Genomic DNA, 114,161 nt, shown 5'->3' with positions numbered 1-114,161 from the left:
CACGAAGACCTTGAGCGTCGTGGCGGCATCGGGTTCGGCATGGACGGTAAAGCTGCGGCCATCTTCCTTGCCGAGTTCGGAAATGCGCATCGTCGCGCCCTCCAGCCCGACCAGGGCAATGTTCACATCCCTCGGCTTCGGCACCATGTTCAGGACGCGCAGCGTGTAGCCGTTGCGGATCGAGCCGTCGCTTTCCAGGACATATTGCGGGTTCCGGTCGTGGACGACATTGAGTTCGAGGCGCTCGCGGAAGGCGAGATGGACGACCATGGCAATGCCGATCGATGCCCAGACAACGGCGTAAAAGACGATTCTCGGACGGAAGATGATGCGCCAGTCGAAGTGCCGTACCGCCGAAACGAAACTTCCATCCTCGTTTCTGACCCTGGACGGTTGGATCGGCGTTGTTCCCGCGTCTGTCGCAAGCGACATATTGCTCGCATATTCGCTGAGCGTCGCATAGGCGATCAGGCCGCGGGGCTTGCCGAGCTTGTCCATCACGCCGTCACAGGCATCGATGCAGAGCGCGCATGTGATGCACTCCATCTGCTGCCCGTCGCGAATGTCGATTCCCATCGGACAGACGGCCACGCAGGCATTGCAATCCACGCAATCCCCGACCGGCAGACCCTGTGCCTGGGCCTTCTTGGTATGGCGCGACCGCTGCTCGCCCCGCCAGTCGTTGTAGGTGACGACGAGGGAATTCTCATCGAGCATCGCACCCTGGATACGCGGCCAAGGGCACATATAGGTGCACACCTGCTCGCGCATGAGGCCACCGAGCACATAGGTGGTTGCGGTCAATGTTGCGACCGTAGCATAGGCGACGGCGGGAGCCGCGCCGGTGAACAGCGAAACAGCCAGGCTCGGCGCATCGGCAAAATAGAAGATCCACGCCCCGCCGGTGGCAACGCCGATCACGAGCCAGATCGAATGCTTGATCACGCGTTTCCTCAACTTGTCGAAGCTGAAGGGTGCGGCATCGAGTTTCATACGCGCATTCCGGTCGCCTTCGATCGCCCGTTCGACGACAAGGAAGAGATCGACCCAGACGGTCTGCGGACAGGCATAGCCGCACCATGCGCGGCCGACCGCCGAGGTGACGAGAAACAGGCCGAAACCTGCCATCACAAGCAGGCCCGCGACGTAGTAGAATTCCTGCGGCCAGATTTCGATGAAGAAAAAGAAGAAGCGCCGCGAAGAGAGATCGATGAGGATCGCCTGGTCGGGCGCGTAGGGACCGCGATCCCAGCGAATCCACGGCGCAAGGTAGTAGATACCGAGCGTGATCAGCATCACGATCCACTTGAACCGACGGAATCGTCCCTCGGCGCGCTTGGGAAAAATCTTCTTCCGGGGCGCATAGAGAGGCTGCCGGTTGCGGCGTGCATTGACCGGCTCGACGCTGACCTGCTCGACGTCATTGGGATCTGGTGCGGTATAGAGATTCATGGGACCTATCCGGTTTCGCCTGCTCTTCTCCCACCTGCGGCGCATCGGTTCCTTGATGCAGATCAAGAAAGAACGCCTTCCCGAGAGAGGCCTCTCCGGAAAAGAAAAAAGCCACGCCCCGGGGTGAGGGCGTGGCCTGGAGGAACTGCGGGGGAGAGACCGCTGGGAACGTCCTCGGGAGGTTGTCTACCTGCTTGTCGGCTTCTGATCTTTGAGCCCGATCAAACTGACCATCGAATTGCCGATCTTTTCGGCGTCCGTCTGTTCGGACTCTGCGGCGATCGGCTTGGCGCGTACCGAGACGCGCGAGTGGACCACTGCGCGCGGTACGCCGTAAAGAGCGAGCAAGGGATTGTGGTCGTGTGTCGTCATGGCTTGTCTCCTTAGGTTCCGCCGCCAAGCGAATGGACGAAGACGGTGAGTTCCTTGACGGTCGTATCGCCGAGGCGCCCGGCCCAGGCGGGCATGACGCCATGCTTGGGAGAGGCCACCTGGCGAGCGATGGCGTCTTCGCCGCGCGCCTTCAGCCAGATCGCGTCAGCCAGATCCGGCGCGCCCATTTCCACCTTCCCCTTGGCGTCCTCGCCGTGGCATGCGGCGCAGTTGTCGAGGAAGACCTGTTTTCCCGCAGCTGCGAGAGCAGGATCGGAAGGCGTATTGGTCAGCCCCCAGACATAGGCGGCGACCTGCTTCATCTGGATCGGCTCGATGACGTCGGTAAAGGCCGGCATCTCGGAAGCATGTGTTTCGGCATCCGAATCGAAGCGTATCCCGTGCGCGATCGTCGTCTGGATGGCGTCGAGATCCCCGCCCCACAGCCAGTCGTCGTCGTTGAGGTTCGGAAATCCCGGGCCGCCGCTGGCGCCCGAGCCATGGCACTGCGCGCAGTTCACCTTGAACGCGGATGCACCGCCGGCAATGGCGAATTCGCGAAGAACAGGATCGGTGTCGATCTCCTCGACCGTCTTGGCGGCGATCAGGTCATGGAACTTCGTCTGGGACGCCTTGGCGAGATCGAGGTCCTGCTGCAGTTCGGCGCGCGTCGAATAGCCGAAGTAACCTTTCGTGGCGGACGTGATCATCGGGATGGCCGGATAGGCGATGGCATAGCCGATCGCCCACAGGATCGTTACGTAGAATGTCCAGACCCACCAGCGCGGCATGGGGTTGTTGAGTTCGCGGATGCCGTCCCATTCGTGTCCGGTCGTTTCGACGCCGCTCAATTCATCGATATGTTTTTCCGACATCTCAGTCATCCTTCAAGGGAATATCGGCAGCCTCTTTCGCGGTCTGCTTGCTGCCCGGGCGAAGCGTGAACACGACGGCGCCGACGAAGAATGCCGCCATGGCGAGAAGGCCCCAGCTGTCGGCGAAATGTCTCATTGCAGTGTAGGTTTCCATGGATCACCTCAGCGGTAGCCGGTCGCATCGTCATAGGTCGAGAAGTCGACCAGTGTGCCGAGCATCTGCAGGTAGGACACCAGGGCGTCCATTTCGGTCAGCTTGGCCGGATCGCCGTCGAAGTCGCCGACCTTCGCTTTCGGATAGCGTGCAAGCAGCGCCGTCGTATCCGCATTCGGATCGGCCTGGGCCTTCATGTCGGCTTCCGCATTCGCCAGCATGTCGTCGTTATAGGGCACACCCACATCCTCGTTGGCCTTCAAGTCCATGCCGATATCCTTAACCGTCACCTCCTGCTCCTTGAGGAAGGCGTAGCTCGGCATGATCGATTCCGGCACGACAGCCCTGGGGTTTGCGAGATGCTGGACGTGCCATTCGTTCGAATAGCGCCCGCCGACGCGGGCGAGATCCGGCCCGGTCCGCTTGGACCCCCACTGGAAGGGGTGGTCGTACATGGACTCGGCTGCGAGCGAATAATGGCCGTAACGCTCCACCTCGTCGCGGAACGGTCTGATCATCTGGCTGTGGCAGAGATAGCAGCCTTCGCGGATGTAGATGTTTCGTCCCGCGAGCTCGAGCGGCGTATAGGGCCGCATGCCTTCCACCTTCTCGATCGTGTTCTGCAGGTAAAACAGCGGGGCGATTTCGACGATGCCGCCGATGCTCACGACCAGCAGTGAGCCGACGAGAAGAAGCGTCGCGTTCTTCTCGAGGATCTGGTGTTTATCAAGTATCGATGCCATGTCTCACCTCATTCGGCAGGCTGTGCTTGGGGCACGAAAGTGGTCGGGATCTGAGCTTCGTCGCGCAGGCGGCCGCGGATGGTCATGAACACGTTCCAGGCCATAACGAGACCGCCCGCCAGGTAGAGCGCTCCGCCGACCGCGCGCAGCACGTAGTAGGGGATCATCGCCGCGACCGTTTCCGCGAAGGAGTAGACGAGGAAGCCCTGGGCGTTGTACTCGCGCCACATCAGTCCCTGCTGGATGCCGGCGACCCAAAGCACGGCGGCGTAGATCACGATGCCGAGCGTTGCGAGCCAGAAATGCCAGTTGACCATGCGCAGGCTGTAGAGGCGCTCGCGCCCCCATAGTTTCGGCGTCAGGTAGTAGATCGCCCCGAAGGTGATCATTCCCACCCAGCCGAGAGCGCCGGAATGCACGTGACCGATCGTCCACTCGGTATAGTGGCTGAGCGAATTGACCGTCTTCACCGACATCATCGGGCCTTCGAAGGTCGACATTCCGTAGAAGGCGATGGCGACGATCATCATGCGGATGATCGGATCGGTGCGGATCTTGTCCCATGCGCCCGAAAGGGTCATGAGACCGTTGATCATGCCGCCCCAGGAGGGCATCCACAGCATGACCGAGAAGACCATGCCGAGCGTCTGGGCCCAGTCGGGCAGTGCCGTATAGTGCAGGTGATGCGGGCCGGCCCAGATATACATGAAGATCAGCGCCCAGAAGTGGATGATCGACAGCCGGTAGGAATAGACGGGTCGATTGGCCTGCTTCGGCACGAAGTAATACATCATGCCGAGAAAGCCGGCGGTGAGGAAGAAGCCGACGGCGTTGTGGCCGTACCACCATTGGGTCAGCGCATCCTGGACGCCCGAGAAGAGCGAGTAGCTCTTCGAGCCGAGGAACGAGGCGGGAACCGCCAGATTGTTGACCACGTGCAGCAGCGCGATGGTGACGATGAAGCCGAGATAGAACCAGTTCGCCACATAGATATGCGGCTCTTTACGCTTCAGGATCGTGCCGAGATAGACGGCGAGATAAGCGACCCAGACGACGGTCAGCCAGAGGTCGACATACCATTCGGGTTCGGCATATTCGCGGGCCTGGGTGATGCCGAGAACATATCCGGTCGCAGCCATCACGATGAAGAGCTGATAGCCCCAGAAGACGAACCAGGCGAGGCTGCCGCCGAAGAGACGGGCTCGACAGGTGCGCTGCACCACATAGAACGACGTCATGATCAGAGCGTTGCCGCCGAAGGCGAAGATGACCGCCGAGGTGTGAACGGGCCGCAGCCTTCCGAAATTCAGATAGGGCGCGATGTTGAGGTCGGGAAAGGCCAGCTGCAGCGCGATGACCACCCCGACGAGGAAGCCGACCACGCCCCAGAACACCGTGGCGATCAGGCCGTAGCGGATCACCTCGTCGAAATAGCCTGACGCATCGACCTTTCGCCGCTGGTCCGCCGGTGCGAAGTCGACGTTCCTGACCAGCAGCACCGTTCCCACCACGAGGCAGAAGCAGAGTATGCCCATATGGACCGCAAAGAGATGATCGTGCGCGAATGCGGCTCCCAGCAGCGCTAGAAACGCCGCGACCGCGACCACCATCGTTTCCGTCGTGTAATTCATGATGTCGTCCCCAATGCAAAGACGACCGCCTCGCGGCCGGCTTTCTCGTCGTTGGAGGCAGGACTGTCACGAAGCCGGCAATTGCTCCTTGATCTACATCAACCAGAAAATGGTAAGGCGGGATCGGGCCGCGGCCGTTACAAACTGTTACACTCTTTCACCCTTTGGCACCGTCCGCTCATTCCTGTGTGACGCAGCGGAGTTCTAGTCAGCCTATCGATCACGAGGGACAAGACGATGCTGATGCAGAACAACCAGGCGTTCGAAAATGCGAAGATGACGGGCGACGCGATCCACGCCGGTCAATCTCTCTCATCGCTTTTTCTAACATCGGCGGCAGAGACCGTCCCCGCCGGGAAGGCTATCTGCTGGGAGGGCGACGAAGCGACCCATCTCTTCCAGGTGGAAGAAGGGGTCGTGCGCCTCCATCGCATTATCGGCGAAGGCCGCCGAGTGATTACCGGGTTTCACTTTGCCGGCGATCTGATCGGCGCGTCGCTGCAAAACGATTTCCTGTTCACGGCGGAGGCTGTTACCGAATGCAGGATCCGCCGCATAGCCCGGAAGAGCTTCCATGAGGAAGTCGCCCGATCGAACGCACTCGGCCCCGCATACATCTCGCTCCTCTGTAAGGAGGCGGCGGCGGCGCACGAACAGATGGTGCTCCTGTCGAAGAAGAACGCCGAGGAGCGGCTATGCAGCTTCATCGTCAAGCTCGCCTCCCGCCGCAGTCCTCAGCCGCGGCAGGGCCTGGTGCGTGTTCCGATGAACCGCCAAGACATTGCGGACCATCTCGGTCTGACCATCGAAACCGTATCGCGCACGATTACAAAACTTGCGTCGCGAAACATCGTTGTGCCCGAAGGCAGGCACGACCTCAGGATCGTCAATCTCGCCCGCCTTGCACAGTTGTCCGGTGATGCAGATGATTTTTCGGAGAATTCCTGTCATAGGGTCAAGCTGCACTGATGCAACGAACCGCAGGATCGACGTTCATGCCCCATCGCCTCGTCTCTCCGAGAACTGCATCGTACCAGGAACTGGATGCAATGGTGCACGTGCTCGATGGAGCGGACATTCTGATCCATCGTTTCGACGGAACCGTCACGCACTGGTCCATCGGCTGCGAGAACATGTATGGCTGGGCGAGAGAGGAAGCCGTCGGTGAGAAAGTTCACGAACTTTTGGCGACGACCTTTCCCGAACCGGCCGACAACATCCGCGATCAGTTGAAGTCGCGTGGTTTCTGGCAAGGCGAAATCATTCATCGCCACAAGGGCGGGCACGACATTCACGTCGCATCCCGCTGCGTGCTGGTCAACCTGCCGGATGGGGACTTTGCCGTCATTCAAACGAACAGCGACGTGAGCGCGTTGAGACGCGCCCAGGACGCGGTTAAATCCCGCGAAGCGCATCTGAGTTCGATCCTGGACACCGTGCCCGACGCCATGGTGGTGATCGATCGCAGGGGAATAGTGCTATCGTTCAGCAAGGCCGCCGAAAAGCTGTTTGGACTGTCTTCCGATGAGATTTGCGGCCGCAACGTCAGCAACCTGATGCCGAACCCCTACCGAGACGCTCACGACGGCTATATCGATCATTATATCGAAACCGGCGAGAAACGCATTATCGGCTACGGCCGCGTCGTCACCGGGCAGCGGGCCGACGGGTCGCAGTTTCCCATGGAACTCCACGTCGGCGAGACGACGGTGAACGGTGAGCAGATCTTCACCGGTTTCGTCCGCGATCTTACCAGCCGGTTCAAGATCGAGGAAGACCTTCGTCAGGCCCAGAAGATGGAAGCGATCGGGCAATTGACGGGAGGTATTGCCCACGACTTCAACAACCTCCTCACCGTCATCAGCGGCAATCTCGAAATGATCGAGGACAAGCTGCCGCCCGGCACCCTCCGCGAAATCCTCAACGAGGCCCAATCGGCCGCGCAGGACGGAGCGATCCTCACGGGTCAGTTGCTCGCCTTCGGCCGGCGCCAACCATTGAATCCGAAGCATGCGGACCTCGGTCAGCTCGTCAGCGGCTTCTCCGACCTGCTCCGGCGAACGCTCAGCGAGGATATCAAGCTGTCGACCGTCATCGAAGGGGCCGGCCTGGACGTGCTTGTCGACAGTTCCCAGCTTCAAAATGCCATCCTGAACATCGCCTTGAACGCAAGGGACGCCATGCCGAAAGGCGGCAGTCTCACGACGACGATCTCGCGCGTCCATCTCGATGCCGACTATGCGAAGATGTACCCGGAGGTGCGTAGCGGCAACTTCGTGCTCATCGCCATGACCGATACCGGTTCCGGCATGAGCGAGGAGGTCAGGAAGCGTGCGATAGAACCGTTTTTCACGACGAAGGAAGTGGGCTCGGGCACAGGTCTCGGGCTCAGCATGGTTTATGGCTTCGTGAAGCAATCGGGCGGGCATCTCCAGCTTTACAGTGAGGTCGAACGCGGCACGACGGTTCGGATATATCTGCCCGCCGTCAACGGGGCGAGACATCAGCAAGCCGTGCCGGACCAAGGCTCAGGCGAAAACAGGCTGCCGGGAGGGGACGAAACGGTGCTGGTCGTCGAAGATGACGCCCGCGTCCGCCGCGTCGCCGTCGCCAGGCTAGCCTCGATGGGGTACACGGTGCTCGAAGCCGAAAGCGGCCACCGCGCCCTCGATCTGCTGCGCGACAACAGCGAGATCGCGCTCCTCTTTACCGACATCGTGATGCCGGGAGGGATGACGGGCGACGAACTGGCGCGGGAAGCGCGCCTCTTTCGGCCCGAGATCGCCGTGCTCTTCACATCGGGATATTCCGAGCCGGGCCTTGCGGCCAAAGGCATTGTTCCCGGCGCGCAATGGCTGCGCAAACCCTACACTGCAAAGGACCTTGCGCTGAAGATCCGCGAGCTTCTCGACGCGCAGTGACATCTGCGGCCGCCATCCGGCTTATCATATCGAACCGACCTTCGCCGAGCCGATAATGCTCCGGCGAGCGGCCGGTCGTTTCGTTGTAAAATGACGATCGTCGCCTGATGTCGACGCTCCCCGGAACCCGATAATCTCAGGCTCAAGCGCAAGCTTTTTCCTATATTTGACGAGCGTCAAAGAACCCCGGCGCGGCATATCTTAAAGCATGTTCACGAGGTCAAATCGCCTCGCAAAACAGGAGATATGCACATGCGTTTGAAATTTGCTCTGATCGCTGCAACGGCAGCTCTGATCGCTTCGGCCATGCCGTCGATTGCTGCCGATCATCAGGTTCAGATGCTCAATAAGGGTACGGACGGTGCGATGGTGTTCGAGCCCAGCTTTCTGAAGATCGCTCCCGGCGACACCGTAACCTTCATTCCCACCGACAAGAGCCACAATGTCGAGACCTTCAAGGGGCTCATTCCCGACGGCGCTCCCGAGTTCAAATCCAAGCCGAGCGAACAGTATCAGGCAAAGTTCGATGTTCCGGGCGCTTATGTCCTGAAGTGCACGCCGCATGTCGGCATGGGCATGGTTACGCTGATTGAGGTCGGTGACAGCCCGGCCAATCTCGACGCCATCAAGACCGCCAAGGTGCCGAATATGGTGCGCAAGCGGCTGGATGCCGACCTCGCCCAGATCACCCAGTAGTCAACCGACCGGTGCGGATGGCCGCGCTTGCGCGCCATCCCGCACGGTGGAGAGCCATCATGTTGAAGTCCATGGCAATTGCTTTCGCCGCAGCGGTTTGCGCAGCAGGCGCGGCCAGTGCCCACATCACCCTCGAGCAGAGCCAGACGCCGTCAGGCAAGGCGTACAAGGCGGTTCTTCGCGTCGGGCATGGCTGTGAGGGCAAGGCGACGATCAAAATCCGCGTGAAGATCCCCGAGGGTTTGCTGTCGGCCAAGCCGATGCCGAAATCGGGTTGGTCGATCGAGAAGGTCAACGCCGCCTACGAGAAAAGCTACGATCTTTACGGCAAGCCCGTGAGGGAAGGCGTCAGCGAAATCACATGGTCCGGCAGCACCCTCGCCGACGACGAATATGACGAGTTTGTTTTCCGCGCGACGGTCGCGAAGGAAATTCCGCCCGGCACCCGCATTTACGTTCCTGTCGTGCAGGAATGCACCGAAGGCGCCGTCGAGCGCTGGATCGAAGTTCCGGCCGCCGGCAAGTCGCCCGACGATTACGAAACCCCGGCCCCCTACTTCGACGTAGTCGAACAACCCCGTTCGTGAACCGGCGGGAGCCGTCGACCATGTGGCCCTCGAAAACAGGAAAACGGGTGACGCGTCGTCTTCAGGCGGCTCTTGTTGCAGCCATCATGGCGATGGGCATGCTGGTGCCGACAGGCGCGCTTGCCCACGCCGCTTTGAAAAGCTCGACTCCGGCGGCCGGCGAGACGCTGGACCGCTTGCCGGACGAAATCGAACTGCATTTCAACGAGCCGGTCAGGCTCATCCGGGCGACGGCAATCGACGGCAACGGCACGAACCAGGCCTTGGACGCCGACACATCAGGTGCGGATGTCCGATTGCGCTTCTCCGATCCAAACATCCGCGGCACAGTGATGGTGAGCTACCGCGTCGAATCCGAAGACGGCCACCCTGTCGGCGGCACGCTGGTATTCGACATCGGCACGCCTTCTGCAAAGCCGCTGGTTGCGGTTGGTGAGGGCTCCGGTCTCTCGTTGCCGATCGCCATCTGGCTCGTGCACACCGCCACGGTTCTATTCCTGGCCTTCGTGGTTGGCGGCGCGCTGTTCGATCGTTGGTTGGGCGCCCGTAACAGCCCAACAGCGAGGGCCGCGACCGTCATGCTGCCGGGAGCCGCGTTGCTGGCGGCGGGGCTTTACCTGCAGGGGCTGGACGAACAGGGAAGCGGTCTGGTCTTTGCCGGCGCGGCACCGCTCGAGATCGCTGTGCAGGGCAATGCCGCAATTTGCGCCAGCCTGTTCTTCCTGTCGCTGCTGACGATCGCGCTCCCCCTCGCCCGCAGCAAAACCACCGGGCGCGTTCTTGCCGTCGTCGCGCTGATGCTGGCGGCGAGCGCCTTTACCTTCAGCGGACACTGCAGCGCGGCGGACCCGCGCTGGCTGGCGAGAGCCGCCATATTTCTCCATAGCGCGACGCTGCTGTTCTGGGCGGGAAGCCTCCCGTCGCTCTGGAAGCTCGGCCGGACATCGCCGAACCTGCGCCCGCTGAGCAGCTTCTCGCGGATGATCCCGATCCCGTTCCTCGTCATGATCCTTGCCGGGATCGTGCTTGCGATAGTAGAGTTTCCGGCGCTCATCCAGATCCTGTCGTCGCTCTCCGGCCGAATCCTTACGGTCAAGGTCGTGCTCGTGGTCTGTCTTTGCATGGTGGCCGTCTACAATCGCTTCTGGCTCACAGGGCCGACATTGGCCGGAGATCCGGTTGCGAGGGAAAGGCTGCGCCGAAGCATTCTCTTCGAAATCATCCTTGCCGTCGCGATCGTCGGCACGGCGGGCCTCTGGCGCTTTGCCGGTCCGGGACAGGTAGAGGCCGCCGAGGTTTCGCAGGTTTTATCAATCCATCTGCATTCCGAAAAAGCGATGGCTCAGCTGGAGCTTGCGGCCGAGGCGCGCGGCACGAGGAAGGTTCACGTCGCAATCATGGGTCCCGATTTCGATGCCCTCGATCCCAGGCAGGTCGTTCTTCGCCTGAGAAATCCGGGATCGGCGATCGAGCCTATCAAGTTCGAACTCACCAAAGCTTCGGAAGGCGGGTGGGAGGTGGAGGGATGCCCGGTGCGGGATCCGAAGGGCTGGCTCGCCGATCTCGAAGTGCTCGTGGATGATTTCCATGCAGTGCATCTCGAAGGTGGACTGTCTGACTGACGGCCGAGCTATCACAGCCCTGTCTTGGCTTGCCCGCCCGGTAGCACGAGGTCGAAGACGTGACCATAAGGCGAAGTGGAGCGCCGCAACGATCCATTGTGTAGTTCCGCGATACGCTCCACGATCTTCAGCCCTATTCCAAGACTGTCCGTATTCCGGGTTTGGTGAGGGGGGGCCTCTTGTCGAAGGTCCCGCTTATCCTCGACGTGAATGCCGTATTCTCCCACCCTGACGATGATCTGCGTCGAATCCGGCGTATGGCGAACCGCGTTCTCGATGAGGTTGCGAAGGGCATCTTTGAGGAGGGCCGGCGCGGCGCTGACACTTGCCGTCTCGGCATCGGCGAACACCTCGAGCGAATGTTTGTTTTCGTAAACCCAAGGCGCAAGCTGCTCTGCAACACCTGTCGTGAGGGCGACGAGATCGACCTCTTCGAACGCGCTGTGATCGAACGTGTCCAGCCGCGCCAGCGCAGTCAGCTGAGCGACGAAATGCATAAGGTCGTCGAGATCTCCTTCGGCTCTGCGCGCCCTCGGATGGTCGATACGGCCGAGCTCGAGTTTGATGGCCGCAAGCGGTGTGCGGACCTCATGTGCAATGCCGGATGTCAATATTCTCTGTGAATTCATGAGGTCACCGACGCGCTGAAACGCCCGGTTTACGGCCACAGCGAGGTGAGCGATTTCTCGCGGCATTCCCTCAAACGGCAGATGAGATCTGGAATCCATCGGATCGATGAGTTCGGCAGCATCGGCCGCGGCCTTCACGGGCTTCAGAGCGCGGCGCACCGACCACAAAGTCGCCCCGAGAACAAGCCCGAGCAGGATGCTCATCGGCACGATCATATGCTCGAGAATCTCGTTCCAGAAGACGCCGGAGGCGAGATTCTCAGGATCGCCCACGGTGGCGACATCAACGAGAATCCGGTGCTCGCCGATCTTGAAAGCTCGCCCACCGACCAGCGTAAGAGGTTTTCCAGGCTTGACGGTCCGAAGCCAGAAATCCGGCGGGTTGACCTCCGCGGGCAGAAATCGGCTTTCGCAGGCATCGTCACAGGATTCGAAAATCAGATCGCCGCGGTCGTTCCGAATGCGGGCGACATAACCTGTTTGCGAATGTGCGTAGCGCCGGCTGATGGTTTCGGGCAGCTGGTAGGTAACTGCGCCGTCCCTATCCCCCACGCCCGAGGCAAGCCGCTCGGTCTCCTGCTCGACATACAGGCGGGAAAGCTCGCCTACATTCCAATAGTAGTCGGAAAAGATGACGCCCAGTTGGACCAACATCGCGACCATGGCGAAAAACGCGATCCTTCGCGTCAGAATGGCCGTCAGCGTGGGATTCGACCGAATCAATCACGTTCCTCGCGCAGCATGTAACCGACACCTCTCACGGTTTCGATGACGGCATCGGCGGGATGTCCCTCCAGTTTCCGGCGAAGTCGGGAGACCGCCAGCTCGACGGCATTGCTGCTGCGCTCGTCGCCGAACTCGGAGAAAGCGTGTTCCATCTTGCGCTTGGAAACCACCTTCCCGCCATTGCGCATCAGCAGTTCGAGCAGCGACTTTTCCGAGGGGGCGAGCGCCATCTCGGTGCCGTTGCAGGTAACCTGGCGGGACGCCATTTCGAACCTGACGTCAGCAAATTCCAATGTCGGCATTGTTGTCACCGGCGAGCGCCGCATCAGGGCGCGAATTCGCGCGATAAGTTCGCCATTGTTGAAGGGTTTGATCAGATAGTCGTCCGCCCCGGCATCCAGCCCGGCGATGCGCTCGTCGACGGCTCCCCGCGCCGTCAGCACAAGCACCGGGATCTGCTGCTTGGCGGCGCGCAGGGACTTCAGCACGGAGAGACCGTCCTCGTCCGGCAGGCCGAGATCGAGAAGAAGGAGATCATAGCCAGCGCCCTCAAGCGCAAGGCGGCCTTCATTCGCCGTCGCAAAGGCGTCGATGCGCCAACCGGCCTCGCGGATGGCTTCGCAAAGAAGTTCGCGAAGCCGGGCACTGTCCTCGATGAGAAGTATCCTCATGCTCTCTTTCGACCCGTCACCATGGACCAGACAAGATTCTCCCTATGTCTCCAGCTCTCAACCAATGCCGCCCCAGCATGGATGAAGGCCAGGATCATGATGCTGTTGGCGAGAGCACCGTGCACCTCCTCAAGCCACTTGTCGCCCCAGAAGGCATCGAGTGTCGTCATCCAGCCGGTTGCCGCGGTCATCGCAAGAAGCGTCATAAGGCTCAGCATCATGATCGATGCCAGGGGATTGTGGCCGATGTAGCGCGGCTCCCTGCCGTTGATCATGCCGAGGATCTGCTCCCTGACTTTGCCGGGCGTTGGGAAGAAATCACCGAACCGCGCATGTCTGGTTCCGACGAAGCCCCAGATGATCCGCATGGCGATGGCAGCGGCGACGACATATCCGGTCAAACGATGCCAATATTTTCCTTCCCCCAAAACAAAAAGGTTGAGGATGCAGGCGGTAACGACAGTCCAGTGAAACAGCCTGACCATCGGGTCCCAGACCTTGACGGTATCGTTTACGATCTCGGAGGGCCGAAGGCCCTCCTGCTCCTGCAACTGAACGGGCGTCATGATCAGTCGCCTTTCTGGACGATTTCGCCCGATACCGGATTGAAATAGACCTCGGCGCGATTGCCGTCCTTGTCCTTGCCGTAGATTTCGTAGCAGCTTCCGGTGATCTCGAAGGTTTTCACCTTGTAGCCCAGCGCATCGATCTTTTCCTTCATGGCTTTCTCCGGCATCCATTTGGACTTCGGCTCCTTGGTGCAGCTTGGGCTGGCGAGTGCCAAGGCTGGAGTTGTGGCCAGGATGACAAGGGCGACGGTCAGTTTCATCTTCATGGTTCGATCCTTTGCTTGTGCCTTCCATAAGGCGGCAAGCGACTGGATAGAGACCGGAAGCTGTCTGTTTGCTGTCGGCGAGATCATTCATGTGCGGCAGGCAGAGACCAGAGCCTGCAGACGACGGCATTGTTCAGGCTGCTTCGGTTTGCTCGATCGCATCCGTCAAGTCCCGCGCCCGTTCAGCCTCCACCGCCCGCTGCATCAATCTGATGATCTCGCGTTCCGATCTGATATGCCCACGCATCGAGCAGAAAAACGAACGCAGCTGATATCCCACGGCCTCCCAGGAGAGCCGGCAGCGCCCCTCGCGTAGGGTTTCCAGCGTAACGGCGACGTCTTGAGCGGCACCGCGATCAAACATACGTCCTGCCCGCCGGCGTTCGTCCGCATCGGCCTTGTCACTCGCTTCCATGATCAAGCCCAGTCCCGACGAAATAAGGCGCTCTTCGAGTTCATGCGTCGTCAGCAGGAGCGGGATCAGTCCGCTTGAGATACGGCCGCAGAGGCTTTCGTCGATATGGCAAGGCAGGAAGTCGGCGATTGCCTGGAGCACGTCGCACCATGCCATGAGCTGGCCGTAGCAGCTTTCGAGTTCTGTGAAATCGGTCGGGATCGGGTTTTTCATCATATTACCTCTGCAAGAATTGACCGACGGCGATCGCTATTGCTGCGAGAATCGCTGCGACGGCGCCCGTTCGCTGCAGAACGCCCATCTGATAAAGGGCGATTGCGAACACTGTGATCACGGGAGTGGCTATCGATAGCCCCATCTGCGCGTCGGTCATCAGGATCTCCTCTCGGCAGAACCCTAGGCTGTATGACCGGCACGCTCTTTGCGATCGATCAAAGAGATGGCGCGATACCGCCAGCTCTGCCGATCAGGCGGCCTTGCTGTGCGTGCGTCCGAGCGAGCCGAAATAGGCGTCGAATGCCGCCGCAACGGCACGGACCATGAAGCGTGTGTCCTGAGAGACGACGATCCTGTTGTCGCGGATCGTCACGACGCCATCGGCCACGAGTTCGCCGAGGCGTTCGTTACGCTCGACGAGGAAGCCGGTGTCGAAACCCAACTCTCTGCTCAGCCTTCCCAAATCGACTTCGAAATCGCACATCAGTCGCTCGATGATTCTGCCCCGAAGCTTGTCCTCTTCGGTCAGAAGATATCCCTTGGCCGTCGGCAGCACGCCGGACGCGACACGCTCCGCATAGAGACCCAGCGGTACGTGGTTCTGCATATACCCGGTCGGCAATCGCCCGATCGCCGAAGCGCCGAGGCCGATGAGGCTATCGCAATCGTCGGTGGTGTAGCCCTGGAAATTCCGCCTCATCCTCCCCTCGCGCGCGGCGACCGCCAACTGATCCTCCGGCAGCGCGAAGTGATCGAGCCCGATGCGCTCATATCCGGCTTTTTCAAGCTCCTGGGCGATGGCTTCGGCCTGTTCGTTGCGCTGCCTGGCATCGGGAAGCGATGCTTCGTCGATGAGGCGCTGATGCTTCTTGAAGGCAGGTATGTGGGCATAGCCGAAAACGGCGAAACGTTCCGGACGCAACTGCGCGGCGAGCCGGACAGTTTCGACGCAGGATTGTACGGTCTGCTTGGGAAGGCCGTATATCAGGTCGAAATTGATGCTGGTAACCCCTGCAGACCGCAGCCCGGCGACCGCAGCCTCCGTCTGTTCGAAGGATTGCATCCGATTGATGGCGGCCTGCACGATCGGGTCGAAGCTCTGGACGCCGAGGCTCGCGCGGTCGACGCCGTTTTCGCCCAGCACTTCGATCATGGACGCGGCCAAGGTGCGCGGATCGATTTCGACCGCGACGCTGGCATCCGCCTCGAAAGCGAAGGCGCTCCTGAGCTTCGCCATCAGTGCCGTAAATTCCTGCGGCTTCATGATCGTCGGCGTGCCGCCGCCGAAATGAACATTCTTGACGGGCACGTCGTTTCCGGCGGCAAAGGAGACGAGCTCGATCTCCTGGCTCATCACATCGAGATATTCGACAACGGGGGCGTCCTGCCGGGTGATGGTCGTGTGGCAGCCGCAATACCAGCACATCGAACGACAGAAGGGCACGTGAAGATAGACGGAAACCGGTCCGGTTTTTCCGATATTCGCGAGGCCCTTGACATATTCATCCGGCCCCACGGCGGCTGAAAAGGCCGGGGCCGTCGGGTAGCTCGTGTAACGCGGGAGCCGCGCATCGCCATATTTGGCGACCAAATTGTCGGACATTGTCGCATCCTCTATCAAAATCAGGATGCTTTATGACCTCCGGCCGCGCGGTCTTCCTTGTCCCAAATCAATGAGGATGCTTGGCCGGGAATCATCCGGATATTTGTCCGCCGTCAAAGTGGCTTTCCGCAAAGCCCTTTACCGTCTCGTTCTGGCGCGGGACGAGCCGCGATCCCGCCAGTCTGCAAGACGCGGCAAAAGGAAACAGCCAGATGACCGATGCGCAAACCATCCACGCCGAAGCCCCCCACATCGATGTCAGGACGATACATCCGATCGAGCGGCATCCCCGGATTTTTGGCACGCTCAGCGCACTGACCCCCGGCGACGCCATGCTGATCACCAGCGATCACGAGCCCCGGCCCCTGCATTACCAGCTTGAAACCGCATTTCCGGGAAAATTCCACTGGGAATATCTGGAACAAGGGCCTGACGTCTGGTGCGTACAGATCACCCGCCAGGATTCCGGTTGCGACTGCTGCTGCGGCAGCCACTGAGTTCGGAGCAGCGCGATGATGCCGGTGGGAGCAACACTGTCGCGTTGGACGATGTCATATTTCGGCGCGGCGCTCTTCTTCCTGCTTCTGGCCGAAGGCCTGCTTGCGGCCGGAGCCTGGGCGCCGTCGTCGAATGTTGCCGAACCCCATGCGCTGATTATCGTCCATTGCATTACGATCGGTTGGCTCGGCCTCCTCATGATCGGGGCGCTTCTGCAGTTTACCCCGGTTCTGACAGGCCTCAGCCTGCCGACCGGGCGGCTCGACCTGCCCTGCCTTGCGGGTTCCGTCGCCGGGCTCGGACTTCTCCTTCTCGGCTTCCATCTGATCGATGCAGGATCCGGTGCGGCAGGCCGGGTCATGGTCGCAGCATCGTCTGTGCTGCCGGCATCGCTGTTGTCGATCGGATCCGTACTGTCTCTAGGCCTGTGGCGCGGCAGGGCGGCTCACGCCGCCTCGCCGCTCGTCATGATCGGCATGGCATGCCTTGCAGTGACCTTGGCATTGGGAGCACTGTTCGCCGTCACGGTTTCCGGGCTGACGGAGGCCACAGGCATCATCGCCTTCGTCACAAATGCCGTGCCGTTCCATGCGAGCTTCGGCCTCGCCGGCTGGATGAGCTTCGCCGCGATCGGCGTCAGCTATAAGCTGCTGCCGATGTTTTTGCTTTCCGACGACATGAAGAGGTCGCCATTCATTCGCACCACGGGATTGCTTGCGACCGGCACACTTGCCGTGGCGATGGTCTCGACGATCTTTGCACCCGTCCTGGGCCGCCGCCTCTTCCTGTTCGGATCGCTGCTCTTCCAACTGCCGGTCGCGGCCTACCTCGCCGACCTGTTTTCCACCTACCGCGCGCGGCGCCGGAAGAGCCTCGAGCTCAACATGGCTGGATCCTTGCCGGCATTCGTTCTGCTGGGGCTTTCGGTGTCGATGTTGGCCATCGCCCTGGCATCGGATGCCGCGCCCGAGATTTTCACCGCCATAGGCTACCTGTTCGTCTTCGGCTGGCTGACCGGGTTCGGTCTGTCGCAGCTCCTGAAGATCGTTCCTTTCCTCACCTGGATCGAAGCCTTCGGACCGCTGCTCGGACGCCGGCCGACGCCGCGCCTGGCCGAGCTGATAAACGGACGCAGGGCGACGGCCTGGCTCTGCATCTTTTACCTCGCCGTCATTGCGGCGGCCGCCGCGATCGCGCTCGGATCGGATGCAGCTTTTCACCTTGCCGCCATAGCCCAGACTTTTTCCACCGCAGCTCTCGCGGTCGAGCTCGCGCTTGCCCGCACTCTGGCGAATGTCGATCCGGCCGCCAAGAGCGCACCCTTTCAACCGCCGGCGCTTTTTATCGCCGCCAAACCACAGAGGTAACGCCCATGGTTCAGCTTCGTGAACTCGACGTCAGACAGATCCTGCGCGACGGCGGGATGCCGTTCCAGCTCATTATGGATACTTTCGCAAACCTCGACCCTGGCGAGGGCGTGCGGCTTCACGCCATATTCGAACCCATCCCCTTGATCCGCCAGCTGGAGCGGCATGGCTATTCGCATCTCACCAAACGCCTGGCCGACGACGATTGGGAGATCGATTTCGTTCCGCAGGAGAAACCGGGCAGCGATCCCATGCCGGCAGCTGCAACCGCGGAGGCGATCTGGCCGGAACCGACCTGGAACCTCGATCTGACCGACCTCGCCCCGCCTGAACCGATGGAACGCATCCTTTCACGCCTGGAATCGATGGAGAGCGGCGAAGTGTTGTTTGCGCTCCTGAACCGTGAGCCCGTCTTCCTGTTCAACGAGCTCAAGGCGCGAGGCCATGAGTGGATCGGAGATTTCGATGCCAGCGGCAAGATCTACAGGATCATGGTCAGGACAACGCCGGCGAATGTTTCCGATGTCCGCGCATAAGGTCTCCAAACCAACGATCCTGGCGGCATTGCGCGGGATCGAAGACCCTGAACTCGGGACGGATATCGTGACGCTCGGGCTTATATACGGCATCGAGATTTCGGATGATGGCGCGCTCAGAATAGAAATGACGACGACGACCCGCTTCTGTCCAGCCTCCGCCTTCATCGCCGAGGCGGTGAAGGCCAGGGCGGAAGAGATCGAAGGCGTTTCGGCCGCCGTCGTCGACATGGTCTATGAGCCGGCCTGGTCGCCGGAAATGATCGGACGATTGCCCAGCGTGTGAATAGGAGCGCCGCCACCGGAAAACGGGGCGGCGCTCTCCCTCACGGCTTGCGCGCGGCCAGAGGTTTGCGGTCCCGGCACAGGAACGGCGCATGTTCGAGCGCGAACAGCCCGAAGGCAACCGTCCAGCCGGCCGCGGACGCCATCAGTATCTGGGTCGTGAAAGCAGGCATCAGCTCTGCCATGGGCCGAAGCAGCGCAACGGCGGCAAGCAGGATGTAGGATGCATTCGTCACCTGGCTCGACTTCAATTTCCGCCCCGTATGACCTCGGCTTGCTCGCGTCATGACCGCCAGCATCATCATGGACATGGCGCCGATCGCAAAGAGATGAAGAACGGCGACCTGGGGCAGCCCCATTGGCCCGAAAGCGACAGCGGCAAATCCGAGAGGTACGAAACCATAAGCGATGTGAAGCACGAAGAGGATGGGCTCCGGCCAGGTCGTCCATCCCCGCCAGCGGAAGAGCCGTGTTCCGTTCATGATTGCAGCAACGGCGGCAGAAAAACCGGTCGCGACGGATTCAGGCGCAATCGCCCAGGCAGCGAGAGAAATGGCGCCAACGATGATCGTCGCCGCGTCGAAGCGGTTGTAGGCAACCGGAAAATCCGTGCGGCCGCGCTGATTGATCCAGTTTCTGGTAAAGCTCGGCAGGATGCGTCCTCCGACGACCGTGACGAGCAGGACATAGGCGCTGAGGCCGAGACGGATGGCAAGCGCCGGATTGCCGTCTCCGATCACCTCGAGATGAAAGAAGACATTGGCCGCCGACAGAACCGCCAGCCCCGCGATGACCTTCAGGTCCTTCCATTTCCTTCCCGCAATCACCTCTCGCGCCGATAAGGCCAGCATGAGCGGGAGAAAGAGGCTGTCGATCGCGACGGCGGCCATCAAACCGATACTGCCACTGAACAGCATGACGATCCGGCCGATGCACCACACCGCAAAGAGTGCGGCCAGCGGGCGCCCTGAAATGGGAAGGCGGCCGGTCCAGTTCGGGATTGCGGTCAGCAGGAAGCCTGCCAGGACAGCCGGCGCGAAACCGAAGAGCATCTCGTGAGCATGCCAGTAAAGCGTACCGTAATCGCTCGCCACGGCGACGCCGTCGTTCAGGAACGCCACCCAGAGGCCGATACTGACGATCGCCCATAATGCTGCCGCCAGAAAGAAAGGCCGAAAGCCGTAGGAGAACAAGACCATTCCGGAGCGGCTCATTCCCCGCGGCGCCCTGGTCTCCACGTCCTTTATAGTCTGCATGATAAAGATCTCCATTTTGATCATGCAGAAATGCCCGGATGGAAGACGGCAGTCGTTGAGATTACGCAAAGAAGATCCTTTGAACTTTGCGCCGGCACAAACAGCCAGTTTGCGCCACATCAAAGATTTCCTTCGGCTTTGTTCTACTCTCCCCTTCGACAGGGCGGCGTCCGCCCGGTCTTCGACTACAGGAGATTAGCAATGACGAATACTCTGCAAATGACCCGGCGCACGATGCTGACGGGTGCTGCTGTTGCCGGAGCGCTGACGCCAATCATCGTATCCAGCACGGTGGCCCATGCCGATGAAGAGGTCGCCGCAGCGGAAGCGCTGAAGACCGTCAAGCCGAGCAAGGTCGACATATCGAAGCTTCCCCGCGAGAAGGTCGAGCTCGTCAAGCCGCCTTTCGTTCATGCTCACGAGCAGAAGACCGCGGACGGGCCGAAGATCAAGGAATTCACGCTTACCATCCAGGAAAAGAAGATGATCCTGGACAAGGAGGGCACCGAGATCAACGCCATGACCTTCGATGGATCGGTTCCCGGTCCCTTGATGGTGGTCCATCAGGACGACTATGTCGAGCTCACGCTGGTAAATCCCGCCACCAATGCGATGCAGCACAACATCGACTTCCATGCCGCCACCGGCGGGCTGGGCGGTGGGGCGCTGACGGTCGTCAATCCCGGCGAGAGCACCGTTCTTCGCTTCAAGGCGACCAAGGCCGGCGTCTTCGTCTATCACTGCGCCCCTCCCGGCATGGTTCCGTGGCACGTCACATCGGGCATGAACGGCGCGATCATGGTGCTGCCGCGCGAAGGTCTCAAGGACGGCAAGGGCAAGCCGCTCGTCTACGACAAGGTCTATTACGTCGGTGAACAGGACTTCTACGTGCCGCGCGACGAAACCGGCAAGTTCAAGACCTACGACAGCCCCGGAGAGGCCTATGAAGATACGGTGGCCGTGATGAAAACGCTGACGCCCACCCACATCGTCTTCAACGGCGCGGTCGGAGCCCTGACCGGCGACAATGCGATGACGGCCAAGGTCGGAGAAACCGTCCTGATCGTTCATTCGCAGGCCAACCGGGATACCCGGCCGCATCTGATCGGCGGACATGGCGAATATGTCTGGGCAACCGGCAAATTCCTCAACCCGCCCGACACGGACCAGGAAACCTGGTTCATCCCCGGCGGCACGGCAGGTGCCGCCCTCTATACCTTCGCTCAGCCAGGCATTTATGCCTACGTGAACCATAACCTTATCGAGGCCTTCGAGCTGGGGGCAGCGGCCCACTTTAAGGTGACCGGCGAATGGGACGACGATCTCATGACCTCGGTCAGGGCACCGTCGGCAAGCTGACCTGGCGGAGGGGGCGGTGCGCGGGCCAGGGGTGGCCCGCGCACCAATCTCATTTTGGGGGCGCTATCTGCGTAAAACCATGGCCCGCATTGCAGCCATCGAACCAGTTTCAGGCATATCGATCGCAATTCCTCTTGCGCTGCTCGTGGCGCTTTCTGTGGCTGTCGCAGTGCAATCGGGATTGCTCGTGACGGCAAGCCCCGACGCGGCCGTTGCCGCCCCGCAGACCGTCGTGATCGCGCCGCATGGTTTCGCCTACCGCGACGCCACCGAATATTTCCGCAACGGCCTGGCCGTCGACGCGCCCAAGCTGGATAGGGAAGTGACCACGACGCTCGAAATCATGAAATATCAGACCACACTTAGCGACTATAACCGCTGCGTGGCCGATGCCCGTTGCGAGCCGGCCGAACAGCGATATGACACGCTGTCGCAGGAGAAAATTCCCGCCACCGGCGTGAGCTATGACGATGCGGTCCGCTACGCGGCGTGGCTGTCGGAACGCACCGGCGCCGAATGGCGGCTGCCGAGCGATTTCGAGCTGGCCTATGCCGCGGCCGATCGTTTTCCCGACGATGCTCTCGGAATCGACCCCAATGACAAGAACCCGGCAAACCGCTGGCTTGCGGACTACGAACGTGAAGCCCGCAGGGCTGCAGCGATCGACCCACGGCCGCAGCCGCAGGGCTCGTTCGGAATCAGCCAAACCGGACTGGTCGATTTCGCCGGCAACGTCTGGGAGTGGACTTCGACCTGCAACAAACGGATCGATCTCGATAGAAACGATGCTGCGGCGGAGCCGGATCCCAGGAATTGCGGCATCATGATAGCAGCAGGCAAACACCGCGCCCCGATGAGCAGTTTCGTGCGAAATCCCAAGGGCGGCGGATGCTCGGTCGGAAGTCCGCCCGACAATCTCGGCTTCCGCCTCATTCGCAGGCCGGGTTTTCTGGAAAGCGTGAAAGACTTTGCGCAAAGAGCAATGGCGGAAATGTTCGCACCGGCGACGAATGCCCAGGGCAGAGCAGGATGACGATGAAAATTGACCGGACGATTTTGAAATCATTGCCGCTCTTCGAGCGCATGACCGATGCGGATCTCGATTCGATGCTGCAGCACGCGTCGCCGCGCCGCATCGTCCCGGGAGACGCGGTTTTCGAGCAAGGCGCTCGGGCAAAGTCGTTCTTCCTGCTCCTACACGGCCGTCTCAAGGTGACGCAAGTGACGCAGGACGGACAGCAGATCATCGTTCGGATGGTTCATCCCGGCGACCTGTTCGGCTTTGCAATGGCGCTCCGCCGGGAGGATTACCCGGGAACGGCCGTCGCGGCGGCCGAGAGCCTCGTCATTGCCTGGCCGACGGACATGTGGCCGCGGTTCGTCGAACAGAACCCGCGCCTTGCCGTGACCGCGATGCAGACGATAGGCCAAAGATTGGAGGAAGCGCACACGCGCATCCGGGAAATGTCGACAGAGGAAGTGGAAAAGCGGGTGGCCCACGCCGTCCTCAGGCTTTCCAAACAGGCTGGCCGGCCGGTTGAAACGGGCATCCGCATCGATTTCCCGATATCGCGCCAGGACATCGCCGAAATGACCGGAACGACGCTGCACACGGTCTCGAGAATTCTCAGTGCATGGGAGGCGAAGGGAATGGTGGAGGGCGGCCGCCAGAAGCTGACGGTGACCGATCCGCAAAAGCTCCTCAATCTCGCCGACGGCATACGGGATTGATGCCGATCGGGAATTGCCTGCAAAACCGGGAGAATGAGCTTGATAGAGTTCCTTGCCGCCTTCGCGCTTTTCGTAGCGCTTCACTCCGTCCCGGCCATCCCGGTCATTCGCTCCGGGATCATTCACCGCGTCGGTCGGCCGATCTATTTCGTCGGCTATTCCACAGTTTCCATTCTGGCGCTGATCTGGGTTTTCTCCTCGGCGCTCGCAATGGAGTACGTGCCCCTATGGGAGTTGCGGCCATGGCATGCCGCGGTCACTTTCGTACTCGCGCCCCTGGGCATCTTCCTCGTCATCGCGGGACTTTTGAGCGCCAACCATCTTTCCATCACGCTGAACCCATCGCCCACACTCGGCTCCGTCACCAAAATCACCAGACATCCCGTCCTTTGGGGATTTGCCGTCTGGGCAGGCGGCCATATCGCCGCAAACGGCGATCTGCGCTCCCTATTGCTGTTCGGAGGGTTTGCCGGCTTTGCATTGGCCGCGATTCCGATGATCGAAAAAAGAGCGAAACGGTGCCTTGGCAGTACTTGGACTGATCTGGCGGAACATACTTCGATCTGGCCGCTTGCCGCCTGTTTCAAAGGAGAGCAGCCGATGATCGACATGCCGATGCTGCTCGCGGTCCTGGTGACTGCAAGCCTGACAGCGTGGCTCCTATTCGCAGGAGGTCACAGCGCGATGTTCGGTGCCGATCCCGTCGCCATCCTTGCCTGACCCAACGCGCTGCCGCCCCGCCGCGAGACAATGACCGGCACGCGCGGATATACCGGCATCGCATTGATCGAGGTCAAAGTGTCTTTGCGCTGGCGTCGTAACGTTGAAGAAAATCTGGAAGCAACCGCGACCAGCCTATGAGCGGAGCAATAGAATGCCGTACGATGTCATTGCAGCGAGCCTGAACGCGAGGGATAAGTCCGGGCGCATCGAGGTGCGTTTCGGCGCCGACCAAAAGACCGTTGTCGTCTCGCGACGCGCATTGCTGTCCATAGCCTCGCCACCTCGTGCCACCGAAGTGCGCCTTCTTCAGTACATCGACACGTTCTGTGAAATTGCGGCAAGCTGCCTCGCATCGAAGGGGATGGACGGGGATACGATTCTGATCACCGCAAACGACGTCCGCAGGTGGTGCCATGCCTGGGAAACATCCGGCTTGGCGGCCGAAGCGCCGGCAGCACCCCGCCTTCTGCTGATATGAGGCCGGACTCCGAATCCGGATCTGAATCAAAGCAGTAGACCATGAAACGCCGCTCGCTTTTCGGCGTCATTCCCTTCCGATCCCGATGAGGACAACCGACCGGCTGCTGGTGACATCGGGACAGCGAGCGTGTTAAAGACGATGCCATTGGACACGATCTGTAACGAGCAACGGCTTGACGGATGGACGATGGCAACAGCTCAGAATGACGCGCATCTTCTCGTCGTTGACGACGACCCGCGCATTCGCCAGATGTTGACGCGCTATTTCGAGGGCGAGGGCTACTCAGTCTCCGCCGCCTCCGACGGGACCGAGATGCGGGTACGCCTGCGCCAGCAGACTTTCGATGCCATCCTCCTCGATCTCGTCCTTCCCGGCGGCACCGATGGTCTCGATCTCGCCCGTGAAATTCGGGCCACCTCGGATGTCCCGATCATGATGCTGACCGGCCGGGACGATGTCGTCGACCGAATCGTCGGCCTGGAGGTCGGCGCCGACGACTACATCGCCAAGCCTTTCCATCTCCGGGAAGTCCATGCCCGCCTGAAGTCGATCCTGCGCCGCCGGCAATCTTCGCCGCGCAATGCAGAAGCCGCGAGCGAGGAGATCGTCGGCTTCGAGGATTGGAAGCTCAATCTCAGCCGTCGTCAGCTTCTCGACCCCGACGGCGCGGAGGTCGAGCTGACGACCGGCGAATTCGACATGCTGGCGACCTTCGTGCGGCATGCCGGCCGGGTCCTCACGCGCGATGTGCTGATGGATCTCACCCGGGGACGAAATCTCGAAGCCTTCGACCGGACGATCGACGCTCAGATCGTCCGCCTGCGCCGCAAGATCGAAACCGATCCGAAGAAGCCGCAATTCATCAAGGCCGTGCGCGGCGTCGGCTACGTCTTCACCGCCAGGCTCGACTGACGTTTCAAAACCGCCATGCCCAGACCAGCCATTTCCTCCGTGACGAGGAACTGGTCAGGCAGAGTTTCTCCGAGAGAACGGATCCTATTCGGATTACGTCTGTCACGCCGGTTTATCACGGCATTGGAGGACTGCCGGAAGGCGGCGTCTCCTGATTAACGTCATGTCCACAGGGTTATCTAGGGCTCTCGACAGGCGGTGCCCCTTTGGATCCAAGCAGATTTCAGCGATGATTGACGGAAATCAACGATAGTCGCTCGAGACGGCACCATCATGACGTCTGACCTGAAAGAGGTTCGTCGTGAGCGATATTGAGCTTCGAAGGCACATCTCGATGCGCTCCCATTCAAGCCGAGCGCCGATGCCGCCCACATCTGGCCGTGGACAGCGGCGTCGTGCCTCTGATGGACCGCACCAAGGGTGTCGTGCACTCGATGACCGGCTGTCGGTCGCTGCAACGGCCGGCAAACGGCGGCTAGGAGGATCTCAATGACGAACGAAGAGATGGAAAACAAACTGAAAGTCTTGAAAACGGACTTGCAACGCCGGCTGTCGGCGATTGACGCCGATCTCGGTGCTGCGCTGGATCCAGATAGCGAGGATCGTATCACTCAGGTCGAGAACGATCAGGTGCTGACGGAAATGCGACGGGAAGCGCGTGAACAGATCGCATCGATCGACGCTGCTCTCGAGCGCCTTAAACGCGAAACGTTCGGTCGTTGTGTCAGATGTCTCCGCCCAATCGAGACTAAACGGCTGAACGCCCTTCCCTACACCCCCCTTTGCGTGGCATGTGCTCACCTGGCGGTCTAGCGAGCGACATCGCAGACTGCCTGCAGAGATCGCGTGAATGACGCTGTCGGGTAGTGTGCCCCGATGGCGGGGCACGCCCATTCGCTGACAAGCTTCGTCCGCGACCGAAAGCGCCGGGATTGTGGCACGCTCGATGAAGAGGCGGGGCAACGGCACTTGCCGGGGCGTTTGCGATTCATCAATGCGTGAAACGGGCATCGGCCTATCATGACATCGCAAACATGAGCGAAAGGAGCGCGTCATGTCATTGGGATTACGCGAATATACGCAGGCCGAGTGCTATTCGGCCCTGGAAGAGGCGCGTTTCGGGCACCTGGCCTGCTGCAAAGACAGCCAGCCATATGTCGTGCCGATCTATTTTTCATACGACAATGGCGTGGCCTATTGTTTCTCGATGCCTGGCCGCAAGCTGGAATGGATGCGAGAAAACGATAAGGTTTGCCTGCAGGTGGATCAGCGGGTGGGCGGCGGCTGGGCGAGCATCATTGCCGAGGGAAAGTTCGAGGAGTTTCCCGATGCCGATGTCGGGAGGAGCCAACGTCTGCACGCATGGGAGCTGTTGCAGAAGCACTCGGATTGGTGGGAAGTTGGTTCGCTCAAGCCGAAAGAGCTTCCGGTCCTGGCCGAGTCGCCGCACGTATTCTTCGGAATTTTTGTCCACGCTTTATCGGGCCGCGTTGTTTTCAGAAGTGACTAAAGGCTGGAGCCGGGAGATGCCGAGAGCGTAAAACTGCACATGATGCAGCGCGCGATGTTTGGCGCTACGCTCGAGATCAATTTTCCAGCGGCCGGAGGAGCCCTGATGCCTTCGTCACGAGGTCAGATGCCAAGTGGATCGTCTGATCCCGCCAGAAGAGGATTGATGATGCATGTCATCCAATTGCACAGGCTTTTGGACGACATGCACAAGGACAGGACCCGGACACGCCGCTCCGGAGAAGGCCGATCCCTATAGGGCGGTCTCGCAGCCGAACGTGTCGAAACGTAAGGCCCGGCAATTTTAATGGGCCATGAATATCGGCATCTTGCTTTCCTCGATCATGCTGCGGGTCACCCCGCCAAAGATCGTTTGCTGCCAGCGGGGATGATTGTACGCGCCCATGACGATGAGATCGGCGGATACGTCGACCGCGTGCTGCCGCAGGACCTCGTCTGCCGGCTGTCCGCCGCTGGCGACGCGGTCCACCTGGACCTTGACGCCGTGACGCGCGAGATAGGCGGCAATGTCGGCGCCTGGCTCTTCCCCGTTCACGCCTGCCCTTGCCACCGGATCCACCATGGTTACGTAGACGGTGTCGGCCTGCTTGAGCAGGTCAAGCGACTGGCGAGCGGCCCGGGAAGCTTCATCGCTCGAATCCCATGCGAGAAGAACCGATCTCGATGATGAATTCATTGCTCGCGTTCCGCGGTTGATGAGGATCGGAGTGGGCGTTCGGAAGAGAGCACCGTCGATGATGCGTTTGCGAAGCTCTTCGTCGCGGGCCGCCTGCCGTCCGACCAGGACCACATCGGCATAGAGAGCCCTTTCGGCGATATCCTCGTCTGCCAAAGCGAATTCGGTATAGACGTCCTGAACCTCGTAGGAGATATCGCTTCGGCCAAGAATTTCCTTGATCTCTTCAGTCTTGTGGGAAAGCGCATCGATCTCGCGCTGCCGCTCCTCGATCCAGACGGGCGAGATGGCATTATAGTCCCCGATGATCGGAGACGCTCCCAGCGCGATTACGAGCGCATTCAGATGCGCGCCCTGAGCGCCGCAAAAGTCGATTGCGGTTTTCAGATCTTCCTCGAACTGGTTGACGCCGAGGATGCTTAATACCGTCCTGATTGTCATGTCGATATACCTCTCTGATTGGTGTCAGAAGGATAACCAGTCTGGCGGGGCGTTCCTTGACCTTCGTCAAAGCGCTGTCGATTTTGGCGGTATAGCCTGTCTATGAAGGATGTAGCCGACCGCAAGAGCCGCGCGCCATTGTGCGCAGGCTTGAGCGGGGCGCGGGGCGCTGGAACCGATGAGAACGAAGATGGGAGGTCATAGATGCTGTCGACGGAACGAGACTTCAGACGAGGCGGCGAACGGTTCCCTATTCCTTCACAAGGCGAAGTCGAAGGCAGGCTTCTGATGTTCGAAGTGGTTGCCGTCACCTGCTTGCAGGAGCTTCTCGCTAAGCGGGACTCGCATCTTGTCTCTAGACTTCGCCAGAAGCTCCTTCGAAACCTGAAGGAAAAATGCGCCCCTTTGAAGTTATGTGCGGATGACGAAAGATCCGCGAAGGAATTCGCGCTTCAGTTGTTGAAGGCGGCTTTGCAAGAGGCGGAAAACGAGAGGCAGGCGGGTTAGCGAAGATCTGCGGGAGGTCCCATGAGCAGAATTGCAGTTACCTTCAATGCCGGATCCTCAAGCTTGAAGATCGGCGTCTTCGAGATCGGCGCCGGTGGCGCTGTCCGGCCGCTGGCCAGAGGTGCGGCGACTGTTGATAAAAAGAGCCGCCTCGACTACGAGATCGCAGGTGAGCCTCATGACGCCGACTTGCCAGATATCCAGGAAGTCGGTCCGGCTTTGATTGCCGAGGTCCTCTCCCGACTCCTGCCGCAAGGTTCAGCGCCGACGGTGGTCGGGCATCGCATTGTTCATGGAGGTTTGGCCTTCACAGGGCCTGTATTCTTGGACTTGGATATTCAGGCACAGATCGAGGAACTGGTGCCACTGGCGTCTCTGCACCTGCCCCCGGCTCTGAAGGTGATCCGCGCTGTTCGGGCGACATATGCTGATGTGCCGCAGACCGCGTCGTTCGATACCGCGTTTCACACATCTCTATATCGTCTTGCCGCACGTTTCGCGATTCCGCGCGAAATGCATGAAGCGGGAATCCGCAGGTATGGGTTCCATGGACTTTCCTACAAGTCCGTTTCTGAAAAGCTCAAAAAAATCGCTCCCGATGTAGGCAGCGGCAGGGTCGTATGCGCGCATCTGGGAAGCGGTGCGAGCCTTTGCGGGATGGTGGACGGCGTCAGCATCGATACCAGCATGGGCTTTTCCACGCTCGACGGGGTACCCATGGCCACCCGCCCGGGATCGATCGATGCAGGCGCGCTGATCCATCTTCTCCGCAACGAATTCCATGACGCCGACCGGCTCGAAGATTTCCTCTACCACAGATGCGGCCTGCTCGGCGTCTCCGGCGTGAGCGGAGACGTGCGGGTGCTCGTCGACGATTTCCACCCGGCGGCGCGGGAAGCGCTTGATCTCTTCTGTTTCAAGATCGCCGGCGAGATAGGCAGGCTGACGGTGTCGCTGGGCGGCGTCGACGCCATCGTCTTTACCGCCGGTATCGGAGAGCATCAGCCGGAAGTCCGGAAGGGCGTGGCACGTCATCTCGCGTGGATGGGCCTCGACCTCAGCGAGTCTGCCAACAAGGCGAATGCGACGGTCATCAGTGCTCGGGACAGCGCGATAACTGCCTTCGTCATTCCGACCGACGAGGAGCAGGTGATAGCCGACGAGGCGCTTGCCGTCATTGGCCGACACGGTCTCTGACGATTCGGGGAAACGAACTTTCGCAAGCGACATGGCGGAATGGGCCGAACTTTCGACCCTCTGTATCGACTGCGGCAAGAGTGTTCACCCGGCTTCCAGCGAGCGGTAGATTTCTTCTTCCTGCGCAAAATGAAGGCGCGTAATGGCCTCCAGGCCGTGCAGCAGTCGCTGGACCTCATAGAGTTGCGCATCTGTCGGCACCTCGGCGGCAAACGCCTTGCACACGTCGCTTAGGTTGTGGATTTGCCGTTGGATCTCCATGTGAGTCCGGCTCATGCCGGCCAGAACGTCGGGTGCTGCCCTGTGCTGGCGCAGTCGCGCATAAACCTTCTCATCCTGTTTCTCGTGTGGAAGCAGGCGCTCACGGAGTTCGCGATCCAGCTTTTCGAGTTCGTCTTTTGTCTGCTCCCTGGGGAGGCGATGTATGCGATCCGCCGTGATGCGGATGTCGTCAATCACATCGGCCAGAGCCGCATGTTCAGCCTCCAGTTCCAGCAAAGTTTCGTTGCTCAGTCGAGGGAATGCGGTGCCAAACGACAGCGGCGGGCCAAGGGCGCGGAGCGCATTCATGATGACGAGGAAGTCGATCGCTTCCTGAAAAAGCGCTCCTTCCACCGGTGTCAGATGACCAAGTGCGGCCGCGACCATACCTGCCATCGAGAGGGCCATGCCGGCATAGACACTCTGCAGCGCAATCCTGCGCGACCGTCGCGCGACGTGGATGGCGTCGACCAGCCGGTCCAGCCGGTCGACCAGGATCACGACATCCGCTGCTTCGGATGAGGCAGCGGCCCCCCGTGCACCCATGGCAATGCCGACGTCGGCGGCCGCAAGCGCCGGCGCGTCGTTGACGCCGTCACCGATCATCAGGACTGGACGGCTTCTTGCTTGCTCCTTTTGCACGGCGATCGTCTTATCTTCAGGCTTCATTTCGCTGATGACCTCATCGACCCCGACAAAGGCGGCGACATCTTCAGCGAGATCGGCGCGGTCGCCGGTCGCAAGGACAATGCGCGCGATGCCGGCGTCCCGCAGATGCCGCAACACATAACCGGCTTCCGGACGAATTTGGTCAGCCAGGAGAATGGCTCCGGCCAGTGCGCCATCGATTGCGACGATGACCGCGACCGTTCCGTCGCGCCGTATCCAGCTTTTGATTTCTTCACGAAAGTCCGAATCTTGAAGCTTCGCACTCGCGAAGTTCCATCCGCCGGCCAGAACGTCATGCCCGCCGACGCGGCCCGTCAACCCGGAGCCGGGAGCCTCGCGCACATCCGAGGGCGTGTCGAGCACGAGCCCTCGCCCGCGGGCCGCGGTCACGAGAGCCTGCGCCACCACATGGGGAGAGCTCTGATCCAGCGACGCCGCCAGTCTGAGGACCTCGAGTGCGTCGAGATCGCCGCGCGCCTTTATCTCAATCAGCCGCGCACGGCCGTCGGTCAACGTTCCGGTCTTATCGAGGAGAGCGGTCCTTGCGGCTGCAAGCGCTTCAAGAGCGCCGCCGTCCTTGACCAGGATGCCTTTCTTCGCGCAGCGGGAGATGCCGGACACGATGGCGACCGGCACGGCCAGTATCAGCGGACAAGGTGTCGCCACGACAAGGACAGCCAGGGCCCGCGTCGCATCTCCGGTGAACGCCCAGGCGGATATAGCGATCGCCAGGGTCAGAGCCAGGAATAGCATGCCGAACCGGGCGGCCAGCCGCACCATCGGCGCTTTGTTCTCCTGCGCCGCCTTGACCAGCCGGATGACCGCCGCGTAGGTGCTGCCCGCCGCGGCACGCGTCGCCTGCAGGTCGAAAGCATCGCCGGCATTCGTTGAGCCGCTCATCACCGCCTGCCCGGGTTTTCGCCGCACCGGCAGCGCCTCGCCTGTCAGGGCGGATTCATCGAGCACAGCGGCATTCCCGGCAACGATGCCATCGACGGGAACAACTTCACCGCGGCGGACAAGAATGCGATCGCCGGGCACGATGGCCGACAAGGCGACGTCCTGGATGCGGCCGCATTCATAACGGGCTGCGGTGTTCGGCACCCTGCCGAGCAGCGCCGTCATCTCCCGGCCCGCCCGGTTTTGGGCAAAGTTCTCCAGGAACTGCCCGCTGGTAAACATGAGCGCAACAATAATTCCGGCAAAATACTCGCCGAAAACAATGGCTCCGCCCATCGCCAGCGCCGCGATGAGATCGAGGCCGAATTCTTTCTTGTGAAGGCTGATCCCTACATCGATCAGGAGGGCGGCAAGGACAGCCGCCGTTCCCGTCGTCCACAATTGCGTGGCAACATGCGGTTGCCCAGCCAATCTGGCGAGCCCACCGGCGACCAGCGCCAATGTGACCAGGGGCAGCATCCATGTTTTTGCGCCACGCCAACCCCGTATCAGCATGCGGTGTTTCTCCTACCCGAGACCGACGTGCAGAACGCGCCGGCAAGCCATCTTCGGCGTGCGCTAAAAAGGCCACGCCGGCGCCGCAGACCCGTTGAGCCTTGAGAATGCTCCTCCTGCGGAGGAGAATGTTTGAGCCAAATCAAGAAGAGGCCGGAAAGTGAGCCCATCAGTCAGCAGCACCTGTATTTCCGCGGAGAGCTCATTCCAAAACCTGCACCGATTGCAAGGCCATATTTGACGCCGATCAAAGCGGTCCGCCTGCAGCGCGCTACCTTGGTTCCGCCGGCTTAAGTAACGGCCCGCCCATTCAAAGATTTCCGTGCACCGCGCTCGTAGACGTGATGCGGTGCTTATTTCGTCATGGAGTCGACAATGCTCGTTCAAACCATCATGACTGCGCCGGCGATCACCGTAACGGCGTCCTCTTCCGTTGCGGAAGCCGCCAAACTGATGCTCGACAACAGGATCAGCGGCCTGCCCGTCGTCGACGCCAACGGAACGCTTGTCGGCATCGTCAGCGAAGGCGATTTCCTGCGCCGCAGCGAATTGAACACCGAGCGTAAACGCTCATGGCTGCTCGAGTGGCTGGCCAGCCCCGGAAAGATCGCCGACGAATATGTTCGCACCCATGGGCGACGGGTCGAGGAGGTAATGACATCGCCGGTCAGCGCCATTGCGCCGACCGCCGCCATTTCCGATGCGGTCAGATTGATGGAGCGCCAGGATATCAAGCGCCTTCCCGTCGTGGCCGATGGCAGGCTCATCGGCATACTCGCCCGCTCCGACGTGCTGCGCGCACTCTCGCAGGCACTGCCGCCCACCTCGGCTTCCACCGGCGATGCAGAGATCCAGGCGGCGATCGAGGCCGAACTGGCAAAGCAGAGCTGGAGCCGCAATGGCTTCATCCACTGCCATGTCGCCAACGGCGTTGCCGAACTGACTGGCACGATTTTCGATGAACGCGAGCGTCTTGCCGCAAAAATCGCGGCCGAGAATGTGCCGGGCGTCACGTCGGTCAGGGATCTCCTCGTCTGGGTCGATCCCTACTACGGCATAGCGCTTCCGCCACCGGACGCAGAGGCCAGACAGGCTTGAAACTTAAGGGAGACAAACCATGGGACATCCCTCGCCCGTCATTCGCAATGGCGCCGGCCGTTCTGGTTCGGTGAGGTCGCCGTGGCTGCAGAGCCGAGGCGCTGCCGAATATCTTCGAAGCGCAAACAGGAGGCCGGGACGCTGAAATGCCGAAAAGTCTGTTCGGTTTCGTGTTCCTGATGGGCCGCCATCACCAGATCGCGATCGCGGCTCTTTCTGTTGTTCTCTTTCTCGCCGGCACCGCGCCGCTGGAAGTCCAGAGGCGCATCATCAACGCCGCCACAGATGCGACCCCCTACCAGACCATCCTGATCCTCGTCCTTGCTTATCTCGGCCTTGTCCTTCTGGAAGGTCTGACCAAATTGCTGTTGAACATCTACCGTGGCTGGGTTGGCGAGGTCGCGGTCCGCTGGCTGCGCAAGTCGGCGCTTGCCGCTTCGGAACCCTCGAGCGGGGCTCCCATCGATGCCGTTGCCGAAGGCGTGCAGCTCTCGATCATCATTGCCGAGGCCGAACCGGTCGGCGGTTTCGTCGGCACCAGCATCTCGGAGCCGCTGCTGCAGGCCGGCATCCTGATAGCGGTCGGCGGCTACATGATCTTCCTGCAGCCCCTGATGGCGCTTGCCGTCGCCGTCGTCTTTCTTCCGCAGGTCGGCTTCGTGCCACTGATGCAAACGGCGATCAACCGCCGGGTCGAAACCAAGATCACCGTCATGCGCCATGTCAGCCAAAGCATGGTTCGGCATGTGGCGACGAATGATGCGCTCGATGCCCAGGGCGCCCGGGTGGAGAGGCTCTTTTCCCTGAACATGAGCATCTATAAGATCAAGTTCACGATGAATTTCATGATGAACCTGATGACGCAGCTGGGTTACGCCGGCATCTTCGCGCTCGGCAGCTATTATGTCGTCACCGGCAAGACGGAGATCGGAACCGTCGTCGCCTTCATTTCCGGGCTCTCCAAGATCAGAGATCCGTGGGGAGAACTTATCGATTGGTACCGCGATCTGAGGGTTACGCAGGTCAAATATGCCATGATCCGCGATGCGTGTGCTGTTCCAGAAGCGCGAAGCAGGGCGTTCGTCGATGACGCGACGAACGCAACCGGCGCCATGAAGGCTTGAAGAGGCGGCTACTGCGCGGTCCGAGGCGGCATCGACGATACAATCCCAGAGCTTGTTGCTCCGAAGCCGATTTTGAACATCGCCCGCAGGTTCTCAATGTGACAACAGGACAGGCAGGGTGATGCTCGTCAGTATTGATAGGGTGGCGCCGCCGAGCACGAATTCGCGCAGGCGAGAATGGCCGAAGCCGCCCATCACCAAAAGATCGGCCCGCACTTCGAAGGCTTTGCTTTGTAGCACCTCGCCGACCGGTTCACCATGCGCGCGCACTCGTGTCGTCTCTGCCGGCACCCCACTCTTCAGCAGGTTCTCGACGAGATCGTCGGCCGTTTCATCTGCCATCGGCTTTTCGTCGATGACGGAAAGTACGCAGACCTTGGAAGCCTTCTCCAGGAAAATGGAGGCGTCATGGGCTGCCCGAGCGGCTGCGCGGCCGCCATCCCAAGCGATGGCAACATGATCCATCCGGCCGCCGAAAGGCGCCGAGGGATAAAGGATGAGCGGCCGCCCGGACCCGAACAGAACCGCTTCGACGACCGGACGCGAGATCCCGGTCGATTCCAGAAGCACGAGATCGTAGGCGCGCGCCGCTTGCGCGAGCGCTTCGACGACGAAAGGCTCTTCAATCTTGATCTGCCGCGTGCGCGCATCGACAGAAGCCGCCTTTGCCTCGTCGACCGCCAGCCGGGTCAGTGCCGAGGCGCGCTTGCGGCTCAACGCCTGCGCATCACGCGCCATCTTCGCCGCATCGATGATCAGCGACGACAGCGCGTTGGAGACATTGGGAATGGTGATCTCCACTGCACAGACGGTTAGTGTTGCCTGCATGTGGTGCGCGAGTGCAACGGCATTGGAGATGATGAATTCCGAAGTCGCATCCGGATAGGTGAGGAGCGGAAGAAAGATATGCCGTTTCATGATTTACTCCGAATGAGGATCGGGACCTGATGCTGGCATTTTGAAGCCTGCCGGGAAGCGCGCATTGACATGCCTCAAAAGGAGCTTTGCGATCTCGAACGGTCGGAGAGGGGCTGCACAGACAATCACATCTCTGGTGTCTCGCGATCGCTGTCAATCACCGATTTGTCCAGCTTGTTGATCGTGGCCGCTGATCGGGATCACTTCAAGTGGGCATCGGGTGGCCAGCCTCGTGTTCGATCCTTCCGGCTTTCCGGACGGGACTTAAGGCTGGGGCCGAGATTGCGGTGTCGGCGGGATCGAAGCAGCTTTGCGTCCAGAGCGCATGCTCACTCGGCGGCCGGTCCTATCTCAGGCCTCAGATGGCGCCGGCGCCAGGTGGCGGGCGCCTCGCCGGTGCGTTTGCGGAAGAAGCGGGAAAAATAGGCCGGATCCTCGAAGCCGATCTCTCGCCCGATGTCTTCCACCGACCGGACAGTGAACATCAAAAGGCGCTTGGCTTCCAGCAGCCGCCGCTCCAGCGTCAATTCCTTGACGGACAACCCGAACACTTCGCGGGCCGCCTTGTCGAGGAGATGCGGCGTCGTCGCAAGGAGATCGACATAGGCCCCGACGGGCCAATCCTTCCTGTAGTGGAGATCGATATGGCGGCGCAGCGCAAGGCCGAGTGAGACCGTCGCCGACGTCGACGGCAACGCGACGCGGCCGCCGATGCGGCCCATCAAGGACAACACGACTGAGATCAGGCCGCATAGCACCTTTTCGCCCTCGGCGCCCTGCTCGCGATATTCTTCGGCCAGCATATCGAGCAGTGTCCCGAGCTTTGCCCATACCGGATCGGCCGGCTCGCCCGTCAGGAAGGTCGGCACGTCGAGATCGAGGGCGACCTGCGGCGCGATCGTCTTCAGCATATCGTCGGAGACCGACACCACGATCGCATCCGATTGCTCGTCGACATCGAAACCGTGCACCACGCTGCTCGGGACAAAACTCACGGCGGGAGCGGAAAAATTCCAAGTTCCCTCTTCGATCCGATAGGTTCCCCCACCCTGAAACCAGTAGGTGATCTGCCCCATCAGCGGATGCTTGTGCGGTGAAACATGGCCGAAATGGACGCTTTTGCGCTCCATCACCGTCTCGACATGCAGAAAGCCGACGTCGAGCGAACGGCTCGGCTCGCCATAGACGAAGAAATTCGGAACTTCGCTTCGCATCATCATGCCGGAAAAAGTACCAGCGAATTGCGGGCTTTGTCCATGGTCTCGCATCCTGTCCCGAATTAACCTTTGTCAATATCAGAAGGAGGAGCACGAGATGCGTTCAGAAGATCACCGCAGCGACAAGACGAGGCCGTTCACCGGCGCCGAATATCTCGCAAGCCTGCGCGATGGGCGCGAAGTCTATATCAACGGCGAACGCGTCGCCGATGTGACCACCCACCCGTCGATGCGCAATTCCGCCCGCTCGATTGCGCGGATGTACGATGCGCTGCACGACGAAAAGACCAAGGACCGCCTGACCTCGCCGACCGACACCGGCAATGGCGGCTATACCCATAAATATTTCCGGGTTGCGAAATCCTCCGCCGAGCTCGTCGCCCAGCAGGGCGCGATCGCCGACTGGGCGCGCATGTCCTATGGCTGGATGGGCCGCACGGCCGATTACAAGGCAGCGCTGATGAACACGCTCGGGGCGAACGCCGACTGGTACGGGCCGTTCAAGGACAATGCGCTTGCCTGGCACAAGCGGTCGCAGGAATCCGTGCTCTTCATGAACCACGCGATCGTCAATCCGCCGATCGACCGGCACAAGCCGGCCGATGCCGTGAAGGATGTCTTCGTCCACATCACCAAGGAAACCGATGCGGGTATTTACGTCTCCGGCGCCAAGGTGGTCGCCACCTCCTCGGCGCTCACCCATTATAATTTCCTCGCCCAAAGTTCGGCGACGGTGACGGAAGATCCTTCGCTCTCGGTGATGTTCATCGTGCCGATGAACGCGCCCGGCATCAAGATGTTCTGCCGTGTCTCCTACGAGCAGACCGCCAATACCGTCGGCCATCCCTTCGACTATCCGCTGTCGTCGCGCTTCGACGAAAACGATGCGATCCTTGTGCTCGACAATGTGTTCGTGCCCTGGGAGGATGTGCTCGTCCTGCGTGACGCCGCCAAGATCCTGTCGTTCCATCCCGCGTCGGGCTTCATGCATGGCTATTGCTTCCAGGGCTGCACGCGTTTTGCCGTCAAGCTCGATTTCCTCGCCGGCCTGCTCGCCAAGGCGCTGCGCGCCACCGGCGGCGATGCCTTCCGCGGCAATCAGGCGGCGCTCGGCGAAGTGATTGCGCTGCGCCACATGTTCTGGTCCTTCTCCAACGCCATGGCTTATAATCCGCAGCCCTGGGCCAATGGCGCCGTGCTGCCGAACATGGAAGCAGCCCTTTCCTACCGCACCTTCATGTCGGAGGCCTATCCCCGCGTCATCGAGACGGTGCGCAAGGTCGTCGCCTCGGGTCTGATCTATCTTCCCTCTTCGGCGAAGGATTTCGGCAATCCCGAAATCGACCGCTATCTCGCGCGGTATGTGCGCGGCTCCAACGATATGGGCCATGTCGAGCGCATCAAGATCATGAAGCTGCTGTGGGATGCGACCGGCACCGAATTCGGCGGCCGCCACGCCCTCTACGAACTCAACTATGCCGGCGCGCCGGAAGAGGTCCGGCTACAGGTGCTGAAGGGTGCCGAGCGCGGCGGGCGCCTGAGGGAGATGGAAGCGCTCGTCGATCGCTGCATGAGCGATTACGACGAAACCGGCTGGACCGGCGATACCTGGTTGCCGCCGCTCGATGCCTCATCTGCCATCCGCAACGCCGCCGAGTGAGGGCATGGCCATGGAGGAGCAAGTCTCGAAAACCGAGTTCCGTGATGCGATGGCTCGCGTCTGCGCCCCCGTCAACGTCATCACCACCAACGGACCCGCCGGGCGCGGCGGGTTCACCGCCACCGCCATGTGCAGTGTGACGGATGAGCCCCCGACGCTTCTGGTGTGCATGAACGGCCGCTCGGCGCAATGCGGCCTGTTCCTCGAAAACCACCGCTTCTGCGTCAACGTGCTTGCGGACGATCACCAGGAACTGGCCGGCTATTTCGCCGGCCGCCAGGCGGATATGGCGGCACGTTATGCGGCGGCGGAATGGGTCGACATGCCATCGGGAAGCCAGGCACTGGCCGGCGCGATGGTCTCCTTCGACTGCCGGCTCACTGAGGCGCGCCTGGTCGGCACCCACCACATCTTCATCGGCCAGGTCATCGGCATCCGCTCGCGGGCGGATGGTAACGCACTGCTCTATTTCGACCGCAACTACATCAACGTGCCGACGCAGGTGGGCAGTTTCGGAGGATAGGCGCAAAACCGACGCGTCGATTGAAGTGCTACAGCGCCGCGCGTCGAAACAGACGCGCGGCGCTGTAATATCTATCGGAGCGTGATGGTCTCGACCTGTTCCCGCTGCCCGAAATTCCTGCTTCAGAGCTGAATCCACGCCGTCTTCAGGTCGACATATTTGTCGAGCGCATGGAGCGATTTGTCGTGGCCGTTGCCCGATTGCTTGACGCCGCCGAGCGGGACGCTGTTGTCGGAGCCGCCATAGGTGTTGACGTGCACGACGCCGGCGCGGATGCCGCGCACCATCCGGTGGGCGCGCGACAGGTTCGATGTCCACACCGCCGACGCAAGGCCGTATTCCGTGACGTTGGCAATCTCCAGGGCTTCGGCCTCCGTCTCGAAGGGAATGATCGACAGGATCGGCCCGAAGACTTCGTCCCGCGCGAGCGTCATGGACGGGGTGACGTCGAAGACGGCCGGGCGCATGTAATAGCCGCCCGTCTCCTCCAGAATGCGCGCGCCGCCGGTGCGCAGCAGAGCGCCCTCGGCCAAGGCCCGGTCGATATGGCCGAGATTCTTCTCCAGCTGGATAGCGCTCGATATCGCGCCCGCCTCGGTGGAAAGCTGCAAGGGGTCGGCGACCGTCATGGCCGCGGCGATATGCGCGACGTTTTCGGAAAATTCCTCATGGATCGATTTTTCGACCAGCAGGCGGGAGCCCGCGACGCAGACCTGGCCGGAGTTGCGGAAAATGCCGTAGGCCGAGACCTTGGCCGCCTGATCGAGATCCGGCGCATCGGCAAAGACGATGTTCGGAGACTTGCCGCCGAGTTCCAGATAGACGCGCTTCAGGTTGGAGCGCGCCGAATATTCCAGCAGCCTGCGCCCGACCGGGCCGGAACCGGTAAAGGCGAGCACATCGATATCCATGTGCAGCCCCAGCGCCTCGCCGCTGACGGTGCCGCGCCCGGTGACGACATTGAGCACGCCATCCGGCAATCCTGCCTCCGCGCACAGGGCCGCAAGCCGCAGCAGCGTCAGCGAGGCGCCCTCGGCTGGTTTCAGCACCACGGAATTGCCGGCGGCAAGCGCCGGAGCGATCTTCCAGGCGCCGATCATCATCGGAAAATTCCACGGCACGATGGCGGCGACGACACCCACCGGTTCACGATGGATCAGGCCGAGAATATTGTCGGCCGTCGGGGCGATCTCGCCATAGACCTTGTCGATCGCCTCGGCATAGTAGCGAAAGGTGCCGGCGGCACTGCCCGGCTCGGCCTTCAATGCCATCGAGATTTCCGTGCCGTTGTCGCGCACGCCGAGCACGGCGAGTTCGAGCGCGTTCTTCTCGATGAGGTCGGCGATCTTCAGCAGCACCTTCTTGCGTTCGGCCGGTGCCGCCCGCGACCAGCTGCCTTTTTCGAAGGCGCGCCGCGCGGCCATGACCGCCCGATCGACATCTTCGGCGCCGGCATCGGCGATTGTTGTCAGCCGGGTTCCGTCGATCGGCGAAATGACCTCCATCGCGGCTCCGTCGACAGGCGGGCGCCAGGCCCCGTCGATGAACAATGCCTGCGGGGAAACGGACAATGTCCGCAGCTGGTCGATCTTGTCCTGCATCGCATGCTCTCACGAAAAAGGGTGGCGGGTTTTCCCGCCACCGCGATTGGAACTACTCAGGCTTCCTGGCCGGCGCCGAGCCGGGCAAAGCCGACGGCATCCGCCGACTTCAGGCGCACTGCGGCCAGCAATCCGATAGCCCCGGCGATCAGCACGAGGCTTGGCAGAAACAAGGCGAGCACGCCGTTTGCGCCGGCGATCGCGCCGAAGTTTGCCGAGATATAATAGACGAGCGCCAGGAGGATCAGCCCGGTGACAACGGGCAGCACCTTGATAACGAGGACATTGCGTTCAAGCCCCGGATTGCGGCTGAAGAAGGCGACGATCGAGAAGGCCGTGAACGCCATCAGCAGGATGATCGCCAGCGTCGCGACATTCGTGAGCCAGGAGAAGAGCGCCAGCACCGGATCCTGACCCGTCGCCGCAAACAGCGCGACGACGAGCACCGCGATGACGGTCTGGATGATCGAACCGACATGCGGGCTCTGGAAGACGGGATGCGTGACGCCGACCGACTTCGGCAACAAGCCCTCGCGACCGGCGACATACATATAACGTGCCACGCCGTTGTGGAATGCGAGGACGCCCGCAAAGAGGCTGGTGATAAAGAGAAGGCTCATCACGATGGTGATCCAATGGCCGACATAACGCTCCGCGAGACCGAAGAGGAACGTGGTCGGATCCTGCAGGCCCTGCAGTTCCGGCACGAGCTTGTCGACGCCGGCGCCGTTGACCATCAGCCAGGAGGTGAGCATGTAGAACAGGCCGATGATCAGCACTGAGATATAGGTGGCACGCGGCACCGTCTTTTCCGGCTCACGGGCTTCTTCGCTGTAGATCGTCGTCGCTTCGAAGCCGATGAAAGCGGCAAAGCAGAAGAGGATGCCGATGGCCGGCGAACCGCTCAGGAAGGCGGTCGGCGTGAAGGGTGCCGCGGAAAGGCCGGCATCGCCGCCCTTGATGAGGATCGCGGCATCGATGATCAGCACCACGAGATATTCGAGGATCACCAGCACCGTCAGAACCTTGGCAGAGAGATCGACGCGCCGGTAGCCGAAGACCGCGACGAAGGCGATGCCGACATAGGTCCAGACCCACCAGGGCAGAACCAGCCCGTAGCCGGCGAAGAAGCCTGATGTCGCGGCGCCGAACATGCCGAAGACGCCGATCTGCATCGCATTATAAGCGAGGATCGCGATCAGAGCCGCCGCGCCGCCCATGAGGCCGCCGAGCCCTTGCGCGGTATAGGCATAGAAGGCGCCGGCATTGCGGATATGCCGCGCCATGGCGACGTAGCCGACTGCAAACAGCAGCAGGATGCCGGTCACCAGCAGGAAGGTCAGCGGAATGCCCGGCCCGTTGCCGAGCATCATCGACAGCGGCACGCCGCCGGCGACCGCCGTCAGCGGTGCGGCGGCCGAAACCACCAGGAAGGTCACGGCGCCAACGCCGAGACTGTTCTTGCGCAGCTGGTTTTCAGCCGGCCCTTGCGAATTTTGTGTGTTCATCCGTGTTCGTTCCCCTTGTTGAGAATATCCGATCATCGCTGCGATTGCGCGCAGGCGACCTCCACCAAAACCGGACTGACGAGCGGGGCTTGTGCTTTTGTTGATTTTGCCGTCGTCAGCGCCTATGGTTCATTATTTGAACCTCAGCTTCAAATATAGACTTGCAAACAATCCCGGCCTCTGTCAAGTTAATTCGCGTGTTAAGTATCTTGGGTCGCTGCTATCGTGCCGCGGCAAAGGGTTTGCGGGCTGATTTGACGGATGGCGTAAAGCCGGATGCGACAGGCCGGGACATGAACCCTACCCAGGAGGAAGAACGATGAGCACGATCGGAAAGGCGCTTTCATTGCTGGACACCCTGTCACGGCTGGACAAGGAGGTGGGGCTAACCGACATCGCCCGCCTCTGCGCGCTCGACAAGGCGACGGCACGCCGCTTTCTGGTGGAGTTGGAAAGACATGGTTTCGTGGAGCAGGATCCCGATAGCCGCCGCTATCGGATCGGCTCGGCGCCGGTTCGGCTGGCGCGCATCCGCGAGGCCCGCTATCCCTTCCTCAGCATTGCGGTCCCCTTCATCAAGGCGCTCGCCGATACGTCGGCGGAAACGGTGCATCTCTCCGAATTCTCCGGCGGCAGGCTTTCGACCATCCATGTGGAAGATCCGCCGCGCGCTCACCGCATCATCGTCGATGTCGGCAGCCTCCTGCCCTTTCACGCCACCGCGTCCGGCCTCGCCTTCCTCGCCTTCTGCCCGCGGGCGGAGATCGACCAGGCGCTTCGGAAGCCGCTCGAAAAATTCACCGACCATACCGTCGTCGACCCGCACCTGATCCGCGGCCTGCTCGATGAGACGGCCGCGCGCGGCTTCTCCATCAGCCATCAGGGCCTGGAAGCCGGCGTCATCAGCGCCGCCGCGCCGGTGCGCGCCCCCGACGGCCGGCCGGTCGGCTGCGTCGCCGTCGCCGCGCCCCTCTCGCGCACCACAGAGACGGCCATTCACGAATTCGGCGCGCAGGCCAACGCCGCCGCCAATGGGATTTCAGAAAAATACTACGGGTCGGAAAGGCTCACGGGAACCAGTCCAGAAACCAGGAGGAGAGATTGATGAGCCCCGCGGCTCCCCTGCCAAGGATACTCGTCATCGGAACCGGTGACACCAAATGCGACGAGCTGCAATTCATGGCCTCCGTCATTACGGAAGCCGGCGGCCGGCCCGTCATGATCGATGTCAGCATTCTCGGCGACCCGCCTTATGTTCCCGATCATTCCAAGCATGACATCGCCGATGCTGCCGCGACCTCGATCGCCGAGATAACGGAAAGCGGCGATGAAAACAGCGCCATGGCCGCCATGGCAAAAGGCGCGGCGGCATTGACCCGCAGGCTTTACGAGGAAGGGCTCGTCGACGGGCTCATCGTGCTCGGCGGCTCGATGGGCACGGATCTGGCGCTCGACGTCGCCGCCGTCCTGCCGCTCGGCGTGCCGAAATTCGTGGTCTCGACCATCGCCTATTCCCATCTGATCCCGCCCGAGCGCATCGCGCCCGATCTGATGATGATCCTGTGGGCCGGCGGCCTTTACGGCCTCAACAGCATCTGCCGTTCGGTCCTGTCGCAGGCCTGCGGCGCGGTCGTCGGCGCCGCCAGGCACGGAACCAGACCCGATCGAAAGCGCCCGCTCATTGGCATGACCTCGCTCGGTTCCTCCTGCCTGAAATATATGAAGCATCTGCGGCCCGAGCTGGAAAAGCGCGGCTATGACGTCGCCGTGTTCCATTCCACCGGCATGGGCGGCCGCGCCTTCGAAGCCATCGCCGCGCAGGCCGGTTTTGCCGCCGTCTTCGACTTCTGCATCCAGGAAGTCAGCAACCACCACTACGGCACGGTGGTGACGTCGGGAGCCGACAGACTCGAAAATGCGGGACGTGCCGGCATTCCCCAGATCGTCGCGCCCGGCGCAGTCGACATGGTCGATCTTCAGGCTTGGCAGGCCCTGCCCGACATTTTCGCCGAACGCCCCTATCACGCCCATAACCGGCTGATCGGATCGGTGACGACATCGCCGGACGGACGGCGCGAGGTCGCGCGGCTCATCGGGCAAAAGCTGGAACGGGCCGAGGCCAATGTCGCCTTCCTGCTGCCGACCGAGGGGCTGCAGGAATGGGACAAGCCGGACGAGCCGCTGCATGATCCGGAAGGCCTTGCCGCCTTCCTCGATGAGATGCGCCGCGCCGTGCCGGCCTCCGTCACGTTCCGGGAAGTCGGCGCCCACATCAATTCCCCGTCCTTTTCAGCCGCAGCCCTTGCCATTTTCGACAGCTGGGTGGCCGAGGGCATCATTCCGCAAGGACGGCCATCATGACAGAACGCGCCCTCATCCTCGATTTCGGCGGCGTCGTCACCCGCACCCTGTTCGAGACGCATGACATCACCGAACGCGCGCTCGGCCTTCCGCAAGGTTCGCTCACCTGGCTCGGGCCTTTCGACACGACGACCGACCCGCTCTGGGTGGCGATGCAGAACCGCGAGATCAGCGAACGCGATTATTGGCTGAGGCGGGCCGGCGAAGTCGGCCGGATGGTCGGCGAGGACTGGGCCGACATGCAGACTTTCGTGCGCCGTGCCCGCGGCGCCGAAGCCGAGCTGGTGCTGCGCCCGGAAGCGCGCGACGCCATCCTGCGGGCCAAAGAGGCGGGACTGAAGCTCGCGATCCTGTCGAACGAACTCGATCTTTTTTACGGGGTCGAGTTCCGCAAGCGCTTTCCGCTGATCGACCTCTTCGACGTCATCGTCGATGCCACCTACACCAGAATCCTGAAACCCGATCCGCGCGCCTACGAACAGGTGCTTTCCGAGCTCGACCTGCCGCGCGCAGCCTGCGTTTTCGTGGACGACCAGAAGAAAAATATCGAGGGCGCCGAAGCCGTCGGATTGCCGCATGTGCATTTCGACGTCACCCGGCCTGCCGAAAGCTATGCCCGCGCGCTTGCGATGCTGGGGCTCTGAACCCGAGAGGAATACCGATGCGTGAAACCAACTTCATAATCGAAAACAACGCCCGCCACCTGTGGCATCCGATGGCCCATCCGGCCGAAATGCAGGCTCAGCCGCCGCGCATCATCAATGCGGGCGAAGGCGTCGAGATCGTCGACATCCAGGGCAAGAAGGTGCTCGATGCGGTCGGCGGCCTGTGGAACGTCAATCTCGGCTACTCCTGCGAGCCGGTGAAGAAGGCGATCCGCGACCAGCTCGACGAGTTGCCCTATTATTCGACATTCCGCGGCACGACCAACGCGCCGCTGATCGAGCTGTCCTACGAGCTTGCCGAATGGTTCAGGCCGGAGGGATTGAACCGTTCCTTCTTCACCTCGGGCGGTTCGGATTCGGTCGAGACCTGCCTGCGGCTCGCCCGGCAATATCACAAGATCACCGGGCAGCCCGAACGCACCAAATTCGTCGCGCTGAAGAAGGGCTATCACGGCACGCATTTCGGCGGCGCCTCGGTCAACGGCAACCAGAACTTCCGCCGCAATTATGAGCCGCTGCTTCCCGGCGTCATCCATCTGCCGGCGCCTTTCTCCTATCGCAACCCGTTCAACACGAGCGACGGGGCGGAGATCGCCGCCGCGATCGGCAGGCTCTTCGAGGATGAGATTGCCTTCCAGGGCGCGGATACGATCGCTGCCCTGATCGTCGAGCCGGTGCTGGGCGCCGGCGGCGTCATCGTTCCCCACGAAACCTTTCTGCCGCTGATGCGCGAGATCTGCGATCGGCACGGCATCCTGCTGATCGCCGACGAAGTCATCACCGCCTTCGGCCGGACCGGCGCCTGGACGGGATCACGGCTGTGGGGCGTCAAGCCGCACCTGATGTCGACCGCCAAGGCGATCACCAACGGCTACTTCCCCTTCGGCGCCGTCATGATCTCCGAGAAGGTCGCCGAGGTCTTCGAAGGCAGCAAGAACGGCCTGGGCAGCATCGGCCACGGCTACACCTATTCCGGCCATCCGGCGGGTGCGGCCGCCGCCCTTGCCACGCTCAAGGAAACGAAGCGGCTCAACGTCGCCGACAATGCGGCGGCTCGCGGAGAGGAATTGCTGACCGGCCTGAAGAAGCTGCAGGACAAACACGAGATCATCGGCGACGTGCGCGGCAAGGGCCTGATGTGCGCGCTCGAACTCGTCAGCGATCGCAAGAAGAAGAGCGCGGCATCAAAGGATGTCCTGCAGAAGGTGCAGGATGCGACCTACGACGCCGGCGTGCTTGTTCGCACCTCCGGGGCCAACGTCATCATGTCGCCGCCGCTCGTCGTGACGGCGCGGGATGTGCAGACGATCCTGACCGCACTCGATGCCGGCCTTGCCGGCGTGGGAGCGTGATCATGGCCGATCATGCAGCCCTTATTGCACGGCGTGAGCGGCTTCTTGGCCGAAACATGTCGCTCTTCTATGACGAGCCGGTCCATCTGGTGCGCGGCGAAGGCGTCTGGCTCTGGGATGCGGAAGGCCGGCGCTACCTCGATTGCTACAACAATGTGCCGCATGTCGGCCATTGTCATCCGCGTGTGGTCGAGGCGATCACGCGCCAGGCTTCGACGCTGAACACCCACACGCGTTATCTGCACGAGGGCATCCTCGATTATGTCGAGCGCCTGACGGCAACCTTCGACAAGAGCCTCGACGCGGCTATCCTCACCTGCACCGGCAGCGAAGCCAACGATGTCGCGCTACGCATGGCGCAGGCCGTAACAGGCAAAACCGGCGTCATCGCCACCAACCATACCTATCACGGCAACACGGCGGCCGTATCGCAGCTCTCGACCCGCATGCCGCCGGTCGGCGGCTTCGGCGGCCATATCAGGCATCTGCCGGCGCCCGACAGTTACCGCCCGCTCGGTGGCGAAGACGGCGAGGCCTTTGCTGCGGCTTTCGCAGCCGAAGTCGAGGCGGCGATCGCCTCGCTGCAGGAGAGCCCGCATGGATTCTCGGCGCTGATCATCGATCCGTTCTTCGCCAATGAGGGTTTTCCGGATCTGCCGAAAGGCTTCCTGGACAGGACGGTCGCGGTCGTGCGCAAGGCCGGCGGCCTCGTTATCACCGACGAAGTACAGCCCGGCTTCGGCCGCACCGGCTCTGATATGTGGGGCCATCAGCGCGCCGGCATCGTTCCCGATATCGTGACGCTCGGCAAGCCGATGGCCAATGGCCACCCGGTCGGCGGGGTCGTCGCCAATGCCGATACGCTGAACGCCTTCCGCAAGGCCTTCCGCTACTTCAACACCTTCGGCGGCAATCCGGTCTCCTGTGCCGCCGCCATGGCGGTCCTCGACGTCATCGAAGACGAGAAGCTGATCGAGAACGCTCGCGATGTCGGCGAATATACGCGTGACGCCTTCAAGCGGCTTGCGCAAAAACATGCGATCATCGGCGATGTACGCGGCAGCGGCCTGTTCATGGGCATGGAATTCGTGCTGGACCGGGCGACGAAGCAGCCGGCCGCCGCGCAGGCGAGCCGCATCGTCAACGAAATGCGCGAACGCGGCGTGCTGATGGGCAAGATCGGCATCCATCAATGCGCCACCAAGATCCGCCCGCCGATGCCCTTTTCCCGGGAGAATGCCGATCTGATGTTGTCGGTCTTCGACGACGTGCTGTCGGGCCTGTGAGGCGAGATGGCCGATCAATTGCCGCAGACTGTCCGGGATGCCCTGCAGGAGCGCGCGTTGGAAGCGCTTGGTCATTGGGCCGCGCCGCGGCACGAGCCGGCACTGATGAAATACCGGGAGAACGCCGTTTTCCGCGTGACACTTGCCGATGGGCGGCCTGCCGCCTTGCGGCTGCATCGGCCGGGCTATCATGACGAGACGAGCCTGCGCTCGGAACTGGGCTTCATGGCAGCGCTCCGGCGCGGTGGTCTCGACGTGCCCTCCCCCGTGCCCACAAGTGCGGGAGGCAGCCTCATCTGCCTTCCCGCCAATCGGCAGTTTCCCGAACAATATGCCGATGTCGTCAGCTGGATCAACGGAATGGCCCTCGGGCAAACCGGAACGCCGCTGCCGCAATCAGCCGAGACGCAGGCAGCGATCTTCTTCCGCATCGGCCATGCCATGGCTGTGATGCATGATCTTGCCGATGCCTGGGCGCCGCCGGAGGATTTCCGCCGCCCGGCATGGGATGGCGAAGGCCTGCTCGGCGAAAGCCCCCTCTGGGGCCGCTTCTGGGATTGCCGCGGACTCTCACGCGACGAGGCCGCAGCTCTCTCGGCATTGCGCGACGATCTGCGCCACCGTCTCGCCAATGCGCAACGAAGCGGCCTCGACTATGGCCTGATCCATGCCGATCTCGTGCGCGAGAACGTTTTCCTGACGGAAAACGAAGGCGGCGTCGCCTTCATCGACTTCGACGACGCAGGATATGGCTTCCGTCTTTTCGATCTTGCCACGGCCCTGCTGAAGAACCGTGCCGAGCCGGCCTATTCCGAGATCGAGAGCGCCTTGATCGCAGGCTATCGCAGCCGGCGCGTCCTTTCGGAGGCGGCCTTGCGGAACCTGCCGCTATTCACCGTGCTCCGGAGTCTCACCTATATCGGCTGGCTTGCCGAGCGGCCCGAGATCCCGAGCGCCGGCGAGCGCCTGTCGCGTTATGCCGCTGAAAGTCTGGAACTGGCGAGAAAGCTCGACGGCAGCGCTTGACATCTCTCGTAAACTGATTAACGTGTTAATTAATAAAGGGCGGGAGGACATATGCCGCATCTCACCATTGAATACTCGGCCAATCTGGAGGGCCGCGCCGATATTGGCGCGCTCTGCAGGCATCTGCTGAAGACCGTGCTGGAAACCGGCCTTTTCGAGGTCGGGGCGGTGCGCGTGCGCGCCCTTCGCGCCGATCATTATGCGATTGCCGACCAGCTTGCCGAGAATGCCTTCGTCGACCTGAATTTCCGCATCGGCAAGGGCCGCACGACCGAGGAGAAGAAGCGCACCGGCGAAGCGATCTTTGCAGCCGCGACGCAAGTCCTTGGCTCGCTCTTCGAGACGCCGCATTTCGCGCTGTCGCTGGAGATCCGCGAGATCGATGCGGAGCTGAGCTGGAAGAAGAACGCCATCCATCCGCGGCTTCGCGGCAAGTGACACCTCCCTTCGCGGGACGAAATAACACCAAAGGAATAGACGATGTCCAAACTGCAGGAAAACATCGCAAAGGCCGAAACCTACCTTGCGAAGTTCAGAGACCGCGGTGTCCTCAACCGGATCAACGGCGAGGATGTGGCCGGTGATGACGGCGCAACCTTCGAGACTCTCTCGCCGGTCGATCTGAAGCCGCTCGCCACCGTCGCCCGTGGCAATGCCGCCGATATCGACCGGGCGGCCAAAGCCGCCAAATCGGCTTTTGCCGAATGGGCGGCGCTTTCGGGCGATGCGCGCAAGAAGATCCTGCATAAAATCGCTGACGGGATCGTCGCTCGCGCTGAAGAGATCGCCTTCGTCGAATGCATGGATACCGGCCAATCGCTGAAGTTCATGGCCAAGGCGGCGTTGCGCGGCGCCGAGAATTTCCGTTTCTTCGCCGACCGCGCACCCGAAGCCCGTGACGGCAAGGCGCTGCGCGCCGATGGCCAGGTGAACGTTACCACGCGCTTGCCGATCGGCCCGGTCGGCATCATCACGCCGTGGAATACGCCCTTCATGCTGTCGACCTGGAAGATCGCGCCAGCGCTCGCCGCCGGCTGCACCATCGTCCACAAGCCTGCCGAATTCTCGCCGCTGACGGCGCGGCTGCTGGTCGAAATCGCCGAAGAGGCTGGCCTGCCGAAGGGTGTCTGGAACCTCGTCAACGGTTTCGGCGAGGATGCCGGCAAGGCGCTGACCGAACATCCGCTGATCAAGGCGATCGGCTTCGTCGGCGAAAGCCGCACCGGCTCGATGATCATGAAGCAGGGCGCCGACACGCTGAAACGGGTTCATTTCGAACTCGGCGGCAAGAACCCGGTTGTCGTCTTCGCCGATGCCGATCTCGAGCGCGCCGCCGATGCGGCCGTCTTCATGATCTATTCGCTGAACGGTGAGCGCTGCACATCATCCTCGCGCCTGCTGGTCGAGGACGCCGTCTATGACAGGTTCACCGCCCTCGTCGCCGAGAAGGCAAGGCGCATCAAGGTCGGCCATCCCCTCGATCCCGAGACGGTCATCGGGCCGCTCATTCATCCGGTCCATGAAAAGAAGGTGCTGGAATATATTGCGATCGGTCGGTCGGAAGGCGCAACACTGGCGGCCGGCGGAGAGAAGTTCGATGGCCCGGGCGGCGGCTGCTATGTCTCCCCCACCCTCTTTACCGGAGCCGACAACAAGATGCGCATCGCCCAGGAGGAAATCTTCGGGCCGGTGCTGACCGCCATTCCCTTCAAGGACGAAGCCGATGCGCTCGCTCTTGCCAACGACGTTCAATACGGCCTGACCGGCTATCTCTGGACTTCGGACGTCACCCGCGCCTTCCGCTTCACCGACCATCTCGATGCCGGGATGATCTGGGTGAATTCGGAAAACGTCCGCCACCTGCCGACGCCCTTCGGCGGTGTCAAGAACTCCGGCATCGGCCGCGACGGCGGCGACTGGTCCTTCGATTTCTACATGGAAACCAAAAACGTCGCCTTCGCCACCAAGCCGCACGCCATCCAGAAGCTCGGCGGTTGATACGCAATATCCACTACACATATGGCCCGCAGTTCTTTGGGAGCGATGGGCCGAGGAGGAACCGATGCCGATACCGACACCTAATCTCTATCCGCCCTTCAACATCGTGCGTCTCAGCCATGTCGAATTCGGCGTCACCGATCTCGCCAAATCCCGCGCCTTCTATGTCGATACGCTCGGCCTGCAGGTCACGGACGAGACCGCTGATACGATCTATCTCCGCGCGCTCGAAGAGCGTGGCCATCATTGCATCGTGCTGAAGAAATCCGACAAGGCCGAAGCCCGCGATCTGGGCTTCAAGGTCTTCAGTGACGAGGATCTCGACAAGGCCGCCCATTTCTTCAAGAACAAGGGCCTGCCTGTGGAATGGGTTGAGCGCCCCTACCAGGCGCGCACCTTCCGCACCCGCGATCCCCACGGCATTCCGCTCGAATTCTATTCGAAGATGGACCGCCTGCCGCCGATCCATCAGAAATATGCGCTCTACAAGGGCGTCAAGCCGCTGCGCATCGATCACTTCAACTGCTTCTCCAAGAATGTCGACGAGAGCGTCGCCTTCTACAACGAGCTCGGTTTCCGCGTCACCGAATATACCGAGGACGCCGAGACTGGTCGTCTCTGGGCTGCCTGGACGCACCGCAAGGGCGGCGTCCACGACATTGCCTTCACCAACGGCCGCGGCCCGCGCCTGCACCACACTGCTTTCTGGGTGCCGACGCCGCTCAACATCATCGACCTGCTCGACCTGATGGCGACCACCGGCTGGGTCGCCAATATCGAGCGCGGCCCGGGCCGCCACGGCATCTCCAACGCCTTCTTCCTCTATATCCTCGATCCGGACGGCCATCGCATCGAAATCTACTGCTCGGACTATCAGACGGTCGATCCTGATCTGGAGCCGATCAAATGGGATCTCAAGGATCCGCAGCGCCAGACGCTCTGGGGCGCGCCGGCTCCCAAGTCCTGGTTCGAGCATGGCAGCCTGTTTGCCGGCGCCGAAGTAGTCGAGCCTGATTTGAAGGCGCAGCCGATCATTGCGCCTTAGGGCTACCGCTGTTCGATTTGCGCAGATAGCTGCCCCTCACCCTAACCCTCTCCCCGTAAACGGGGCGAGGGAACGTGCCCTGCCAGAGGTTGGCGAGGGACGGAGAGGTCGCGGCCAGGTCCCTTCGCCCCGTTTACGGGGGGCCGCAGGACGGTGGCGGCAGCCGGATGAGGGGCTGCACGCGCCGATCGTCTGCCGGAGGTGACGCGATGGATTGCACAAACACGAAAAGAGATAGAGCATCGCCGCGACCTGAAGAAACGGAAATGGTCTATCGAAGGAGACAGTCATGCAATTGAAGGACGCAACATTGTTCCGCCAGGCCGCATTGGTCGGTGGCGATTGGATTGAGGCCGATCCATCCAATTCGATCGCGGTGGACAACCCGGCGACCGGCGCGATCATCGGCCGTGTTCCCAATCTGGGTGCCGCCGAAACCAAGGCGGCGATTGCTGCAGCCGAGATTGCGCAGAAGGAATGGGCGGCCCGCACCGCCAAGGAAAGGTCGGTCATCCTCAGGCGCTGGTTCCAGCTGATGATGGACAATCAGGACGATCTCGGTCGCATCCTGACGGCGGAACAGGGCAAGCCGCTGGCCGAGGCCAAGGGCGAGATCGCCTATGGCGCGAGCTTCATCGAATGGTTCGCCGAAGAGGCGCGGCGTGTCTATGGCGACATCGTTCCCGGCCACCAGAAGGACAAGCGCATCCTTGTCATGAAGCAGCCGATCGGCGTCGTTGCCGCCATCACCCCCTGGAATTTCCCCAATGCGATGATCACCCGCAAGGCGGGACCGGCCTTTGCCGCCGGCTGCGCCATGGTGCTGAAGCCGGCATCGCAGACGCCGTTTTCGGCGATCGCCATCGCCATCCTTGGCGAACGCGCCGGCTTCCCCAAAGGTCTCTTCAGCGTCTTGACCGGCTCGGCGCGCGCCATCGGCGGTGAAATGACCGCAAGCCCTGTCGTGCGCAAGCTGACTTTCACCGGTTCGACCGAGGTCGGCGCCGAACTCTACAAACAAAGCGCGCCGACCATCAAGAAGCTCGGGCTGGAGCTCGGCGGCAACGCGCCCTTCATCGTCTTCGACGATGCCGATCTCGATGCGGCCGTCGAAGGCGCGCTCATCGCCAAATTCCGCAACAACGGCCAGACCTGCGTCTGCGCCAACCGGCTCTATGTGCAGGAGGGCGTCTATGATGCCTTCGCCGAGAAACTTTCGAAGGCTGTCGGGGCGCTGAAAACAGGCAACGGCTTCGACGAAGGCATCAATCTCGGCCCGCTGATCGACGAGTCGGCACTTGCCAAGGTCGAAGAACACGTCGCCGATGCGCTTTCCAAAGGCGGCCGCGTCGTTGCCGGCGGCCGGCGGCACCCGCTCGGCGGGCGCTTCTACGAGGCGACCGTGCTTGCCGACGTCAACCCTGCCATGGCTGTGGCCAAGGAAGAGACGTTCGGGCCGGTCGCTCCCCTCTTCCGCTTCAAGGACGAGGCCGATGTCATCGCCCAGGCCAACGATACCGAGTTCGGCCTTGCCTCTTATTTCTACGCCAAGGATCTCGCCCGCGTCTTCCGGGTGGCCGAAGCACTGGAATACGGCATGGTCGGCGTCAATACCGGCCTGATCTCGACGGCAGAAGCCCCCTTCGGCGGCGTCAAGCTTTCCGGCCTCGGCCGCGAAGGCTCGAAATACGGCATCGAGGAATTCACCGAAATCAAATATGTCTGCCTCGGCGGCATCGCCTGAGGCCAGTAAAGAGGCCCGAGACACAGCATGACCCATCCACGATTCCTGTCCTTTTCCAGAAACGGCCATCATGGCTATGGGCTTGCCGTCGAAGGCGGTGTCATAGACCTCTCGGCTCGCCATGGCGCGAGCTGGGCAACCTTACGCGAAGTGGTCGAGGCAGGTCGCCTCGCCCAGCTCGCGGAGGAGAGCAAAACATTGAAGCCGGATTTCGCGCTTGACGAGATCCGCTTCGAAATTCCCATTCCCTCGCCGGAAAAGATCATCTGCGTCGGGGTCAACTTCCCCGACCGCAACGAGGAATACAAGGACGGCCAGGCAGCCCCCTCCAATCCCTCGCTCTTCATCCGTTTTCCCCGTTCCTTCACCGGTCACGGCGAGCCGCTGGTCCGGCCGCCGGAAAGCCCGCAGCTCGATTATGAGGGCGAGATCGTCATCGTCATCGGCAAAGGCGGCCGACGGATTGCCGAAGCCGATGCCTTTTCCCATATCGCCGCCTTGTCGCTCTGCAACGAGGGCACGATCCGCGACTGGGTGCGCCATGCCAAGTTCAACGTCACTCAGGGCAAGAATTTCGATCGCACCGGCGCGATCGGCCCATGGCTGATCCCCTTCACCGACGCCGCTCAGCTCGAAGACATCAAGCTCGAAACCCGCGTCAATGGCGAGGTGCGCCAAAGCGACCGCACCGGCCGGATGATCTTCTCCTTCCGCAAGATCATCAACTACATCTCCACCTTCACGACGCTCGTTCCGGGCGACGTCATCGTCACCGGTACGCCGACGGGCGCCGGCGCCCGCTTCGACCCGCCGATCTGGCTGAAGCCAGGCGATATCGTCGAGGTCGAGGCCGACGGTCTCGGGGTCCTGAAGAACACCATCGCCGACGAGGTGTGAGATGCTGACTTCAAACGAGATCGAACAGGCAGCAACGAGCCTTGACGAGGCCGAGCGGACGCGTGTTCAGACCGGGCTCCTGTCGCTGAAACATCCCGGCATGACGATGGATGACGCCTATGCCGTCCAGAGCGCCTGGGTGAAGAAGAAGATCGCAAGCGGCCGCAAGCCGATCGGCTGGAAGATCGGGCTGACGTCGAAGGCGATGCAATATGCGCTCAACATCGACATCCCCGATTCCGGCGTGCTCTTCGACGACATGGTGTTCGAAGACGGCGCGACCGTGCCGGCCGACCGCTTCATCCAGCCGCGCATCGAGGCGGAAATCGCCTTCGTGATGAAGGCGCCGCTGAAGGGTCCCGGCATCTCGATCTTCGATGTGCTGAATGCCACCGACTACGTGACCCCGGCGCTGGAAATCCTCGACACCCGTATCCTGCGCGTCGATCCGGAGACGAAGAAGGCGCGCACCATCGTCGATACCATCTCCGACAATGCCGCCAATGCCGGCATCGTCACGGGCGGCCGCGCCGTGCGGCCCGGTGAGATCGACATGCGCTGGATGGGCGCGATCGTCAGCCGCAATGCCGAGGTCGAGGAGACGGGTCTTGGGGCCGGCGTCCTCAACCAGCCTGCCCGCGGGGTCGCCTGGCTCGCCAACCGGCTGGCGCAATATGGCGATGGGATCGAGGCCGGGCAGATCGTGCTGGCTGGTTCATTCATCCGTCCGATCGAAGCCCGGCACGGCGATACCATCAATGCCGATTTCGGCCCATATGGCTCGGTCAGCCTGTTCTTTGCATGAAGGAGTGAAACATGCCGGCGCCCAGGAATCTCTTCAAGCAGGCCCTGAAGGAGGGGCGGGCGCAGATCGGTCTCTGGCAGGCGCTCGCCAGCCCCTATACGGTCGAAATCTCAGCCGGCGCCGGCTATGACTGGCTGCTTCTCGATGCCGAACATGCGCCGAACGACGTGCCGCTTCTCGTTGCGCAATTGCAGGCGATGAAGGGATCGGCAAGCCATGCGGTGATCCGCCCGCCGATCGGCGAGACCTGGATCATCAAGCAGATGCTCGATATCGGTGCGCAGACGCTGCTCATCCCGATGGTCGACAGCAGGGAGATGGCCGAGGCCATGGTGCGCGCGGTGCGTTATCCCCCGCATGGCGTGCGCGGCGTCGGCGCCGCCCTTGCCCGCGCTTCCGCCTTCAACCGGATTCCCGATTATCTCCAGACGGCCAATGACGAGATCTGCCTGCTGCTGCAGGTGGAAAGCCGCGCCGGGCTTGCGGCCCTCGACGCGATCGCCTCGACCGAGGGCGTCGACGGCGTCTTCATCGGCCCGGCCGATCTTGCCGCTGACATGGGCCATCTCGGCAAACCGGGTGCGCCGGAAGTCCAGGCGGAAGTCGAAAAGGCGCTGGCGAAAATCCAGTCTCACGGCAAGGCCGCTGGTATCCTGATCGGCGACCTCGCGCTCGCCAAGCGCTATCTCGAGCTCGGCGCCACCTTCGTCGCGATCGGCAACGACGTTACGCTGCTTGCCAATGCGACGACGAAACTGCTCGACGACTTCAAGAAGGCGGATGCCGCCAAAGCGCCGGCGGACGCGAAAGTCTACTGATTTCCTGAAGCCGATCTCCTCCGAACGCAGCCGTCTTCGGCTGCCTTCGATCCTGCGGATTTTCCCTGCGCGGGGAGCGGCATTGTGCACGCTCAGTCAAAACGGACTGCACAGCTGGACGCGACGCCTCCGCCCGCATGGATCATGATGCTCCTCGAAAGCCAAGAGGAGAGCACATGCGTTTCAACAACAAGACTGCCCTGATCACCGGCGGCGGCACGGGCATCGGCGCTGCGGTCGCCCGCCGCATCCGGCAGGAGGGCGGTAATGTCGCGCTCGTCGGCCGCCGCCCGGAGCCGCTGCGCGCCGTTGCCGATGAAATCGGCGCCACCGTCGTGGCCGCCGATGCGGCCGATGGCGCTGCGATGAAGGCCGCGGTCGAGAAGGTCGTCGAGACTTTCGGTTCGCTCGATATCCTGATCGCCAATGCCGGCGGCCATGGTGTCGGACCGACCGTCAGCATGTCGGACGAGACCTGGGATCTCGCCGTTCGTCTCAACCTCAACACAGCCTTCGTCAGCGCCCGCGAATCCCTGCCCCATCTCATCAAGAGCCGCGGCAATATCGTCGTTCTCGCCTCGATCGCCGGGCTCTTCGCCGGGCCGGATGCGGCGGGCTACGTCACCATGAAGCACGGCTGCATCGGGCTCGCGAAATCGCTGGCGCGCGACTACGGCCGCAAGGGCGTGCGCACCAATTCCGTCTGCCCCGGCTGGGTGACGACTGCGATGGCCGACGAGCAGATGCAGGTCATCGTCGAGAAGTTCAAGCTGAAGAGCGTCGAAGAAGCCTATGCGCTCGTCACCAAGGATGTGCCGCTCGGCCGCCCGGCAAGCGCCGAGGATGTCGCCAATGCCGTCTGCTTCCTGGCCTCGGCGGAGGCCTCGATGATCAACGGCGCGATCCTGACCGTCGACGGCGGGGCCGGCACGGTCGATCTGCCGACCCTCGCCTTTGCAGAATGATCGGAGGAATAGCGATGAACGAGAATCCGAAGGATTGGAAAACCTACGACGAATTCGCCTACGGCATCGACACCAACCGTCTGCCCGCAACCGATGCGCTGGCCGGCTCGTCCCACAAGATCGGCTTTGCCGATGGCCGGAGCCTTGAGCTTGCCTTCGCCAAGGGTGAGGTCCAATGGTCGGACGGCAAGGACGGCGCCACCGACAAGGCCGAGGTGATCGAGGTCGCGCCGAAGACCTATTTCGTCGAAGTGGTCTTTGCCGGGCGGTCCAGGGAAGCCGAAACGCTGATCCTCAATCTCGAAACGCGCCGCGCGCTTTCCATCTATTCCATCGTCCGCGATGCCAAGGACGCGGTCGGCGAACCGCAGGTGGCGCAGATCTTCCGGCCCGGCGTGATCGAAGGCGGCGCGGCCAGCGGGCCGGCGCCGCACGAGACCCGCGACCTCATCGGGCTGAGGGCGCATTTCACCTACAGCCCCAATCACGTCTACGAACACACCTATCTCTCGTCGCAGCGCTATGCCTGGCAATGCCTCGTCGGCGTCCAGCGCGGTCATGGCGACGTCGATCTCGCCACCACCTACAAGTTCGACGAAAACCTCTACATCTTCACCTTCCGGGAATTCAAGATCCCGGTCGCTTCCACATTCTTCTACAATTTCAACGACATGCGATCGACGGGCAAGTTCCTCGGCATCACCGGGGACGGCCGGATCCAGAACAGCCCCGCCGGCGCCTTCATCCGCAAGGCATCGATGACCTATTACCTGCCCGGCCAGGAACCAGTGTGAGGACAAGAATGCGCAGAGCTTTCGATATCGTAAAGGCCCATTACCAGGCCAATGACCGCCGCGACATGGATGGCATGCTTGCCGACATCGCACCCGACTGCCGCTGGACGGAGATGGACGGCTTTCCCTGCGCCGGCACCTATGTCGGCCCGCAGGAAGTCTTCGAGAACGTCTTCCAGGCACTCGGCCAGGCCTTCGAGGGATACACCTTCAAGCTGGAACGTCTGCTCGATGCCGGCGACGAGGTGGTCGGGGTCGGTGATTATAGCGGCACGCACAAGCGGACGGGTAAGGCCTTCAAGGCCCGCGTCGTCCATGTCTGGGGCGTGTCCGGGGACAAGATCCGCCGTTTCGAGCAGTTTACGGACACGCTGCGGGTAGACGAATCCATGCGATGAAAATCGAGCTGGCCCGGCCTTGCCCGGGCCGCCGCTTACGAAATCGGGGCCTTGCGCCATTGCGACGGCGAAACGCCATAACGATGGCGGAAGGCTCTCGAAAAATGCGCGCTGGAGGAAAAGCCGAGCGCGAAGGCGATGCCGGATATTTCGCCGGCATAGCCGCCGGCGTCCCGCAATCGCGCCGCCGCCTTCTGTAGACGCAGATCCCAGATGTAATCCGAAGGCGTCAGGCATTCGACCTCGAAAGCGCGGTAGACATAGCGCACCGAGCAGCCCATGCGGCGCGCGATCATGGTGACGGTCAGATCCGGGCGGGCAAGCTCGCTGTCGATGAAGATCTTGATCCGCTGCAACAGCAGATCCAGCGGATTGGCGACCGGCCGCGCCTGCTGGAGATCGGCGCCGATCATGGTGCGAACGAGATCGACCATGGTCTGGCCGACGCTCGAGCGCCGCGCCGCGTCGAGATGGTCGATCTCATGCATGGTCGAATCCATCAGCGACAGCAGGATCCGGCACATGCCGTCATGCCCGGCATGCGCCGTGAACGGCCTCGTCAGCCGCTGGATGGCCGCATGCGGCAGCGCATGACGCGGCAGCTGCAACAGCAGCTGGCGAACCGGCGTGCTGTTCGTCAGCATATAGGGACGGCTGGGATCATAGATGACAAGTGCATCGGCCGAAACCGGCGCATGCAGCCCGCCCTGATCGAGGCAGGCGTCGCCTTCCGTCTGCACCAGCAGTTTGATCGCATCCGGATCGTCCGGCCCGGCCGTCGCATGTTCGCCGAAGACGATATGCCGATCCACCTCCAGCCGCGTCAGCCGGCAAGCACCCAGCATGGCCGACACCATCCGGCTCTTTTGCTCGTCGGCGGCGCCGAAATCGAGGCGAACATTTCCGAACAGGTTGCGGGCGAGCCCGGCAAATTCCCGCCCGCTGGCGCTCTCGATGGACTTATGAAGTGCTGCAGCCATCATGGAGCCCTCGTTTCAGCTTGCGAGATAGGCGCCGTGGAGAATATCCGGCTGCGCCTTCAGGGTCGCGGATGCGCCTGAAAAGACGAGGCGCCCGCGTTCGAGCACAAGAGCCTGATCGGCGAGATCGAGCGCGAGATTGGCGAACTGCTCGATCAGCAGCACGCCGATGCCGCCGGCGGCGGCAATCTTCAGCGCTTCGGCCAGACGCTTGACGACGGCGGGCGCCAGGCCGAGCGACAACTCGTCGACGATCATGAAACGCGGCTTGGCGACGAAGGCCTGCGCCATCGCCACCATCTGCTTCTGGCCGCCGGAAAGATCCGAGGCTGATTGACGCCGCCGCGCGGCAAGCTCGGGGAAAATCTCGTAGGCGCGCTCCAGCCCCTGCCGGCGCGCAGTTGCCGAGGGTTCGAGCGCGGCGACGAGGATATTGTCTTCCACGGAAAGCTGCCCGAGCACACGATGGCCTTCGGGAACAAGCGCAAGGCCGGCACGGCGAATGCGATCGGGCGAAAAACCTTCGAGGGCGCCGCCGCCGAGGCGCACCGAGCCGCTGCGCGGCAAGACACCCGCCATGGCCATGACGGTGCTCGACTTGCCGGCTCCGTTGGCGCCGAGCAATGTCGTCACCTTGCCGGCCGCGACCGAAAAGGAGATGTCGTGAATGACGCGCTTGCCGCCGCGCTCGACGACAAGGTTCTCGACGTTGATTTCGGATAGGCCGCTCATGTCAGAACTCCCCCAGATAGGCGCGCCGCACATTGGGGTCGGCAAGCACCGAAGCCGTCGGGCCGAGCGCCAGCAGTTTCCCGTAGTCGAGCACCATGGTTTCGCTGCACATGGAGCGGATGAGATCGACATCGTGGTCGATGACCAGGACCTGCGCCCGGAATTCCCCCGGAATGCGCAGCACCAGTTCGCGAAAGGCCTTTCCCTCCTCTTCGGTCAGGCCGGCAGCCGGTTCGTCGAGCAGGATGAGTTTCGGCTGGCCGACCACACATTTGGCCAGCTCGACCAGACGGCGCTGGAAGAGGTTGAGCGACTGGCCGAGCCGGTCAGCGACCGCGCTCAGCCCGACAAAGGCAAGCGCCTGGTCGACCGCGCCCGAGCGATGCCCGGTGCCGACGACATGATCGGCGATCGCGGCGATGTTGCCGGCGACCGTCAGGTCCTCCACCACCTGCTCGGTCTGGAACGAACGGCGCAGACCGGCCTGGACGCGCTGCAGCGGCGTCATCGCCAGCAAAGACTGTTCGCCGAGCAGGACCGATCCCTGGACCGGCCTGACGAAGCCGGAGAGCACGTTGAGCAGCGTGGTCTTGCCCGCACCGTTCGGGCCGATGAGACCGGCGACCGGCGCCGTCAAAACGGCGCTGAGCTCGTTGATCGGTTTGACGCCGCCGAACTGGACGACGAGATTGTCGATCTTGATCATCGTGGCCTCCTCCGGGAAAAACCGCCGCCGAACCGGGCGATCAGGGCCGATATCTGGCCGGCGATGCCCGACGGTGCCGTTGCCAGTGCATGGAAGAGGGCAACGCCGAAGATCCCGATCATAACATAACCGTCGATGCCGAGATCGGTCAGCAAAGCCGGCACGGCGCGCAGCAGCATGCCGGCGATCACCGCGCCGTACCAGTTGAAGACACCGCCGACGATGGCGAGCGCGAACAGGTTGAGGCTTTCGAAAGCGCCGAAGGCGCGCCCGTCGAGCTGGCCGACATTGCCGGCAAGCAGGCCGCCGGCAAGACCGGCGAGAAAGCCGCTCAAGGCGAAGGCCCAGGCCTTGTAGATCAGCACATTGACGCCGCTTGCGACCGCCACGGTCTCACCCTTGCGGATCAGCGCCCATGCCCGGCCGGGACGGGCAAGCTTGTGCCACTGCGCAATCAGCAGGCCGATCGCCGCGAACGCGCAGACATAAAGGAAATAGGCGACCTCTCCGTCGGCCATCACAGGCCTTGCCAGCATCGCCCGGCCGGAGCCGTCGGCCCGTCCCAGGAAGCCGGGACCGCCATCGGGAAAGCCCCAGGCGCTGATGACGATCTGGAAGGCGCCGGCGAGCATCAGCGTCACAAGCGCGAGATAGAGGCCGCGCAAGCGCAGCGCCGGCACGCCGAATGCCAGCCCCACCACCGAAGCGACGATGGCGCCGGCCAGCAGGCTGACCTCGAACGGCGGATGGAAAGCATGGCCGATGCGAAGCGTCACCCAGCCGCCGACGCCGACAAGCGCGAACTGGCAGAGGGAAACCAGACCGAGTTGGCCGTAGAGAATGGCAAGCCCGGCGACCGACAGCGACAGTGCGACCGCCGAGGTTGCGGCCGAAAGCCAGAAGGAGTTGGCAAGGCAGGCGACGGCGATCGAAAAGATCAGCATCGTCACCGGTACTTGAAGAAGCTGTTTCGGCAGGCGCACCATCGATATGCCTTCGGCGCTGGGGGCGATTGTCTGCTCCTGAATGCTCATCGGTCCTTCAACGCGGCCTTCGCCGTGCCTCCCAGGATGGTGACTGCGGCGAGCGCGATGATGAAGGGTGCCGCCGCACGATAGGGCGATATCCATGCGATCGGCGTCAGCACGGCCTCGGCGATGCCGATCAGAAGGCCGGCAACGGCCGTTTCCCAAAGCGAGCGCAACTGGCCGAGGATGGCGGCGGCAATCGCGGGAATGACGAGCAGCGTCAGAAAGGTTCCCTGCAGCCGCACGAGATCGGCAAGCAACAGGCCGGCAAGACCAGAAAAGATGCCGGTGATGATCCAGGCGGCGGTTTCCGTATAGAGGATACGCACGCCGAGCACGGCGCTGAGATCGCGGTCATTGGCAAGGGCGCGCATGTCGAGGCCGAGACGCGTGCGGTTCAACAGCAGCGTGATCGCGACGACCATGGCGACGGCAAGGAAAATGGCGATGATGCGCGTGAAGGTCAGGCGAACGGAGAAAAGAGAAACGAACATCTGATCGGTCGGGAACTGCAGGCGGCGCGGCAGCTCGCCCCAAATGACGCCCATGATCGCGATCAGGATGAGAGCCGGCGCCAGCGTTCCCACGGCGCGCACCACGACATCGCGATGCGACAGCATGGTCGCGAAGGCCCGGCCATATAGAAAGCTGATCGCCGTCGAAACGGTGACGGCGGCAAGGATGGCGACGGCGAGAGGCATTTTCCACTCGAGCAATTGCCAGGCGCAATGCGCACCGATCGCGCCGAACGCACCGAATGCGAAATTGAGAACGCCGGTCGCCCGAAACAGAACGACGAGCCCGACGCCGGAGAGCGCATAGACGGCGCCGATCCCGAGCCCGGATATGATGAAAGGCAGGATGTTCATAAATCGATCCTCTCGCGTCGTCCGGTTCCGCGGCTTGGGCCGCGGAACACTTTGGCAGACGTCGGGGCTCAGTTGAGGCCGGCGGATTTTTCGAAGGCGCGGACGTCCTTCAGCTCCGGATCGGGCGACGGCGCGCAATCGGAGACGACCTTCCACTTGCCGCCTTCGCTGACCGCCATGCGCGTCGTCGAATTGGCATTGTGGCGCGACTGGCCGTCGCCGAAGTACCAGGGAGCACAGAAGATATCGCTCTTGAAGTTCTTGATCTGGCGTACGGCCGCCGATGCGGTCTCCCGGGTGATGTTGCCGGAATCGAGCGTCATCAGAGCCTGCTCGGCGATGCGGGCCGAGAGATAACCGGCCTGGGCGAAAGTATCGCGCGGGTCGGATTTCTGGCCATACTGGTCCATGACGGCGAGCCAGTTCTGGTTATCGGGTGTCGTCGCTTCGAGATCGTTGAACTCCATGTTGACGATGAAATTACCGTCCCAGCCGGCGCCGATCGTACCAGGCACCGACAGGTCATAGGCCGAAGCTGCGCTCAGGAACTTGATGCTCTGGTTGAGCCCCTGCTCCTCAGCGGCGGTCAGCAGCGGCACGGTCACGCCCTTGGGAAGGCCGAGGATGATCACATCGGGCTTGGACGCCGCGGCCTGCAGGATGGTCGATGTGGAATCGGCGGTGCCGGGATCCATCAGGATCGTTTCGGCCTTCAGGCCTTTCTCCTTGGCGAGCTGGATGATGCCGTCGCAAGACCAGGTTCCGACGTTCGGAATGTTCGGGCCGATGCAGACGACCGACTTTGCGCTCAGCTTATCCAGCGCATATCCCATGGCGCCCAGCATCGAGACGCGCGGACCAGCATTGGTGGGCGCATAATTTTCCGCGAAGAAGCATTCGCGGGGAACGCCGACGCCGGCGACGACGAGGATACCGGACTTCTTGTAGAAGTCGGCATTGGCGCCGCATTCGACGAAGCTCGAATTGCCGACCATCAGCACGGCCTTCTCGTCATTGACGATTTTGGCTGCCAGCTGTGCGGCGATTTCCGGGTTCCACTGGTCGTCCTCGACCAGATATTTGACCGGCCGTCCCTTGATGCCGCCATTGGCGTTCAGGCAATCGAAATAGGCCTTTGCCGCCTTGGTCGAATTCGAAAAATCGTCCGGCCCGGTCTTGCCCGTGATGGCGCCGATCACGATCGGCTCGCCGGTGGCCGGCTTGCCGCTATTGTCGCCGCAGGATGCGGCAGCGTGTGCGCTGAACGCCGAAACCAGTGTCAGGACAAGGCTGATTGCCAGCCCTCGTAGATTGATAGGCATTGTATCCTCCAGTTTGTTGTCCCGCTCCCCACGGGATCCGAGTTCTCCGGCTCAGCCGGAAATTGCCTTCCCCGTCATGAAGGCGGCAGCTTTTGCCGCAATCATCATCGTCGGAGCATTGGTGTTGCCGGATACCAGGGTCGGCATGACCGAGGCATCGCAGACGCGCAGTCCTTCGACGCCGCGAACCCTCAGATCTGATCCAACGACCGCCAAACGATCGTTCGCGCGGCCCATGCGCGCCGTCCCGGCCGGATGGAAGACGGTCTTCGCCGACTGCCTGATATAATCGCGCAGAGCCTCCGGATCCTTTTCGACGCCCGGCTTCGGCAGCACGCGGCGCTTGACCAGCTTGGCAAGAGCCGGTGCATCGAGGATGCGGATCGCCGTTTCGACGCCGCGCACCAGGGTCTCGATATCGGCGGGATCGGAAAGCAGATTGGCGTTGAAATCGGTCTGGTCTTTGGGATCGGCGCTCTTCAGCCTGATCCAGCCGCGCGACCGCGGCCTGAGATAACACGGCCCGATGCTGAGGCCGTGCCCCGGCTCCGGGTCGCGGTCGACGAAGCCGATCAGCACCGGCAGGACATGGAACTGGACATCCGGCTGCCCCGTGCCAGCCGTATCGACGAAGCCGCCGCATTCGACGACGTTGGATGCCAGCAATCCGCGGCGGGAGGTGAGATAGCGCAGCATGTGACCAACGGCCCGCAATCCCGTGTCATGACCGAGGATCGAAATCGGCTCGTGTGTCTCACCCTGCACCGGCACTTCCAGATGGTCCTGGTAGTTGGCGCCGACGCCGGGCAGATCGGCGACGACCTTGATGCCGAGCGAGGAAAGATGGGCACCGTCGCCGACGCCGGAGAGCTGCAGGATCTTCGGCGTCGCGATCGCGCCCGCTGTGAGCGCGATTTCGCGCGACGCCCGGAATGTCGTGCCGTCGAGAAGTTCGACGCCGACGGCCCTCTGCCCCTCGAACAGGATGCGGGCGACCTTGCGCTCGGTGAACACCGTCAGGTTCGGTCGCTTCTCCGCCTCGCGCAGGAAAGCCTGGGCCGAACTCCAGCGCCGGCCGCCATGGGTGGTGCTCTGGTAGAAGCCGACGCCCGCCTGATCCGTGCCGTTGAAATCGTCATTATGCGGAATGCCGATTTCGGTTGCGGCCTTGACGAAGGCTTCGCTCAAAGGATGGCGGTGGCGGGGATCGGAGACACGCAGCGACCCTGTCCTGCCGTGAAACTGGCCGTTCAGCCGCTCGTTATTCTCGAGCGAGCGGAAGGCTGGCAGCACATCGTCATAGGACCATCCCTGGCAGCCCATTTGCGACCATGTGTCGTAATCGTTGCGATGGCCGCGAATATAGATCATCGCATTCACCGAGCTGCCGCCACCCAGAACATTGCCCTGCGGCACGATGCTCGGTCGGCCGTTCATGCCCTTGTCGGGGTTGGAAGCATAGGGGTGGATGTCGATGCCCTTGCCCAGCACCTTGAAGAAGGTCGCCGGGATATGAATCCAGGGATCGGCATCCCGGCGTCCGGATTCGATCAGCAGCACCTTGTGCGCCGGATTTTCCGAAAGCCGGTTTGCCAGCACGCAGCCGGAGGACCCGCCGCCGACGATGATATAGTCGTAGCTTGTCATGGCTCAGCTCAACACGGTCTGGATGGTGGTGAATTCCTTCAGGCCCTCGGCACCGAATTCGACGCCGATCCCGGACTGCTTGACGCCGCCGAAGGGCGCATTGGGCTGGATCGTGCCGTGCTTGTTGATCCAGACCGAACCGCATTCGAGCTGCATCGCGTAGCGCTTGGCCTTTTGCGCATCGGAAGACCAGACGGACCCACCAAGACCAGCGGGATTCTGATTGGCGCGGGCGATTACTTCATCGACGTCGCTATAACGGATGATCGGCAAGGCCGGACCGAATTGCTCCTCGTCGACCAGCCGCACGCCGTGGTCGACATCGGCGACGAGAGTGATCGGATAGAAATAGCCGGGTCGCTCCAGCGGCGCGCCGCCGGTCAGGATACGGCCGCCATTGGCGCGCGCATCGTCGACGAGCTCGCGTACCTTGTTGAACTGCATTTCGTTCTGCACCGGGCCGAGAATGCTTGCCTCATCCAGGCCGTCGCCGACGACGATCTTGGCGGTATAGTTGGTAAGGCCCCGGCAGACCTCCTCATAAATGCTATCATGCACATAGAGGCGCTTGAGCGCCGCGCAGGTCTGGCCGTTATTGATGAAGGCGCCCCAGAACAGTCCCTCGACGATGGCTTTCGGGTCGGCGTCGGGCAGCACGATGCCCGCATCGTTGCCGCCGAGCTCCAGCGTCAGCCTCTTCAAGGTGGCGACGGCCGAGGCCATGATTTTCTTGCCGGTTTCGGTCGAGCCGGTGAAGGTCATCTTGGCAATGCCGGGATGGGCGGAAAGGGCAGCACCAATGCTGTTTTCGCCGGTGATCACATTGACGACGCCGGGCGGCAGCACCTCGTTGATGATCTCGACGAGACGGATGGTCGAGAGCGGCGTCAGCGGCGACGGTTTGATGACGACGGTATTGCCGGCGCGCACCGCCGGCATGATGTGCCAGCAGGCGATCATCACCGGCCAGTTCCAGGGCGTGATCGAGCCCACCACGCCGATCGGCTTGCGATGCAGTTCGACGCGGCCCTCGTGATCGTCCTGCAGGATCTCGACGGGCAGGTCGAGTTCGGCCGTATGCCGTGTCCAGGCGAGCGCGCCGCCGATTTCGAAGCGTGATCCGAGGCCGTTGAGAGGCTTGCCCTGCTCCCGGGTGAGGATCTGCGCCAGCTCTTCGGCATGCTCGCTGATCTTTTCCGCAATTGTCCGGCAAGCCTCTGCGCGTTCTTCGTTCGACGTCCCCGACCAGCCTTTGAAAGCTGCTGCGGCGGCGGCAACGGCCTGGTCGAGATCGGATTCCCGGGCAAGCGGCATATAGCCGACGATTTCGCCGTTCGACGGATTGGTAACCGCCGCATGGTGGGTTGTGGCGACAGTTTCGCCACAGATGAGCAGGGTAGACTGCTTCACGATATTCTCCTCCCGTGAGATCGAGGAGAACTATGACTTTCGCCGGAAATGGCGTCTTGGGGAGAAACGCGCCCCGTCTTGGACGGAAGCGCAAACTGCGCGTCAGGTCATCCTTGGCACCGGTTCGCCGGCGCGAAGCAGCTCGCTCGGCGCGCAATCGAACAGGTCCTTGAAGCTGCGATTGAAATAGGAAATGTCGTTGAAGCCGGCCGAATAGGCGACTTCGGCGATGGTCGTGGCGTTGCGCTGCTCTTTCAACTGCTCGATCTTTTCCCGCGCGAAACGCAGCCGCTTGTCGCGGATGACGGTCGTGCAGGTCATGCCCATTCCCTGGAAATCCTGCTGCAGCGTACGGATCGACACGCCGAGCCTCGTCGCCAGCCATTTGGCGCTGAGATCGCTCTCGGTCAGGTGCTTGTCGATCAGAATATCGACCATCTGCATGCGCCGGCCGGCGCTCTCATGCAGGGAATTCAGGCTTGCCGCCTCGATGTCGGTTGACAGAAATGCCTGGCGCGTCGTGTCGAACATCAGCTGGCGCAGATGCGGAGAAGCCGCCTCGCTTTCCGGCGTCGTCATCATCTTGGCGATCAGCGCCCGCAGCATCATCGCCATCGGATCGCTTGCCACAAGCTTGCGGGCAACGTCGAAATCAACCTTGCGCTCAGAATACATCAATTGCCGCGGCAGATGCAGGGAGAGATGGTTGGAAAAGTGGCCGCGAAAATGGAATGTGGTCGGCCGGGTGGAATCGACCAGAATGCATTCGCCGACGTCGAGAATATTCTGCTGGCCGGAGTGCTCCACCCCGCAGGCACCCTCGAGTTGCAGGATCAGGAACAGATGCTCGTGGGCGTCCCGGCGAATGTCGTCCCAGCCACGATGGACGTAATCGAGATCGTTGGAGACATGGGCAAACTCCATGCCGCAGACGTCGATGCGGCTCGCCGTGCCGATCACCTTGTCGCCGCGCTCCATCGTATGCGGGTTGAAATTGCCGCAGATGCTGTGGAGATCATCCACCCATTGATCGTAAGGTGTCGGCGACCAGGTCCGATCGACAAGGCTGCGGTTCTGCAACAGGTCCAACTCCGCCTCCCAACAGTGTCAGCATCGCTCAAGACTGCAACAGGTCGAGGTCGCCGTCAATCATATCTTTAACACATTAATTAACGCGCGATGCGAGGACCCGTCATTCCTCGCCGGCCGGCACGCCTTCCAGCTTCAACGCGGCCAATTCGTCGAGCATGTCAAGCAATTGCTCGACCCGGTCGGCACCAAAACGCGCGCCGATATCGGCATAGACCTTCAGGCTCTCCGGCATGACTTCATCGACGGTTGCCTGCCCTGCGGGCGTGATCCGCAGCAGCACCCGCCGGCCGTCGGCCTTATCCTTGTGCTTGGTGATGAAACCGCGCTCCTCGAGCGAGCGGATCATGCGCGTCAGGCTCGGCGCCAGGATCGAGGCCTTGTCCGCCACTTCGCTTGCATCGAGCGTTCCGGCCTCGGACAGCACACGGATGACCCGCCACTGCTGCTCGGTGACGTCATGCGCAGCTATGATCGGCCGAAAATGGCTCATCACCGCTTCGCGGGCGCGCAAAAGCCCGATCGCCAAGGATCTCCGGCGCTCCTGCCGCGATTGGCTCATCGATGACGATGGTATTTCGACTTGATTTTGCTGCCTGTTGCTCATTCGGATCCTGACCGCGCACTCGTTGAATATCGGATTCTTCGCGAAGTGAACAGTCGACGGAAAATCACAAGACAACTAGTTAACACGGAAACGACCAAACGCCACCCCTTTCACCGAGAGGCTTTCCTGTTCGGGCAGCGTCTCAGCGGTAGGAGTGGGCGCGTCGATTGATGTGAGACGTCTCAATAGACCACCACGCCGCGGATCGATTCACCCTTGTGCATCAGGTCGAAGCCCTTGTTGATGTCTTCGAGCGGCATGGTGTGGGTGATCATCGGATCGATCTGGATCTTGCCCTGCATGTACCAGTCGACGATCTTCGGAACGTCGGTGCGCCCGCGCGCGCCGCCGAAGGCCGTGCCCATCCAGTTGCGGCCGGTGACCAGCTGGAACGGACGGGTGGAGATTTCCTGGCCGGCGCCGGCAACGCCGATGATGACCGATTTACCCCAGCCGCGATGGCTGGCTTCCAGCGCCTGGCGCATCACCTTGGTGTTGCCGGTGCAGTCGAAGGTGTAGTCGGCGCCGCCGATCAGGTCGCCGTTGCGCTTGGTCATGTTGACCAGATAGGGCACGATGTCGTCGCCGACCTCCTTCGGATTGACGAAATGCGTCATGCCGAACTTCTCGCCCCAGGCCTTGCGATCCGGGTTGATATCGACGCCGATGATCATGTCGGCGCCGGCAAGACGCAGCCCCTGCAGCACGTTCAGACCGATGCCGCCGAGACCGAAGACGATGGCGGTCGAACCGATCTCGACCTTGGCGGTATTGATGACCGCGCCGATGCCTGTGGTGACGCCGCAGCCGATGTAGCAGACTTTGTCGAAGGGCGCGTCGGGGTTGATCTTGGCGAGCGCGATCTCCGGCAGCACCGTATAATTGGCGAAGGTCGAGCAGCCCATATAGTGATGGATCTTGTCCTTGCCGATCGAAAAGCGGCTCGTGCCGTCCGGCATCACGCCCTGACCCTGGGTTGATCGGATCGAGGTGCAGAGATTGGTCTTGCGCGACGTGCAGGAATAGCACTCGCGGCATTCGGGCGTGTAAAGCGGAATGACGTGATCGCCCTTCTTCACGGAGGTGACACCCGGGCCGACGTCGACGACGATGCCGGCGCCCTCATGGCCGAGAATGGCTGGAAACAGGCCTTCCGGATCGGCGCCCGACAGGGTGAAATCGTCGGTGTGGCAGATGCCGGTCGCCTTGACCTCGACCAGCACCTCGCCGGCCTTCGGCCCTTCCAACTGCACGGTCATCACTTCAAGCGGTTTGCCGGCCTGTACGGCAACAGCGGCGCGAACGTCCATAGGGTATCTCCGAATTTTTGAATAAGTCAGGGTTCAGTGGTGAGCTTGGACCATAAGTCGCGGACGTATCGCTGCAACATGAGCGACTCCCCCCAACGATCGGTGGAGTCTTCTCCGTCGCGGCCTGTGATCGCGTATGGTTTTGGACCAAGCTCGCAGACAAAGGCGAGACTATCGCTCGCGGCAGCGCGTTTTCGCCAACTTCGGAAGCCGTATTCCCACCAGCCCAGAAAGAGATCGACCCAAGGCTGATGATGCGGATACGAGATTTCTATCTGCACCTGCTCTCGCGAAGCCACTCGCCCGTGGAAAGCCCAGGAGCTGTCGAGGATTCGATGGATCATGCCATGGTTCTCTTCCGATACGGGCCAGGCAAATTCGCGGCCGACGAGGAAGTGCGAGATATCGCCCAGCAACCGCAAATCCGGCAGTCGATCCAGCAGGTCGAGCGTGAAGAAGAGGTCAGTCGTCATCCGATCGCGATGCGTCTCGATGAAGACCGGAATCCCCGCGTCTTCTCCCAGCCGCTTCCAGCCTTCCAGAAGGGGCAGACAGTCGTCGATCCGGCGCAAGCGGATGTCGGGTTGAAGGCAGATATGGTGAACACCGAACTCGGCGGCGATCTCAAGGACCGGCTTGAGATCATCAATGGTCTTCGGGAAACACTGACCTTCGGCCTGAAGACCATAGTGGCTCAGCAGTGCGTGAAGCCGCCGCACATATTCTCGATCACTCCAGTGTGCGCTCACTCCGTCGAAGCCCGCTTCAGCAATTTGGGCAACGCTCTCCTCAAGGGTGGGTTCAGGGCGCCTGCTGCTGCGCAGTTCCATCGCCCAGAGTGATTGAAAGACCAGTAGTGACTGCATTTGTCTAATATCCGGGCAAGAACTTAGGGCCAGTATCAGGCCGCACGCGCGCTCCTCAGGAGAGCTTTGAGGTTGAGGGCGGGGTCGGCCAGTGCTTCCGGGTCGGGATTGCTCCCCGCGACGATCAACATCTCGGCCAATTTGATGTCCTTGGCCAAGCCGTTGCCGATGCCGAGGCCGGCCGCGGCGACAAGACGTCCATGATCCAGGTAGAATTCCAGTTCGCCCTCGCCAAGTGCCCGCACGACGCTCTGATATCCTGGCAGCGGCAGCCCCGCCACCTGCAGCCCGAGATCATACTGATCGGACCAGAACCAGGGGATTGCAGCGAAAGCGTCGTTGCCGCCAGCCATGTTGCGGGACGCGGTTTCCGCCTGGCTGCGGGCATTCCGCCAGCTTTCGAACCGCATATGCCCGCCGCCCGGTTGAGCCACCGCAGCGCAATCACCCGCCGCAAAAATATTCGGGTCGCTCGTGCGCAGGCAACCGTCTGTCAGGATGCCGTTTCCTGTCGCAAGCCCCGCCGCTTCCGCGAGCGCCACATCCGGCTGGACACCGATGGCCGCGACGACAATATCGGCCGGCACCGCGTCGCCATTGGCAAGAACCACCGCATCGTCGGTGATTTCGGCGACTCCCTGGCCAAGATGGAATACGACGCCTTCGTCCTGGTGCCTGGCGTGGAGCTTTGCTGCGAAGCGCGGAGGGACGGCGCGTCCGAGCGGCTTCGGCGCAGCTTCGATGACGCTGACGGCAATGCCCTTTCCGCGCAGCACGGCCGCAAGCTCCATTCCGATCAGGCCACCGCCGATAATCGCAACTTTCTTGCCGGCCTCCCCACGAGAGAAGACCTCAGCTGCATCCGCATAGGTGCGGAAGTCGAGTGCGCGCTCCGCCCCAGGGCATGTCAATCGCCGCGGACGGGCACCGGTGGCCAGCAGAAGCTTGTCATAGGTGAGTGTCCTGCCATCGCTCAAAACGACGGATTGCGCCTCTGCATCCAGCCTCGACGCCGAAACGCCTTGACCGTATTCGATTCCCGCCGCTTTCAGCGCTTCGGAACCGCAGATCGGCTTCATCTGCACCGTTTCATTCAATGGCTTCGAGAGCGGCGGCCGCTCGTAAGGCAAGTGCGGCTCCGTGCCGATCAACGTGACGCCGCCGGAAAATCCCGTTTCTCGCAGCGCGAAGGCTGCGCGCGTGCCGGCTTCTCCCGCGCCGACGATGATGATGCCGTCCATAGCTTGCTCCAATAAAAGATGGCCGGCGCTCGTGAGGAGGAGACGCCGGCCGGGGAGGCTCAGTTCTTCTTGGCGTATTCGACCATGTTCTTGGGCGTGACCAGCTCGAACGGAACCCAAACCTCCTTGTCGACGCCCTTGCCCTGAGCCAGGGCGACGGCTGCATCCACGGCACTTGCCGACTGCGCCTTGGCGTTCTGGAACACAGTCGCATCGAGGTCGCCTGCGGCCATGGCGATGAGAGCATCCTGTGTCGCATCAATGCCGACGACGATGACGTCATCCATCGATACGCTCGCGGCTTTCAAGGCCTGGATCGCACCGAGCGCCATTTCGTCGTTGTTGGCGAAAACGACGTCGATCGGCCGACCTGCGGTGATCCAATTCGTCGTCAGATCCATCGCGTTCGTGCGGGTCCAGGCTGCGGACTGCTCATCGGCGATGGTCGCGCCTTTACAATCGCCGGCCGCCAATGTCTCTTTGAACGACGATGTGCGGTCGCGCGAGGCCTGATGGGCGAGATCACCCATAAGAATATAGACCTGCGCGTCGTTCGCCTTCCCCTTCTTTTTCAGCAGATCGCAGGCGGCTTCGGCGCCGAGCCTGCCGGAGTCGGTTTCTTTCGAGCCGACATAGGCCTGCTTTTCCGGCAGCTTGTCGATATTTTCCGGCGCGAGGTTGAGGTAGACGAGCGGAATTCCTGCATTCTTCGCTGCCGCGCTGATGCCGGTGGCCGCTGATGTATCGGCGAGCGTCATGATGATCGCATCCACGCCCGACGCGATGAAATTGTCGACCTGGCTGCGCTGTTTGGAAACGTCGGTCTGCGCATCCTCGATCTGAAGCTTGACGCCGTTCAGCTCGGACGCCCTTGCCTGAAGCCCCTCGCGCAGCAGTGTCTGAAAATTGTTGTCGAAGCTCTGCATGGACACGCCGATCGTCTCGGCCGAGGCAGCAGTCGTCGTCAGGGCGGCCAGGATGGCCGCCACACAGATTGATTTCATGTCATCCTCCCAAAGGGCGCCGGGCCGCCCGATCCGTTCCGGAGGCCGCTCGGCCTGCCTATGTCGCGGGCTCAGATCAGAGCCACGCGAACCTCGCCATCGACCACTTCGGCCGGATAAGTCTTGAGGTTTTCGCAGGCCGGAAGCCTCAGGGCCTCGCCGGTGCGATAGTCGAAGGCGCCGGAATGCTTGGGACATTCCACCTCGAAATCCATGACCAGTCCGTCAGCGAGGTGGATCGCCTCGTGGGTGCAGAGGCCGGCGGTGCAATAGACGCTGTCGTCCGGACCGCGATAGATCGCGTAGGTGCGCCCGCCATGGTCGAAGCGGATGGCTCCCTCCTGCTCGATGTCGTCAAGTCTGCCGGCTGAAACCCAGGTCATTCGGCTGCTCCTCCCATTTCTACGCGAGCTTTGCGGGCTGCGAGTTTTTCCTTCCGCCTGCGGTAGCGTTCCTGCATCTGCGCTTCGCCTTCCGGGGAGCCGTCGTGCCAGGTGTCGAACCACTTATCGAGCGGGATCAGGGCGTCGCCGTAATTCACCTCGAAGTACTTGTGGTGCAGGTAATGCGCATAGGCATGGCTATCGACCAGCTTGTCTTCGCCGATCTCGACCTTGTCGAAGCCGACATGACCCGGGATTGCTCCGAAACCGGCATAATGCAGCTGGTAGAGCATGATGATCGGGTTGGAGGGCAGGATCAGATGGTAGAAAGCCGTTCCGAAGTAGAGCAGATGCTCGACCGGATGCATCGACAGCGACGACCAGGGCGAAGGGTTTACCGAATTATGGTGAACCGAGTGAACCCATTTGTAGAGGAGCGGCGTGTGGATGAGCCGGTGGATGCAGAAGAAGTGAAACTCGTGAATGATCGGCACCACCAGCGCGACGACTGCCAGCGTCCACGGATTTTCCGCGAAGCTGAGCCAAGGCGCGTAGCCGTTGGCATAGGCCCAGAGCATTCCGGCCTCGACCGCGGTCCAGATCGTGACGCCAGACAGGAAGGTTCTCAAGATATTGTCGAGATTCTGGCTTTCGAACCAGAACGCCTTGCTCTTCTGCTCGGCCGGGAACTTGCCATTATACTTGAAGCGATTTTCCTGGCGCTTCAGAACGTAAAGATGGAGCTCGAAGGCGCCGTAGAACAGAAACACGCAGATCGCATTCACGGCATACAGCCAGGCGATCCAGCCGAAGCCGATCGTCTGCATCGTCTCGATCGGCGGAATGACCCATGCCCAATAAGCCACAGCCGAGGCAGCGAAGATCATGTTCCAGGGAAAAAAGTAATGCGGCAACCACTTCAGAATTGCCAGCAGACGTATGGGAAAGAGGAACAGCGGTGCGTTTTGAACGGGCCGGTGCGGCGCCCAGTCACCGCGCTTGTTGCGCGTTCCATACTTCAGGTCGTCCATTATGGCCTCCTCGCGGCGGATCCAGTCTCGCCGCGCCCATGAAATTATCCGGCGTTGGAGAAGGCCCTGCGCGCCTTTGTCCAACGTCGCTCGGTCTCGGCGCTGCGGCTCTCCGTCCTGACACAGAGATATCAGGGGGCTTTCCGGATACCGAGCGCATTCTTGATCTAATTAGATCAGAGCGCTTCCTTGATGAGGACGGGCTCCATTCCGTCGAAGCAGGATGAACTGCCGACGGTAGCCGAAACGCCGGCACCCGCGGACGAGCAGCTTCGCTCGCAAATCGCCTCCGGCGGTCGACTGGATCGATAAGGGATCGTCTTGCGATCGGCGTTAAAAATTCCGTTCCCGATCACCCGCGGGTGGTTTCCTCAGACACGGCGCGCTGTCCAAACCCGGATAACAGGCGCATGATCTATCGCCGGGGAGACAGGAGGTCGATATGGACAGAAGAATGGTAGAGAAACATTTGCAGCAGGCGCGAGAGCATGTCCTTCTGGGTGGACAGCACGTCGCCCGGCAGCGCGAAATCGTGGCTGAGCTAATCGATCGCGGCGCCGACTCGACGGAAGCCATACGACTTCTTGTGAATTTCGAAGAGTCGCAGGTCATGCATGTCGCGCATCTTGATAGGCTCAAGGCAGAGCTGCTTGCGCTGGCAAGAGAAGCATGAGGGGCACATAAGGGGGGCCGAACTCTCAAGCTCGTCTGCGGACGAGCAAGGTATCTCGGTTGTCGCGAAAGCCGAAGCTACTTCCGTCGTGACGTATCGATGGCGATTTGCAGAGCTTCCAATAGCAACGGCATATCGACAGGTTTGGTGCAGCAGTGCACGGCCGTAAACCGCGCCGGTAAAGCAGAGACGTCATAGCCTGTTGTAAAGACGAAGGGAACATGGCGCTCGAGAAGTGAATCGGCAATGGGGTATACCGGATTGCCCCGCAGGTTCACGTCCAGGACCGCTATGTCAACATCATCAGGCGCTGCTACCAGCTCAATCGCCCGCTCGAGAGATGGCGCCGGACCGATCACCACGGCTCCCGCCTCAGCGAGTTCCTGGGAAAGCTCCTCCGCCAGGATAAACTCATCCTCCACCACGAGCACGCGGCATCCGCGCAATCCCCCTTCAGCCATACGCTTGATCCTCGACCAAGTTGCTGAGAGAGACAGGGATCGCGATCGTGCAATGGATCCCGTCCTCGCCGAGAACATAGGACGTCTTCGCGTCGAGCTGGTAGGGCAGCGCGCGCTCGATCAGCTCTCGACCTTGACCGCCGCCCTGCGGTCCGGAGTCTGAGGGAGGCATTTTCACCCCCGTCTCCCGCCAATCGACATGCAGCCACGGCCTGTCGCCTTCGCCTGCTTGCTCGATATGCCACTTTATTGTGAGATGCGCCCGAGGCTGGCCAAGCGCTCCATATTTGGCGGCGTTGGTGCCCAGTTCGTGCATCGCCAACGCCATTGTCTGCACGGTGGTCGATCGGAGCCTGATGCCCTCCGGACCTTGCAAGGTGATCCGGCCGGCCTCACCGTCGAGCCCGCCATGAGCCGCCAATTCGGAGCGAATGAGCTGATCGAAGGTAATGCGCGTTCCCTCCTGCAGTTGCGACAGGAGGCCCTGCACCCGCGCCAGCACATCGAGGCGATCGCAGAATCTGGCGTGGAAGTCCTCCAGATCGACACTGGTCCGCATCGTCTTGTCAGCCATCGACCGGACGACGGCCATGAGGTTGCGGGTGCGGTGCTGAAGCTCGGCGACGAGGACTTTCATGCGGTCGGCAGAGGCTTTTTCGTCGGTGATATCGCGGCCGATACCGCCGATCTGCTTGACATGCCCTTCTTCTCCGAAAAGCGGGAAATCGGCATTGCGCAACCAGCGAATTTCATGGTCCGACGCCCGCCTGATGCGGTATTCGAATTCCACGCGTTCCCCATCGCGCACACGGCCAATCTCGGAGAGCGCCTGTTCGCGGTCTTCAGGAATGATGAGTTCGGCCCAGCTGCGGAAATTATTTCCGGTCATCGCCTGCCCGCGATCGACGCCATAAATAGTCTCGAAAGCCGGCGTCAGATAGACCCATTGGAGCGTCTCCGCGTCGCGGATCCACAACACGTCGGAAGAGGCCTCGCCGAACAGCCGGAACTGCTCCTCCCCCTGGCGCACGGCTGCCTGCGCCTGCTTTCGCGCCGAGATGTCAATGCAGAACTCGGCGATCGTACCATCGCCGAGATCGCGCCCGGCAAACAGCATCCAGCGACGCGTACCGTCGGCGAGGAAATACTCCTTCTCATACGGCCCGATCTTGCCGGTCTCCTTCAGATATTCCATCTGGGCTTCGGTCTCAGCAAGATGCTCCTGCGGCGTCAACCGGCGCCAATTCAGCTCGGCGCGATCCATTTGCGAGCGGGTATAACCCGACATCTTCAGGAAGACCTCGTTGGCGTCGAATATGACGCCGTCCTGATTGAGGAAAACCACTCCGACCGCGTCCGTCTCCAGGACGCGCTGCAGGCGCTCCTCGCTCCGTCGAAGCGCCACCTCCGCCTCGTAAGTGGCGGTCAGGTCGGTGAAGGTGACGACGGCGCCGCTGATATAGTTGTCGACACTGCGATAAGGCAGAGCGCGCGCAGCGTAATGCCGGTCATTGGCGGGATCGCTGACTTTTCGATCGACGGGCACCAGCGTTCTGAGGACGAGACGAACATCGTCCAGTAATTCCGGATAGGCGACGCGCGAGACGACGTGGTCCAGCGGCCGCCCGACGTCGGTTTCGAGCAGATGGAATATTTCGGTCGCCGCCGGGGTGAAGCTCCGGACGCGCAGATCGTTATCGAGAAACACGGTCGCGATCTGCGTCGCTTCGAGGAGGTTCTTCAGGTCAGAATTCGTGCGGTCAAGTTCGGTGACGCGATGGGCAAGCTCACCGTTGACGGTCTGCAGTTCCTCGTTGACGGACTGCAGCTCTTCCTTCGAGGTTTCCATCTCCTCATTGGCCGACTGTAGCTCTTCATTGATCGACTGATATTCTTCGTTGGACGATTTGAGCTCCTCGTTTGTCGATTCGAGCTCCTCAATCGTTGCCTGAAGCCGGTCGCGTGTCACGCGCAGATCGGTTTCCAGACGCTGAACATGCTCTTCGCTCGTCAGCCGTCCTCCATCGGGAGCCGTCCCCTCGGCCACCTGCCCTGCGTCTTGAAAAAGCACGATCAGCGAGGTGACGTCACCGCTGCCGAGGGGTTCGACAATGACGTTGACGGCATAGGTGCGATCGTCCTGGCGCAGCAGCACCCTGGGCACTTCGACCTTGACGGCCTCCGACGTGGCGCGCTGCAGGGCGGACCGCATGTCGAGCCTGAGATCGCGATGGGCAAGGCTCAGGAGATTGAGCGTCGCAGTTCCGGACGCCGGTTCGAGATAGCGGCCCGTGCGCCCTGAGAAGTGCAGGACGTCATAATGTGAATCGACAACCACATAGGCAGGCGCAAATCGCTCGGCGACGACCTCTGCCTGCCGGCTGATCGTGGCCGACAGCCGTCCGGTCTGCAGCATCGGCGCGGGCGGCGAAAGCGGATGGTCGGGGCTGCGGGGGCGTGGACTGAGCGGGAAGTCCGGAATAATGCGGGTCGCCGTTTCCAGCCTTCGAAACAGGCGGTTTTTGCGATCGACCGGTGCAAAAAGCTTGGCGTGGCGGGTAACATTCTCCGACGAACCCAAAAACAGGATACCGCTCGGCCGCAGTGCAAAGTGGAATATCGGGACGACCCTGTTCTGCAGCTCGCTGTCGAGATAGATCAGCAAGTTCCGGCAGGATAGGATATCGATGCGGGAGAATGGCGCATCCTTGACGATGTTGTGCGGCGAGAAGATGCACATCTCCCGCAATTCCTTGACGACGCAATAGGTGTCGCCCTCACGCACGAACCATCGGGCAAGTCGGTCCGGCTGGAGCTGGGAGGTTATCGCTGCGGAATAGCGCCCGGCACGCGCGATCCCCAGCGCACGGGCATCGAGATCCGTCGCAAAGATCTGCACGTCGGGGGGATAATCCATGGTCGCCATGTGCTCGCGCAGCAGCATCGCGATCGAATAGGCTTCCTCCCCGGTCGCGCAGCCCAGCACCCAGACGCGCAACTGGTCGCCGGGCTCCTTGCCCTCGAACAGCCTTGGAATTTCACGCTCGAGCGCTTCGAATTCGGCCGGATCTCTGAAAAATTGGGTGACGCCGATTAAAAGATCCTGAAAGAGGTTCTGGACTTCGTCACGGTTGGCGCGCAGCCGCTCGATATAGCTATCGATATTGCCGATCTGCAGAACTTGCATGCGCCGCTGAACGCGCCGCGTGAACGTCCCCCGCTTATAGCCGTGGAAGTCGTGACTGGTGACATTGCGAAGAACCGTGGCGATCTGCGTGATCTGCGCCTCGATGGCGCTCGGCGGTTCGTCGTTCAGGCCCGCGTCTTCCTCTTCGACAACGTTGGCGGCGTAAAGTGCGATGTGCGTTGCGATGCCATGGGCCGGCACTCGCAGGTCCGCAATCGCAACCGCCCCTCCTCCCTCCTCAGGAGATTGACCTTCGCTCCCGTCTATTTCGACGATCGAGAGACCACCGAACTTCTTGGTCGCCGCCACACCGGCCGTGCCATCGTTTTCAAGCCCCACCAAAACCACGGCAATCGCGCGCTCATGGGCATGTTCTGCCAGCGAGATCAGCAACGTGTCGACCGTACCCCGATGTCCGACGGGTTCCGAGGCAGCCCGAATACTTATATGACCATCCTCGAGGGTCATCATATCGTCGGAGCCGCCGACGTAGATATGGTTCTGAAGGATAGGTTCTCCGTCCACCGCGACCGTCACTTCCAGCCGCTTCTGCTGCCCCAGCATTTCAACGACGGTTGCCGTATCAAGCCCCTCCTGCTGGCGCACCGCCACGAGATAGGATGCGCCGAGGCCGACGTCGATTTCGGAAAATATCCGCTCGAGTGAACGAAGCGATCGCGCACACACCGCTATGCCGACGATCACGATAGGCTGTTCGTGCTGATCCCGCTCAGACGAGTTTGCATGCTGCTCCATGTCTTCCTGTTCGTCGTACGCCATCGTCAATCCATGCCTCTATCGCGCCGACTCTAAACCCTTGGCACGGCAGAAAGATACAACTTTATCAGATGTCCTGGAAACGAGACTGGCGGCCGAGGCGCAGGGAGGTTAGAGCGGCGTCGCGCAGGGTCGCGGAATATTGCCGATACTCCACGGCCCTTGCCTCGTAGAGTTCGGCGACGGTGGTGCGGCCGGTGGCGCGGGCATCCCGTGCCATCCGTTCCACGAGCGTCAGCCGCTCTTCCATGATCCGCATGGCGATCCTGATCGCCTCATCGAGTTCATCGATATGCCCGGCAAGGACGTCGGCGGTATAGGCGTGGCCGATCTGACAGCGAAATCGCAGCGGCCGTGAACCGCGAACCTCGGAGAGCACACCGTGGCAATCGGGACAGGTGAGAGCGCTGGGGGACGCAATCTTGCGAAGTTCGGCACTGCCCGCTCCCGCACCGGTCGCAATTTCGACCTCCAGTTGCAGGTCGTCCGATGGCAGATTGCGAGCCGGCCCCGCCTCGCTTCCGGCGATCTTGGCAAGAAGCCCGCCGAGTTCGGCTGCCGAGGCAACGTGATCGACCTCCACGGCTTCCAGCGCCGCCAAGGGCATCTGATCCGCCTCCGCATCAAGTGGATGCTGCACCACCGCCGTTCCACCATGGGACTTGATGGCATGCAACCCGGCTGCTCCATCGTTGAGCATCCCAGTCAGTATAAGCCCCACTGCTCGCGGGCCGAACGACAGGGCGGCCGAACGAAACATCGGGTCGATCGACGGCCGGACCATATTTTCTCGAGGACCGGCTCCGAACTTGATCGTCTCGCCCATGAGGAGAAGGTGGCGATCGGGTGCAGCCACATAGATGTGGCCCCGCTCGACCGCTTGGCCGTCGACCGCCTGCCGCACGGGAAGCTTCGAGTTATCGGCAAGAATCTCCGGCAACAGGCTCGGGGAGTTTGCGGGAATATGGGTGCTGACGAAGATACTTGCCGGAAGGTCGGCGGGCAAATCGGCAACGAGGGTCTTGAGCACAGCCCTGCTCCCCGCCGATCCGCCGATGACAATAATATCCTTGGTGACCCTGGAAGATATATTCATGATCATCTCAACGGTCGATGCCCCGCAAGGTTCCCTACGGTGCAAAGAGCGCGGGCGCGAAGCGGTCAATGAGGCCGCTTCAGACCATCGGCTGGACGAAAGAGTGCGATGGCGACCTTTTGGAGTTCGCTTGGGGGAACCCAAAGCTATTGTGCGACGAGGCCTACCATTTCCCCTGAATTTGCGGGCTGTTGAACTGGGGACGTGATTGGTTGAAACCCCGTTTAACCGTTTCGGTCCCCCTTAACGAAAATCCCATCAAGCGCTCGTATTCCGCTTTCGGGATGCCATAAGAGCCATTGGCCTTGAGAATGAGGCCTTCCCGATCGACGCCGAGCATGGAAGACATGTGGTCGTGGGTGAGATGCAGCCCCTGGTTTTCCGATCGGTCATCGACATGAGAAGCAGGCGGGTCAGCCTTTGCTCGATGGAATATCGGCTGTTGGCAAGAGCGGTATAACCGATCTGAATTCCGAGCGCCCTTGAAAAGGAGGATGAAAGAGAGCGTAACTGCGGCGCCCTCTGCGTCAGACGAAGGAAACTGTCGATGTCGATGCGCTGGGCGGTTCCTTCGGTCCGCACCACCAGACCGTAGGGCGTGCGCCAATCACCCTCCAACAGCTCGGTGCCGATCAGGCCTTCAGGCCCGATCAGCCCAACCTCGACCTGTGAGCCATCCAGAGACGCGGTGACCAGCGAGCCGGGTTCGGGCACTAAGTAGAACGCGTCTCGGCAGCGAGCCGGCGATCGGGCTGCAATGATCCTGAGGCCGGTCCATGGCCTGACGTCGAAAAGACGGTGGGGAGATGATCCTGCAGCTGGAATTTCTACGCCGCCAGGTCATCCGTCATAGCAATACCATTGCCGCGGCCATTGCGCAGACCGAAACGAGGCCAAGCGCAGTCAGGCCGAGCTTGACGAAGTCGGAGCCTTTCCGGATGTTTTCGTTCGGGAATCGATGTTTGGTGTCGATGATGACCGCGACAAAACCCGCTCCCAACCAGCACATGAGTGTCAGCGTCCCGAAAAGCATCGCCCACTCAGTTCCGTTCATCGTTATTCTCCAGTTTTCAGACAGCGAACCTCACGGCTCTTCCAAAGTTCCAGCTCTCTTTGGGAAACGCCGGGCCGCTGTTGCGCGCGGCTCGCTCCGATCACTTGGCCCTTGATGGATGCGGGTACGCCGCATGTGAAACCCATTGCATCTGACCTCGCGCCGATCGTCCGGCAGCGGAACTCTTCAGTCGCAGCGTGGTTGGAGGGCGTTTGATATATGCTGAGAGGATTGCGTGATGACCGATGCGGAAGACGGGCGGAAGGACGATATCAATCGCCTTCTCTTCGAGCCGAATGCCGCGATCAACGGAGCGATCGACGACAACACACTCACAAGTTTTCTGGATCAGATTGCCGACATGCGCTCGGGTAATCAGGACCTCGTGCTGGAACTGAACACTGTCGGGGGCGACGCCGACGTTGCGCGCAGGATCGCGCTTGAGATCAGGCTGTTCTCCAGGCATGCGGGACGGTCCGCCTACTGCGTGGGGAAATCCTACGTCTATTCCGCCGGCGTCACGATCCTGGCGGCGTTCGATAGACAGAACCGGTACCTGACAGCCGACGCGTTTCTCCTGATCCACGAAAGGAGAATCAGCGGTGGCATTGAACTCTCGGGCCCGATGACTGCATGCATCCAGATGGTACAAGAAGAGCTTGCCATGCTGGAGACGGCTCAGCGGCTGGAAAAAGAAGGTTTCGACGAGTTGGTGAAAGGAAGCAAAATGTCGTCGGAAGAGCTCTTCCGCTGCGCCCGCAAGAATTGCTACATGAGTGCCCAAGACGCTTTGAGCTACGGCCTCGTCGGCAGAATACTCTCGTGACGATGCAGCAGGATGTTGCCTGGGCACCGAAACTTCGTTTTGGCCTGGAGCCCGGGTTTCAGCTTAACAGATCCCGGATGACCTCCAGAGGATGGGGGATCGTCCTTCGGTCTATTTCCTTGATCTGCGACCGGCAGGAATAGCCGGTCGCCATGACGACGGTCCCGTCCCCGCCGGCGGCGACCTGTTCTGCCCAGCTCATCGCATAGAGCTTTTCGGAGATTTCCCGGTTGCGGGCTTCGTGGCCAAACGTTCCCGCCATGCCGCAACAGCCCGCATCGGCCACCTGCAGTTCGATACCGAGGCTGCGGAAGACCGCTTTCCACTGCGCAACCGCCGAGGGCAGGTTGGTGCGTTCGGTACAGTGCGGCAGAAGCCGGACTGTCGCCCCTGTCTGCCGCCGGATCGCCTCCGCCAGGTTCCTGCCGTTTGCGGCGAGCCATTCCTGCGGCAGCAGCACAGAAGCGTGGGATGGCCCTTTCGGCAGGGTCTTGTACTCGCTGCGATAGGCAAGGGTCATGGACGGGTCCAGCCCGACAAGCGGTACGCCGGTTTTCGCCAGACGATCCAGCGAGCGCGAAGTCGCGGCGGCCGCCTTTTCGAAGCGATCGAGATAACCGTGAACATGCAGCGCTTTTCCGTTGGTGAGCGGCGGCGCGATGAACGGCGCAAGGCCGAGCTTGCGGGCGACCTCGACGGCGGCGGCGACCACTTTGGGATCGAAATGCGCGGTGAAGGCATCGGGAATGAAGACGACGGCGCGGGCGCGCTCCTCGGCAGACATCGCCATGATCTGCTCCGCGTCGGCGACGGGGACCCAGAGGCCGGCCAGCGATGCCGGCGGCATCTTCGGCAGCGCGGTGAGGCCGACAAGCTTCATCGCCGAGCGGCCGGCCGCCGTTCCGGCAAGGAGATTGTAGAGGGGACGAATGCGCGCCATCAGCGGCAGCGTCGCCTCGATGCCGGCGACCAGCGGATCTTTCAGCGGCCTGAGGTAGCGGCCGTAATAAAGGTTCAGGAACTTCGACCGGAATGCAGGGACGCTGACCTTGACGGGACATTGGCCGGCGCAGGCCTTGCAGGCAAGGCATGTATCCATGGCCGCCCGCACTTCATGGGAGAAGTCGGAGCGGTTGGCCGGGTTCAGCGAGTTAAATGCCCGCCTGACGAGCCCGATCGCCTTGCTCGAATTGCCGAGCCGAACCGCTTCCTCGCGGGCATCGACACCCTGCTCGACGAGGAGCCGCAGCCATTCGCGCATCAGGGCCGCGCGCCCCTTCGGCGAGTAGACCCGGTTGCGGGTCGCCTTGTAGGACGGGCACATCGGGCTGGTCTCGTCGAAATCGAAACAGGCGCCGTTGCCGTTGCAATAGGCCGCATTGTCGAAGGCCGCGCGGATCTCGTTGCCGATGATGCGGTCGACGCTTCCCCGCAAGGGAACCTCGTCGATCTTCATTAGCGCGCCGTCGTCCGGTGTGGCGATCTTGCCCGGATTGAGGCGGTTCTCCGGATCGAACGCCTTCTTGATCTGCTGGAGGCTCGGATAGAGATCGCCGAAAAATTCCGGCACATATTCCGACCGCACGCCCTTGCCGTGCTCGCCCCAGAGAACCCCGCCATGCTTGCGGGTAAGTGCCACCACCGCATCGGTGATGTCCCGGATGAGCGGCACATGGTCGTCCCGCGTCAGGTCGAGGGCCGGCCTCACATGCAGCACGCCCGCATCGACATGGCCGAACATGCCGTAGGAGACGCCCGCGGCATCGAGGAGAGCGCGGAACTCGCTTATATAGGCGGCAAGATTATCGGGAGGAACGGCGGTGTCCTCGACGAAGGCCACAGGGCGCACCGGGCCTTCGACATTTCCGAGAAGGCCGACAGCGCGCTTGCGCATCGTCCATATCGCTTCGACCTCCGCACTTTCCTGGGCGATCGTAAGGCCGGTATTGCGAACGACATCGGCACCGGCGAGTGCCGATGTCACCGCCGCAAGCCTCTGCTCGAGTTCGACCGGGTCGTCGGCCAGCACCTCGGCGATATTGATGCCGTTGGCGGGGCCACGCTCGTCGTCCGGGAAAAACCGGGCGATGCCGCTCCATACGATGTCGCCCTTGGCAAGGCCGAGCACCCTCTCGTCGATCGTCTCCACCGACGCGACGTTCAGCGCGGTCAGCGACCTCGCATCTTCGAGGGCCGTGTTGAAATCGTCGTAGCGGATATTGACCAGCGCCGAATATTTCGGGATCGGCAGAAGGTTGAGCTCGATTTCTGCGATCATCGCCAGCGTGCCTTCCGAGCCGCACATGATCGCATTGAGATCGAAGCGTCCGTCGTCGCGGCGGATATGCGCGAGATCGTAACCCGTCATGTAGCGGTTCAGGCGCGGAAAGATTTCCTCGATGCGCGCGCGCTCGTCACGGGCGATCCTGTCGACCGTCCGATGGATCTCTCCGACGCGGTCGCCGCGTGACTTGATTTCGGCGAGAGAGACGTCGTCGAGAGGACGCGACCACCAATCCGTTGCGTCCGTCAGGACGATCCTGAGGCCGAGCACATGGTTGCTCGTTTTGCCGTAGAGGCAGGAGCCCTGGCCGCAGGCATCGGTCGAGACCATGCCGCCGATTGTCGCCCGATTGGAAGTCGAAAGCTCCGGCGCGAAGAACAGGCCATGGTCCTTGAGGGCGCGATTGAGCTGGTCCTTGACGACGCCGGCTTCGACGCGCGCGACGCGCCGCACCGGATCGATCTCCAGGATCCGGTTCATATGTCGCGAGCAGTCGACGACAAGGCCGTCCGTCAGCGACTGACCGTTGGTGCCGGTGCCGCCGCCGCGCGCGACGACGCGCAGGCCGCGGAACGTGTCTTCGGAGAGGACCCGCATCACGGTCTTCATGTCCTCGATATCTCTGGGAAAGAGAATCCCCGCCGGTTCGATCTGGTAAATCGAATTGTCCGTCGAAAGAACGGTGCGCGAGGCGGCGCTGGTTTCGATGTCGCCGGCAAAGCCCGCCTCCAGCAGCCGCTCGAAGATGCCGGCTCCGGGAAGGGGTGGAGGTTCTTTTGTCTTCAGACGAGGGATCATTTTTTATCGCCGCAGAAATCGCTTGAACTTTGAAGTAATCGAAATGGAGATGGAACGTGAAGGGTCAGACAACGGTCATCCTCTGCGGAAACGCTTCGTTCGCTCGGCGCTGATGTGGCGACATCGATCGCCGCCATGCCCGGGCGGAGACGGCGCACAAGGGTTTCAATGAGATCGCCGGGAAGCTCGGCCGGGTCCACGCGCTCGTCAACAGCGCGGCCATCTATGGCGGCGGCGGTTCTCCATATGCGCCAGCACGTCAATGCTCCTGAAGTCACCGGACGAATCGTCAATGTGACGTCTGTCGACGCCTTCAAGGCCGATCCCCAGAACGCCCATTATGCCGCGACCAAGGCCGCGGTCGTCAGCCTCACCAAATCTTTCGCGGCAGAATGCGCGAAAGACCAGATCCTCGTCAACTCCGTCGCGCCCGCGGGCTTTGCCACCGACCGGGCCAAGGAACTCGGCTTCCTGCCCGAGCTTGCCAAGGCGAGCGCTCTGGGACGAGCGGCCGAACCGGTCGAAATGGCGGAATGGATCGTCATGATGGCCTCCAGCCGCAACACCTACGCGACCGGCGAAAACGTCGTCATCAGCGGGGGCTATATCTATGTTTGACACCTATCGCGTCGCGGTGGTGACCGGCGCCACCGGCGGCATCGGCAAGGCGACGGTGCTGGAGCTCAGGCGGCGGGGACTGACGGTCTATGCCGTCGGCCGCAGCGAGGCGCCGCTTCAGGAACTCGCCGCCACCGATGGTGTGATCCCGATCCAGGCCGATGTGCGCGATACCGAGACGATCGCCAGGGCGCTCGCCGGCATCGAGGTCGATGTCCTCGTCAACAATGCCGGCATCCTGTCGACGCGCGCGCTGTTCCACGAGATCGATCCGGCCGAGATCGACGCGATGATCGACGTCAATCTGAAGGCGCCGATGCATCTGACCCGCGCATTGCTGCCGGGCATGGTCGAGCGCAAGCGCGGCCATCTCCTCTATGTCGGTTCGAGCGGCGGCCAGGCGCCCTACCCGAACATGGGCGCCTACGGCCCTTCGAAGGCCGGCCTCAGCCTGTTCTGCGACAATCTTCGCTGCGACCTGCTTGGAAGTTCGGTCAGGGTCACCGAAGTCGTTCCGGGCCGGGTGCAGACCGATCTTTACAGAACGGCAATGGCCGGAAACCAGGCGCGCGCGCTGCTCTATGACGGCTACCGCCCGATCCAGCCGGAGAACATCGCCTCGATCGTCGTCAACGCCATCGAGCTTCCCGTCTTCGTCGACGTCGCCCGCATCGAAGTGTTCCCGACCGATCAGGCGACCGGCGGCGGAACCATGGTGAAACATCAAGACGAGGCGAATGGATCGGCTGGATAAAAATATCATCCGTGCATGGAAGGCCTGTCTTTGAACGAAGCACCGCCGGTGAAGCGCGCGGCGCATCATCCCTCTTGCCAGACATATCCCGGTTCTGCCGCCAGGAACCGCTCGCAGGGAAGATTCCGCTCTGTCAACGCCGCGACGAGCGCGGTGCGGGGTTCATCCCGGCCCTCGTCGCTGAGGCGGAAGACACCCCAGTGGATGCCGATTGCCCGTGCGGCCTCCAGATCCTGCATGATGCTCACCGCTTCGCCGGGATCGGCATGAACGGGCTCCATGAACCAGCGCGGCGCGTAGGCGCCGATCGGCAGCAAAGCCACATCCGGGCGTCCCAGCTTTTGCCGGATCTCACGAAAGATGCGGCCATCGCCATAGGCTGTGTCGCCGGCGAAATAGATCAGATGGCCGGCGCTGCGGATGGCGAAGCCACCCCACAGCGCCTTGCGCCGGTCACCCAGCCCGCGCGCCGACCAGTGCAGCGCCGGTAGGATCGTCACATCGACCGCGTCATTGACGCGATGGCCGTCCCACCAGTCTCCGGCATGGACCTTGGCACGCGGGATCGCCGCCTTGACGGTCCTGTCATTGCCCAAAGGTGTGATAATCAGCGGTTGGTCCCGCTCGACCAATCTGCGCAGAGTGGCGATATCCAGATGATCGTAGTGATTGTGACTGAGCAGAACCACATCGATGGCGGGAAGGTCATCGAATGCGATCCCCGGAGGCGACACCCGCTTCGGGCCGGCAAAGCCAACCGGACTTGCCCTTTCGGACCAGAGCGGGTCGGTGACGATGTTCACGTCGCGCACCTGAATGAGGACAGTGGCGTGACCGACGATGGTGACCCGCGCATCGCCGGCACGACGGTCGGGCACAGCCGGTTCGATGTCCACCCTTGCCGGCCACGGCGACGGTCTGGATGTCCGTCGCCAGCGCAGGATGTCCAGCAGGCTTTTGTCGGTGACGTTACTCCCCGGATTGAAAAAGCGGCGGCCATCAAAATGGTCAGTGACTGGACCGGGATGAAAGCGGTTGCGGGCCATGAGACGCTGATCCTTGCGAAGATGGTCGGTAGGCAGGACGATGCGATGACCGCGTACGCGCAGCGCTGCAGTTTTGCACAGATTCATGCCCGGACGTCGAGCAGGCCCATCATGCCGAGATCTTCATGTTCGAGGATATGGCAATGATACATGCGCTGCCCCGGCATATCCTGACGGATGAGGAAGCGCACCGTCTGACCGGAGACGACGTTGACGGTGTCCTTCCACGACCGGTAGGGCGCCTTTATAATCTTGCCGTCCTTCTCGTATTCGACAATCTGGAACTGCGTCCCGTGCACATGGAACGGATGGTCCATGTCCGCCTTGTTGATGATTTCCCAAAGCTCGACGTCGCCGGTCTTCATCACCTCGTCGATGCGATTCATGTCAAAGCTGGCGCCGTTGATCTGGAAGGCCATACTCATGCCGCTCATCGATTCGGTCAGCACGAAGCGGCGGGTTTTGACCGGCGTCGGCAGCGGCGCGATCTCGCGCAACTTCGCCGGCAATGCCGGTATCGCAGACCCCGGACTGTCGGAGACATCGACCGTGAGTAAGCTCATGCCGGCCTCGTCGGGCTTTCCCGGCCCCATCCAGCCGCGGTCATAGTCAAGCGTGGTGAGTTTGGCGGGTCCCGGCTGATCGAAGGCGACGACGAGTTCGACACGCTCGGCGGGCACAAGCAGGAGCTCGTCGATTGCAACCGGGGCCTCGAGCAGGCCGCCATCGGTGCCGATCAGCACCATTGAGGCATTCTCGAAAGTCAGGCGCAGGAAACGCGCATTGGTCGCGTTGAACAGCCGCAGGCGACGCTTCTCGCCCTTGGCCACGGCCAGCACCGGGTTCTTCTGGCCGTTGACCAGCACATGGTCGCCGACGCGGCCGTTCATATGGTCCATCATGCCGTTTTCCGGGATCGAGCCATCGGCAGCAAGGCGGAGATCGGTCAGCATCAGGATCGTATCCCCGTATTCGGCGGGGATTGGGTCATTCTTGGGCTTGACCAGGAAGATACCGGCAAGGCCGCGGTAGACCTGCTCGGCGGTATGGCCATGCGGATGCGGATGGAACCAATAAGGCGCGGCACTGCCCTGCGGCAGATCGAAAGCATATCGCTGTGACGCTCCTGCGGCCACGGGAACCATCGGGTTGCCGTCCTGATCGGCCGGCACCGGCATGCCATGCCAGTGAACGGTCGTCGGCTGGTCGGGAATGCCGTTCCGGAAGTCGATCTCGATCCGGTCGCCTTCACGGGCCTCGATCACCGGATTGCCGCCATTATAGAGAAGCACCGGCGTGTCGAGCCCCTCGGCAAAGCGGAGGGTTGCCGGTTCGGCGGCAAGGCTGGTGCGGAACAGGCCGGCCTCATCAGACTGGTTGGCCAGCCGCGGCAATTCGCGCAACGGCTGCCCTTCAGGGAGCACGGGTATGCCTTCCGCCCCCGGACTGCCGGCGTCGCCCATGTCCATGCCGCCCATATTCATGGCGGCCATGTTCATGTTTCCGGCGCTGTTGCTCTTCTCGATCGCGACCAGAGCCGTCACGGAACTTGTGACTGCAAGGCCCGCAATGCCCGTTAGAAAGGTGCGTCTATGCATCGAGTGATTTCCTCTTTGATCGCGCAGGAACGATCGGCCGGCGCGGCCGTTCGCAGTTGCCTTGCTTTCTGTGTGGTGATTGCCGAAGCGTAATCCGACGGTGCGGTCAGCCTGCTGAGGGATAGCCGGCCTGTGCGAGCGCTTGACGGACATCCGCCGGATTGGCGCTGGTGTCGACCTTGATCATGCGTGTTACAGGATCGGCATCGACCTTGGCGTCGGCATCGACCGATTGGATCACCTTCGAGACGGACCGCGCGCAGCCGCCGCAGGTCATGTTTTCGATTTTGAATTCCATGAGAAATCTCCTTTGTTTGGTCTCATGGCGCTCAAGGTGGGGCTTCCAACCATGGGAAGGTCAAGGGGCTTCAAACGGAAAATTTTGCTATTGACCTTCCCATGGTTGGAAGCTCCATCTTTCGCTCGAACGTAAATTTCGAAATAGAAAGGAGGCGGCCGTGAATGCTCCGCTTCGAAAAACAGATCCATCCCCGGTCATATCGCTTTCCATCGAGGGCATGACCTGCGCTTCCTGCGTGGGCACAGTCGAGCGCGCCCTGAGGGCCGTGCCCGGCGTCGACGCCGTGTCGGTCAACATCGCCACCGAGAAGGCGAGCATCAGCACCCATGCGCCCATCGACCGCGACGTGTTGGTGAAGGCAGTCGAGGATGTCGGCTATTCGGTCGGCGCCGCTCCCTCTGTCGCCGTTGAGCTTGCCGTCGAAGGCATGACCTGCGCTTCCTGTGTCGGCAATGTCGAACGCGCGCTGAAGGCCGTTCCCGGTGTCAATGAAGCCACCGTCAATCTTGCCACCGAACGGGCGACGATCAAGGGATCGGCCGATGCCGCCACCCTGATTGCCGCCATCCTGGGCGTCGGCTACGAGGCCAAGCTGATCGACGCGGACCGGACGGACGAAGATGCCGCCCGTGCCGAGAAAAAGGATGCGGAGCGGCGCGAGCTTACCCGCGATTTCATCATCGCCGCCGTGCTCACGCTGCCGGTCTTCATCACCGAGATGGGCTCGCACCTGAGCCCTGCCATCCATGGGCTGATCCAGGCCACGATCGGTATGCAATGGAGTTGGTATCTCCAGTTCGCGCTGACCTCGATCGTTCTCTTCGGTCCCGGCATGCGCTTTTTCGAGAAGGGGCTGCCGGCGATGTGGCGGCGGGCTCCCGACATGAACAGCCTCGTCGCCATTGGTTCTCTCGCCGCCTATCTCTATTCGCTCGTCGCCACCTTCGCACCCTCGTTGCTGCCGCCCGGCACGATCAACGTCTATTATGAGGCGGCAGCGGTCATCATCACGCTCATCCTGCTCGGCCGGCTGCTTGAGGCCCGCGCCAAGGGGCGCACCTCCGAGGCGATCAAGCGCCTGGCCGGGCTTCAGGTGCGCAGCGCTCGGGTATTGCGCGACGGCAAGATCGTCGAACAGCCCATCGGCTCGGTCCTTGCCGGCGATATCGTCGAGGTTCGTCCCGGGGAACGCGTTCCCGTCGATGGCGAGGTGATCGAAGGCACGAGCTATGTTGATGAATCGATGATCACCGGCGAGCCGATCCCGGTCGCTAAGACCGCGGGCAGCGCCGTGGTCGGCGGCACAGTCAACCAGAAGGGCGCCTTCTCGTTCCGGGCCACCGCGGTGGGCGGCGACACGGTTCTGTCGCAGATCATCCGCATGGTCGAAGAGGCGCAGGCCTCGAAAATGCCGATCCAGGCCATCGTCGACAAGGTGACCATGTGGTTCGTGCCCGCTGTCATCCTCGTCGCCGCGCTGACCTTCGCGATCTGGTATGTCTTCGGCCCCTCGCCGCAACTGACCTATGCCCTGATCAACGCCGTGGCGGTTCTGGTCATCGCCTGCCCCTGCGCCATGGGGTTGGCGACGCCGACCTCTATCATGGTCGGCACCGGCCGCGGTGCGGAACTGGGCGTGCTGTTCCGCAAGGGCGAAGCGCTGCAATTGCTCAGGGACGCCAACATCGTCGCGCTCGACAAGACCGGCACGCTGACCGAAGGCAAGCCCAAGCTGACCGACCTGGAAATGGCGGAGGGCTTCAACCGCGCACAGGTCCTGGGCCTGATTGCCGCCGTCGAGGCCAGGTCCGAACATCCGATCGCACGGGCGATCGTCGATGCCGCCGCGGCCGAGGGGATCGCGCCTCCTGTCGTGTCGGATTTTCAATCGGTGACCGGCTTCGGGGTCAAGGCCCGTGTCGAGGACAGGCGCATCGACGTCGGTGCCGACCGCTACATGGCCGAGCTTGGCCTTGATGTGGCCGGTTTCGCGGCTGTCGCCGAACGCCTCGGTGACGAGGGCAAGTCGCCTCTTTATGCGGCAATCGACGGCAAATTGGCAGCAATCATTGCCGTGGCCGATCCGATCAAGGACACCACGCCCGCGGCGATCAAGGCCTTGCACGGGCTTGGGCTCAAGGTCGCGATGATCACCGGCGACAATGCCCGCACCGCCCGCGCCGTCGCAGCCGGGCTCGGCATCGACGAGGTCGTCGCCGAAGTATTGCCGGACGGCAAAGTCGACGCCGTCCGACGCCTCAAGAGGCAATATGGCAGACTTGCCTTTGTCGGTGACGGCATCAATGATGCTCCAGCGCTCGCGGAGGCGGATGTCGGGCTTGCCATCGGCACCGGCACGGATGTCGCCATCGAAGCGGCCGACGTGGTGCTGATGTCTGGCAGTCTGCAGGGCGTGCCGAACGCGATCGCGTTGTCGAAGGCGACGATCGGCAACATCCGGCAGAACCTGTTCTGGGCCTTTGCCTACAATACCGCCCTGATCCCGGTCGCCGCGGGCGCCCTGTATCCGGCTTTCGGCATCCTGCTGTCGCCGGTCTTGGCCGCAGGCGCCATGGCGCTGTCGAGCGTCTTCGTGCTCGGCAATGCGCTGAGGCTTCGCAGGTTCAGGGCCACCCACTGATACGATCAGGCAGAGCCGGTCCTTCCGGGATCGGCCAGCCCATATAAGGAAAGACCTATGAATATCGGACAAGCAGCCAAGGCATCGGGCGTTTCGGCCAAGATGATCCGCTACTATGAACAGACCGGCCTGATTTCGGCTGCCGACCGCAAGGCGTCGGGATATCGCGACTATTCGGACGAGGATGTTCATATGCTGCGCTTCATCCGCAGCGCGCGCGATGTCGGCTTCCAGGTGGCCGAAATCCAAAAGCTTCTGGACCTCTGGACGAACCGGGAGCGTCAAAGCACCGATGTCAAGAAGATCGCGCTTGACCATATCGCCCTGCTTCGGCTCAAGATCCAGGAATTGCAACAGATGGCTCAGACCCTCGAGACCCTGGTGTCCAAATGTGCGGGGGATCAGCGGCCGAGCTGCCCCATTCTCGAGGGTCTGGAGAACCATGGCGCGGACGAGCCTATCGCCAGCCGAAAACGGAATTCGAGAATTCTGCCGCCTCACAAGGCGAAGCACACAACTTGATGCGTGATGGAACTTGACCTGCCAAGCGACCAAAGGGGAATGTTGCTCGCTCTCGAGCTGACCAGCCACCCTGAGAGCGGTTCAGGTTTTCACGGAAGGACTGAACGCTCTAACTTTTTGTTTTTACGCAATTCCGGACGAAAAACCGCTTCGCACTTTTCCTGGAATTGCTAGACCTACGCGAGAAAAATGTTGAACAGGAAGTCCCCGGTCTATCTGAATGCGTTGCGGGCGTTCGAAGCGAGTGCACGCAACGGGAGCTTTTCGGGCGCAGCCGAGGAACTCAATGTCACCGCCGCCGCGGTAGGGCAAATGGTGCGTGGACTTGAAGAATGGCTGGGCATGCCGCTGTTCCATCGCAGTGCAACCGGAAAAGTACGGCTCACCCTGACCGAGAATGCAGAGCGGGCGCTGCCGGATATCCGTGCGGGGCTGGATCGGCTTGGCGTGGGACTGGATCGGCTTCGCGAGTCCGCGACCGGCGGCATCCTTAACGTGACGGTTAGCCCTGCTTTTGCCGCCAGATGGCTGCTGCCGCGCATCGACCGTTTCCAGAGCCGATGCCCGGAGACCGACATTCGGCTTGAGACGAGTTTGAAGCTCGTCGACTACAAAGCTCACGGCATCGATATCGGCGTGCGCTATGGCGACGGAACCTGGCCGGGCCTCGTATCGGAAAAGCTGATGGAAGAGGAAATCTTCCCTGTCTGCTCCCCGTCTTTCCCTGATCTGAGCAATTTTGCCGAACCTGCCGATCTCACGCAGACTACGCTCATCCACGACCTTTCCGTCGATCCCGCGATTGGTTTCGTCACCTGGGACACGTGGCTGCGCGCAGCCGGTGTGGGTGAGGCGCAAGCCCAGAGAGGAATGAGGATCGACAATTCGGGGGCGGTGCTCCAGGCTGCGATCGAGGGGCGCGGCGTGGCTCTGGCCCGGAGCATCCTGGCGCGCGACGACCTGACAGCGGGGCGGCTGCAGCGGCTTTTCCCCGAAGTGCACGTGCCTTCGAAGCTGGCATATTATGTGGTTTATCGGCAGGAATATTCGTCGCTTCCGAAACTCAGGATGTTTCGGGATTGGCTCGTCGAGGAAGCGGCAGTCCTGACCCGATAGCAAGCTGCGCGGGCCACATCGACGAGCGGCAAAGTTTTTCTTTCCCGCAGCCAAGAAACTCTCATTTGTCAAATCGCACCGCAGAGAGCACTCAAGAACGGGTGAGGCGCTGACATATCGGCGCACCACATGCGAAAACGACACCTGAGAGGATGACCATGACCCACCTCAAGAACGCAATGTTCGATGACGCGTCGTGATTGCACTCGAACCTTTTTCGACGGCTGCGCCGAAGAGCCGCGTCTATGTCGTGGCCTGAACGATGATGAGCCTTTCTCAGACCATATTGATCGTCGGCGGCGGGCTTGCGGGCCTGACGGCGGCCTATCGCCTTCACCGCGCCGGGCTGGATTTTGTTCTTGTCGACGCCCGGCAACGTCTCGGCGGACGCATTCTGTCGGTCGGGATCGACGGCGAGCCCTCGATTGATGGATTTGACCTTGGCCCCTCCTGGCTCTGGCCCGATATGCATCCCGCGATCGCCCGCTTTGCGCAGGAGCTTGGGCTGGCGTTCTTCCCCCAGCACACCGATGGCGCAATGGCATTTCAACGGTCGCCCGGTTCTGCGTTGGAACACTACAACACGCTCCGGCAGGAACCGCAGTCGATGCGATTGGCCGGCGGTAGCGGGGCCATCATTTCCGCGCTGGCCGATCGTTTGCCCAAAGACCGCATCCGCTTGGGAATGAGGGTGACCAGGGTCGTGCGAACTGGCGGCACTTCCGGGCTTCAGGTTAATGTCGGGGATGGTTCGGCCGAGGTGATCGAGGCCGCGCATGTCATCTTTGCGCTGCCGCCGCGTTTATTGGTGGAGACGATCGAATTGGAACCGGCGCCGGATCAGGCCTTCCGGAAGCTCTGGCATGAAACACCGACCTGGATGGCGCCGCATGCGAAGTTCTTTGCGCTCTATGAAAAGCCCTTCTGGCGTGCTGCAGGGCTCTCGGGAGCGGCGCAAAGCATGGTCGGGCCGCTCGTTGAAATCCATGACGCCACCACGGCGTCAGGCAAGGCCGCCCTTTTCGGCTTTCTCGGCGTTCCCGCGGAGGCGAGAAGAGAAGCCGGCCGCGAGGCCATCATCGCGGCTTCGCTCGGTCAACTCGGGCAGCTGTTCGGTCCACAGGCGCTGAAGCCTGCGGCGACGCTTTACAAGGATTGGGCCCTGGACCCGTTCACGGCCACGGCGTCGGACCTGATGACAACGGGTCATCCCTCGGGCGGGCGGCGGGAATGGATGGACGCCGGGTGGCGCGACTGGATGACCCCCGCCGGCAGCGAAACCGCAGTTCACGATGCCGGCTATCTGGCCGGCGCGGTCGAGGCCGGTGAGCAGGCGGCCGAGAGATTGATTGAACGCCGGAGATCCTCGGCATTTGAGAGACAAAACAGGAGAGAAGTATGAACTTGACCTATCGGGCAATGCAGGTCGCGACATCGGCCAGCCTTGAACTCGTGGAGCGGCCGACACCCGCGCCAAGCACGGGTGAAGTGCTGATCGCCGTCGAAGCCTGCGGCATCTGCGGCGCGGATGCCAGCGACATCGACAAGGCGGATCCGGCGTTGCAGCCGCCGCGTGTGCCCGGCCATGAAGTGGTCGGCCGCATCGTTGCGCTGGGGCCGAACACGCCTTCGATCTGGAAGATCGGGCAACGTGTGGGTGTCGGTCGACTCGGCGGTCACTGTAACGAATGCAGCGAATGCCGGCGCGGCCATTTCAATCTCTGCCGCAACCAGCCTGTTCTCGGATCCTCGTGTGACGGCGGCTATGCCGAGATGATGATCGCGCGCGCGACCGGCCTCGTTTCCATTCCGGACGAACTTTCGTCCGAGGAGGCCGCACCGATCCTCTGCGCCGGCATCGCCACATTCAATGCGCTGAAGAAGAGCGGCGCCGAAGCGGGCGATACCGTTGTCGTTCTCGGTATCGGCGGGCTCGGCCATATGGCACTGCAATATGCCCGCAGGATGGGATTTCGTGTGGTGGCGGTGGGCCGTGGCGAAGATATCGCCACCGACGCGCTGGCGCTCGGAGCGCATCGTTACATCGACACGAACAAGGAGAACCCTGCCGATGAGATCAACGCAATGGGCGGGGCCAAGGCTATTCTGACCACGATCGCCAATCCGACGGCCGTCACCGCGTTGATGCCCGCACTTTCGCCGGAAGGCCGTCTGATCGTGCTCGGCGTCGGAAAGGATCCGCTGCCGGTCTCGACCGGCTATCTGGTAGGGGCCGAACGCGGTGTCATCGGCTCGATCACAGGCTCCCCGTTCGAGAACGAAAAGACGTTGGATTTCAGCGTCCTCAGCGGCGTCCGGCCGAGAATCGAGATCATGCCGCTGGAGCAGGCCCGGGAAGCTGTTCAAAAGATGAGATCCGGCGAGGCAAACTTCCGGATAGTCCTGACGATGGGAGATCGATCCAATGCGCATCAATGATGATCTGACGAAACCGGTGATCGTGCATTCGGCCGCACTCGAATGGACCCCGAGCCCGACGGCCGGCGTCGATCGCCGGATGCTCTATCGCTTCGGCGGTGAAGTGGCGCGCGCCACCTCGATCGTGCGCTACGCGCCCGAAAGCACCTTCCCCAGCCATGTTCATGGCGGCGGCGAAGAAATTCTTGTCCTCGAAGGCACGTTTCAGGACGAGTACGGCGACTATCCGGCAGGAAGCTACTTCCGCAACCCGCCAGGCACTTCGCATGCGCCGGCGTCGAACACCGGCTGCACCATTTTCGTCCGGCTTTCTCAATTCCGCGCGGATGATCAAACTCAGATCGTGTGCTTGCCGGGCCAGGGCCAGCACGCCGAGCTGCGTCCCGGTGCCGCCAGCTCCATCCTCCTCTTCGACGATGGCCACGAGGAAGTACGGCTGGAAGAATGGCAGCCGGGGGAAACCGTCACAGTCTCAAATGAACGCGGACTGGAATTTTTGGTTGTCTCGGGCGGGCTCTCGTTCGGCGACGACATCCTGAAGCCGCAGAGTTGGGGCCGGCTGCCTGCCGGCACCAGCTTCCGCGCGACCGTTTGTCTGCAAGGAGCCAAGATCTGGCTGAAAGACGCCGCGCTTTTGCACCCGGGGGTTATCAAGCTGCCGGACGAGACCGGCGGGAATGATTATGAGCGACGGTGATCGATCTATGAATTAACGCCATTTCGGGATCGAAGAGGCCGGTGATAAAGCGCTTTGAGAAATGATCGAGCCGCCGCCTCTCCGCCTCGGTCGAGTATTGCCTTTCGAGCAATTAGTTGCGGGCCGCATCGAGAAATTCACCGTGAAGAAAGAATGAAAGGAACCTGCGTATGGGGATCGCCGAGGAGACGTGTGACGGCATAACGGTGGTGGAAACACACAATGCCGCCGCGCGAAACGCCTGGATCCTGGTGGCGGCGCAGTCGCTCGGCGGCGCCAGTTCTCCGATCATCATCTCGCTCGGCGGCCTGGTGGGACAACAATTAGCCGCCGATCCTGCCGCCGCCACTTTGCCTGTCAGTATGCTCAATCTCGGGCTGGCCGTTGGTACATTGCCGGCGGCTGTTATCATGCGCCGGTTCGGACGCCGCGCCGGCTATGTCCTCGGCGCGACGATCGGCATGACGGCGGGCCTGGTCGCGACGCTCGGCATCCTGCAAGCGAGTTTTGCCGTGTTCTGCATCGGAACCTTCATGGCCGGTCTCTACTCGGCTTATGTGCAAAGCTACCGCTTTGCCGCCACCGACGGTCTCGTCGGCGCGGACCGTGACAGGGCGATCTCGCGGGTGATGGTCGGGGGATTGGTCGCGGCCGTCATCGGCCCGCAACTGGTCATCTGGACGCGCAACGTGCTACCGGATCATGCTTTTGCCGGGAGCTTCCTCAGCCAGGCGGCGCTTGCCATGCTGGCAATCCCGATTCTGTTGTCGTTGCGCCGTCCGCAGAGGTCCATCAAAACATCGACCGACGGGAGCGATGGCCGGCCGCTTTCGCGAATTCTCACCTCCCCGCGCTATCTGCTGGCGGTTGCGACGGGCGTCGTCTCCTACGGCCTGATGACTTTCGTCATGACGGCGGCGCCGATGGCCATGGTGGGACACGGCCATTCGGTCGACTCCGCGGCGCTGGGTATCCAATGGCATGTTCTCTCGATGTTCGGGCCGAGCTTCCTGACAGGCCGCCTGATGGCGCGCTTCGGCAAGGAGCGGGTCGCGGCCGTCGGGCTCCTGCTGATCGGCGCCTCGGCCTTGGTTGCGCTCGGTGGCCTCGACGTCGCGCATTTTTGGGGCGCCTTGATCCTGCTCGGCATCGGCTGGAATTTCGGCTTCATTGGCGCAACCGCCATGGTTGCCGACTGCCACGCGCCCTCCGAACGCGGCAAGGCGCAGGGCGCGAACGATTTCATCGTGTTTGGGACGGTTGCCTGTGCCTCCTTTTTTGCCGGGTCTCTGCTGCACAGTTCCGGTTGGACCACCATCAATTGGCTGGTGCTGCCGGCTGTGGCCTTCATTCTTGTTCCGCTGGTGTGGCGGGCGGCCAGCCTGCCGAAAATCAACTGAACGGAGAAGTCTCATGGCGACCTCGAAACGGCGCATTGATCACATTGTCCTTGCGGTCCACGACCTCGAAGCGGCAGCAGAGTTCTACAGACGCCTCGGCTTCCAGGTTGGCGCCCGTAACCAGCATCCCTGGGGCACCGAAAACCGGCTCGTGCAGTTCCACTCGTCCTTCATTGAGCTGATCACGGTGGGCGAGGACCGGAAGGCGATACCGCCGCACGAACCGGGACGTTTCAGCTTTGGCGCCTTCGTCCGCGATTACCTGGCATGCGGCCAGGGCTTTGCAATGTTCGTGCTCGACAGCCCGAATGCGATCGCCGACGCGAAGGCCTTTGCGCAGAAGGAGATCGGTTCCTTCGAGCCGTTCTTCTTCGAACGCAAGGGGCGGCGTCCTGACGGCAGTGAGATACATGTGGCCTTTTCTCTGGCCTTTGCCATGGATGCGAGGATCCCGAATGCATGCTTCTTCGTCTGTCAGCAGCACTTTCCGGAGAACTTTTGGAACCCGGAGTTTCAGAAGCATGCAAATGGCGCGACAAATATCGTCGGCGCAACGCTTGCGGCCGAAGGCCCTGCGGGCAACCCGGCGGCTTTCCTCGCAGCCTTTACCGGCGTTCCAGGATGGCAAGACGAGCAGGGCGGAACGACATATGCTCTGGCACGGGGCGGGTCCGTCCACCTGGAGAGGGCTCAGAGCGGCGGCTGCTTCACCGGCTATAACATCGCGGTCCCGGATCTTGCGCGGCAGCAGGATCTGCTTTCGGAGATGGGTATTCCGTTTTCTGCAGCCGGGAACGGCATCACGGTGAAGGCCGAGCATGCCTTCGGAGCTGCCATCACTTTCGTCTCCGGCTGCTAGGTGTTGAGCCCCGGTTTGATGGATCGATGATGAATCGATCCGGCCCGGAACTCACCCTTTGCAGATGAACTCGTAGAGCGTGATGAGAAATCCTGACGGTCCTTGAACGGGATCGGCATCGGGCAAAGGGACCGACGAGATTTTCACCAGCATCTCGCTTGAAGCAGCTGACGTCTGAATGTCGGCATGCTGTCCCTTTGGATATGCGCCGACTACCTGGAAGTCTGCCGTGCAGCCGAGATTTTGGTGCCCTGTCCCGGCAGGAAGCACCAGGCAATCTCCCGCAGCGACCTCCAGTGCCCGACCGCCGGGACCGCCGATCAGCAGCGTAGCGCTGCCACGCGCGATTCCCAGCACTTCATGGGCCCCGGAGTGGTAGTGTTGATAGTCGAAGACACCGTTTGTCCAGATGCCTGCCCAACCATTTGCCGCGAAGCGACTTTCGAAATCACGGGGTCCGCCGTCAACAAGCACATCGCGGTATAACACGACAGGAAGGCGCTGGTTGTTCGGAACCCAGTCGCTCTGCTCGAAAATAATCGTCTCGGTGTTCATGCTGAATTCCCGCGATAGCCGATGAGCGCGACACGATCGTCTGCGAGCCATCGGTGCTGGTGAGAGAGTTCGATGCGTTTCCCATTGAACCCATCTCCGCTGCTGGCTTCAAAGGCTAAACTTCGGCGGCTGCCGGCGGTTCCTTCGCATGCTGGAGCCACACCGTGCGAAGCCGCGATGTAGTTCGTCTTGGTCCACGGAGCGGTTCGCTGCGCAACGCCGGCGGCGTAGCACCGGTATTCGGAGCATGCGCTGTCGGCGAAGGTCGAGCGCAGCCGCACATCCCTTCGAACGGTGCAATATGAGCCGTACCCAGGGACGTTTCCAAAGACACACTTTTTGCTTGGCGAATTGATCGAACTCTCGGTAAGACGGCCTTTTTGAAAGAGGGCAACATGCGAAAATTATTATTGATTCTCTTCAGCTCAGTCATCGCCGCGGGAACAGCGCACGCTCAAGCGAGAGTCCAGGCCACCCACAGCAACCATTTGATCGAGAGCTATCGCGCCTATATCGGCAAGGCTGATCTTTACAATTCAAATGGGGCCAGACTTACCCAGCCGTGGCAGATCATCCGGCAAGACAGGGCGAATTTCCATCAGTACCATGTGCGCGATCCTGACGATCAATCGGACTCGTTCTTTGCCGATCCGGCAAATCGCCAAGCTCTGGAGCAGATGCTTCGGAACGGAACGATGACGCGCGAGGCCGCCAATATGATCACGCGTGGCAATGTATGGGTTGAAGTTAATATCTACGGGGACCAAGGAACCGGTCGATGGATCGACGTTACCGTATCTGATTGATATTTCCTGCAGCGGGTAGTCGCGTCGACGCGTGGCCGTATTTGCAGCAGCCTGCTGCAAATACGGATCGTTGCCTCGAGGCCCGGATCGTCTCCTCGCCACGGCGCGCGCATTGATGGAGATGGATTGCCGCAACCTCGGCATCAACGCCGAAGCGCTCAACAATTCATGCTGACCAAAGCTTGTGTCTGGCTCGACAAGGGCCAGAAGTTCGGCATCGAGGGCCACGGTTTCATGCGCGTCGATCTCAGTTGCCCGCGGGCAACCGTCGGCGAACCCATCTGGCGCATCACCTGCCGGATGCGGCGGCGGCTGCAAGCGAGATAAGGGACAGCGTGAAAGCAACCGAACTCCTTCACGCCGTTGCGATGTTGTTTGTACCGCCCAGCTGCGGCGAACCAACCGACCCCAGCGTCCTACGGTTCGCGTATTGCGTTATCGAGGCCGCGCAGCAGCGGATACAGGAAGTAGGAGATCACCGTGCGGTTGCCGACTTTGATTTCCGTGGATACGGTCATGCCGGGAAGCAGCCGCACGGGCACATCCGAGGCATTCAGCCGGGTATCGGCAAGCAGGATCCGCGCCTTGAAGAAGGGGGCGGCCGGCTGGCTGGGGGTGGCGGTCTGCTCCTGCTGGCCGGTGAGGAACGTATCCTCGCTGATGGTTCTCACCTTGCCTGTCGCGGTGCCGTATTTCTGGAAGGGGTAGGCATCGAGCTTGACACGCGCTTCCTTGCCGACGGCCACCCGGCCGATATCGCGCGTGTTGATCGAGACTTCCGCCTCCAGCGGCACGTTGATGGGCACGAGCGTGACCACCGGCTCCGCCTCGCGCACCACCGAACCGACCGAGCGTTGCGCCAGATCGAGCACGACGGCATCGGCCGGTGCGGTCAGTGCCACCATGTTGCGGCGCAGCTCCATCTTTTTCAGCTCCTCGTCGGCCATGTCGCGCTGGCCGCGCAGCTCTACCAGTTGCTCCATCGCCGCCCGGCGGAAATCCTCGATGAAGGCCTGACGGTCGGCTTGCAGCTTGGCATAGCTATGTGCGGCCTCATCGGCCCGGCCGCGGACGGCGGTCAGGTCGGACTCGACGTCGAGGCGGGCGTCGCGGGAGCCGAGCAGCGTGATCAGCGAGCCGCTCTGTCTGTCATAAAGCCGCTCCCGCGCTGCCTCGATCCGCGAGAGCCCATCGCGCCTGTCGTTGAGCACCGCCTCCTGGTTCTTGCTCGCCGCAAGAGCGGCCGACTGGCCGGCGATCTGCTGCTCGAAATTCTGCAGCTGCGCCGTGTAGAAGGCCCGCCGCTGGGTGAAGAGCTGCGCCTGCAGCAACTGGTCGGGCGTATCTCCCGCCATCTTCGTATAGTCGGCGCCAGCAAGCTCGGCCTCGATGCGCTTCACCTGGGCGTCGAGGGCGGAGAATTTCGCCTGCTGCTGGTCGACATCGGCCTGGCTGAAGGTGGCGTCGAGGGTGGCGAGCGTCTGGCCGGCATGCACCACCTCGCCGGCTTTCACCTCGATCGTGCGGATGATCGAGGTTTCGAGCGGCTGGACGACGATGGTCGGCTGCGTGGTGACGAGCTTGCCGGGCGCAATCACCACCTCGTCGATCGACGAGACCGAGGCCCAGGTGATCGCCGCGGCAAGCAGCGCCGTCACGCAATAGAGCGTCATGCGGGCAACGCGCGGCGGCGCGCGTTCTTCCAGCTCGACGGCGTCGGACTGGAATTCCGCGATCGCCGGCGGCAGCGGCGGGCGGGCGGCAAGTTCCCTGCCCTTATCCCGGCCCTTGTCCGGGCGCTTGTCGGATGGCCCCTTTTCCGAAGGGACCGGCAGATTCTCACCGGATTTTCTGACATGCGCGTTCATGCGACCTGCCTCATTTGCTGGGCCCAGAGGTGGCGGTAGGTCATGCAGCGCGACACGAGCTGATCGTGCCGGCCGATATCGGCGACCTTGCCGCGATCGACGACGAGAATGGCGTCGGCATCGACGAGCGTCGAAAGCCGGTGCGAGACGATGACGACGGTGCGGCCGGCGGCGATGCGGCTCAGATTGTCGCGGATGATCGCCTCGCTGTCAGGGTCGAGCGCGCTCGTCGCCTCGTCGAAAATCAACAGCTTCGGATCTGTGATCAGCGCCCGGGCAATTGCCAGCCGCTGCTTCTGACCGCCGGAAAGGTTGGCGGCATTTTCCTCCAGCATGGTGTCGAAGCCGCGCGGCAGCCGCTCGATGAACTCCTCGGCGCCGGCGATGCGGGCGACTTCCATGATCTCCTCGATGCTGGCATCGGGTTTTGCGGCAGCGATATTGTCGCGAACCGAGCCGCGAAACAGGAAATTGTCCTGCAGCACGACGCCGATGCTGGTTCTCAGATGCACGAGGTCGATCTCGCGGCTGTCATAGCCGTCCATGCGCACCAACCCTTCCTGGCTCTGGTAGAGCCCCTGGATGAGCCGGGTGATCGTCGTCTTGCCCGAGCCGCTCTTGCCGACCACGCCGAAGACGCAGCCTGCCGGAATGGCGAAGGAGACATTGTCGAGTGCCGGGGCGCTATCCGGGCCGTAGCGGAAAGTGACCCTGTCGAACTCGATGCGCCCATGCAGATGCGGCCTGACACCACGGCCGCGGCCTGCCTGTTCCGGCCGCTGGTTCATGATCTCGCCCAGCATGCGCACCGAGAGCGCTACTTCCTGATATTCGTGCACCATCGTGACGATCTGCACCAGCGGTCCGGAGACGCGGCCGGCGAGCATATTGAAGGCAACAAGCGCACCGATCGTCATCGCGCCGCTGAACACGTCGAGCGCGCCGAGGCCGATGATCGCAACGCTCATCAGTTTCTCCAGCAGCCCGGTCATCGACTGGGCGATGGTGGAGATTTTTTCGACCCGGAAACGCACCGAAATTGACTGCGCCGAATAATCGTCCCACACCTTGCGCTGGCGCGGCTCCAGTGCCAGCGATTTGACGGTGCGCATGCCGTGCACGGTTTCCACCAGCAGCGCCTGCCGGTCGCCTTCGGCCTGGTAGAGCGCCTGGAGGCGGCGCTGGAACGGCCCGACGAGCAGCATCACGACGAGCCCGACGAGAGCTGCGAAACCGAGCACCACGAGCGTCAGCTTCGCGCTGTAAAGAAGCAGGATCGGCACGAAGACCAGCAGCGAGACGCCGTCGAGCAGCGTCAGGAAGAGCCGGCCGGTCAGGAATTCGCGGATGCGCCCCGTCTGCTGCATGTGCTTGACGAGCACCCCGGCGGAGGCATGCTCGAACAGCGCGATCGGCAGGTTGAGCAAATGGCCGAAGGTGCGTGTCGCGACCCGGATGTCGATCCGGTTGGTCGCGTAGAGCAGCAGATAGCGGCGCAGGAAAGTGAATGTCGCGTCGAAGACGAGCGCGATCGCGATGCCCACCGTCAGAACCGTCAGCGTCGCATAGCTCTGGTGGACGAGCACCTTGTCGATGACCAGCTGAAAGAAGATCGGCGTCGTCAGCCCGAGGCCGTAGAGAACGAAGGCGGCGAGGGCCACATCCCGGAAGAAGCTTCGCTGCTTGATGATCTCAGGCACGAACCACCGGAAGCCGAACGGCCGGTCCTCGTCCGACATGCGATAGTTGCGCTTGAGGAGAACCACCGATCCCGGCCAGGCCTTGGAGAATTGCTCCTCGCTGAGGAGCATGACTTCGGGGCGCGTGGCAAGCGGGTCGAGAACACGGATCCTCTCGTCCTCCCCGCTGCCCTCCATTCCGGCAATGACGACCCAGTTGCCGTTGGCGAGTTCGGCCAGCACGGGGAATGCTTCGCCCAGCTGGGACAGTGACCGCCAGTCCAGCTTGAGGTGCCTGGCCCGCAGACCGGCCTCCTTGGCCATCCGCAGCAATCGTCGCACGGCGACGGGATCGTTGCCGACCGCGTAATCGTGCTGCAATCGCTCAGGCGAAAGATCGACGCCGTGATGACGCGCGACGAACGCAAGACAGTGCAGGTTGGTATGCAGAAAACCACTCATGGCCCACCCGAAACGATACGAGACCGAGGCTTGGATTCACAGAGTTGGCGCGTTCCTTGTGCGCCCATTGGGGCGCACAGCGCTCCACACCCTGTTCATCAGTTGAAGTTCGGCGAGGCGTTCGAAGCGCCCGCCTGCGCCGACTGGATATCGGTTGTGGCTGCCGCCGACATGTCGCCGATGCGGCGAACCGCACCCGCCTCGACCAACCCGCCAAGCGCCTTCTGCATGAGATCGACCGCATTGGCGAAGGCATCGACAGGCATGATGATACGCTGGCGGAAGATCGGCTTCGGATTGTTGTTGGCGTCACGATCGGTGGCCGAAAGCGACATCAGGTCGATGCGCACGATCGTTCCGGTAACGGTGATTTCACTGATACCGTCTGCATAAAGTTCGTCGCTCATTGTTCTCTCCTCCGGTTGATAACCAAACGTCTTCACATCAGGGTGTCTTGCGTTCTTTAGGATGCTCTTGAATGGACAGGGATATGCCCGTGCTGCCATGCCGGAAACGGATCGCGAAGGCCGACGGCGCTCTGCGGATCGAAACCCGTCTCCTCCCCGGTCAGGCAATTGTCGAGCGCAACGCGGATCGCTTTCTCGTCGAAGCCGGAACCGATGAAGACGAGCTCCTGGCGGCGGTCGCCCCAGATATTGTCCCAATGCCGGTCGATGAGCTGGCGGAACTGCGGAAAGTGCGGCCATTGCACCCGCGGCACCGAGGCCCACCAGTACCCCCTGGTCTCGATGCGGCACTGGGTGCCGGCAATCGACAGGAGGCCGATCTCATCCGGCCTCGTCGCCAGCCAGAAATGACCTTTTGCGCGAATGAGGCCGGCCCATTTCCGGTCGAGGAAATCCTTGAGCCTCAAGGGATCGAAGGGCCGGCGGCTGCGATAGACGAAGCTTGTTATGCCGTATTCCTCGGTCTCCGGCACATGATCGCCCCAGCCGAAGAGTTCCTTGTGCCAGAGCGGATGGCGGGCGGCCTTCGCCTCGCTGAAGAGGCCAGTATCCAGGATCGTGCCAAGCGGCACCTGGCCGAAGACCGCCTCGACGACCTGGGCACTCGGATTGAGCGCTGCGACGACCCGGCGAACCTCGGCGAGGTCGGCGCACGGCACGTCGCCCGCCTTGTTGATGATGACGACATCGGAAAATTCGATCTGTTCGACGAGCAGTTCCACGAGCCTGCGCTCGTCGTCACCGTCCCGCCTTTCGCCGCGATCGGCGAGAAACTCGGCGCTCTGGTAATCGGCGAGAAGATTGACCGCATCGACGACGCAAACCATCGTATCGAGACGCGCCACGTCGCAGAGGGCCGCCCCGCGCTCGTCGCGGAACGAAAAGGTGGCTGCAACTGGCAGCGGCTCGGCAATGCCGGTGCCCTCGATCAGCAGATAGTCGAAGCGGCCGGCGGCTGCCAGCCGTCGCACTTCGCTCAGGAGATCGTCGCGCAGGGTGCAGCAGATGCACCCGTTGGTGAGTTCTACCAGCGTCTCGTCGATGCGCGAGAGGCCTGCTTCGCCTTCGCGCACGAGATCGGCATCGATGTTGACCTCGCTCATATCGTTGACGATGACGGCAACCCGGCGGCCCTCCCGATTGCTCAGGACATGATTGAGCACAGTCGTCTTGCCGGCGCCGAGAAACCCGGCGAGAACCGTGACCGGCAATCTGTTGTCTGTACGCATCATCAAGACTCCTACTCTTTACAGCATGCCTAGCCTTAGATCCTCGCGCCCTTTACGCCGCGAGCTGCGGTTTGAACGTCACATCCACATAGTAATTCGTGCTGTTATAGCTGGCTGTCGGGAACAGCCCGCCGGCTCCGTAGGCATAGACGCCGTTGCTGCCGCCGGGTGCCTTGAGATCGCCGTTCGTCACGTCGCTGGCAAAATAATTGCCGGTTGCCGAATAATTGCCGTTGCTCGAGTAAGAAACGACGTAGGTCGTATCCGCCTGGATCGCGATCTGCTGGGTGAGCTGCGCAGTCTGCCAGCCGCTCGCCGTCTCGTTGTTGAAGGTGACGCTGCCGATGAGCGTACCCGAGGCGGTCCAGAGATAGCCGTTATGCGGGCCGGTATTGTCGGCCCCCTTGTAGAAGCGGATGCCGGTGATCCAGCCTGACGTGTCGGCCTGGAATTTCATGCCGAGATTGACTTGCTGGTTGTCGTTGACCGAAACGACCGAAGGCGTCGCATTGGCGGCGAAGAGGTTCTGTTCCGGACCAGCAGCCGTGTTGTTGATGGTGAGCGCCACCTGAGCCGAGGCCGTGCCGCCCTTGCCATCTGAGATCGCGTAGCTGAAGCTCGCCGATCCCGAATAGCCTGCCGTCGGCGTGAAGGTCACGGTCTGGGCCTGGGCATCGTAGGTGGCCGAGCCGTTGACCGCGCCGCTGACGCCGGTGATGACAAGCGGATCGCCATCCGCATCGGTGTCGTTTGAAAGCAGCGCCGAGGCCTGGATGGCGAGCGGCGTGCCGGTATTGGTCGAGAAGCCGCTGTCATTGGCGGCGACCGGAACCGCATTCTGCGCGCCGCCCTGTTGATAGATCACGTCGACCCAGTAATTGCTCGCATTGTAGGAAGCGGTCGGGAACAGGCTGCCCGAGCCATAGGCATAAAGGCCGTTGCCGCCGCTGCCAGCACTCGACGGCGCCGTCAGCGCGCCGCTCGTGTGGTCCGTCGTGAAATAGTTCGCCGTTGCCGAATAGAAACCGTTGGAATGGTAGCTCGCCACATAGGTGGTGCCGGCCGTGACATTGATCGGCTGGGTGAAGGAAACCGTCTGCCAGCCGCTTGCGGTCTCATTGATGAAGGTCGCCTGGGCCAGAAGCTGGCCGCTCGTTGTCCAGAGCGAGCCGACATGCGTGCCGGTATCCCCGGCGCTCCTGTAATAGGTGAGTCCGGTAATCTGACCACCGGCGGAAGCGATGAACTTGACGCCGAGTTCGACCGAGTTGGCGTCATTGGCAGCAGTAACGCCCGACGTGTCGGCGCCGGTAAACAGGCTCGATGTCGTGCCTCCGCCGGGCGGCGTACCGACGGTGAGGCTGACCGTGGCCGAGGCCGTTCCGCCGAACCCGTCGGAGATCGAATAGGAGAAGCTTGCCGCACCCGTATAACCCGCCGTCGGGGTGAACGTGACGGATTTGGTCTGGCTGTTGAAGGTCACCGTTCCGTTGACCGCACCATTGACGCCGGTGATGCTGAGCGGATCGCCATCGGCATCGGTGTCGTTTGCAAGCAGGCTGGCTGCGGCAATCGACAGCGCCGTGTTGGAATAAGTCGTGTAGCCATTGTCATTGGCAGCGACCGGTGCCGTATTCCCCGTCGACTTACTATAGACGACATCCACCCAGTAGTTCGACGACTGGTAGCTCGCGGTCGGGAATGCCGAGCTGCCGACCGTGTAGACGCCATTGCTGCCAGCGAGCGCCGTCAGCGAGCCATTGGTATGGGCTGACGTGAAATAATTTGCTGTCGCCACATAGGAGCCTGTCGTGCTGTAGGAGGCGACATAGGTCGTGCCGGTCGCGATATGCACTGCGTTGGCGAATGTCGCGGTCTGCCAGCCGTTTACCGATCCGCTATCGGCAAACGTAACGGTCGCGATCAGTGTGCCGTCTGCAGTCCAGAGCGAGCCGGTATGGACCCCGGTGTCGCCTGATGCCTTGTAGTAGCGGATGCCGGTGATCAGGCCGCCCGACGAAGCGACGAATTTCATGCCGAGTTCCATCGACTGGCCGTCATTGAAGCTTGCGCCTGCCGGCCCTTCGCTTGACGTAAACAGCGTTTCCCCGGCAGGGCCCGGGTTCACGGTGAGGCTGACACTGCCCTGATCCGTACCGCCGCGCCCGTCAGACAGCGTATAGGTGAAGCTTGCCGGCCCCGAATAATTGTTGGCCGGTGTGAAGATGACGGTGCCGTTCTGCTTGTTGAGCGTCACCGTTCCGTTGACGGCATTGCCGACGGCCGAAATCGTCAGCGCATCGCCATTGGGATCGGTATCGTTTCCGACAAGCGAGGCGATCGAGATGTTAACGGTATCGTTGCCGGAGATGGTCAGCCCCGTATCGTCGGTCGCGACCGGCGCGCCGTTGGGGCCGGCATCGAAGACCACGTCGACCCAGTAATTGGTGCCGGTGCCGGGGCTTTGGCCGGGAAACGTGCCGGCAGTGGTGCCGTAGGCGAAGACGCCGCCGCCATCGACCGCCTTCACCGCACCGCTGGCATAGGTGCCGCCGGTGAAATAATTGCTCGTCAGCGAATAAAAACCGCTGCTGTGATAGGAGGCCACATAGGTCGTGCCGGCGGCAATCTGGATCGGGCTGGAGAACATCACCGTCTGCCAGCCGGAGAGCGATTCACCGACGGACATGCCTGTTGCCAGCAACGTTCCGTTGGCGCTCCAGAGGCTGACGGCATGGTCGCCGATATTGTAGAAACCCTTGTAGAAGCGGATACCCTCCACGAAGCCTGCCGTGGTCGTCTGAAAGCGCAGGCCGAGCTCGACGGAATCGCGATCGATCGCCACTTCGGTGGCCGGCTTTTCCGCAAGCGTCCAGAGGCCCGTCGTTGTCGGCAGGCTGACTGTGACCTGCTTGCCGGCCGATGGCGTCTCCATATTGACGCTGTCGTCGACGGCGCGCGACAGGATCGTATAGGTGCCGCTCGCCTGGACGACCCAGTTATAGCTCCAGCTCTCGCGGCCTGACGCCTTGAACCAGTGCTGGCCGCCATCAGTCGAGACTTCGACGCCGGCAACGATGCCGCCGCCGAAATCCTGCGCCGTGCCCGTGATCGTCACGTGCTGGCCTTCGAGGAAGCTTGCGCCGACGATCGGCGATGTGATCGCCGAGGTCGGCTTCAGCGTGTCGGTCGATTGCGTCGCAAGGATCAGGCTCGCATCCAGCGTCGTTGGCTGGATGCCCATATCTGCGAACATGTTGACCATCGCCTGCTGGACGTTGCGATCGGTCGATGTCGTCGGGCCCTGGTGATTGTCGCTGAGGCCCCAGGACCAGAAGACGGTACCGGCGCCGAAGACGAGCGCGCCGCTTGCCGCCCGGTACATGGTGAGGCTGTGGGTGGCGACGGCCGAACCGATCGTGGCGCCGTAATCGCGCAGATAGGTGTCGACCGATATGGACGAGAGCGACAGGTTAACGAGGCCATCGGGCCGGAAGCCGTTCTCGACATCGGAATCCCACTCGTAGCCGAGCAGGTTCTGCACCAAATTGTAGGTTCCGCCCTCCTGGGTCTGCGAGACATCCGTGTTGCGCCAGAAACGCAGGTTCGAATAGTCGTAGGGGATGGAGATCGTATCCTGGCGGTAGCTGTCCACCTGGAACATCGTGCCCGTCAGCGCATTCTCCGGCTGCTGTCCCGGGTCGGCATAACGCGGATCGCGCCAGGTGCCGGTGCCGACATTGCTCGGATCGGTGCTCGTGCCCCAGGTTTCCTTGTAGCAGACCATCGTGCGGTAGGCCTGGCCGCTGCCATCGATGCTGCTTTCCCAGCGGACCTTCCAGTAGCACTCGTTGCCGCTCCAGAAGGCGAGGTTGACGCCGGCATCACGCGCCGCCTCCACATTGCTGCGCTGCTCGGCAGACCAGTATTCGTCATGGCCGACGGAGAGATAGGCATCATGGTTGAGCAGCAGGCTGCCGCTGCGCGCCGTATCGACCCCTGATATATAGGATACGTCGTAGCCGTTCTGCTCCAGCCACGAGATGGCGGAGGATTCGACGCCGAAGATATAATCGTGCGAGCCGCCGACCGGGCTCGTATTGGTGATGATCGGTCTGTTGTAGCTGACCGCCGAGGCGCGGCCGATCGCCTGCAGGCCGCAGCTGCAGTTCGGCGGCAGGTAGCCGATCATGGCGGCCGGATCGACAGGCACTTCGCCGTAATAGAGGCTGGCGCCGCCCCAGGCATTATAGGCCTGCCATGTCGTATCCGAGGTCTGGAAGACGATATTGCTGTGCGAGGCGTCGTCGCGCACGACGAAGGGGATGATGCTGGCATCCTCGGTGCCATCCTCGCGCACCAGCTTGGCGAAATAGACGCCGGAGACGGCATCGGCAGGAATCTGCCAGCTGGCGGAGACCGACCAGTTGCCGCAATCGATGAGACCGAGCGACATGTCGACGATCGGATGCGGCTGGACTTGCGCCGTGGTCAGCGATTTCTCGATCGAGTCGACCTTGCGCGCGCCGTCTCCGCCGTAATAGCCCATGCGATAGATATCGATGCGGTAATGGGTGGAATCCGTGGCGATCTTGAAATCGACCGTCTGGCCGATATTCGTGCTGATTTCGGTGGCAAAGCCCTGGATGGTGCCTTTCCCATCGCCCTCCAGGCCCCATTCGCTGATGGGGTTGCCCTGCTTCATGTTTTCGAGCGCGATCTTGTTGGGCGTCGCCGCAGCCGCCGCCACCGGTGCCGCGAGCGCCGTTGCGGCTGCAGTCGTCTCAGCAGAAGCGTCCTGGCTCGGTTCCACCGAGAGGGATGCTATCGAGGCCTGTAGGCCCAATGAAGTCGTGGCGATACTGCTGGAAGAGGTGACCGGCGCCGTCGTCTTGGTGCTGGCCTTATCGGCATCGCCGGTAACACCTGTAAGCGCGGGAGCGGCAGGCAGCGTCGCAGCCTCCTCGACCGGATCCGGGCCAAGCACGGTGCGCTGCGACGTCGAGGAAGGCGTCTGGAAAACCGTCGTAGCCGCCGCTGTCTTCGTCGAATTTTCCTGTACACCGCTATCACCTCCAGGCGCCGGCATCGCCATCGACGATGCAGGAGACGACTGCCTGTCACCTGATGACATCAGGGAGGATGTGACCGTACCGGTGAAGGAGGATTGGACAGTTACGCTGCCCTGATTGGCAAAGCTTGGAGAGCCATCGCTGCTCGTCGAAGACACGACCGTTGCGGATCCAAGAACCGCGCTCCATGCAGCAGGTGCTCGACAGATACTCAACGATCCACCAAATGAACTCAAGTACTCACGATTACTAACATGAATTCTCCGCATCAGCGGCATCCCCTTCCGCATCGGCCAGCCCCTCGGCAGCCATCGCAAGACATCCATACTGGCACCTTTGCCAAGAGAATGTACGACAGCAATCTGGGGTAGGAGGGAGGTACTCCCTACGCCGATATGATGACCCCGACGCACGCCAGCCCACAAAGTCGCAAAGCTGCCTGCGGCGGCGGCCAGACCTTTCCGGGTTAGATTGCAGCATTCTGCCGGAATAGCTTTTCGTCTCGGCAAAGGCGACTGGCGAAGGGCATGCCTGTTGGTGCGTGCGGCGATTCTAAGGCCGTTGCCGGTCTGCCTCTCCTTAATCGACCTTGACAAGCGGGTCCAAGTCGAGCCGCTATTTGGCTCGCAATGTCTTGGAAAAACGAGGATAGGATGAAGTTCAGCAGATCGGCAGTCGCAGGCGTGATTGGCGTGGCAGCCTGTGTGTTTGGCGCGTGCATTGCGGCATCGCCTGCGCTCACACAGGAAACCGAGCCGCCCGCTCCATGGGTTAAGCTTACCGGCTCGCATGCCGGAGCGGTCGGAACATGCTTTATGGCTGATGCAAGCGACATCGAGGCTTGTTACATGGTCCGGTGCGACGCCAAGAACGGTCTCATCTTCGAGATTGGCGATGCCACTATTGGTGAGAACGGCCTGCGATTGGCGCGCTTCGAGATTGGGAGGTACAAAGAGACGATCCGCCTCGACGGCAACAGTCCCGATCGGCGAACGATTGTTCTCTCACGGCATCCGAAGCTGCTTGCCGCCCTCACATCTGGCGCCGATTTCGCCACTATGTTCGCCATCAAGGCTGGTGAGATAGATTACAGCACCGGCTTTGAACTTACGGACGCGCGAGGCCAGATATCTCGCGTGGCGAAGAGCTGCCCAACCAAGCCGTGACGACGCGAAGGTCCACCGCCGTGCTACCAGGCCGGAAACGGATCTTCGAGTGTGGCCCAGTCGCGCGGATCGGCGCTGGCGAGGCATCGGTCCAGTGCAGTCCGCACACCTGCCTCGTCCATATCAACGCCGATAAAAACCAATTCCTGCCGACGGTCGCCCCAGGCGCTGTCCCATCGGCTCTCGAGATGCTGACGAAACTGCTGATGGTTCGGCCAGTCCTGGCGCGGAACGGCCGCCCACCAAAGCCCCATGGGTTCGCAGCGCCGCTGGATCCCGGCAGCCGACATCAGCCCCACATGGCGCGGGCGCGTGGCAAGCCAGAAATGGCCCTTGGCGCGCAGCACTCCCGGCCATGGCTCGTCCAGGAATGCCCGAAATCGCTTGGGGTCGAAGGGACGCCTGGTGCGATAGACAAAGCTCGAGACCCCGTATTCCTCCGTTTCCGGAACATGCTCTTCCGGGCTGTACAATTCCTTGTGCCACAGGGGATGAGCAGAGGCCTTTGCTTCATCGAAGAGACCGGTATTCAGGACGGTTGAAAGAGAGATCTCGCCGAAATCCGTCTCCACCTGGAGCGCATCCGGGTTGAGAGACGTGATGATCCTGCTCACCTCTGCGCGGACCTCTTCAGACGCGTCCGAGATCTTGTTGATCACGACGACATCGGCAAACTCGATCTGATCCACCAGCAGGTCGATGAGCGTGCGCCGGTCCTCACCGTCGCGCTGCAGGCCGCGGTCGGCAAGCAGATCGGCGCTGCTGTAGTCGGCCAACAGGTTTGCCGCGTCGACCACGGTGACCATGGTGTCGAGCCTGGCAAAATCGGCGAGCGAAACACCGTTCTCATCGCGGAAGGAAAAGGTTGCGGCAATGGGGCGAGGTTCGGCAATGCCGGTGCCTTCGATCAACAGATAGTCGTATCGCCGCTCTTCGGCCAGTCGCCGCACTTCCGTCAGCAGGTCGTTGCGCAGGGTGCAGCAAATGCAGCCATTGCTGAGCTCGATCAATGTCTCCGTCGTATGCGACAGGTTGCAGCCGCCGTCTCGAATGAGACTGGCGTCTATGTTCACTTCGCTCATGTCGTTGACGATGACGGCGACCCGCAGGCCCTGACGGTTATTCAGGACGTGGCTGAGGAGTGTCGTCTTGCCGGCGCCGAGGAAGCCGGCGAGCACGGTCACGGGAAGCCGCTCGATCCTGTTCATCGGCATTCCTTGAATGCGGGCGGTCGCGGCGTGCCTCGCCGCGACCTGCATTTGCATCGTATCAGCCTCATTCGAAACCCGTCCATAACCTCGTCAAATGCTTCACGCGGCAAGCTGCGGCCGGAAGACCACATCGGCATAATAATTCGCTGAATTGAAAGTGCTGGTCGGGAAAAGGCCCGTGGTGGCGGAGCCCCCATAGGCATAGAGGCCGTTGCCGCTTGCTGGTGCCGTCAGCGGGCCGCTGCTGATAGCGGCGGTGAAAAAGCCGCCCGACGCCACATAGGCACCTGTTGTATGGTAGGAGGCGACATAGGTTGTGTTGGCGGCAATGGTGAAGGGTGTTGTGAAGTTCGCCGTCTGCCAGCCGCTCGCCGTGGTGTTGGTGAAGGTGGCGGTGGCAAGCTTGGTGCCGGTGGAACTCCACAGGTCGACGACGTTC

The 114,161-nt window shown here is 61.9% G+C and carries 105 protein-coding genes and 1 pseudogene (1 of these 106 only partly in view); 54 read left to right on the top strand and 52 right to left on the bottom strand.

The features are described 5' to 3' along the window. From ccoG to ccoN, 6 genes are all read right to left on the bottom strand, one after another. Nucleotides 1–1,452, bottom strand: partial view of a cytochrome c oxidase accessory protein CcoG gene (gene ccoG, locus GGD57_RS22665; protein ID WP_184472494.1) — the 5' portion only. The gene continues 117 nt to the left of window position 1, outside the view; only the first 1,452 of its 1,569 coding nucleotides appear in the window; the start codon lies at nt 1,450–1,452; its stop codon lies beyond the left edge, outside the window. A 186-nt stretch (nt 1,453–1,638) separates the two neighbouring features. Then, a complete protein-coding gene (locus GGD57_RS22660) occupies nt 1,639–1,824 on the bottom strand; it encodes a hypothetical protein (RefSeq protein WP_097628303.1) in 186 nt (61 codons plus the stop codon). Nucleotides 1,825–1,835: 11 nt separating this feature from the next. After that, a complete protein-coding gene (ccoP, locus tag GGD57_RS22655) occupies nt 1,836–2,699 on the bottom strand; it encodes a cytochrome-c oxidase, cbb3-type subunit III (protein ID WP_097612146.1) in 864 nt (287 codons plus the stop codon). Between the two features lies 1 nt (nt 2,700). After that, the gene (locus GGD57_RS22650) at nt 2,701–2,853 is read right to left on the bottom strand and encodes a CcoQ/FixQ family Cbb3-type cytochrome c oxidase assembly chaperone (RefSeq protein WP_003568501.1); all 153 of its coding nucleotides are present in this window, start codon (nt 2,851–2,853) and stop codon (nt 2,701–2,703) included. 8 nt (nt 2,854–2,861) lie between these two features. After that, entirely contained in the window at nt 2,862–3,596 is a 735-nt protein-coding gene (gene ccoO / locus GGD57_RS22645; RefSeq protein ID WP_085740277.1) for a cytochrome-c oxidase, cbb3-type subunit II, read from the bottom strand. Between the two features lie 8 nt (nt 3,597–3,604). Continuing rightward, nucleotides 3,605–5,227, bottom strand: coding sequence for a cytochrome-c oxidase, cbb3-type subunit I (gene ccoN, locus GGD57_RS22640; RefSeq protein ID WP_184472493.1), 1,623 nt, complete (start codon nt 5,225–5,227; stop codon nt 3,605–3,607). Between the two features lie 237 nt (nt 5,228–5,464). Here ccoN and GGD57_RS22635 point away from each other — a divergent pair, with 237 nt between their 5' ends. The 5 genes from GGD57_RS22635 (at nt 5,465) to GGD57_RS22615 (ending at nt 11,053) form a co-directional block, all read left to right on the top strand. Beyond that, nucleotides 5,465–6,196, top strand: a complete 732-nt coding sequence (locus GGD57_RS22635; RefSeq protein ID WP_184472492.1) for a Crp/Fnr family transcriptional regulator — start codon at nt 5,465–5,467, stop codon at nt 6,194–6,196. Nucleotides 6,197–6,222: 26 nt separating this feature from the next. After that, nucleotides 6,223–8,148: a hybrid sensor histidine kinase/response regulator gene (locus GGD57_RS22630; protein WP_184472491.1), complete on the top strand. Its 1,926-nt coding sequence runs from the start codon at nt 6,223–6,225 to the stop codon at nt 8,146–8,148. 252 nt (nt 8,149–8,400) lie between these two features. After that, nucleotides 8,401–8,844 (top strand): pseudoazurin, encoded by a 444-nt coding sequence (locus GGD57_RS22625; RefSeq protein WP_184472490.1) that lies wholly within the window; start codon nt 8,401–8,403, stop codon nt 8,842–8,844. Between the two features lie 59 nt (nt 8,845–8,903). Then, nucleotides 8,904–9,431: a YcnI family protein gene (locus GGD57_RS22620; RefSeq protein WP_184472510.1), complete on the top strand. Its 528-nt coding sequence runs from the start codon at nt 8,904–8,906 to the stop codon at nt 9,429–9,431. Between the two features lie 47 nt (nt 9,432–9,478). Further along, nucleotides 9,479–11,053, top strand: a complete 1,575-nt coding sequence (locus GGD57_RS22615; RefSeq protein ID WP_348645994.1) for a copper resistance CopC/CopD family protein — start codon at nt 9,479–9,481, stop codon at nt 11,051–11,053. An 11-nt stretch (nt 11,054–11,064) separates the two neighbouring features. Here the strand turns inward: GGD57_RS22615 and GGD57_RS22610 are convergent, their stop codons facing one another. The 7 genes from GGD57_RS22610 to hemN form a co-directional block, all read right to left on the bottom strand. Further along, on the bottom strand, nt 11,065–12,405 hold the full coding sequence (locus GGD57_RS22610; RefSeq protein WP_184472489.1) for a sensor histidine kinase: 1,341 nt from the start codon (nt 12,403–12,405) through the stop codon (nt 11,065–11,067). Further along, nucleotides 12,402–13,079: a response regulator gene (locus GGD57_RS22605; protein WP_071089731.1), complete on the bottom strand. Its 678-nt coding sequence runs from the start codon at nt 13,077–13,079 to the stop codon at nt 12,402–12,404. Before GGD57_RS22605 ends, GGD57_RS22610 begins: the two co-directional genes overlap by 4 nt. Next, entirely contained in the window at nt 13,076–13,645 is a 570-nt protein-coding gene (locus GGD57_RS22600; RefSeq protein ID WP_184472488.1) for a cytochrome b/b6 domain-containing protein, read from the bottom strand. The genes GGD57_RS22605 and GGD57_RS22600 overlap by 4 nt, the downstream gene beginning before the upstream one ends. A 2-nt stretch (nt 13,646–13,647) precedes the next feature. Next, nucleotides 13,648–13,914, bottom strand: coding sequence for a PepSY domain-containing protein (locus GGD57_RS22595; RefSeq protein WP_049732183.1), 267 nt, complete (start codon nt 13,912–13,914; stop codon nt 13,648–13,650). Between the two features lie 133 nt (nt 13,915–14,047). After that, nucleotides 14,048–14,542 carry a hypothetical protein gene (locus GGD57_RS22590; protein ID WP_184472508.1) on the bottom strand — a complete coding sequence of 165 codons (495 nt, stop codon included), beginning with the start codon at nt 14,540–14,542 and terminating at the stop codon, nt 14,048–14,050. Between the two features lie 4 nt (nt 14,543–14,546). Then, nucleotides 14,547–14,702, bottom strand: coding sequence for a hypothetical protein (locus tag GGD57_RS22585; RefSeq protein ID WP_010066214.1), 156 nt, complete (start codon nt 14,700–14,702; stop codon nt 14,547–14,549). 93 nt (nt 14,703–14,795) lie between these two features. Next, the gene (gene hemN / locus GGD57_RS22580; protein ID WP_184472487.1) at nt 14,796–16,148 is read right to left on the bottom strand and encodes an oxygen-independent coproporphyrinogen III oxidase; all 1,353 of its coding nucleotides are present in this window, start codon (nt 16,146–16,148) and stop codon (nt 14,796–14,798) included. 212 nt (nt 16,149–16,360) lie between these two features. Between hemN and GGD57_RS22575 the strand changes: the two genes are divergently transcribed. From GGD57_RS22575 to GGD57_RS22560, 4 genes are read left to right on the top strand one after another with little or no spacing between them, the layout of a single operon-like run. Next, complete coding sequence (locus tag GGD57_RS22575) at nt 16,361–16,645, top strand: DUF2249 domain-containing protein (RefSeq protein ID WP_184472486.1); 285 nt, start codon at nt 16,361–16,363, stop codon at nt 16,643–16,645. Between the two features lie 15 nt (nt 16,646–16,660). Further along, nucleotides 16,661–18,013 (top strand): hypothetical protein, encoded by a 1,353-nt coding sequence (locus tag GGD57_RS22570; protein ID WP_184472485.1) that lies wholly within the window; start codon nt 16,661–16,663, stop codon nt 18,011–18,013. A 5-nt stretch (nt 18,014–18,018) separates the two neighbouring features. Beyond that, entirely contained in the window at nt 18,019–18,549 is a 531-nt protein-coding gene (locus GGD57_RS22565) for a DUF2249 domain-containing protein (protein ID WP_184472484.1), read from the top strand. Beyond that, nucleotides 18,527–18,835, top strand: a complete 309-nt coding sequence (locus GGD57_RS22560) for an iron-sulfur cluster assembly protein (RefSeq protein ID WP_085740268.1) — start codon at nt 18,527–18,529, stop codon at nt 18,833–18,835. Before GGD57_RS22565 ends, GGD57_RS22560 begins: the two co-directional genes overlap by 23 nt. Before the next feature lie 40 nt (nt 18,836–18,875). Here GGD57_RS22560 and GGD57_RS22555 read toward each other — a convergent pair whose 3' ends face one another. Then, nucleotides 18,876–20,090 (bottom strand): NnrS family protein, encoded by a 1,215-nt coding sequence (locus GGD57_RS22555; protein ID WP_184472483.1) that lies wholly within the window; start codon nt 20,088–20,090, stop codon nt 18,876–18,878. 201 nt (nt 20,091–20,291) lie between these two features. Between GGD57_RS22555 and nirK the strand changes: the two genes are divergently transcribed. From nirK to GGD57_RS22515, 8 genes are all read left to right on the top strand, one after another. Continuing rightward, nucleotides 20,292–21,449 (top strand): copper-containing nitrite reductase, encoded by a 1,158-nt coding sequence (nirK, locus tag GGD57_RS22550; protein WP_184472482.1) that lies wholly within the window; start codon nt 20,292–20,294, stop codon nt 21,447–21,449. Between the two features lie 79 nt (nt 21,450–21,528). Continuing rightward, entirely contained in the window at nt 21,529–22,482 is a 954-nt protein-coding gene (locus GGD57_RS22545) for an SUMF1/EgtB/PvdO family nonheme iron enzyme (protein WP_184472481.1), read from the top strand. 2 nt (nt 22,483–22,484) lie between these two features. Further along, on the top strand, nt 22,485–23,180 hold the full coding sequence (locus tag GGD57_RS22540; protein WP_071089705.1) for a Crp/Fnr family transcriptional regulator: 696 nt from the start codon (nt 22,485–22,487) through the stop codon (nt 23,178–23,180). Between the two features lie 39 nt (nt 23,181–23,219). After that, nucleotides 23,220–23,900 carry an NnrU family protein gene (locus GGD57_RS22535; protein ID WP_184472507.1) on the top strand — a complete coding sequence of 227 codons (681 nt, stop codon included), beginning with the start codon at nt 23,220–23,222 and terminating at the stop codon, nt 23,898–23,900. A 154-nt stretch (nt 23,901–24,054) separates the two neighbouring features. Next, the gene (locus GGD57_RS22530) at nt 24,055–24,381 is read left to right on the top strand and encodes a hypothetical protein (RefSeq protein WP_184472480.1); all 327 of its coding nucleotides are present in this window, start codon (nt 24,055–24,057) and stop codon (nt 24,379–24,381) included. Between the two features lie 189 nt (nt 24,382–24,570). Continuing rightward, on the top strand, nt 24,571–25,296 hold the full coding sequence (locus GGD57_RS22525) for a response regulator (protein WP_049732194.1): 726 nt from the start codon (nt 24,571–24,573) through the stop codon (nt 25,294–25,296). A gap of 489 nt (nt 25,297–25,785) precedes the next feature. Further along, nucleotides 25,786–26,109, top strand: a complete 324-nt coding sequence (locus GGD57_RS22520; RefSeq protein WP_184472479.1) for a TraR/DksA family transcriptional regulator — start codon at nt 25,786–25,788, stop codon at nt 26,107–26,109. Nucleotides 26,110–26,350: 241 nt separating this feature from the next. Continuing rightward, nucleotides 26,351–26,806 (top strand): pyridoxamine 5'-phosphate oxidase family protein, encoded by a 456-nt coding sequence (locus tag GGD57_RS22515; protein WP_184472478.1) that lies wholly within the window; start codon nt 26,351–26,353, stop codon nt 26,804–26,806. 303 nt (nt 26,807–27,109) lie between these two features. Here GGD57_RS22515 and GGD57_RS22510 read toward each other — a convergent pair whose 3' ends face one another. Next, nucleotides 27,110–27,943, bottom strand: a complete 834-nt coding sequence (locus tag GGD57_RS22510) for a universal stress protein (protein WP_085740262.1) — start codon at nt 27,941–27,943, stop codon at nt 27,110–27,112. Nucleotides 27,944–28,147: 204 nt separating this feature from the next. Between GGD57_RS22510 and GGD57_RS22505 the strand changes: the two genes are divergently transcribed. Further along, nucleotides 28,148–28,450 (top strand): hypothetical protein, encoded by a 303-nt coding sequence (locus tag GGD57_RS22505; RefSeq protein WP_010067892.1) that lies wholly within the window; start codon nt 28,148–28,150, stop codon nt 28,448–28,450. Nucleotides 28,451–28,471: 21 nt separating this feature from the next. Beyond that, nucleotides 28,472–29,647: an acetate/propionate family kinase gene (locus GGD57_RS22500; RefSeq protein WP_184472477.1), complete on the top strand. Its 1,176-nt coding sequence runs from the start codon at nt 28,472–28,474 to the stop codon at nt 29,645–29,647. An 84-nt stretch (nt 29,648–29,731) separates the two neighbouring features. Here the strand turns inward: GGD57_RS22500 and GGD57_RS22495 are convergent, their stop codons facing one another. Beyond that, nucleotides 29,732–32,032: a heavy metal translocating P-type ATPase gene (locus GGD57_RS22495; RefSeq protein ID WP_184472476.1), complete on the bottom strand. Its 2,301-nt coding sequence runs from the start codon at nt 32,030–32,032 to the stop codon at nt 29,732–29,734. Between the two features lie 375 nt (nt 32,033–32,407). Here GGD57_RS22495 and GGD57_RS22490 point away from each other — a divergent pair, with 375 nt between their 5' ends. Together GGD57_RS22490 and GGD57_RS22485 are read left to right on the top strand one after the other, a co-directional pair. Next, on the top strand, nt 32,408–33,130 hold the full coding sequence (locus GGD57_RS22490; protein ID WP_184472475.1) for a CBS domain-containing protein: 723 nt from the start codon (nt 32,408–32,410) through the stop codon (nt 33,128–33,130). Between the two features lie 146 nt (nt 33,131–33,276). Beyond that, a complete protein-coding gene (locus tag GGD57_RS22485; protein WP_184472474.1) occupies nt 33,277–34,254 on the top strand; it encodes an ABC transporter ATP-binding protein in 978 nt (325 codons plus the stop codon). Between the two features lie 93 nt (nt 34,255–34,347). On the opposite strand, the gene GGD57_RS22480 is transcribed toward GGD57_RS22485, so the two are convergent. Continuing rightward, nucleotides 34,348–35,172: a universal stress protein gene (locus tag GGD57_RS22480; protein WP_184472473.1), complete on the bottom strand. Its 825-nt coding sequence runs from the start codon at nt 35,170–35,172 to the stop codon at nt 34,348–34,350. A 329-nt stretch (nt 35,173–35,501) separates the two neighbouring features. Further along, nucleotides 35,502–36,392, bottom strand: coding sequence for a helix-turn-helix domain-containing protein (locus GGD57_RS22475; protein ID WP_085740256.1), 891 nt, complete (start codon nt 36,390–36,392; stop codon nt 35,502–35,504). 94 nt (nt 36,393–36,486) lie between these two features. On the opposite strand from GGD57_RS22475, the gene GGD57_RS22470 reads away from it, so the two are divergent. Next, complete coding sequence (locus GGD57_RS22470) at nt 36,487–38,049, top strand: 4-hydroxyphenylacetate 3-hydroxylase N-terminal domain-containing protein (RefSeq protein WP_184472472.1); 1,563 nt, start codon at nt 36,487–36,489, stop codon at nt 38,047–38,049. Nucleotides 38,050–38,059: 10 nt separating this feature from the next. Continuing rightward, a complete protein-coding gene (locus GGD57_RS22465; protein ID WP_184472471.1) occupies nt 38,060–38,572 on the top strand; it encodes a flavin reductase in 513 nt (170 codons plus the stop codon). 122 nt (nt 38,573–38,694) lie between these two features. Here GGD57_RS22465 and GGD57_RS22460 read toward each other — a convergent pair whose 3' ends face one another. After that, on the bottom strand, nt 38,695–40,173 hold the full coding sequence (locus GGD57_RS22460) for an aldehyde dehydrogenase (protein WP_184472470.1): 1,479 nt from the start codon (nt 40,171–40,173) through the stop codon (nt 38,695–38,697). Between the two features lie 56 nt (nt 40,174–40,229). After that, nucleotides 40,230–41,681: an APC family permease gene (locus GGD57_RS22455; protein WP_184472469.1), complete on the bottom strand. Its 1,452-nt coding sequence runs from the start codon at nt 41,679–41,681 to the stop codon at nt 40,230–40,232. A 319-nt stretch (nt 41,682–42,000) separates the two neighbouring features. Here GGD57_RS22455 and GGD57_RS22450 point away from each other — a divergent pair, with 319 nt between their 5' ends. From GGD57_RS22450 to GGD57_RS22375, 16 genes are all read left to right on the top strand, one after another. Then, complete coding sequence (locus GGD57_RS22450) at nt 42,001–42,786, top strand: IclR family transcriptional regulator (protein ID WP_184472468.1); 786 nt, start codon at nt 42,001–42,003, stop codon at nt 42,784–42,786. Further along, on the top strand, nt 42,786–44,042 hold the full coding sequence (locus GGD57_RS22445; protein ID WP_184472467.1) for a Tm-1-like ATP-binding domain-containing protein: 1,257 nt from the start codon (nt 42,786–42,788) through the stop codon (nt 44,040–44,042). Before GGD57_RS22450 ends, GGD57_RS22445 begins: the two co-directional genes overlap by 1 nt. After that, the gene (locus tag GGD57_RS22440) at nt 44,039–44,686 is read left to right on the top strand and encodes an HAD family hydrolase (protein WP_184472466.1); all 648 of its coding nucleotides are present in this window, start codon (nt 44,039–44,041) and stop codon (nt 44,684–44,686) included. Before GGD57_RS22445 ends, GGD57_RS22440 begins: the two co-directional genes overlap by 4 nt. A gap of 17 nt (nt 44,687–44,703) precedes the next feature. After that, nucleotides 44,704–46,059 (top strand): aspartate aminotransferase family protein, encoded by a 1,356-nt coding sequence (locus tag GGD57_RS22435; protein WP_184472465.1) that lies wholly within the window; start codon nt 44,704–44,706, stop codon nt 46,057–46,059. 2 nt (nt 46,060–46,061) lie between these two features. Further along, nucleotides 46,062–47,345, top strand: a complete 1,284-nt coding sequence (locus tag GGD57_RS22430) for an aspartate aminotransferase family protein (RefSeq protein WP_184472464.1) — start codon at nt 46,062–46,064, stop codon at nt 47,343–47,345. A 6-nt stretch (nt 47,346–47,351) separates the two neighbouring features. Continuing rightward, nucleotides 47,352–48,371, top strand: coding sequence for a phosphotransferase (locus tag GGD57_RS22425; RefSeq protein ID WP_184472463.1), 1,020 nt, complete (start codon nt 47,352–47,354; stop codon nt 48,369–48,371). 51 nt (nt 48,372–48,422) lie between these two features. Next, nucleotides 48,423–48,809, top strand: a complete 387-nt coding sequence (locus tag GGD57_RS22420; RefSeq protein WP_184472462.1) for a 5-carboxymethyl-2-hydroxymuconate Delta-isomerase — start codon at nt 48,423–48,425, stop codon at nt 48,807–48,809. A gap of 42 nt (nt 48,810–48,851) precedes the next feature. Then, nucleotides 48,852–50,369 (top strand): 5-carboxymethyl-2-hydroxymuconate semialdehyde dehydrogenase, encoded by a 1,518-nt coding sequence (gene hpaE / locus GGD57_RS22415; RefSeq protein ID WP_184472461.1) that lies wholly within the window; start codon nt 48,852–48,854, stop codon nt 50,367–50,369. 64 nt (nt 50,370–50,433) lie between these two features. Next, nucleotides 50,434–51,414: a 3,4-dihydroxyphenylacetate 2,3-dioxygenase gene (gene hpaD, locus GGD57_RS22410; protein ID WP_184472460.1), complete on the top strand. Its 981-nt coding sequence runs from the start codon at nt 50,434–50,436 to the stop codon at nt 51,412–51,414. A gap of 289 nt (nt 51,415–51,703) precedes the next feature. After that, a complete protein-coding gene (gabD, locus tag GGD57_RS22405) occupies nt 51,704–53,158 on the top strand; it encodes an NADP-dependent succinate-semialdehyde dehydrogenase (protein ID WP_184472459.1) in 1,455 nt (484 codons plus the stop codon). A gap of 27 nt (nt 53,159–53,185) precedes the next feature. Further along, complete coding sequence (locus GGD57_RS22400) at nt 53,186–54,055, top strand: fumarylacetoacetate hydrolase family protein (RefSeq protein ID WP_184472458.1); 870 nt, start codon at nt 53,186–53,188, stop codon at nt 54,053–54,055. A gap of 1 nt (nt 54,056) precedes the next feature. After that, complete coding sequence (hpaH, locus tag GGD57_RS22395; RefSeq protein ID WP_184472457.1) at nt 54,057–54,860, top strand: 2-oxo-hept-4-ene-1,7-dioate hydratase; 804 nt, start codon at nt 54,057–54,059, stop codon at nt 54,858–54,860. Nucleotides 54,861–54,871: 11 nt separating this feature from the next. Next, on the top strand, nt 54,872–55,678 hold the full coding sequence (hpaI, locus tag GGD57_RS22390) for a 4-hydroxy-2-oxoheptanedioate aldolase (protein WP_184472456.1): 807 nt from the start codon (nt 54,872–54,874) through the stop codon (nt 55,676–55,678). A gap of 176 nt (nt 55,679–55,854) precedes the next feature. Further along, nucleotides 55,855–56,643: an SDR family NAD(P)-dependent oxidoreductase gene (locus tag GGD57_RS22385; RefSeq protein WP_184472455.1), complete on the top strand. Its 789-nt coding sequence runs from the start codon at nt 55,855–55,857 to the stop codon at nt 56,641–56,643. A gap of 14 nt (nt 56,644–56,657) precedes the next feature. Continuing rightward, nucleotides 56,658–57,437: a MoaF C-terminal domain-containing protein gene (locus GGD57_RS22380; protein WP_184472454.1), complete on the top strand. Its 780-nt coding sequence runs from the start codon at nt 56,658–56,660 to the stop codon at nt 57,435–57,437. A gap of 8 nt (nt 57,438–57,445) precedes the next feature. After that, nucleotides 57,446–57,835, top strand: coding sequence for a nuclear transport factor 2 family protein (locus GGD57_RS22375; protein ID WP_010068307.1), 390 nt, complete (start codon nt 57,446–57,448; stop codon nt 57,833–57,835). Between the two features lie 35 nt (nt 57,836–57,870). Here the strand turns inward: GGD57_RS22375 and GGD57_RS22370 are convergent, their stop codons facing one another. The 16 genes from GGD57_RS22370 to GGD57_RS22295 all read right to left on the bottom strand — a co-directional run bounded on the left by GGD57_RS22370 (nt 57,871) and on the right by GGD57_RS22295 (nt 74,060). Continuing rightward, nucleotides 57,871–58,818, bottom strand: coding sequence for a helix-turn-helix domain-containing protein (locus GGD57_RS22370; protein WP_246713718.1), 948 nt, complete (start codon nt 58,816–58,818; stop codon nt 57,871–57,873). A gap of 12 nt (nt 58,819–58,830) precedes the next feature. Beyond that, the gene (locus GGD57_RS22365; RefSeq protein WP_184472453.1) at nt 58,831–59,547 is read right to left on the bottom strand and encodes an ABC transporter ATP-binding protein; all 717 of its coding nucleotides are present in this window, start codon (nt 59,545–59,547) and stop codon (nt 58,831–58,833) included. A 1-nt stretch (nt 59,548) separates the two neighbouring features. Continuing rightward, complete coding sequence (locus GGD57_RS22360) at nt 59,549–60,253, bottom strand: ABC transporter ATP-binding protein (RefSeq protein ID WP_184472452.1); 705 nt, start codon at nt 60,251–60,253, stop codon at nt 59,549–59,551. Beyond that, nucleotides 60,250–61,287, bottom strand: coding sequence for a branched-chain amino acid ABC transporter permease (locus tag GGD57_RS22355; RefSeq protein ID WP_184472451.1), 1,038 nt, complete (start codon nt 61,285–61,287; stop codon nt 60,250–60,252). Before GGD57_RS22355 ends, GGD57_RS22360 begins: the two co-directional genes overlap by 4 nt. Continuing rightward, complete coding sequence (locus GGD57_RS22350) at nt 61,284–62,150, bottom strand: branched-chain amino acid ABC transporter permease (protein ID WP_184472450.1); 867 nt, start codon at nt 62,148–62,150, stop codon at nt 61,284–61,286. The genes GGD57_RS22355 and GGD57_RS22350 overlap by 4 nt, the downstream gene beginning before the upstream one ends. Before the next feature lie 68 nt (nt 62,151–62,218). Beyond that, a complete protein-coding gene (locus GGD57_RS22345) occupies nt 62,219–63,472 on the bottom strand; it encodes an ABC transporter substrate-binding protein (protein WP_184472449.1) in 1,254 nt (417 codons plus the stop codon). Between the two features lie 51 nt (nt 63,473–63,523). Beyond that, entirely contained in the window at nt 63,524–65,119 is a 1,596-nt protein-coding gene (locus GGD57_RS22340; RefSeq protein ID WP_184472448.1) for a GMC family oxidoreductase, read from the bottom strand. A 3-nt stretch (nt 65,120–65,122) separates the two neighbouring features. Next, a complete protein-coding gene (locus GGD57_RS22335) occupies nt 65,123–66,529 on the bottom strand; it encodes an aldehyde dehydrogenase family protein (RefSeq protein WP_184472447.1) in 1,407 nt (468 codons plus the stop codon). Nucleotides 66,530–66,631: 102 nt separating this feature from the next. Beyond that, nucleotides 66,632–67,618: a helix-turn-helix domain-containing protein gene (locus GGD57_RS22330; RefSeq protein WP_184472446.1), complete on the bottom strand. Its 987-nt coding sequence runs from the start codon at nt 67,616–67,618 to the stop codon at nt 66,632–66,634. Between the two features lie 103 nt (nt 67,619–67,721). Continuing rightward, nucleotides 67,722–68,180, bottom strand: a complete 459-nt coding sequence (gene hpaR / locus GGD57_RS22325) for a homoprotocatechuate degradation operon regulator HpaR (protein ID WP_432443394.1) — start codon at nt 68,178–68,180, stop codon at nt 67,722–67,724. A gap of 227 nt (nt 68,181–68,407) precedes the next feature. Then, a complete protein-coding gene (locus GGD57_RS22320; protein WP_184472444.1) occupies nt 68,408–69,535 on the bottom strand; it encodes an S-(hydroxymethyl)glutathione dehydrogenase/class III alcohol dehydrogenase in 1,128 nt (375 codons plus the stop codon). A gap of 26 nt (nt 69,536–69,561) precedes the next feature. After that, nucleotides 69,562–70,401, bottom strand: a complete 840-nt coding sequence (locus GGD57_RS22315) for a sugar phosphate isomerase/epimerase family protein (RefSeq protein ID WP_184472443.1) — start codon at nt 70,399–70,401, stop codon at nt 69,562–69,564. A gap of 35 nt (nt 70,402–70,436) precedes the next feature. Further along, nucleotides 70,437–71,642 (bottom strand): NAD(P)/FAD-dependent oxidoreductase, encoded by a 1,206-nt coding sequence (locus GGD57_RS22310; RefSeq protein ID WP_184472505.1) that lies wholly within the window; start codon nt 71,640–71,642, stop codon nt 70,437–70,439. Nucleotides 71,643–71,701: 59 nt separating this feature from the next. After that, nucleotides 71,702–72,646 carry a substrate-binding domain-containing protein gene (locus tag GGD57_RS22305; RefSeq protein ID WP_184472442.1) on the bottom strand — a complete coding sequence of 315 codons (945 nt, stop codon included), beginning with the start codon at nt 72,644–72,646 and terminating at the stop codon, nt 71,702–71,704. Between the two features lie 71 nt (nt 72,647–72,717). Then, complete coding sequence (locus tag GGD57_RS22300; protein WP_184472441.1) at nt 72,718–73,029, bottom strand: MocE family 2Fe-2S type ferredoxin; 312 nt, start codon at nt 73,027–73,029, stop codon at nt 72,718–72,720. Continuing rightward, the gene (locus GGD57_RS22295) at nt 73,026–74,060 is read right to left on the bottom strand and encodes a sterol desaturase family protein (RefSeq protein WP_184472440.1); all 1,035 of its coding nucleotides are present in this window, start codon (nt 74,058–74,060) and stop codon (nt 73,026–73,028) included. The genes GGD57_RS22300 and GGD57_RS22295 overlap by 4 nt, the downstream gene beginning before the upstream one ends. Before the next feature lie 442 nt (nt 74,061–74,502). Here GGD57_RS22295 and GGD57_RS22290 point away from each other — a divergent pair, with 442 nt between their 5' ends. After that, complete coding sequence (locus GGD57_RS22290) at nt 74,503–74,733, top strand: hypothetical protein (protein WP_184472439.1); 231 nt, start codon at nt 74,503–74,505, stop codon at nt 74,731–74,733. 77 nt (nt 74,734–74,810) lie between these two features. Here the strand turns inward: GGD57_RS22290 and GGD57_RS22285 are convergent, their stop codons facing one another. The 4 genes from GGD57_RS22285 to GGD57_RS22270 all read right to left on the bottom strand — a co-directional run bounded on the left by GGD57_RS22285 (nt 74,811) and on the right by GGD57_RS22270 (nt 81,308). Continuing rightward, nucleotides 74,811–75,194, bottom strand: coding sequence for a response regulator (locus GGD57_RS22285; protein WP_184472438.1), 384 nt, complete (start codon nt 75,192–75,194; stop codon nt 74,811–74,813). Then, complete coding sequence (locus GGD57_RS22280) at nt 75,187–79,161, bottom strand: CheR family methyltransferase (protein ID WP_184472437.1); 3,975 nt, start codon at nt 79,159–79,161, stop codon at nt 75,187–75,189. Before GGD57_RS22280 ends, GGD57_RS22285 begins: the two co-directional genes overlap by 8 nt. A gap of 64 nt (nt 79,162–79,225) precedes the next feature. Further along, nucleotides 79,226–80,248, bottom strand: coding sequence for a chemotaxis protein CheB (locus tag GGD57_RS22275; protein WP_184472504.1), 1,023 nt, complete (start codon nt 80,246–80,248; stop codon nt 79,226–79,228). Between the two features lie 853 nt (nt 80,249–81,101). Then, nucleotides 81,102–81,308: a hypothetical protein gene (locus tag GGD57_RS22270; protein WP_184472436.1), complete on the bottom strand. Its 207-nt coding sequence runs from the start codon at nt 81,306–81,308 to the stop codon at nt 81,102–81,104. A 238-nt stretch (nt 81,309–81,546) separates the two neighbouring features. Here GGD57_RS22270 and GGD57_RS22265 point away from each other — a divergent pair, with 238 nt between their 5' ends. Further along, complete coding sequence (locus tag GGD57_RS22265; RefSeq protein ID WP_184472435.1) at nt 81,547–82,134, top strand: ATP-dependent Clp protease proteolytic subunit; 588 nt, start codon at nt 81,547–81,549, stop codon at nt 82,132–82,134. Nucleotides 82,135–82,192: 58 nt separating this feature from the next. On the opposite strand, the gene ydiJ is transcribed toward GGD57_RS22265, so the two are convergent. Continuing rightward, complete coding sequence (gene ydiJ, locus GGD57_RS22260; RefSeq protein WP_184472434.1) at nt 82,193–85,216, bottom strand: D-2-hydroxyglutarate dehydrogenase YdiJ; 3,024 nt, start codon at nt 85,214–85,216, stop codon at nt 82,193–82,195. Between the two features lie 75 nt (nt 85,217–85,291). On the opposite strand from ydiJ, the pseudogene GGD57_RS22255 reads away from it, so the two are divergent. Then, nucleotides 85,292–85,834, top strand: a pseudogene (locus GGD57_RS22255) (SDR family NAD(P)-dependent oxidoreductase); the annotation flags it as partial. After that, complete coding sequence (locus GGD57_RS22250; protein WP_184472433.1) at nt 85,827–86,588, top strand: SDR family oxidoreductase; 762 nt, start codon at nt 85,827–85,829, stop codon at nt 86,586–86,588. The pseudogene GGD57_RS22255 and the gene GGD57_RS22250, both read left to right, overlap by 8 nt. Nucleotides 86,589–86,653: 65 nt before the next feature. Here the strand turns inward: GGD57_RS22250 and GGD57_RS22245 are convergent, their stop codons facing one another. The 3 genes from GGD57_RS22245 to GGD57_RS22235 all read right to left on the bottom strand — a co-directional run bounded on the left by GGD57_RS22245 (nt 86,654) and on the right by GGD57_RS22235 (nt 89,530). Then, nucleotides 86,654–87,634 carry an MBL fold metallo-hydrolase gene (locus GGD57_RS22245; protein ID WP_184472432.1) on the bottom strand — a complete coding sequence of 327 codons (981 nt, stop codon included), beginning with the start codon at nt 87,632–87,634 and terminating at the stop codon, nt 86,654–86,656. 83 nt (nt 87,635–87,717) lie between these two features. After that, nucleotides 87,718–89,232 carry a multicopper oxidase family protein gene (locus GGD57_RS22240; RefSeq protein WP_184472431.1) on the bottom strand — a complete coding sequence of 505 codons (1,515 nt, stop codon included), beginning with the start codon at nt 89,230–89,232 and terminating at the stop codon, nt 87,718–87,720. Nucleotides 89,233–89,338: 106 nt separating this feature from the next. Continuing rightward, on the bottom strand, nt 89,339–89,530 hold the full coding sequence (locus GGD57_RS22235; protein ID WP_184472430.1) for a heavy-metal-associated domain-containing protein: 192 nt from the start codon (nt 89,528–89,530) through the stop codon (nt 89,339–89,341). Between the two features lie 160 nt (nt 89,531–89,690). Between GGD57_RS22235 and GGD57_RS22230 the strand changes: the two genes are divergently transcribed. The 8 genes from GGD57_RS22230 (at nt 89,691) to GGD57_RS22195 (ending at nt 99,207) form a co-directional block, all read left to right on the top strand. Further along, nucleotides 89,691–92,174, top strand: a complete 2,484-nt coding sequence (locus GGD57_RS22230) for a heavy metal translocating P-type ATPase (RefSeq protein ID WP_184472429.1) — start codon at nt 89,691–89,693, stop codon at nt 92,172–92,174. A gap of 57 nt (nt 92,175–92,231) precedes the next feature. Next, entirely contained in the window at nt 92,232–92,696 is a 465-nt protein-coding gene (cueR, locus tag GGD57_RS22225; RefSeq protein WP_184472428.1) for a Cu(I)-responsive transcriptional regulator, read from the top strand. A gap of 189 nt (nt 92,697–92,885) precedes the next feature. Further along, nucleotides 92,886–93,812, top strand: coding sequence for a transcriptional regulator GcvA (gcvA, locus tag GGD57_RS22220; RefSeq protein ID WP_184472427.1), 927 nt, complete (start codon nt 92,886–92,888; stop codon nt 93,810–93,812). Between the two features lie 262 nt (nt 93,813–94,074). Further along, the gene (locus tag GGD57_RS22215; protein WP_348645993.1) at nt 94,075–95,214 is read left to right on the top strand and encodes a flavin monoamine oxidase family protein; all 1,140 of its coding nucleotides are present in this window, start codon (nt 94,075–94,077) and stop codon (nt 95,212–95,214) included. Beyond that, a complete protein-coding gene (locus tag GGD57_RS22210; RefSeq protein WP_184472426.1) occupies nt 95,211–96,251 on the top strand; it encodes an alcohol dehydrogenase in 1,041 nt (346 codons plus the stop codon). The genes GGD57_RS22215 and GGD57_RS22210 overlap by 4 nt, the downstream gene beginning before the upstream one ends. Further along, nucleotides 96,238–96,948: a cupin domain-containing protein gene (locus GGD57_RS22205; protein WP_184472425.1), complete on the top strand. Its 711-nt coding sequence runs from the start codon at nt 96,238–96,240 to the stop codon at nt 96,946–96,948. The genes GGD57_RS22210 and GGD57_RS22205 overlap by 14 nt, the downstream gene beginning before the upstream one ends. 170 nt (nt 96,949–97,118) lie before the next feature. Continuing rightward, entirely contained in the window at nt 97,119–98,348 is a 1,230-nt protein-coding gene (locus GGD57_RS22200; protein ID WP_184472424.1) for an MFS transporter, read from the top strand. Between the two features lie 13 nt (nt 98,349–98,361). After that, nucleotides 98,362–99,207 carry a VOC family protein gene (locus tag GGD57_RS22195; RefSeq protein WP_184472423.1) on the top strand — a complete coding sequence of 282 codons (846 nt, stop codon included), beginning with the start codon at nt 98,362–98,364 and terminating at the stop codon, nt 99,205–99,207. 51 nt (nt 99,208–99,258) lie between these two features. Here GGD57_RS22195 and GGD57_RS22190 read toward each other — a convergent pair whose 3' ends face one another. Next, a complete protein-coding gene (locus GGD57_RS22190; protein WP_184472422.1) occupies nt 99,259–99,762 on the bottom strand; it encodes a cupin in 504 nt (167 codons plus the stop codon). A 395-nt stretch (nt 99,763–100,157) separates the two neighbouring features. Between GGD57_RS22190 and GGD57_RS22185 the strand changes: the two genes are divergently transcribed. Then, nucleotides 100,158–100,568 carry a hypothetical protein gene (locus GGD57_RS22185; protein ID WP_184472421.1) on the top strand — a complete coding sequence of 137 codons (411 nt, stop codon included), beginning with the start codon at nt 100,158–100,160 and terminating at the stop codon, nt 100,566–100,568. Between the two features lie 168 nt (nt 100,569–100,736). Further along, nucleotides 100,737–100,895 (top strand): hypothetical protein, encoded by a 159-nt coding sequence (locus tag GGD57_RS22180; RefSeq protein ID WP_246713717.1) that lies wholly within the window; start codon nt 100,737–100,739, stop codon nt 100,893–100,895. An 89-nt stretch (nt 100,896–100,984) separates the two neighbouring features. Here GGD57_RS22180 and GGD57_RS22175 read toward each other — a convergent pair whose 3' ends face one another. The 5 genes from GGD57_RS22175 to GGD57_RS22155 all read right to left on the bottom strand — a co-directional run bounded on the left by GGD57_RS22175 (nt 100,985) and on the right by GGD57_RS22155 (nt 111,635). Beyond that, entirely contained in the window at nt 100,985–102,436 is a 1,452-nt protein-coding gene (locus GGD57_RS22175) for an HlyD family type I secretion periplasmic adaptor subunit (protein WP_184472420.1), read from the bottom strand. Then, nucleotides 102,433–104,577: a peptidase domain-containing ABC transporter gene (locus GGD57_RS22170; RefSeq protein WP_184472419.1), complete on the bottom strand. Its 2,145-nt coding sequence runs from the start codon at nt 104,575–104,577 to the stop codon at nt 102,433–102,435. The genes GGD57_RS22175 and GGD57_RS22170 overlap by 4 nt, the downstream gene beginning before the upstream one ends. 98 nt (nt 104,578–104,675) lie before the next feature. Next, a complete protein-coding gene (locus GGD57_RS22165) occupies nt 104,676–104,984 on the bottom strand; it encodes a hypothetical protein (RefSeq protein ID WP_184472418.1) in 309 nt (102 codons plus the stop codon). A gap of 56 nt (nt 104,985–105,040) precedes the next feature. Continuing rightward, nucleotides 105,041–106,276, bottom strand: a complete 1,236-nt coding sequence (locus GGD57_RS22160) for a GTP-binding protein (protein ID WP_184472417.1) — start codon at nt 106,274–106,276, stop codon at nt 105,041–105,043. Nucleotides 106,277–106,325: 49 nt separating this feature from the next. Beyond that, the gene (locus GGD57_RS22155; protein ID WP_184472416.1) at nt 106,326–111,635 is read right to left on the bottom strand and encodes a DUF4082 domain-containing protein; all 5,310 of its coding nucleotides are present in this window, start codon (nt 111,633–111,635) and stop codon (nt 106,326–106,328) included. A 363-nt stretch (nt 111,636–111,998) separates the two neighbouring features. On the opposite strand from GGD57_RS22155, the gene GGD57_RS22150 reads away from it, so the two are divergent. Then, nucleotides 111,999–112,511, top strand: a complete 513-nt coding sequence (locus tag GGD57_RS22150) for a hypothetical protein (protein WP_184472415.1) — start codon at nt 111,999–112,001, stop codon at nt 112,509–112,511. 23 nt (nt 112,512–112,534) lie between these two features. On the opposite strand, the gene GGD57_RS22145 is transcribed toward GGD57_RS22150, so the two are convergent. Together GGD57_RS22145 and GGD57_RS29290 are read right to left on the bottom strand one after the other, a co-directional pair. After that, nucleotides 112,535–113,719 carry a GTP-binding protein gene (locus GGD57_RS22145; RefSeq protein ID WP_184472414.1) on the bottom strand — a complete coding sequence of 395 codons (1,185 nt, stop codon included), beginning with the start codon at nt 113,717–113,719 and terminating at the stop codon, nt 112,535–112,537. A gap of 102 nt (nt 113,720–113,821) precedes the next feature. Continuing rightward, nucleotides 113,822–114,161, bottom strand: a 340-nt coding sequence (locus GGD57_RS29290; protein ID WP_246713716.1) for a DUF4082 domain-containing protein, incomplete at its 5' end; no start/stop codon positions are given.

The organism is Rhizobium esperanzae (assembly GCF_014197615.1).
Taxonomy (GTDB): Bacteria; Pseudomonadota; Alphaproteobacteria; order Rhizobiales; family Rhizobiaceae; genus Rhizobium; species Rhizobium esperanzae_A.
Note: the sequence above shows the minus strand (reverse complement) of the source record. Positions and strands in the feature narration are given on the sequence as shown.

What these genes read in the sequence shown, in the direction of transcription:
- GGD57_RS22585 (WP_010066214.1), bottom strand. Translation starts at nt 14,702, where the DNA reads ATGACCGACGCGCAGATGGGGCTATCGATAGCCACTCCCGTGATCACA.
- hpaH (WP_184472457.1), top strand. Translation starts at nt 54,057, where the DNA reads ATGCTGACTTCAAACGAGATCGAACAGGCAGCAACGAGCCTTGACGAG.
- GGD57_RS22150 (WP_184472415.1), top strand. Translation starts at nt 111,999, where the DNA reads ATGAAGTTCAGCAGATCGGCAGTCGCAGGCGTGATTGGCGTGGCAGCC.
- GGD57_RS22285 (WP_184472438.1), bottom strand. Translation starts at nt 75,194, where the DNA reads ATGGCTGAAGGGGGATTGCGCGGATGCCGCGTGCTCGTGGTGGAGGAT.
- GGD57_RS22365 (WP_184472453.1), bottom strand. Translation starts at nt 59,547, where the DNA reads ATGAGCGGCCTATCCGAAATCAACGTCGAGAACCTTGTCGTCGAGCGC.
- GGD57_RS22425 (WP_184472463.1), top strand. Translation starts at nt 47,352, where the DNA reads ATGGCCGATCAATTGCCGCAGACTGTCCGGGATGCCCTGCAGGAGCGC.
- GGD57_RS22360 (WP_184472452.1), bottom strand. Translation starts at nt 60,253, where the DNA reads ATGATCAAGATCGACAATCTCGTCGTCCAGTTCGGCGGCGTCAAACCG.
- GGD57_RS22460 (WP_184472470.1), bottom strand. Translation starts at nt 40,173, where the DNA reads ATGCAGGACAAGATCGACCAGCTGCGGACATTGTCCGTTTCCCCGCAG.
- GGD57_RS22650 (WP_003568501.1), bottom strand. Translation starts at nt 2,853, where the DNA reads ATGGAAACCTACACTGCAATGAGACATTTCGCCGACAGCTGGGGCCTT.
- GGD57_RS22305 (WP_184472442.1), bottom strand. Translation starts at nt 72,646, where the DNA reads ATGAAATCAATCTGTGTGGCGGCCATCCTGGCCGCCCTGACGACGACT.
- GGD57_RS22555 (WP_184472483.1), bottom strand. Translation starts at nt 20,090, where the DNA reads ATGCAGACTATAAAGGACGTGGAGACCAGGGCGCCGCGGGGAATGAGC.
- GGD57_RS22480 (WP_184472473.1), bottom strand. Translation starts at nt 35,172, where the DNA reads ATGAAACGGCATATCTTTCTTCCGCTCCTCACCTATCCGGATGCGACT.
- GGD57_RS22380 (WP_184472454.1), top strand. Translation starts at nt 56,658, where the DNA reads ATGAACGAGAATCCGAAGGATTGGAAAACCTACGACGAATTCGCCTAC.
- GGD57_RS22175 (WP_184472420.1), bottom strand. Translation starts at nt 102,436, where the DNA reads ATGAACGCGCATGTCAGAAAATCCGGTGAGAATCTGCCGGTCCCTTCG.
- GGD57_RS22475 (WP_085740256.1), bottom strand. Translation starts at nt 36,392, where the DNA reads ATGATGATGCGAAGCGAAGTTCCGAATTTCTTCGTCTATGGCGAGCCG.
- GGD57_RS22195 (WP_184472423.1), top strand. Translation starts at nt 98,362, where the DNA reads ATGGCGACCTCGAAACGGCGCATTGATCACATTGTCCTTGCGGTCCAC.
- GGD57_RS22520 (WP_184472479.1), top strand. Translation starts at nt 25,786, where the DNA reads ATGACGAACGAAGAGATGGAAAACAAACTGAAAGTCTTGAAAACGGAC.
- gcvA (WP_184472427.1), top strand. Translation starts at nt 92,886, where the DNA reads ATGTTGAACAGGAAGTCCCCGGTCTATCTGAATGCGTTGCGGGCGTTC.
- GGD57_RS22300 (WP_184472441.1), bottom strand. Translation starts at nt 73,029, where the DNA reads ATGACCTGGGTTTCAGCCGGCAGACTTGACGACATCGAGCAGGAGGGA.
- GGD57_RS22595 (WP_049732183.1), bottom strand. Translation starts at nt 13,914, where the DNA reads ATGAAGATGAAACTGACCGTCGCCCTTGTCATCCTGGCCACAACTCCA.
- hpaD (WP_184472460.1), top strand. Translation starts at nt 50,434, where the DNA reads ATGCCGATACCGACACCTAATCTCTATCCGCCCTTCAACATCGTGCGT.
- ccoN (WP_184472493.1), bottom strand. Translation starts at nt 5,227, where the DNA reads ATGAATTACACGACGGAAACGATGGTGGTCGCGGTCGCGGCGTTTCTA.
- GGD57_RS22560 (WP_085740268.1), top strand. Translation starts at nt 18,527, where the DNA reads ATGTTTCCGATGTCCGCGCATAAGGTCTCCAAACCAACGATCCTGGCG.
- GGD57_RS22495 (WP_184472476.1), bottom strand. Translation starts at nt 32,032, where the DNA reads ATGCTGATACGGGGTTGGCGTGGCGCAAAAACATGGATGCTGCCCCTG.
- GGD57_RS22630 (WP_184472491.1), top strand. Translation starts at nt 6,223, where the DNA reads ATGCCCCATCGCCTCGTCTCTCCGAGAACTGCATCGTACCAGGAACTG.
- GGD57_RS22280 (WP_184472437.1), bottom strand. Translation starts at nt 79,161, where the DNA reads ATGGCGTACGACGAACAGGAAGACATGGAGCAGCATGCAAACTCGTCT.
- ccoP (WP_097612146.1), bottom strand. Translation starts at nt 2,699, where the DNA reads ATGTCGGAAAAACATATCGATGAATTGAGCGGCGTCGAAACGACCGGA.
- ydiJ (WP_184472434.1), bottom strand. Translation starts at nt 85,216, where the DNA reads ATGATCCCTCGTCTGAAGACAAAAGAACCTCCACCCCTTCCCGGAGCC.
- GGD57_RS22485 (WP_184472474.1), top strand. Translation starts at nt 33,277, where the DNA reads ATGCCGAAAAGTCTGTTCGGTTTCGTGTTCCTGATGGGCCGCCATCAC.
- GGD57_RS22440 (WP_184472466.1), top strand. Translation starts at nt 44,039, where the DNA reads ATGACAGAACGCGCCCTCATCCTCGATTTCGGCGGCGTCGTCACCCGC.
- GGD57_RS22155 (WP_184472416.1), bottom strand. Translation starts at nt 111,635, where the DNA reads ATGCGGAAGGGGATGCCGCTGATGCGGAGAATTCATGTTAGTAATCGT.
- GGD57_RS22185 (WP_184472421.1), top strand. Translation starts at nt 100,158, where the DNA reads ATGCGAAAATTATTATTGATTCTCTTCAGCTCAGTCATCGCCGCGGGA.
- GGD57_RS22540 (WP_071089705.1), top strand. Translation starts at nt 22,485, where the DNA reads ATGAAAATTGACCGGACGATTTTGAAATCATTGCCGCTCTTCGAGCGC.
- cueR (WP_184472428.1), top strand. Translation starts at nt 92,232, where the DNA reads ATGAATATCGGACAAGCAGCCAAGGCATCGGGCGTTTCGGCCAAGATG.
- GGD57_RS22355 (WP_184472451.1), bottom strand. Translation starts at nt 61,287, where the DNA reads ATGAGCATTCAGGAGCAGACAATCGCCCCCAGCGCCGAAGGCATATCG.
- GGD57_RS22600 (WP_184472488.1), bottom strand. Translation starts at nt 13,645, where the DNA reads ATGACGCCCGTTCAGTTGCAGGAGCAGGAGGGCCTTCGGCCCTCCGAG.
- GGD57_RS22345 (WP_184472449.1), bottom strand. Translation starts at nt 63,472, where the DNA reads ATGCCTATCAATCTACGAGGGCTGGCAATCAGCCTTGTCCTGACACTG.
- GGD57_RS22215 (WP_348645993.1), top strand. Translation starts at nt 94,075, where the DNA reads ATGATGAGCCTTTCTCAGACCATATTGATCGTCGGCGGCGGGCTTGCG.
- GGD57_RS22400 (WP_184472458.1), top strand. Translation starts at nt 53,186, where the DNA reads ATGACCCATCCACGATTCCTGTCCTTTTCCAGAAACGGCCATCATGGC.
- GGD57_RS22235 (WP_184472430.1), bottom strand. Translation starts at nt 89,530, where the DNA reads ATGGAATTCAAAATCGAAAACATGACCTGCGGCGGCTGCGCGCGGTCC.
- GGD57_RS22265 (WP_184472435.1), top strand. Translation starts at nt 81,547, where the DNA reads ATGACCGATGCGGAAGACGGGCGGAAGGACGATATCAATCGCCTTCTC.
- GGD57_RS22500 (WP_184472477.1), top strand. Translation starts at nt 28,472, where the DNA reads ATGAGCAGAATTGCAGTTACCTTCAATGCCGGATCCTCAAGCTTGAAG.
- hpaI (WP_184472456.1), top strand. Translation starts at nt 54,872, where the DNA reads ATGCCGGCGCCCAGGAATCTCTTCAAGCAGGCCCTGAAGGAGGGGCGG.
- GGD57_RS22465 (WP_184472471.1), top strand. Translation starts at nt 38,060, where the DNA reads ATGGAGGAGCAAGTCTCGAAAACCGAGTTCCGTGATGCGATGGCTCGC.
- GGD57_RS22375 (WP_010068307.1), top strand. Translation starts at nt 57,446, where the DNA reads ATGCGCAGAGCTTTCGATATCGTAAAGGCCCATTACCAGGCCAATGAC.
- hpaR (WP_432443394.1), bottom strand. Translation starts at nt 68,180, where the DNA reads ATGAGCCAATCGCGGCAGGAGCGCCGGAGATCCTTGGCGATCGGGCTT.
- nirK (WP_184472482.1), top strand. Translation starts at nt 20,292, where the DNA reads ATGACGAATACTCTGCAAATGACCCGGCGCACGATGCTGACGGGTGCT.
- GGD57_RS22270 (WP_184472436.1), bottom strand. Translation starts at nt 81,308, where the DNA reads ATGAACGGAACTGAGTGGGCGATGCTTTTCGGGACGCTGACACTCATG.
- GGD57_RS22635 (WP_184472492.1), top strand. Translation starts at nt 5,465, where the DNA reads ATGCTGATGCAGAACAACCAGGCGTTCGAAAATGCGAAGATGACGGGC.
- GGD57_RS22170 (WP_184472419.1), bottom strand. Translation starts at nt 104,577, where the DNA reads ATGAGTGGTTTTCTGCATACCAACCTGCACTGTCTTGCGTTCGTCGCG.
- GGD57_RS22545 (WP_184472481.1), top strand. Translation starts at nt 21,529, where the DNA reads ATGGCCCGCATTGCAGCCATCGAACCAGTTTCAGGCATATCGATCGCA.
- GGD57_RS22515 (WP_184472478.1), top strand. Translation starts at nt 26,351, where the DNA reads ATGTCATTGGGATTACGCGAATATACGCAGGCCGAGTGCTATTCGGCC.
- GGD57_RS22420 (WP_184472462.1), top strand. Translation starts at nt 48,423, where the DNA reads ATGCCGCATCTCACCATTGAATACTCGGCCAATCTGGAGGGCCGCGCC.
- GGD57_RS22250 (WP_184472433.1), top strand. Translation starts at nt 85,827, where the DNA reads ATGTTTGACACCTATCGCGTCGCGGTGGTGACCGGCGCCACCGGCGGC.
- GGD57_RS22625 (WP_184472490.1), top strand. Translation starts at nt 8,401, where the DNA reads ATGCGTTTGAAATTTGCTCTGATCGCTGCAACGGCAGCTCTGATCGCT.
- GGD57_RS22310 (WP_184472505.1), bottom strand. Translation starts at nt 71,642, where the DNA reads ATGGACGGCATCATCATCGTCGGCGCGGGAGAAGCCGGCACGCGCGCA.
- GGD57_RS22210 (WP_184472426.1), top strand. Translation starts at nt 95,211, where the DNA reads ATGAACTTGACCTATCGGGCAATGCAGGTCGCGACATCGGCCAGCCTT.
- GGD57_RS22570 (WP_184472485.1), top strand. Translation starts at nt 16,661, where the DNA reads ATGATGCCGGTGGGAGCAACACTGTCGCGTTGGACGATGTCATATTTC.
- hpaE (WP_184472461.1), top strand. Translation starts at nt 48,852, where the DNA reads ATGTCCAAACTGCAGGAAAACATCGCAAAGGCCGAAACCTACCTTGCG.
- GGD57_RS22525 (WP_049732194.1), top strand. Translation starts at nt 24,571, where the DNA reads ATGGCAACAGCTCAGAATGACGCGCATCTTCTCGTCGTTGACGACGAC.
- GGD57_RS22245 (WP_184472432.1), bottom strand. Translation starts at nt 87,634, where the DNA reads ATGGCCCGCAACCGCTTTCATCCCGGTCCAGTCACTGACCATTTTGAT.
- GGD57_RS22180 (WP_246713717.1), top strand. Translation starts at nt 100,737, where the DNA reads ATGCTGACCAAAGCTTGTGTCTGGCTCGACAAGGGCCAGAAGTTCGGC.
- GGD57_RS22200 (WP_184472424.1), top strand. Translation starts at nt 97,119, where the DNA reads ATGGGGATCGCCGAGGAGACGTGTGACGGCATAACGGTGGTGGAAACA.
- GGD57_RS22205 (WP_184472425.1), top strand. Translation starts at nt 96,238, where the DNA reads ATGCGCATCAATGATGATCTGACGAAACCGGTGATCGTGCATTCGGCC.
- GGD57_RS22575 (WP_184472486.1), top strand. Translation starts at nt 16,361, where the DNA reads ATGACCGATGCGCAAACCATCCACGCCGAAGCCCCCCACATCGATGTC.
- GGD57_RS22385 (WP_184472455.1), top strand. Translation starts at nt 55,855, where the DNA reads ATGCGTTTCAACAACAAGACTGCCCTGATCACCGGCGGCGGCACGGGC.
- GGD57_RS22290 (WP_184472439.1), top strand. Translation starts at nt 74,503, where the DNA reads ATGGACAGAAGAATGGTAGAGAAACATTTGCAGCAGGCGCGAGAGCAT.
- GGD57_RS22470 (WP_184472472.1), top strand. Translation starts at nt 36,487, where the DNA reads ATGCGTTCAGAAGATCACCGCAGCGACAAGACGAGGCCGTTCACCGGC.
- GGD57_RS22510 (WP_085740262.1), bottom strand. Translation starts at nt 27,943, where the DNA reads ATGACAATCAGGACGGTATTAAGCATCCTCGGCGTCAACCAGTTCGAG.
- GGD57_RS22315 (WP_184472443.1), bottom strand. Translation starts at nt 70,401, where the DNA reads ATGCAGTCACTACTGGTCTTTCAATCACTCTGGGCGATGGAACTGCGC.
- GGD57_RS22530 (WP_184472480.1), top strand. Translation starts at nt 24,055, where the DNA reads ATGCCGTACGATGTCATTGCAGCGAGCCTGAACGCGAGGGATAAGTCC.
- GGD57_RS22565 (WP_184472484.1), top strand. Translation starts at nt 18,019, where the DNA reads ATGGTTCAGCTTCGTGAACTCGACGTCAGACAGATCCTGCGCGACGGC.
- gabD (WP_184472459.1), top strand. Translation starts at nt 51,704, where the DNA reads ATGCAATTGAAGGACGCAACATTGTTCCGCCAGGCCGCATTGGTCGGT.
- GGD57_RS22295 (WP_184472440.1), bottom strand. Translation starts at nt 74,060, where the DNA reads ATGGACGACCTGAAGTATGGAACGCGCAACAAGCGCGGTGACTGGGCG.
- GGD57_RS22145 (WP_184472414.1), bottom strand. Translation starts at nt 113,719, where the DNA reads ATGAACAGGATCGAGCGGCTTCCCGTGACCGTGCTCGCCGGCTTCCTC.
- GGD57_RS22590 (WP_184472508.1), bottom strand. Translation starts at nt 14,542, where the DNA reads ATGAAAAACCCGATCCCGACCGATTTCACAGAACTCGAAAGCTGCTAC.
- GGD57_RS22435 (WP_184472465.1), top strand. Translation starts at nt 44,704, where the DNA reads ATGCGTGAAACCAACTTCATAATCGAAAACAACGCCCGCCACCTGTGG.
- GGD57_RS22160 (WP_184472417.1), bottom strand. Translation starts at nt 106,276, where the DNA reads ATGATGCGTACAGACAACAGATTGCCGGTCACGGTTCTCGCCGGGTTT.
- GGD57_RS22620 (WP_184472510.1), top strand. Translation starts at nt 8,904, where the DNA reads ATGTTGAAGTCCATGGCAATTGCTTTCGCCGCAGCGGTTTGCGCAGCA.
- GGD57_RS22240 (WP_184472431.1), bottom strand. Translation starts at nt 89,232, where the DNA reads ATGCATAGACGCACCTTTCTAACGGGCATTGCGGGCCTTGCAGTCACA.
- GGD57_RS22350 (WP_184472450.1), bottom strand. Translation starts at nt 62,150, where the DNA reads ATGAACATCCTGCCTTTCATCATATCCGGGCTCGGGATCGGCGCCGTC.
- GGD57_RS22450 (WP_184472468.1), top strand. Translation starts at nt 42,001, where the DNA reads ATGAGCACGATCGGAAAGGCGCTTTCATTGCTGGACACCCTGTCACGG.
- GGD57_RS22340 (WP_184472448.1), bottom strand. Translation starts at nt 65,119, where the DNA reads ATGACAAGCTACGACTATATCATCGTCGGCGGCGGGTCCTCCGGCTGC.
- GGD57_RS22505 (WP_010067892.1), top strand. Translation starts at nt 28,148, where the DNA reads ATGCTGTCGACGGAACGAGACTTCAGACGAGGCGGCGAACGGTTCCCT.
- GGD57_RS22190 (WP_184472422.1), bottom strand. Translation starts at nt 99,762, where the DNA reads ATGAACACCGAGACGATTATTTTCGAGCAGAGCGACTGGGTTCCGAAC.
- GGD57_RS22455 (WP_184472469.1), bottom strand. Translation starts at nt 41,681, where the DNA reads ATGAACACACAAAATTCGCAAGGGCCGGCTGAAAACCAGCTGCGCAAG.
- GGD57_RS22605 (WP_071089731.1), bottom strand. Translation starts at nt 13,079, where the DNA reads ATGAGGATACTTCTCATCGAGGACAGTGCCCGGCTTCGCGAACTTCTT.
- GGD57_RS22320 (WP_184472444.1), bottom strand. Translation starts at nt 69,535, where the DNA reads ATGGACGTTCGCGCCGCTGTTGCCGTACAGGCCGGCAAACCGCTTGAA.
- ccoO (WP_085740277.1), bottom strand. Translation starts at nt 3,596, where the DNA reads ATGGCATCGATACTTGATAAACACCAGATCCTCGAGAAGAACGCGACG.
- GGD57_RS22490 (WP_184472475.1), top strand. Translation starts at nt 32,408, where the DNA reads ATGCTCGTTCAAACCATCATGACTGCGCCGGCGATCACCGTAACGGCG.
- GGD57_RS22445 (WP_184472467.1), top strand. Translation starts at nt 42,786, where the DNA reads ATGAGCCCCGCGGCTCCCCTGCCAAGGATACTCGTCATCGGAACCGGT.
- GGD57_RS22660 (WP_097628303.1), bottom strand. Translation starts at nt 1,824, where the DNA reads ATGACGACACACGACCACAATCCCTTGCTCGCTCTTTACGGCGTACCG.
- hemN (WP_184472487.1), bottom strand. Translation starts at nt 16,148, where the DNA reads ATGTCCGACAATTTGGTCGCCAAATATGGCGATGCGCGGCTCCCGCGT.
- GGD57_RS22370 (WP_246713718.1), bottom strand. Translation starts at nt 58,818, where the DNA reads ATGATGGCTGCAGCACTTCATAAGTCCATCGAGAGCGCCAGCGGGCGG.
- GGD57_RS22430 (WP_184472464.1), top strand. Translation starts at nt 46,062, where the DNA reads ATGGCCGATCATGCAGCCCTTATTGCACGGCGTGAGCGGCTTCTTGGC.
- GGD57_RS22165 (WP_184472418.1), bottom strand. Translation starts at nt 104,984, where the DNA reads ATGAGCGACGAACTTTATGCAGACGGTATCAGTGAAATCACCGTTACC.